Raw genomic sequence first — 115343 nt, forward strand, 5'->3', positions numbered from 1 at the left:
TCCATAGACTCTACTCTACTATACTCATTTTGATCAGTGTCGAAGTACATTTGTATACTTTTAGATTGGGCAAATTCCCACTTGCTCTGGAATAAAACCATCAGAATCGGATTCCTGATCCGTAATGACATATTCACAATTTTAGATTCAATTGTCAGCTGGTTTAAATAATCTCTTGCTTTATTATGCAACTGCATATCCATTAATCCACTTAGCACCTGAAGATGATTCAGCATATCATGTCTGCTTGATTTAATGGCATCAATTACTCTGCCCAGCTCTGATGTATACATTTTTTCTGATTCTTTCAAATCCTGTTGTAAACGAAGCTTATACCATCGGTTTAAAATGAACGCCACAGTTAACAAAGCAATCGTAAATACAATATCAATGACAAAGATGAAAATATTCTTTTTAAGAACTTCATCACGTACTTGTTTTACATTCTTAGCATCTATATCAATTCCAACAACACCAAGAATCTTCCCGGCTTCATTGTAGAATGGTACGCCGACAGATAAATATGCGCCCGTAGAATGATCTTTTATCGTTTCAGTAAAATAACTTTCTCCCTTTTTAGCTCGTTTTACTTTCTCAGCAGGAACTGTACAAGGCGTACCTATTGTCAAATCCAGTGTGCCTTGTGGATAGGATGCGACCATAACTTTAGATATATCCGTACTATCGAGCATTAGAATATATACATATAAAGCCTTGATTCGATCGTAATATTGGTCAAGATATTGTCTCGTTTGTTTGCGATTCTCATCATCCTGCTTCGATATAATAAACTTCTGGTAAACACCTTTATCTAACCCATCTGCAATATCTTTAGCAATTTCCATATACTGTTTGGCAAGTGCAGTCTGCGCTGATTTGCCGATTGAATAATACGAAATAAACAATTTGACGCTCATAAGAGAGCTTAGAACTATACATGAAACAACAATAAAAAATACTATTCTCTTCTTCGAATATAAACCAGTAAAATTCATAACCCCAGTCCTTTAGTTCTTATGTCTTTTATCCTATGTCTTTTATCCTATGTCTTTTATCCTAAACCCCATACCCTTAATCTATTATTATCGGAAGATTAGGTTGATTTAGTTAGAATTAGTTCATAACATTAATAAAGCTTGCATGTAAAGAAACCTCCCTGTAAATAGAGAGGCGACTTAGACACATTATTCGATAAATCAATAAACTTCGTAACTCTGACCCGTTTGGGCTCCTTGAATACTTTTTCTGTAAGCCATACCTACTCGTTTCCCAGGCACAGGGACAAAACCCATGAAAAAGTCTTTGTATTTTTCTTGAGAATCTTCGAGTAAATTTGGACTAACACTATTAATTCGAATACCTCTAGGCATTTCAAGTGCAGCTGATTTCACAAAAGCTTTAATCCCGCCGTTGGCCATTGCAGATGATGCACCTCCGACAATGGGATCATCCATTAGAATACCCGTGGTGAGAGTGATGCTGCCTAGATCGTTAATATAATCGAGTCCAAGTAATACTAAATTAATTTGACCTGCGAGTTTACTGCGTAACCCAATGTCATTTAATTCAGGAGTCATTTCTGTTAAATTCGCGAAATGCGTAGCTCCTGTTGCACTAACAACGGCATCTATTTTACCAACTTTATTATACATGTCTTTAATACTCTGCAGGGAGGTGATATCTACTTGTATGTCTGATGCCGATCTGCTTGCATGAATAATCTCATATTCATCCTTCATCTCATTAACCACATGACTTCCGATCGTTCCATTTGCACCTATAACTAATAGTTTCATAGTAAACCTCCCTTTTTTTGCACTACATCTATTTAATCACAAACGCTAACAATCTTTATCTTTATTCAGGTTGTAAGTAAATAGTTATATTTTAATTTTATATTTATAAATGATCAAGCGTTTTGAGGAATAAACAGAATTGTCGTTGCCAATCATAAAGTAGATCCATAAATCGCTGTATTTAATTGCCCTAGACAATCACTTCGTAGTCTTTTATTCTTAAGTAAGTAAGACGGCTCCATAGACAAAAGAATGAGTAGGTGTTAAACATGATTGAAATAAAGACTTCAACAATTAGCGATGGTGAATTTAATAGAGGTGTGTTTGCGAAAGAGGATATTGCAAAAGGTACCCTCTTCCATGAAGCACCCGTTATCCCTTATCCAAATGAAGAACATGTTCATATTGAAAAAACATTACTGGCTGACTATATGTTCGAATATGGTGCTAACCATACAGCAATGCTCTTAGGGTATGGCATGTTGTTTAACCACTCCTATGATCCTAATGCTGATTATGAACTGAATTTCGATAATCATACTGTTGATTTTTTTGCTTTCAAGGATATTAAAGCTGGCGAAGAAATTTTTATTAATTATAATGGTGAAGTCGAAAATGATGAACCTTTATGGTTTAATAAAACGGATGAAGAAAATGAGATTGAAGATTAGACGCAAGTAATCAAGATGAATAAAAAAGGAACTGTCCTCTGACAGTTCCTTTTTCACATGCAGCAGTGTTAGAACTAAATAAAGTGCTTATTTCTTAGATGCGCTTACGAGGTGGATGAATTTATTTCTCGGGTAATCGCAGGAAGATCAATATTTCGACATACCACCCTCTTCATTGCTAGGAATGGGGCGAATACTCAAAAATGAGCTAAGTAGACTATATGAATAGCTACTGATCTTGATGACGATAACTTATAACAAACCAGCTTTAGTTAAGAATTCCCGCGCAACTTCTTCAGCATTAACACCTTCCACGCCCACTTTAAAATTCATTTCACGCATTTCATCATCGGTAATTTTACCTTCTAGTTTATCAAGTGATTTCTTGATTTCAGGATATTTCTCAACGGTTTCCTTCCGCATCAACGGAGCTCCTTGGTACGGTGGGAAAAAATGTTGATCGTCATTTAATACCGTTAATTGGTATTGTTTCAACTCACTATCCGTTGAATAAGCATCTACTAAGTTGATGTCTCCAGCCTTCACTGCGTTATATCTCAGTTTGGGTTCCATAGTCGTGATGCTTGAGAATTGCATGTTATAACGTTTGCTCATTCCAGGATAACCATCCTCTTGCCGATCTGTAAATTCTCTTGTAAAACCAGCTTTGATCTTATCCTTTACTTTTGCTAAGTCCGAAATATTCTTAAGTTGATATTGCTCAGCCAATTTTTGAGGAATTGCTAAAGCATAGGTGTTGTTATACTGCATGGGTGCAAGCAGTTCCATATCTAGTTTCTCTAACATTCCTTTTCTTGCTTGTTCATATACTTCTCGGCTATCCGTACTTACAGGCTTCTGTTTGAGAAATTCAACAATAGCAGTACCCGAGAACTCTGGATAAATGTCAATACTACCTGATTTTAATGCATTATATACAAAAGATGTTCCGCCAAGCCCGGATTTCAGTTCAACATGCAGATCTGTGTCTTTCTCTATAAGTTGCTTATACATTTGTATCAGAATTTCAGGCTCCGAACCTAATTTGCCACCGATTACAATATCTTTCTTTTCGCCTCTCATGCAAACGGGATGGCCACAATCAATACAATGGCTAAAGCAAATACACTAGCTGAAATCAGCATTTTTTTATAAGAGACATGTTCTAATTTTCTTAAGATAAAATCAAATAGAATAGCCAGCAACGCAGCTGGAATCGCACCTAATATAATGAGCGAGGTATCGTTTCGGTCAATTCCCAGCAAGATAATGTCACCAAGACCACCTGCTCCAATGAGCGCAGCCATCGTGGCCGTCCCAATAATCAAGACCGTTGCGGTGCGAATACCCGCCATAATAATCGGCATTGCAAGCGGTAGTTCAACTTTCATTAGCCTTTTACGGCTGTTCATACCCATTGCTTTCGAAGCTTCAATTAATGAAGGATTAACTTCTTTAATACCCGTATATGTATTTCGGAGATAGGTAGCAACGCATATACTACGAGTGCAATAATGGCAGGAATCCTTCCGATTCCGAATAAGGGAATGAGTAATCCTAGTAAGGCTAAGGATGGGATCGTCTGCAAAACCGCTGTAATTCCAATCATAACCTCAGCAATTTTGGGCTTACGTGTCAGATAAATACCTAGGGGTATAGATATTAATACAGCAAAAAAGAGCGCTATAATGGATATTTGAATATGCTCCAGTAAGGCAGTACCAGTTGCCCTTGCCTTGCTTTAAATACTTCTATTAAGTTATCCATTTCTTTGACCTCTTTCTTGCATACGTTCTGCCATATGCTGTATTACATTTTGTCTACTTATCGTACCAACCAACTCACCATTTCTTTCAACAGGTAACTGATCTTTATCACATAATAAGTTTAATACTTCTTGTAAAGAAGCCGATGCAGGAACAGCACTTATAAGTTTCAAGTTCATATCCTCTTCACGAAGCGGACTAATAATTTCATCTATATCAAGATTCTGATCAAGCTTATCCTTTTGAACACCCACAAAATCTTTTACAAAATCATTAACTGGGTTATTTAGAATTTCGCTTGGAGTTCCTACTTGTACAATTTGTCCGTCCTTCATGACACAGATTCGATCCCCAAGCTTCATCGCTTCATGAATATCATGGGTTACGAAAACAATCGTTTTCTTTATTCTCTGCTGTAAATCGAGTACATCATCCTGCAATTTATCCCTACTAAAAGGATCCAGAGCGCTAAAAGGTTCATCCATCAAAATAATCCCCGGATCAGCAGCAAGTGCCCGTATTACCCCTACTCGCTGTTGCTGACCACCTGATAATTCACCAGGTTTACGATCTCGATATTTTTCTGGTTCTAAACCAACCATATCCAGCAGCTCATCTACACGTTTTGCAATCTTCTCCCGATTCCATTTACGTAATTCAGGAACGATAGCGATATTCTCACCAATCGTCATATGGGGAAATAGAGCTATTTGCTGTAGTACATAACCTAGATTCCAGCGTAACTCGTGGATGTCATATTCGCTTATTTTCTTATCGTTAATCCAAACCGTTCCATCTGAAAGATCAATTAAACGATTGATCATTTTCAGTGTAGTTGTTTTCCCGCAACCACTGGGTCCAATAATAACGAAAAATTCTCCATCCTTGATTTCCAAGTCTAGAGAGCGTACGGCGCTTGTACCGTCGGGATACTTTTTGGACACGTTATCAAATCGGATCATTCATTCACGACTCCTCAAATTTTTTTTGAAATGTTATCTACATCATATGTATAAAAATAGTTTACCCATTTAGACTAACAATGCCTCAAATATTGAGCCTTTCTTTATAAGGAAAAACCTGCAAGGAGGTGATTTACTATGGCATAAAGTATATTTTATTACCTTTATTATATAGAGGTTAACTTGTATACTATAGAAACGATAATTTCAGGTCATCAAGCCGGAATGAATTAGGTGGGGTTCGGATGAAAAACAATGTAACGATGAGGGATATTGCTAACCAATTAGGTGTAAGTATCGTCACTGTTTCAAAAGCTCTTGGAGACAAAGATGGCGTAAGTGAAGAGTTGAAATCCAGAATTAAAAGATTAGCTACAGAAATGAATTACCGCTACAATACACCAGCTAGATCAATGAAAGAAGGCTTATCTTACAATATTGGCGTCATCATACCAGAACGATTTACGGAAATATCACAATCCTTCTATCTACGAATTTATCAGCATATTTCTCGCATTCTTGATACCTACGGTTATTATGGTATTCTCAACATTCTGAATCATGATGATGAGGAACAACTGTATCTTCCCAGAATCTACAATGAAAAAAAAGTAGATGGTATTATTGTCTTAGGTCAAGTTAGCAAGAAATATATTGAACTGATTGAAACCATGCAATTACCTAAAATATTCACTGATTTCTATGATGAGCATGCCGATATCGATTCGGTGATTACCGATAATTTCTATGGATCATATGAAATTACTAACTATTTAATTCAAAACGGACATACGAATATTGCTTATATAGGAAATATTCATTCCACTAGCAGTATTCAAGACCGTTTCTTGGGTTATTATAAATCATTGCTCGAACATAACATTCCGATGAAACAGGAACTGATTATTAATGACCGCGATGAACGAGGACGGGATATAGATATCGAGTTACCAAGTCCACTCCCCTCTGCATTTGTATGTAACTGTGACCGAGTGGCCTATAAACTGTCGGATAAGCTAAAAGCTAAGGGTTATAACATACCTCAGGACTGTTCTATTGTCGGATTCGATAATGATTTTTATGCAACTTTGTCTTCTCCGCAACTAACTACAGTTGAAGTAAACATGGTGCAAATGGCTACGATATCTGTTAATTCCATTATGGAGAAAATCAATCATCCTGGTAAGCGTTTCGGGAGAGTTTTAGTGCAGGGTCAAATTATCTACAGAGATTCAGTACTTACGCTGCATCCTAACAAAGATGATATTCTATGATTTTCACAAAAAGCAGCTACTGGTCTAAATCAGTAGCTGCTTTTTGTTTTATAATTTTAAAAATATAATCCACTGTGTTATTAGTTTTTATCAAAGTTAAATTTAATTATAATTAACTTATATTTAATTAATTTAATAAAGAATTAGGTACTATTTTAATTATTTTAGCGCATTTATTTAGATAATAGTTGTTATTTAACTATATTAATAGGTTGACACATTCTATGCTAGAACATTAGAATTACTTTATAAATTAATCATTTACTTAAATTATAACTAATTTATTATAGATACATATCCTTACCTATGAGATTAGTTATGAAGATCGTACATATTTTAAGTTTTTCACAGCCGCTTTTGTTTGGAAATCAAGGAGAGGATGAATTCATATGATACATAATAAGTACACCGAGGTTCTAGCGGAGCAGGAGAAATTAATTACTCGTAAAAATGAAATAAACACCACTTTTTACAACGGTGTTTACAATCGCTATAAGTATCCGGTCATAACGCGGCATCATGTTCCTATTCATTGGAGATTTGATCTAGATGCGGATTCGAATCCTTATTTCATGGAGAGATTAGGCATTAATGCAACACTCAATCCTGGTGCAATCTACTTTAATGATAAATATTATCTTGTGATCCGTACGGAAGGACTTGATCGCAAATCCATCTTTGCCTTAGCTGAAAGTGATAATGGTATTGATCAATTCCGCTTTATCAGCACTCCGCTGACTTGGGATGATATCGATCAGGAAGAAACAAATATGTACGATATGCGGCTTGTTCAGCATGAAGATGGATGGATCTATGGAATTTATTGCTCAGAGAGAAAAGATCCTGAAGCTGCTCTCTTCGATACTTCCAGTGCAGTTGCTCAGGCAGGACTTGTTAGAACACAAGATCTGAAGAACTGGGAACGTCTGCCGAATATCCAAACCCATTCTCCGCAGCAGCGTAACGTTGTATTGCATCCCGAATTTGTGAATGGCAAATATGCATTCTATACTCGTCCTCAAGATGGTTTTATCTCTACTGGTTCTGGCGGTGGAATTGCCTTCGGACTATGTGATGATATCTTAAACCCAGTGATTGAGTATGAGGAAATCATAGACGAACGAAGATACCATACCATTTATGAAGTCAAGAACGGTCAAGGGCCTGCCCCAATTAAGACCGATAAGGGCTGGATTCATATTGCTCACGGAGTTAGAAACACTGCTGCTGGTCTACGTTACGTTCTGTATACTTTCGCCACGAGTCTCGAAGATCCAACGAAAGTTATTGCCAAACCAGGTGGACATTTCGTAGCACCGTACGATGATGAACGAGTTGGCGATGTTTCGAATGTGATCTTTTGTAATGGTGCAGTAGTGAATGAACATCAAGAAGTTTTAATTTATTACGCTTCTAGCGATACTCGTATTCATGTCGCAACGACAACGATAGATCGACTGGTCAATTATACCTTCAACACTCCTGCCGATCCTTACCGTTCATTAGACAATGCAATTCAGCGCAAGGATCTTATCGAACGAAATGAAGAGTTGCTTAGAAGCAATAATTTACTTTTTAAATAAGAGGAACGATTTCAAGTTCAAGTAACTGTCCTAATCAAATGTAAAAGAGCCTTAGAATCAGTTTCTATGGCTCTTTTATACTTATTCTTGTACAATACCGATCATAAATCCGTCATATCCTTTGCTGCCAACCGTCTGTATCGCAGTGGATGTAATCCTGGGGTTATCGGCAAGTATGTCATAGAACGTTCTTACTCCTTGTATCCGTGGATCTGTACTATGTTTATTGACGATTTCACCATCACGCACCACATTATCGCCAATAATTACGGTTCCAGGATGGGAGAAATACAGCGCCCAAGTCAGATACTTAGGGTTATTTGGCTTATCTGCGTCTATGAAAATCAGATCAAATGCTCCTTCCTGCTCCGCTTCCATTTTGGCTAGATGGTCCAATGCGTCCCCGCGTCGCACCTCAATCATATGCTCTAAACCAGCATGAGCAATATTGGACTGAGCTACTTGCGCATGATAGCCATCAAGCTCAAGCGTGATGATCCGACCATCTGATGGTAGACCTCTTGCCATCCATATCGTACTATATGCGCCCAAAGTTCCAATTTCTAGTATCCGCTTTGCCCCTTTCATTTGAACTAGCAGTTGTAGAAATTTACCCTGGTTCGGAGAAACATCAATTTCGGGTAAATCTGCCTTCCTGTTAGCAACCAGCACCTCATCCATTATCTGCTCATTTGAGCAAAGACGATCCGTTATATACTCATCTACGTTCTCCCACGTTTGTTTCATTTCAATCACTCCTTTGATCCTATTTAACTTCTGCTTTTATTGTAGTTCGTTTATAATGATACGAATAATATATATTTAGTTCCAAATCATATATTAAATATATAAGTATGAGTCAAAGGAGTGTTTTCTATGAATCTGCACGCGCTACGCCTCTTCTATGTAATCGCGTCAACTGGAAGCGTTACACGCGCATCTGAGCTATTAAATATTAGCCAACCAGCTATTACTGCACAAATTAAGAAATTTGAAAAAGAATTATCTCTATCGCTGCTTATGCCCCAAGGAAGAGGAATTACCCTAACCGATGCAGGCGTAAAGGTAGCTACACTTGCAAAAAGGCTGTTCGCGGTCGAGCAGCAGATTGAGCAATTCGCCCTGGATTATGGCCAAGGCTCCTTTGGTCACATACGTATGGCAGCAACTTATCTGCCTGCTCATTTTCTGATCCCGGCCTGGCTTGCTAAGTTCAAACAACAATATGAACATGTCGAAATGACCATCACGACAACGAATTCTAGCGGAGCTGAATCAGCTTTTAAATATGGACGTTGATATGGCGATTTATGGGGGTCTCCCAGAAGAATATCCCGATACGATTCAAACCGAGGAGTTATTTCAAGACGAATTATGGTTCGTCGTAGCACCGGGTCATCGGTATGCGAATCAACATGTTTCTCTTAATGAAATGATGAGAGAACCTTTTGTTATGCGAGAGGAAGGAAGCTCCACAAGAGAACGGTTATTTGCCCTATGCCGAACTTATAATGCACCCGCCCCAAAAATCGCCTTGCAGTTCAATGGATTACATGAGGCGATTACGGCAGTTATTGCAGGCTATGGAGCAAATTTCGTTTCTTCATTAGTGGTACGTGAATACGTAGCGCGAGGAGATTTATCTCGGGTATATGTAGAAGGAGTAGACTTGCGTAACATAATTGCTATTTGTACCCGGAAAAATGAACCGCTATCTACTGCAGCAATAAATCTAATTGAGCTGATCCGTAATAACTAACTACGGTCATTTGTGTTTTATTCTCAGCAACAAGTACCTTCCCACAATTAAAATAAAGGTGGCTGTTATTGAAATTAACAGCCATGGCAGCCTTTCATCATTTGCGCTTTCTGATAAATTACTCGTAGGTTCTTCTGCTGGCGAACGATTATTGGCACCAGAATATTTCGAACTAAAATTAGCTCTAACAAAGTGTCCATCAGGCGACTTAATGGCAATAGCGTCTGCAATATGCACATTCGGAATTTCGTACAATTCAGTTCCTTTAGGGAACATGTTCGATACCTTCCCTCTATAAACAGCTGTTTCATTCTACTATTATGAGCTAGCCTTTAGTGAAAAATCATTTTCATATTGGTCTTCCTATCCATTGAGTAGAAACGACTATACAGCTTGAATTAGAAACTTATTAATGCTGACTAACTGCACACACAGACACAATACTTCAATGGCTGTCTCTAGCTCTGTAAGAGAAGGATAAGTAGGAGCAATTCGGATATTACGATCCCTAGGATCCTGTCCATATGGGAACGTTGCCCCTGCATTGGTCAATTTGACACCAGCTTTTGCCGCCATACTCACTACAGCTTGAGCACAACCATCTAATGTATTAAGACTGATAAAATAGCCGCCGTTTGGTTTATTCCAAAATGCAATGTTTTTACCACCTAACTCTGATTCAAACTTATTTAATACTAAGTCAAATTTGGGTTTTATGATTGCTGCATGCTTCTCCATATGTAGTTTCAAATGATCTAAATCCCGCAGAAAACGAACATGTCGAAGCTGATTTATTTTATCGGGACCAATCGTCTGGATTGAAATCTGTTTTCTGATGAAATTCAAGTTATCTTCACTAGCTGCTAACACTGCAACTCCGGCTCCGGGGAACGTAATCTTCGATGTGGAGCTGAACATAAATACGCGATCAGCATGGCCCGCTTCCTTACACGCTGTGAGGATGTTTTTCAATGGATCAGGGGTATTCGTTAAATGGTGAACTGTATAGGCATCATCCCAAAAGATTCTAAAGTCCTTTGCTTTCGTATCCATACTAGCAAGTCTATCCACGATCTGATCTGAATACGTGATGCCCTCTGGATTACTATATTTAGGAACACACCAAATCCCTTTGATAGAATCATCCGCACGGACAAGATCTTCAACTGTATCCATATCGGGTCCCTCATGCGTTAGATCAACTAAGATCATCTCGATATTAAAGAACTCACAAATTGCAAAATGCCTGTCATATCCAGGAGTAGGACAAATAAACTTAATCGGGGCTTTCCCCCAATTAGCAGCTCCACCATACACACCCTGCAGCATTGCTCTGGATATAGCATCAAACATCATATTAAGGCTTGAATTACCACCAATAATAATTTCCTTCGTGCTCACCCCAAGCATGTTAGAAAAAAATCTCTTTGCTTCAGGTATGCCATCAATAACTCCATAGTTAAGACAATCTGATCCATCTTCTGCATGTAAATCATCATGAGTTGATACAATATTGAGCATTTCCTTAGAAAGTTCTAGTTGTTCAGCACTAGGCTTTCCTCTAGACATATCTAAACTCAAATTCTGGCTTAGATACCCATCATATTTTTCGTTTAGGACTTCATAATGTTCTTTCAATTCATTTGTATCTAATTTGGAATAATCTTTATGATTCAACATTCCTAATCTTCACTCCCCTGTTCCAATTCAATCCTTCTTCCAATAAACAACAAATGAGACGATGCGCCTAAAATATATGGGTTCTCAGCAGCCTTCATCACTATTTCCATGATATGATCATATTCCTCTTGTCCTCTACTTCGCCAGTAATCCCACTGTTCAGGCTTCATAGCTCCTACAACGCTCCCGGAAGCTATAACATTAATACACTCAAAACCATGATCCTTCATAAACGGTTTAATATCTTCAATATCAAAGTAGTACGCGCCAGTAAATCTTCCCTCATCGCTATGATTGAAATGACCGGTAGCAAGAAAGTTCTCAATACCATCAACGTTATGATTAGGTTTCCACAATTCAGGGAATAGAAGAGACGTTGTTAAATGACGTATTTTGGATATGAAAGCTACAAAAACGATTCCATCCTTTTTCGTAACTCTATGTAATTCAGAAAGTGCTTGTATCCGTTCCACTTCTGACTGCAAATGATATAAAGGCCCTAACATTAATGCTCCATCAAACTGCTCATCCTCTAACATATTTAGATTAGTGGCATCTGCTACATGGAACCCCTTAAAATGATCTTCCACTTCTAATTCTTTAGCTTTACCTTTTGCAACCTCTACTAGATTAGGTGTTAAATCAGTTAACACGATGTGATAACCTGACTTGGCGAGCTCGATTGCGTATTTTCCAGGTCCAGCACCATTGTCAAGAATTAGGCCTTGTTCAGGTAAAAACTTTCTAATAAAATGAAGGTTGATCATATATTCAATGGGTTCTCGGTCCAATCTTCCCCACTCATCAAATGAACTGTAATATTTAATAATATTATCCATGATCAATGCCCTCATTTCTAAAGTGAATTTGTTTATAATCCAGAAAAAAATTTAATATTTCATTTAATGACTTCAATGTCATATTCCACATCTTTGACAGGTCCCATAGAATAACTTCCGTCTTTCGGTGTTCCTTTGAAAGGAATTCTAATATTCATTTTTCTATGCGGTTCCAAAGCAAGTGTATTTACACCAAAATCTATTTGTTCTTTTCCCAGCATTTCATATGATAGAGTCGGTTTAATAATGATTTGATCCAATTCCCCATAGTTATAGATGGTAAATGAACAATCAGCTAATAATTTATTCTCTTCTGTTCTAACGTAACAACTGCTATTGCTAATATCCATTGAATTTCTACCTGCTGCATTGTATTTCAGTAAGAACATGAGCTTCCGATACATAGGGAGAAAGGAGTAAGAAGACAATACAACCTAAAACTAATCTACTTAAAATTTGAGGGGATGTGGGACGATAATAATTTTTGGCTCCAATAAAACCTGTGATAATGAGTATCCAACCTATAATTACAGGCATATGAAAGCCCGTATTGCCCTTTTGTAACTTTGAAGGTATCCCTAGCATCTTAAAGATGCTATCACCAATTGAATATCCTAAATGATGATTTGCTAACAAAAGCAGTCCAAGACTAAGCGTAATCAAATAATATGCGCCTTTACTCACAGAATCCCCCCTTATCATCGCGATATGTTCAATGTATTGAGGATGATTTCTTTATCATTATCATATATAATCCTGACATTGCTGATGAACGGTCGCAGCTTTTCAATCCCCTTCTCACTATAATCACTTGTATCCATTTGGAACTGACCGACAAAATCCAACTCACTATTTTTATTCAATCTTTTTTGTTCCAAGAACATAATACTTTTATCGTGCAACAGAGCCTTTACTTCTTTAGAGAAAATAGGTTCGATCGCCTTTATTTTATAAGAATGGTTACTTGAGTTCGTTAATGTTAAGTTAAATTCTACTGGTGCATTCATATTAGGGAATTGTGGAGAAACCTCTCCATATCCACTCATGTAGAAAGGACGCTGATCATTTTCCTGACTCATTGATTTCAATAATAACATCAGTATTCCAATCATAATAAATACGAAACCGAGAAGTGTCCTTCGGCTTAGACGATAATTCAATATCATTCCCACCCTCTTTTCTTATGAATACATAATACTTGATTAAGCCTGGATCATATAATGCGATTTATTGCATTTACCATTAAAAGAATCTAGGTATCACCTTGTATACCTTAGTCCATTCTTCAAGGTATAACACTTTAGATATGTATAACACATTGAAAATAAATGGAATGATGATCAAGAAGATCAAACTTCTAATCAAACCCGTATTGGATCGTTTTCTAGACAAATAGAATAATAAGTAAAGGAATAGAACGAATGAACATATCATTAAAGTTAACCACAAATACTCTAACGTTATGGATAGTTTTATATTTGTAAAATAGATATCATACAGAAGCATATTGATATTCTCTATAAAGATGGCCACAATATATATGGGTAACCCAGAATATAGTAAAATTCTTCTGCTTAATTTGTAAGATACATCTCCACCACATATTTTCAAAACCAGAAACATGATAAATCCCTTAATGAAATATGTGAATATGCCAATAAAGAGACCCATAACAATAATCATAATCCATTCCATAAGCCAGTTATGGTAACTAACTAAACTAACTAAATACCCTTGAGAATTAAAATATCTTGATTCATGGATTCCAAATGATATCGCTATACCAGATAACAAAATGATAAATCTATTCATTACGGTATCCGTCAGAATTTTTGTTTCCATCCATCGTATAACAAAATTTAGATCATTTGATTCGTTATTGCGTTTCAAAAGATCACCTCCATCTTTTGATTCTTCTCGTTTATACGAATAGCCTTTTATGACTCAACATCCAAGTATAGATATCTGGATTGCTAAAAGTCTCATCCATTATAAAGTGTTTCAGATTTGGATATGAGGTGAATTTAATATCACCATCCACCCCCTTTAATGCTGCAACCATATCTTCGGAGCCCTGAATTGAAACAACATCATCATCTTCTCCATGAAATGCCCAAATAGGTATATCTTTTAAGAGAAGAGCCTTTTCTGTATCAAACCAACCAGAGATTGGAACGACTGCCGCAAATCTTTCGGGTGCGAAAGCCGCGAGATCCCAAGCTCCATTTCCACCCATACTAAATCCAACTAAATATACTCTTTCACGATCCACTCTATATGTAGAAATAATCTCATCTAATAGAGTAAGAACAGCTTCTCGTTCAAATGGCCAAGATGATGACTCAGGACATTGCGGAGTAACGACTATAAATTTAAAATCTTGTTTTCTTTCAGCTGTCCAGTTAAGACCATAATCGTCTAGTAAATGTATGTTATCTCCGCGTTTCTTGTTTCCGTGAAGGAATAATATGATTGGCCATTCCATATTCTGGTTGGCTTCATATTCATCGGGCACAAACAATTGATAGTTCATATGCACCAATTTTTTATCATTATTTCGAACGATCATTTAAGATACCCCTCCGATTCTATATTAGATACTTCCTCTCCATACGTATTCCTATCTCTTTTATACCATATCACCTAATAATTCCCACTTTAGAATTAACATACAGAATATCTTATTTATGAAATAAAAGAAACTATATTTTCCTCTTCATGACATAAAAAAGAGAACCTGGGATTATCCCGGGTTCTCTTCTTCGATATATCTGGTATCGGAGTCGTGATTAAAAAGCCAATCCAATTCCACCTTCGCCCGCATAAGTTCCCATAATGGTCCCATATTCGAGAATAAAACTTCTTTAAATGGATGTTTCTCAAGAATTCGATTCTTAACCTCAAGAGCTCTCTTCTCACAATTACTGTGGACGATCGCAATGACTGCCTTCTCATAATCATGCTGCTTCTCTTCGAGACGTGCCAAAAGACTTGTGATCGCCTTTTGAATGCCGCGTGTCTTCCCCATAACTTCGACGGTTCCTTCTTCGCTAATTTTAAGAAGCAACTTAATATTCATCACCGAAGCAACCGTTCCTGATATACGACTTAGTCGTCCGCCCTTCATGACGTTCTCCAACGTATCCAGTGTGAAAAAGGCGCTAACTCCCTTTATATAGTGATTCACTTTGTCTTTAAGTTCAACAATGCATGAACATGACTCAGACCATTTAGCAGCCATAGCTACAACTAATGAAAGTCCACCTGAAAAGGTTTTGGAATCAATAACCTCAATCTTATTCGTGTGGCCTTCGTCTTCATACATTTCTTTAGCAATCATCGCAGTCTGATACGTACTGCTAATATTAGAAGACATACTGATGACCAAAATATCGGTTCCTTCTTCTACTTCCTTGAACTTTTCTAAGAACTGCATCGGACTTGGACTTGCAGTCGTCGGTAATTCCTTGGACTCTCTCATTTTAGCGTAAAAGGTCTCAGTATCCATATCTTCATGGGCTTTCTCATTTTCGAAATGAACAGCTAATTTAATAATGGAAATATCAAATTTCTCAACGTACTCTTGTGGCAGGTCAGAACCGCTGTCAGTGATAATCTTGATCGCCATATATAGTGTAGGCTCCTTCTGCAACAATAATATTTATTCTGTAACTCAAAGATTATACTAACTCTAACTTATATTCAAGCATCAGTCTATTTACATATAAGGCAATCTTCGTACAGTTATATTTGTCTAAATAATACACAAATTATCTAATTCACATTACTGCTATACAGACGTCCACCGCCAGTGCGGACATCATTCTGGGCTGTTGTTCCTGTGGCTGCGCTTGTTGAAAAGACAACATACCCAGCTGAGTTATCTAAGTTCACCGTATTATGATCAAACGAGTTATTCGTTCCCGTCACGTAGGCAGTTCCATGTGTTCGAACTTGAAATGCATCTACAATCTTCTCATTCCCATTCCGATAACCCTGATTATAACGTATGATCGTATTCACTCCTTTAACATCTATGAAGCTATCCGCGCTATTCTCTCCGTTAATTCCCGTACCATTAAACGTGCAGTACTCTACAATAGTACCACTTGCCCCTTCTTTGATATCAATATGTTCAGCTGTAATTCCACCATCAAATAAGGTATGACTGATCATGTTACCATTAACTACATGCTCGTAGTTTGAACTTGAATCGGACCCTACGTATGCCCCTTCTCCATAGCCAGCTTGATATTTACCAGTGTCATATATCGTAGAATATTGAAGCGTATTATAGGAGCTTCCATCACGAAAATGTATACCTTCATCCCCGATATTGTGAACTTTAACGTTATCAATTAGATTGTTGTTCCCATTATCAATCATAATTCCTTTTTGAGCATTCGTTACTTCAACATAACGGATTTGCCAATAGTCTCCTGTCAGATGTATACCGTAGGAGCCATCGTTGACATTATTCCCCTTAAGGATGGCAGGATTTGCTGGATCGCAGCTTGTCAGAATAATCGGACTAGATAGAGTTCCATTTTGATTTGAGTAGAATAAGCCTTGGCCACCGGGATCTCCGCTTGTGGTTTGAACTCCCGTATACGTACCTGGAGCTACGGAGATAATCGATCCGGGGATGGCATTTTTCATCGCATTTTGAATCGCCGTGGTTGTATTCAGTGCTTGCGTACAGCCTGTTTGCGGCGGTGGTGTGTTACTTGCTTTCGTAGTTACCATAATCGAATTACTTTGTAATGAGACATTACCCGCAGCATCTCTTGCTTTAACATAATAGCTATAAGCAGTAGTTGCTGTTAAACCGATATCCGTCGTAGAAGTGCCTGGAACACTTTTAACGAATACGCCGTTTCGATACACATCATAATTTGTTACACCTACATTGTCTAATGAAGGATTCCAACTCAGATCGATAAGACTGCTAGAAGCAGCAGATCCATTCAAATTGGTTGGTATTGTTGGGGCCTGCTTATCCCCTTCCGAACCCACACCACTACTACTAATGATAAGTTGTGGCTTATTCGAGCTGTTCTCATTACTGCTTAGAGTTGTGTATTTCCCATCACTCTCTTGCAGTGCAAAGGAAACGTTCATATCTCCAACAGCCTCCATGCTCACGTAAGAAGTAACATCTATCTCATAATAAGTACTTGTATTTGTCATAGAAACATGCGCTGATGGGCTGCCAAGCGAAGGCTTATTGTTCCAGGTAATAGAGGATTGCGTCCAGCTATCAGACGTTTCATAAGCTGTAAGTGTTGTATTAAAGGAAGCGCTCCCATATAACCTTAACTTAGCACTCGTAACCCCCGAAATCCCCGAAAGATTAAATTTAATGTAGGCGTGGCGCGAGCTTGAAGGATCATTTTTAATAATAAGAGATGTAGAAGCACCATAGTTAGAAGCAGCATTACTCTGTTGCACGTAGGAATCATCCGCTGGACTCAGAACGACCGTTGTTGCTGCCTTTGCTGTGTTAGGAGTAATCATGATGAGTGATATCATAAGCGACATAATTACTAATTTAACGATATTTTGATTAATCAACTTAAACATGTATATCAGTCCTCTCGTATTGTAAATCATGTACCAAGTATACGAGCGCAGAAATGATTTCATGTATACGCATTGCCCTTGCAACATTAGTCAGATAGTTTTCGTTTAATTAGATAAGCCTAGTGGCTAAATATGGGATAGAGGTGAATCCAATGCGAATTAAACAAACACTTACTGCAATGGCAGCCGTTTGCCTTCTCTCTGTCTCTTTGGGGAGCACTATTTTTGCAAATGGTTCAGAGTTCAAGGATATTAGCTCAAGCGTCGCTAAAGACCAGATCATGTCACTTAAAGACCGTAATCTGGTAAAGGGAGTAACTGCGACTGAATTCCAACCCCAAGCAAAATTAAGCAACGCTCAAGGCGTACAACTCATTGCTAGTGGTCTACAGTTAAGTCTCGCTGCAATAGATTTCAACAAAGCGCCAAGAGCCAGCGATCTATTCTCAAATGTAAATGATAAGGCATGGTTTGCAGAAGCATTCATTAATGCTCACTATAACGGGGTAGATATCCCTAAAGATATGGATCCCTCCAAATCGATGACCAAAGAAGAGTTCACTTACTACTTGATGGGGGGCCTTGAGAAAGTAGGGAATTTGCCAATGGTAAAAATAGCCCCGACTCCAATAACGGATAACGGAGATATGAACTCCATGTATGAAGGCAGCATTCAGCGTTCACTGCTGTGGAAGATCAACTCACTAGACGGAGCACAAAACTTCAATCCTAAGCGCAATATTACTCGGGAAGAAGCAGCGATTATGCTATACAATGCGCTAGAATATCTAAAAGCTCATCTTCAGTCATAGAATATTGTAATAAAATTCATACTCATGGTATTAAAAAAGCATTGCTGAAGGGTATTTTCCCTTCAGCAATGCTTTTTTAGATTACATCCATATCATTGAAGACTATTCGATCCGAGCGCAACCAATTCGGTTTCCCGAATTGCCTGAAGGGTCTGTTACATAATCGTCTGCTTTCTCATGGATAATGATTGACGTTCCCCCGGGCTTTAATAACGAGTTAGAAGCACCTCTTGTGAGTGAAACGGTTTTGCTCTCTAGATCTGCAATAACCGTCCCGTCCTGCTTCACATCAATATTCAGTAAATCACCAGCATGAAAGCCTTTCGGATTGTTAAACCCATGCTCCTTATGCTTGGGATTTAAATGCGCCCCGGCAGATTTAAAGTCCGGTGTATCACATTTACCATTTTCATGGAAGTGGATACCATGCACACCAGGCGGGAGATTCTTGGCCTCGATGTGTAGCTTAACCGCATCATCCTGCCCCGTTAACAAAGCAGTCCCGACCTCTTCACCCTTGGTGTTGATAATTTTCACTGTGACTTGTGATTCTTTCGAACTCGCATTCACTGCTGGTGCAGCGCAGGTAGCCCCTAATAGAACAAAGCCTAGGCTAAGGCTGACTGACATGACCATTTTTTTCATTTGAGTTTTTCGTCCTCCTGTTGCTGGTATAGGGTTCCTTATTAGGGTTGCCTTTTTCCAGAAAAAGAAAACGCTTGTCGTTTAAATTATAGATTAGCTTCCCGAATTCGTTGTAGCTGTCTGATATGAGTAGATTCATGAATAGCAATAAAATGTGCCCATTGGTTCGCGTTTAGTTCAAATCCGAATGGATGTGGAAATAGAAGTTCATTCGTATTACGCTCGGTTAGCTTCGGAAGGAATGCTTTTGTTGCTGCACGCATATCTTCTAACTTCTGAATAGCTTCCTCATACGAAATTGTGCCTGAAGGTCTCGCTTGCTCAGGTGCTTCAATTTTCTGTCCAATAATTCCACTACTTTTCAGAATATCCATTACATCCGTCTTTTTCTCATCCAGTGGTTCAGAAGGACCAATAAATTCTGTTAGCATAGCATTCTTCAACTGATAGAGAATCATGCCTTCAAGTTTGCTGATGTGCTCAACAACCTCTGTAACAGTCCATCCTTCTGGTTTCTCGCGAAGCTCTTTCTCCTCGGGTCCAAAAGAATCTAATACGTTCATCAATTGTTGACGAACATTATCCATATAAGGTATGATATCCTGAAATTTAACCATAGTAATCTCCTCCGAATAATTCATGTTGAAATACCTCTCTATTGTAGCACTTCTGAAATTGATCTCCAAAATAGCGTAGCAAATAGTCCAATATGTTCATTTTTAAATATATAAATATGTATTAACTTAGTTATTTAAGCTCAATACAATCAAAATATTCTACAGTATACTCTTCCTAAATCGCAAGAAGTTGAGAGCAATTGCTGAGGTTAAAAGTGAATTCCGTGTTACTTCCGACGCAGAATCATTTTTTCTATATGCGACATTTCTTTTAACCTAAAAGTATAAGCGCTTAAACTATGTGCTTAAGAGAGGAGGACAATAACTACCGAAATTCTAAAGTAATGTATGTTGGTTTTATTTGATTACAAAGTTAAAGCGCTTATCTTATTTAGAATACGTAGAATTTTCATATTAAGAATAATTAAAATATATGAATAAATATCACATTATTCTAGGAGGAATTATATGTATAAGACAAGTAATAAACCCGCTAATCATAGAGTGAAGTTCTTGATGATTTTACTTTCCTTTACCGTGGTAGCTTCATTCTCCAGCTTCTCTGGCCCTATTCAAACAAAAGCTTATGCTGATGAGGATATTGCTCCTATAGAAGAAAATATAGATTCGAGTGAAATATATAACGATGCGAATGAAGCAAATATTCAATCGTTTTCTGTAACAGATGAGAATTCTTTGAGTAGCGTAGCTGCTGCAGCTATCGATCATGATGCCAATTTTTCAGCTTCAACCTTGCAATTCCTAAAGACTAATACAAAACTCGATGGTGAGCAATGGGATAATATTATGAAGCTCGTGAACAAACCTGAGCAGGATTCTTTAAAATGGACTGATTTCTATGGCTATGCAGAAGATATTGGAGATAACCGTGGATACACCATTGGTATCTTTGGAGCAACGACAGGCGGTTCGAATGATACGGGGCCTGATGGTCCAGACTTATTTAAAGCTTTTGATGCTGCTAGTGGTGCTAGCAGCCCTTCCATTGCAGGTGGATTAACACGTGCGGGTCTGAAGGGTAAAATGAGCGGTTCGATTCTCAAGCTCAGTGATAGCGATAGTGTTATCAAGAAGAAGATCAAAGCTCTTCAAAACAATGAAGCTTGGAGAGAAGCGATGTGGCGTACATTCTATGACACGTACATTAAATATAGTGTACAGCAAGCACAGAAACGCGGATTCACTACGGCTCTAACCATTGGATCATTTGTCGACACAGCACTGAATCAAGGGGCTACTGGTGATTCTGGTAGTCTGGAAGGAGTTCTGTCCCGTTCTGGAAGCAGCACCAATGAGAAGACTTTTATGACGAATTTCTATGCTAAACGTACTTTGATCGTAGACACCAATGACTACAACCAAGCTCCAAATGGTAAAAACCGAGTAAAACAATGGAGTTCGCTATTGGCCGCTGGCGAAACGGATCTCAAGAATGCAGATGCGGCAGTGATTAAAGCGACCAACTGGGAACTTAAATAAACAATAGAAAGTACAATGGAGGACATCTTGGATGCCCTCCGTTTTACATTTTGAGGTAGATTAGTTGGAAATGACTATAGACTTCGATGTTTCTTCAAAGTAATGAGACTTGGAAGGTATAATAATCGTAACGAAAAGAATTCCAGCGAGGATTACTGAAACTGTAGAGAACACCAAACATACAAATTGTAATGAAAACAGCTCTGTAGATAGACCAAGTAGCAAAGTCAGTCCGATCTGAATGATGCCCTGCACCATATCAGACAAGCTCCCGAACCTTCCCATAATAGATACAGGCACATGGTTCTGGAAGAAGGTAGCATAGCCCGTGTTTGCAAACGCCATAAAGAAGCCAAGAAATACAAACGCTAAAGTTGCAGTTACAAAATTAAAAGAAGCATAGAACAATACATACCAATAGTAGTTAATAACATCCCTGCACCCACATACAACTTTAAATGTACTTTTTTAGACATAAGAGCCGCAGCCGCAGCACCGGCTAAAGAACCTATACCCGTTATACTCACAATAAGGCCGTAATCACGATCTGTTAATTCCAAGTGCTGCTTAATAAAGGTAACCTCCTGCGAATCCACAGCGAAACCAAGTAAAGTTGCACCTTGAAACAATATATACACTACGATAAAGAACCTAGCTGACCTCATAAATCCATGAACTGCCTTCCAATCATTCACAAGCGTCTTCCACTTTATAGGTTCTCTTAACGTCGCAGGAGCATCATCCACATTCGGGAGAAAATAGATAAATAATGCACACACCATAAATGTAGCTGCATTAATGATGATGCATAACTCAGTGCCTACGATCATAATTAGAACGCCTGCAATAGCTGGTCCCAATAGAAATGCACCAGAGCTTGTCATACTAAGGATTGAATTAAAACGCTTTCTATTCTCAGCAGGAACTAATTTAGTTATGTACACAGAGGAACTAGGGCCAAAGAAAGCACCCACAATATTAATGAGTAATAGTAGCGAATAAATTGCCCATAAGGAAGAAATAAACGGTACGATACATACCAGTATGCCCCTTATCACATCTACCGTGATCATGAGTTTTCTCTTATTCACCCGGTCAATAATGCTGCCCGACCACATATTCGTAATCAGCATAGCAACAGGTCTAATCATATAAAGTCCGGCAACTGCCACTGCTGATCCGGTTAAATCTAAGATCGAAATATTAAGTGCTATTAAGTAAATCCAGTTACCTAGATATGATATGCCGATTCCTGATATTAATAATAATGGATTCTTCCAATACTTCATGCCGAACCTCGACTCCCAACTAAGTTGTGGTAACTCCTCATGGTTCCTATAAAGCTTTTAGACAATGTTCATTTTTGTCTCCTCCTGCTTATGCGTAGCAATCTCAAGCGATTGTAACGTAGAACGATAATAAAGGGTAAGTTAGCAACGACAGCGTACAAGATCATGATCCATCCATATAGTTCTTCATTCCACATAAAGAACAGCGGTGCGGGGAGCATGGATATCCAGTGTGTCCATTCACCTCGCCTGGTTTCTAAAATGAACTTTTGATAATAAGCCAGCTTATGTTCTTCCAGCTTGGACTTCGGAAATCCATCATCAAACATCGCTCCTCCATCGGGCAGTTTATCCTTCCACAGTCGAATATGCAGATATCGATCATAGAACTTCTCTTCTCTAGACTTCCGTCCTTCCATACCTCTTTTATCCGAATCAATCAACCGCTGACGGCTAGAGTCAAACCAACGGTCTGGCATTTGCAGGAATAGATAGGACACGCCAAGGTGAAAGAAGAGCCAAGCAGCAATATCAATAAATAACGTCCATAACGGTGTAAATATCCATATTTGCAATCGACCTCACTCCTTTCCCGTTGTGATCGACCTTCCTTTCCATTGTACCTTACGGCGAAAGAACGTCTGAATCGCAGACTGCACGAAAATGACAATGAATACAAGCAGTGGTAAAGGAAATAAAAGCGCTGTTAATGTACGGAAGCTGCCCGAACGACAGAACAGTAAGTATAACTGAATAGCATATAGTACATATAGTACCGACCCAGCAATAAGAGTCGGTGGACCAAAATTAGACATGATACCGATCCATTGCGTTACAGAGGAAACCGCTCCTGCAATCCATAGAATCACCAGCATGAGACGAATCCAAGAGGTTGTTGATGCCCCCGATGCGAAGCTCTTACTCCAGCCTGCAATTAAACTACGGAACCCATCTGGATACATTCTAAAATTCACTGTATCTGCTCCCGTATAATTTCTCACTACATAACCCGCTTTCGAAAAAGCAAGCCCCAGCGCATAGTTCTCAAGGATGCGGCCGCGAATCGCTTCATGTCCCCCGACTTGGAAGTAATCTAGCTTGCTACAAGCTATACATGGGCCAAAAGCTCCTGAGATTGTAGGTTTCGTTGTATGTCTATACGGGTCTTCTGATCTTTCGTTACTTTGTGCCCTCGTCCCTCTTCCCACCCCTGCCAATACGATCACATTGAAAAAGGCTGACATTTGTTCATACCAGCGCTTCATTTGATGGTAGGGCTGAACAGATATAAAACCTTTCGTACGTAAGCATGATAACGCAATATTATAGAGACCTTCTGGCTCTAGATACGTATCTGCATCCAGAAATACGAGAATGTCTCCCTGTGCAGCTTGTGCACCGCTCCAGCAAGCCCAGCTTTTGCCTAGCCAACCCCGAGGTAGTTCGCCAGGCTTTACGACTTTAGCGCCCATACGCATGGCCACTGCTCCAGTATTGTCCTGTGAATCGTCATTAGCGACTATAACTTCCACCGGTGTTAGCGTCTGTTCTGCTAACGAGGCGAGCAACCTTGCTATGTTCTTCTCTTCATTCCGAGCAGGAATAATAATAGAAAGGTTGGGAAGATCACTCTTAGATGCATTCTGTAATTGAGAATGTAATGTGGCAGCATCGGGTTGTGAAGTAGTACTGCTGTATGAATGGTTATCCAGCTGAACCATTCCTCTCAGAAGGAACCATCCACTAATCCATCCGACTACAATCCAAATGAAAGTGACCATTATGTATTGTCCTCCTTCTTCACTCCTCTACCGTAAAGCATGCGTAAACCTTTCTTAATACTTTCAAAAGAATCTTGCTTATAAGGATACCAATTGATTTGCTTCGGCTTCCGCCCACTCTTCATCATAATTGCCTTACTTTGACAAAAAGCTAACAAACCCTCCGGACCATGCGTCCTGCCAAAGCCACTTTGCTTAACGCCACCAAAAGGCAGATTCATATTGCTAATATGACGCACCACATCGTTGATCGCACAGCTACCCGTCTCAAGCCTATTGGCTATAGACCTGCCTCTACTCAAATTGGAAGTGAAAATGCTCGCACTCAGCCCATAATCGGATTGATTGGCAAGTGCAATTGCCTCCTCATCGGTTTCAAAAGCCATGATCGGAAGAAGTGGACCAAATGTTTCTTCCTTCATTAGTTGCATGTCATTCGTAACTCCAGTTAGTACGGTTGGCGGAAATATCGGTATGATAGCATCAGCTGTTAATCCTCCTGCCTGCACACTAGCACCCTTCAATACGGCATCCTCAAGCTGTTCCTTAACTCTGTGCCAGCCTTCTTCTGTAGTCATGGCCCCCACATCTGCCCATTCATCTGCACTCTGTGACAAGCTATTCGTTTGAATCACAACATTTCTCACGAATTCGTCATAGATACTCGCATGAACATAGACTCTCTCTACACTCACGCAGACCTGTCCACTATGCAGAAAAGCACCCCAAACCGCTGCTCGGGCTGCTCTCTCAATCGAGGCATCATCACATACAATCATCGGATCCTTGCCACTTAACTCCATATCACATGGAATGAAATGTGCTGCTGCTCGCTGGAGCACATTTCTTCCTGCTTCCGATCCGCCCGTAAAGAAGATTTTATCAGGTCTCATTTCAATAAGATGTTCAACGGTTTCTCTTCCGCCCTGAATCACGCTACAGACACCCTTAGGGAATCCGGCTTCTTGCAACGTATTGATTAGCTTCGCATTGATTTGTGGCAATTTCTCAGAAGGTTTAAGTAACACAACATTCCCTGCTGCAAGTCCACTAATTACAGGAATAAGTGCTAATTGTAGCGGGAAATTCCATGGCGCAATTACACTTAGAACGCCAAAAGGTTCATATGTTCTATATGATTTCGATCCGATAAAGACAAGTGGAGTCCGGACTCTGCGTGATCGCAGTATACGAGAAGCATGTTTCTCATAATATGCAATCGCATCTACAGTGGTATATATATCACTCATCAACGCGTCCATTGGGGTCTTGCCACATTCAATTTTTAATAATTCTATCCACTCGTCCATGTCTCGAATAAGCAGCATTCGGAGTCTGCCGAGGTAATGTAGACGTGCTTTCACAGGCATTGCTTTCCATGCAGGCAAAGCCTTCCTTGCACAACTCATGATATGATCCAATGCGTACACCCCACCAGCTAACGTTCTGTTTTCCATATAATTTCCTTATATATTAACCGTAAACGTTTTAAAATACCAGTTATTAGGTAAGTGTAGTGTATATGCTTTGAAACAAAAAGATATATTATAAGAAACGAGTACAAGATTCCTTTGAGAGGACGTGCACCTTATGAAGAAGAAAATTGTAGTTATTGGTGGAGGGCTAGGCGGTCTATCTTCGGCTATACGTCTCGCTGCGGATGGAAACGAAGTCATTGTTCTGGAAAAGAATGAACGAGCTGGAGGCAAACTGAATGTTCGCAGTGGGAAAGGTTATTCCTTTGATACGGGTCCCTCCATTCTCACTATGCCTTGGGTGCTTGAACAACTTTTTTCAAGCGCAGGACGCCGTTTAGAGGATTATATGACGCTGACCCGCGTAGAACCGCAGTGGAGAACATTCTTTGAAAATGGTGTATCTCTAGATATCTCAGGAGATTTGCCTGAAATGCTGAAGGGACTTCAAGATATTTCACCAGAAGACGCTCAAGAATTTCTAAGCTACTTGCAATATTGTCAGAAGATGTACGATCTCAACGCAAAAAGCTTCTATAGTAAGAGTTTATCGGGTCTTAGCGATCTGCGTACCCATCACAGCATGAAAGAGTTAATGGCTATGGACCCATTCCGTACGATGCACCAAAGCACAAGCCGATTTATACAAAATAAACATTTACGCCAGCTATTTGATTTCTTTATCATGTATATCGGCTCTTCTCCTTACGCTGCGCCTGCTGTGTTATCCCAATTGGTTTATGTACAAATGGGACTCGGTATTTATTATGTGGAAGGCGGTATGTACAATATTGCTAAGGGGATGTTAAAACTGCTCGCTGAGCAAGGTGTAGAAGTACGAACGAATGCACCGGTTGCTAGCATCAATACAAAAGGCTCTGTAGCAACAGGAGTTACCCTTGAAGATGGTACCGTTATTGATGCGGATTTAATTGTATCTAACCTTGAAGCAATTCCAGCATATCAGACTTTGGTTAAAGAACATTCTGGTTCTGCTGATACCGTTAAAAAACTGACTAAATATGCACCGACTGTATCTGGTCTTGTTCTGTTACTTGGCGTTGACAAGCAATATGAACAACTCCTTCATCACAATTTCTTCTTCTCAAGTGATCCTGAAAAAGAGTTCCAGCAAATTTTCGAACAAGGTATTCCTGCGGACGATCCTACGATATACATAGGTGTATCCAGCAAATCTGATCCTACTCAAGCGCCTGAAGGCAAAGAAAATCTATTCGTACTTACACATGTTCCTCCACTTAAACCTGGTGAGAGCTGGGAGCCCTTGAAAGAAAAGTATCGCGATAAGGTGCTTACCAAACTTGAAATGATGGGATTGTCTGATTTGCGCTCACACATTGAATTTGAATACACATTTATTCCGGATGATTTGCAGCGCTTATACGGCTCAAATGGTGGTTCCATTTATGGCGTGGTTACGGATCGGAAGTTAAATAGTGGCTTCAAGATTCCTAGTAAAAGTGATTTGATCGATAATCTGTATTTCGTCGGAGGATCGACGCACCCAGGTGGTGGTGTACCTATGGTTACACTCTCTGGTCAACTCACAGCAGATCTGATCAAGGAGCATACCGCTCGTGATTCCAAAGGTTCCAATTCTTCTTCCGCACCTGCGATGTAGAATATCAAAGATATGAATACAGAAAGGACCCGAGCATATAGCTCAGGTCCTTCTTTCATTACGAATTTAATTCATCCAGACGTACGGCTCGATGTTCCTGCGCTGATTTATTCGAAGCCTCCATTAATTTAGAAAGCTCAATTGCACATGTAATGTTCTCTTCTGCTACAGTATCCTGCTGAATATGAGTAATCCACTGCTCGAAAGCACTCTCGCGATTATCTTGTAAGGGTAGTTCTGACCAATCATTCTCATATTCCTTTTTTCTAGTTGTTTGAATGAACAACTTATCATCAGGCGTTCCGAATAGAAGCGTTCCATCCTTACCATGAATTTCGATTGTAAATGGTGAGAAGTTATTGACAAAACCCGCCTCTACCACTCCGATTGCGCCAGATGAGGTTGAAAGCATAGCTACAGCGTTGTCTTCTACTTCTTTACCTGTAATATAGCCAAATTGTGCATTAACTTCAACGGGTTCCTGCCCTAAGAACAATCGTGTGAGATACATCGGATGGCATCCAAGATCAATTAATGCTCCACCACAACATTCTTCTAATCCATAAAAATGGTCCGGTAACCAGCCCTTTGTAGCTCCGTTGTGAGATAAGCGAACACGCACATACGTAATTTCTCCAAGTAATTCTTCTTTCAATATATTTTGAATCGATAGTGTATATCCATCATTTAATCTTGGTAGTGATACCGTTAATTTTACGTTATTCTGTTCAATTGACTGTATGATATCAGTGACCTCACTCAGCGTAGCAGCAATAACTTTCTCGGTGAAAATATGTTTTCCTGCTTGCGCGGCTTTCAACATCACCTGTCTATGCATCGATGTTGGCGAAGCCACAATCACAGCATCGATAAGGTCACCATGCAACATTTCATCTATTGAATCGTAAAAGGGTATTCCAAGTTTATCAGCAACTTCTTTACCTCGCGTCGGATTTTCATCCCAGACAGCAGCAATTTCCGTTTCCGGATGTTCTTGTGCTTGTTTCGTGTAATCCCAGGCATGGACATGCCAATAACTAATCATTCCGATTCTTATCATATTCAGTCCACCTTTGTGATTATTATGAAGACATGATGTCGTCCTTAATGTATCACATGAAAAAATGATAATACAGTGTAATTGGGATCATTCACATGATTAACATGATCCAAGCAGGAGATCAACGTAGACGGTACCCAGATCATATTATGTTGATTTCAAAAAAATAACCCGCGCTATATGCGCGGGTTATTTAAAGATATTTATTTTTAAATGGATGAGTTTAGCTTCACCTTAATGTACATCTTTAACATTCACACGCTTAATGAATAATGCAATAACGAAACCAATAATAGCGACGATCATTCCGAAGATAAATGCGTTCTGCACACCCGCTGTAAGGGCGTCCACCATGTTCGCATTTGGAGTCGATTTCACATACTTCATTTGCCCAGCAGTCATGATACTTACGGCAAGAGCCGTACCAATGGCACCCGCTACCTGTTGTAGAGTATTCATAATAGCCGTACCGTCTGGATAAAAATGACGTGGTAGCTGATTCAAACCATTGGTCTGTGCAGGCATCATAATCATGGATATCCCGATCATCAAGCACGTATGAAGAACGATCACAAGGGCAGAAGCTGAGGTAACCGTAATTTCGGAAAAGAACCAGAGTGCTACTGCAACGACTAGAAATCCAGGGAATACAAGCCATTTCGGACCGTATTTATCGAACAATCGTCCCATAATTGGCGACATGATACCGTTAATAATACCACCTGGTAACATAAGTAGTCCGGCTGAGAAAGCCGACATCCCAAATCCTTTAATCAAGAACATCGGTAATACCAACATTGATGATAGAATGATCATCATACAAATGAAGACCATAAGCACGCCGACAGAGAACATTGGATATTTGAAAGCACGAATGTTAATCATCGGCTGTTTCATTTTCAGTTGGCGAATTCCAAATGATAATAACGCTACGATACCGATAATAAGCGATACGATAACTTTGGTGCTCGTCCATCCGCCTTCGCCTTCACCAGCACTTGAGAAACCAAATACAATTCCTCCGAAACCAAGTGAAGATAGCAGTATCGACAATATATCAATTTTCGGCTTCGTAATCTTCGATACATTCTGCATATACAGAATACCTGATACAAGCGAAATAACTAGGAATGGCAGTGACAACCAGAAGATCCAGTGCCAGCTCAAGTTTTCAATGAGCAAACCTGCAATCGTTGGTCCTATCGCAGGCGCAACCATGATCACGAGACCAATAATACCCATAGCTGCCCCTCTTTTTTCAGCAGGAAAAATAATTAAGATGGTGTTAAACATAAGCGGTAACATAATACCTGTTCCGATCGCTTGGACAACACGCGCAAGCAATAATACTTCAAAGCTTGGTGCCAGTGCAGCGATGAGTGTACCTACAATGGAGAAACTAAGCGCTGTAACGAACAACTGCCGAGTTGTGAACCATTGTAGAAGAAGTCCTGAAATTGGAACCAGAATACCTAATGTAAGCAAGTATCCCGTTGTTAACCATTGTACTGTTGACGGTGTTATATTGAGAAGCTGCATTAGGTCGCTTAGCGCAACATTCAATGCTGTCTCACTGAACATACCGATGAATCCACTGATGAGCAGCGCCACCATGATCGGAATGACTCTAAATTTCTTTTGTTGACTATCTTTTGGTTGATTCATAGTTGCTTCCACTTCTTACATCCTCCATCTTTATCTCTGTCTATTGTGTTTTCTTACCTCTTTACCAGGACATTATTCAATAATATTGTGACATATTTGGACGCCATTAATATGGGCTTCGTATCTTTGAGCGTTTGAGCATGAATTAATGACCCTTCGATTGACGACAGAATAATCATTGCCGTTTCATCAGCTCGATCAATATCTATTCCCTCTTGTTGTAATCGCTCAGAAATGATACTTTGCCACTCGTTAAATACTGACTTGCAGGTCTCCCTAAGTAAATTACTGATCGCAGATGTTTCAACCGCCATCCAAAAACTAAAGGGCATGAAGCTCTCAAAATTCGATTCTTTTGCATCTGATGCCATGGATTCGATAAACGTTTGTATCGCTTCGGAAGGGTCTTTCACCGCTATAAAAAGCTCTTTCCATCGCTCTGAAACAAAGTGCTTTGTTCGATTAATGCACTCCATAGCCAGCTCTTCTTTTCCCTCTGGAAAATAATAATATAAAGAACCTTTAGGACAATGACTCTCCTTAATAATTTGATTCAAACCCGTTCCGTGATAGCCTTGCATAAAGAATAGCTTAGAAGCTGTATCTAATATAGACTCGCGGGATTTGGGCTTTTCCGGCATGCCGACCACCTCCTTTGATTATAACAATCGGTCTATATATTATACGTTATAGAGCAAATGTATTGTCAAGATATTTATATTGACAGTTTTTTGCTTAAAGACAGAAACAGCCCCTTATGGGGGCTGTACTGTTTATGAGAATTTTATTTACTAAAGCCTGTGTCTATTTTATTTTGCTCAGGTAAGTATCTGAAGAACACGTCACGCCCATCCAATCTCGCATAAAAGGTCAACTTGCCTTGATCCCAAAAACGAATGTTCACACTCTTTGGTTTCTCTCCCTTAAATTGATCAGACAATAGCGTTTTCTCTTTCGTATCAAGATTATAAACGACACTTTCTGTATCATATCCTGAGTCCTCAATAGCTATATACTTAAGATCATTATCTATAATTAATTTTCCTGAACCTCTAAATTCGAGTTGGGAATCCAACGTGGTGAACTGTTTGGTCCTCATATCATATTTCATGACTGACAACTGCCCTTTGCTCACATTTGTCTGCCCATCCTTGTCATTTGTCTGCCACACCGTAAACCACAACGTTTGGGAAGATTCATGATAGGCAATATTATTCAATATTAGTTTCTCCCATTTATCCTGCTTTGGATCATCATTAAATTTGAACAGAACCTTTTCGCTACCATTTACAGATAAAGTTACTTTGTCCGCAGATCCATTTATTTCAATGTTCTCCTTCTCTTCCATTCCCGAAATCTTATAACCCTTCGTTCCTGCTGTGAGCTTATATCTGGTCTTAATAATCTGATAATATGGTTGTCCGGTATACGATAAATAAGTTTCTGCATCGACATATGAATTTTTAGAATCCTGACTCTTATTCGTAATTTTAAAGCCCACCTGACGAGGATTTGTTCCTTTCAAATAACCTGGATCATAATTAAAGAAACTGTGTGCATATTGTTCATCACGATATATCAGCGCTTGAATGAAACCCGCTACAATTTGTTCTGGGGTTGCCTGTTCCTCTTTAAGATCATAGCGAATGACTTCTTTCCATACCTCATTGGTGTGAAAGATTTTATAGACATACAAGCTTCGATCATCATCACTCCACAGTGGCTGTTCAAATGTATTTAGTGCCTGCTGTTTCCCTTCAATTATATTACCTAGCTGATCCCACGCATCAGATAGCTTATTCTCAGTAACCTGTTGCTTGGTCTTAAAGTCAGTATCCGCAATCCAAACATCCTCAATAGTGGGATTTCCTTGTTTCTTAATGTAAGCAACGTATGCCCCATCTGCTGAAACGGAAGGGGACTTACCCAGATCAAGCACGGTACTGGTTCCCTTTTTCAAATCCTTTAAGATAATATGATCATTGTTCTCATAAATCATTGCTTGTTGTCCTGCAATATAAGAAGGGCTTACTCCTTCAGTAATCTGTTGCACTGTTCCCTTGGCAATATTCAGTTCCCAAATCGTTGGACGATCATTCACGGTCTTAACAAAAGCAATTCGTTTACCATCAGGTGACCAAGTCGGCGACTGAATTTGATTGTTAGTCACTTGTCCATCAGTCAGCAGTCGTTGATTTTTTTTTAGTTGCAGATCATATGAATACAGATGGCCATCACTGATATAAACTAACTGGGTGTGATCAAAAGATACGCGTACAAAGCTAATATTACCTGCTACTATTTTTTTGAATTCTCCTTCACCATAAACATATAAACCTTTGTTTGGTATCGCGAAATAGAGATTACCTTCACTCGCTGCGAGTGCAGAACTATTCTCTTCACCAAGCTGCTCCGATAGGGAGAATTGATTGGAGATATGTAAAGAAGCAGCCGCTACCTTTGGAATTGTTTTGTCTTGAGATAACCACGGAGTAAGAACAAGTACACCTATTAGAATAATGGCAGCTGCTGTTATCGATCTACGAAAGAGGGGCTTTCTCCGTTTTCTAAAAAAAGATTTTCTTAGCTCTTGCTTTAGCTTTTCATTTATTGGAAGACTTCTTTTGAAATGTTCCATCTCTTCATCAAACTGAACATCCTCCATCGCTATCCCTCCAAACAAATCAAAATGAATTTCTCCATTTTATGTTTAATTCGGTGTGCTTTAGTCTTTAACCATTGTTCCGTTTTACCGAGCATTTCACTGATTTCCTTGTATTTTAACCCGCCCATATATTTCAAATTAATAATTTCCTTCTCATCGGCTGAAAGTGAAAACATAGATTGTTTTAAGCACTCATTTCTTATTTCCATGTCAATAAGAAGTTCATTTGTTTGCATATATCCTAATACCTCGGGATCCTGCCCATAGGTCAGATCTTTGCGTCTACGATAATAATCAATTACGGTATTTCTAGCAATTGTCATCAGCCAAGACTTTGTGTTTTGTTCTAAATTCACAGATTTATATTTTTCAAACACTTTTCGGAACACTTCACTAACTAGATCGTCTGTATCCCATCGATTCCCTGTCTTAAATAGAATAAAACGATATACATCATCAAAATATGTATCATATATGGCTAAGAACCGTTCATTTGACATCGTAATCCCCCTCTCCAATTATAATAACGATGACATCGCTCAAAAGTATCATTATACTAATTTATTTCTCTAGAAACATTGATATCATTAGTTCTACATTCGAATAAATCTCTTTAATTCTATTGTTCAGTTAAATCAATATTCAACAGCCAATGTATAACAAAAAAACCGCATTATAAGCGGTTTTCATGTAGAAAAGATCTCTCTTCTCCTATTTAGCAGAGGAAATATTCACGGAATTATTAATACTATTCCATTGCACCTTATATCCAGTCAGCTCAGCCACATTTCGAAGCGGCAGCATCAAGGAATTACCTCGATATTGAGAAGCTGTCATATCAACAATCTTTCCATTTATAGTAGCCTTTTTTGAGAGTGCATGATGTGTTATGGTGCGATCCCCTATGTTTACAGTGACCGTTGCTTTTTTGTTATTCCACAGAACTTCTCCACCTAATAGTTCAAAGCATGCTCTCAGCGGAATATAAATATGAGAATTTATCATAATCATATTTTCTTCTAATTTAACAGCTTGGTTATTAAATACGATTTTCCCGTCGAACTCTTGAGTTCCTAGAACATAACCATGTTTTGCAGCAATTTCCTTCATCGAAAGCTTAGAAGTCGTAATGATGGCTGTTGTATTCAACTGCACGTTAGCGAACAACCAATGAACATCATCATTATACATTCGTATGCATCCAGCACTAACATACTTTCCGATGGAGTTTTTGTTACTATTTCCATGGATTGCATAGGTCGAGCCCCTCGTGCCATTCACATCGAGTCCAATCCAACGATCACCAAGCGGATTTTTTGGGTCTCCACCTGGAATTTTATCCTTGTAATAGGGTCTGTTCTTGATTTTGTTCGCAATTTTAAAGGTTCCTTCTGGCGTTAGCCCCGGCGTCTTGCCTGTAGCAACCGAGAATTCCTTTACCAGTATACCGTCCTGAAAGAACGCTAGTTTATTCGTCTTTTTATTCACAATGATTAGATCATTATCCGTCTCTTTCGCATCCACTGTACCTGCAAAAGAAGACAAACAGCACATCAGAAATACGATTGTAATGACAACATAGCGGCGAAAGCAAATATTCAGTTTCCGACAACCTCCCTTCAATGTTGGACCATTAATCAATGTATTCAGGGAGGGAAATGTCCTAATACTAATTATTTCATTTTCCGTGGAACTGCTTGAACTATGATATAATAATTAACCTGTCATCTCATACTAACTAGCATTGAACTTCGTTCAATCTGCATGGAGGAAAAAATTAATGTCAGCTTTAAGTGGAAATACTCGTCCTAGAAATAAGAAGACGATATGGTTTGTTGTACTGTTCGTTCTCATTGCCATCGCGGGATTAAGCTATGTAAAGTGGTGGCCGTATTATCATAAGGCTTTTACAGCTGCATCGAAGCATTCCATCGGTTCATCTATATTAAGCATGGATCAAGTTGCTCCTTCTTGGCATGCCGCAGTAACGTATGCTCAAACCTACTTCAAGTCCGTCTGGAAAGCAGCCGTTCTTGGAATACTCCTAGGTTCATTAGTACAAGTTCTACTTCCAGTGAGATGGTTATATAAAGTACTTGGAAAAGCTAACTTCAAAAGTACACTCATCGGCGGGGTGGCTTCCCTTCCAGGTATGATGTGCACATGCTGTGCAGCACCCGTCGCAAGTGGCTTACGTAAACGAAACGTATCCGTTGGCGCTGCTCTAGCCTTCTGGTTAGGGAACCCGCTCCTTAATCCAGCAACGCTAATATTTATGGCGTTCGTCTTATCATGGAAATTCACACTTCTACGTTTAGTCTTAGGCATCGCGCTCACTTTTGGCGTCAGCTATTTTGCGAACCGTTTTGCAGGTACTGCTGAAGTTCCAGACGCACTGGATCCTGAGAACGAACCTATCGAAGTTCAGGAGCAAGGTACATTCATGCAGCGCTGGATGAAGAGCCTATGGATCATGATTATCAGTGTTGTTCCTGCTTATCTGATAGCAGTATTGCTCCTTGGAGCTTTTCAATCCACCATGTTCCCTGTATGGGTTGGCGGCGGCATTGCAGCGATCATTGTATTTGCCATTGTAGGAACATTGTTCGTCATTCCAACGGCAGCTGAAATTCCTATTATTCAGTCCTTTCTAACGCTGGGTATAGGAACAGGACCCGCAGCATCTTTGCTAGTTACGCTCCCTGCAGTTAGTCTCCCTTCGATTCTGATTGTAGCTAAATCTTTTCCTAGCAAAGTGCTACTGTTCGTTGTGGGATCGGTCATTGCAACGGGCATCATTAGTGGAATTGCAGGTTCATTTTTACTCTAAAAATGTTTTTTTGTAATTCATCGAACGCTTTTTAAGCGACATAACAAGGGGCACATCTGTAAAGATGTGCCCCTTGTTGTGCTGTTACCTCCGTACGATCTAGCGCTTCACTCACTCTTCGTAGTGGGTCTATATGTCTTCTTCATTTAATCTAAAACGTACTTTAATCATTCTATGATGCAAACGGAATTTTACCAATATTTTGAAAATATTATGGAGTGTAATTTATTAATCCCATTAATCTATGCTATAATGAGGTCGCGCTCACATGCGCACAGAAGAAAGTCCATACATGTACGTATGGAAGAGGTTCGCGAACTCCCTCTATAAAAAACTAAGACTGCCCATTTTTGTCTTCAAAACTGGGCTTGTTTTTTTACGGATGTAAGTTCAAGAACTCTCACTCTTCCAAGGTATAAGCGACCCTTTCGTTTATGCGAAAAATTAGAAGATGGAGAGGTTTTTTTTATGCTTAAAAATGAAAAAGCGGTTGTCGTTTTCAGCGGCGGCCAAGACAGCACCACCTGCCTATTTTGGGCTTTGCAAAATTTCAGTGAGGTTGAGACCGTTACGTTCGACTATGGTCAGCGCCATAAGCTCGAAATTGAATGCGCCCAGCAAATTGCGGAGGAGCTTGGTGTCAAGAACACCATCCTCGACATGAGTTTGCTTAATCAGCTTGCTCCCAACGCGTTAACACGAAGCGATATCGACATCACACATGAGGATGGCGAATTGCCAAGTACTTTTGTGGAAGGACGTAATCATCTGTTCCTCAGCTTCGCGGCCGTACTTGGTAAACAGTCTGGTGCAAGGCATCTTATTACAGGTGTATGCGAAACCGACTTCAGCGGGTACCCCGATTGTCGTGATGTATTTGTTAAATCTCTAAATGTTACGCTTAATTTAGCCATGGACTATGAATTCGTCATTCATACCCCGCTCATGTGGCTGGATAAAGCCGAGACATGGGCGATGGCACATAAACTCAGCGCTTATGAATTCGTTCGAGAGCGCACGCTTACCTGCTACAATGGCATCATTGGCGATGGCTGCGGTGAATGTCCGGCTTGTCTCTTAAGAAAAGCGGGACTCGATAAGTTCCTACTTACTCGTTCGGAGGAATCCCATTTATGAGTAGAACGCCAGGAGAATATCGCATTGTTGAACATCTGCAGGTGCTAGGAGAGGAAATACAGATTAGTGACCTACGTTACCATAACCGGAGAGCGCTAGTGAGCAAGGAATTTACGTTCGACGCCGCTCACCATCTCCATGCCTATGAAGGCAAATGTAAGAATCTGCACGGCCATACTTATAAAGTCGTCTTTGGTATAAGCGCATTACCTAATGACATCGGGATCACTGCTGATTTTGGCCTCATCAAGCAAATTTGGAAGAATCATATCGAGACCTTCCTCGATCACAGATATTTAAATGAAACTCTTCCGCTTATGAATACAACGGCTGAAAATATGGTCGTATGGCTGTACGAGCGAATGGAAGAAGCGCTTAACTCTACTGAATACCGCCCAATCATTCATGAAGGACGTACCGAATTCGTAAGGCTATATGAGACACCCACTAGCTATGCAGAGATTAGACGGGAGTGGATGCATGGTGAGTAATGCTTTACAAGCCGCTGACTCCCTCCCTATTCCCGTGCTTGAAATATTCGGCCCAACGGTCCAAGGAGAAGGTATGGTCATTGGTCAAAAAACCATGTTTGTCCGCACCGCGGGCTGCGATTATCGCTGTTCTTGGTGTGATTCATCCTTTACTTGGGATGGAAGTGGAGCAGGTGACATCAGTAAGATGCGTGCACAAGAAATTTGGCAGGAGCTACGCCGTATTGGTGGGGATCGATTCTCCCATGTAACCCTATCTGGAGGGAATCCTGCACTACTGCCGCAGCTTAGTTCACTCGTTTCTCTTTTAAAAGAATCCGGAATCCGCATGGCCGTCGAAACGCAGGGATCACGCTGGCAGGACTGGTTAAGCGACGTTGAAGAAGTCACCATATCACCGAAGCCTCCAAGCTCTGGAATGGAGACGAATTGGGTAACATTAGACTCCATCATAGCGAACCTAGTGAACAGACCATCTGGATACACGTTTAGTCTCAAAGTCGTCATCTTCAACGAAGAAGATCTTGCGTATGCCAAAAGAGTCCATACTCGCTATCCGGACGCAGCTATGTTTCTACAAGTAGGAAATCCCGATGTTGAGCGGATGGACATACAGGTTCATGCTTCGGATCTACTCAAACAATATGAGGAGCTGATCCAAAGAGTCGTTGACTCTGCCGAGCTGAATAATGTTCGTGTGCTACCTCAGCTTCATACACTGGTATGGGGAAACAAACGCGGTGTCTAATTATACTTTTTAGCCAACACAAGGAGGACGTTATACATGCCCGGAAGACAGTCGAATGAAATGGAAGATCTTACGTTACTAGGTAATCAGGGAACCAAATATGTATTTGAATATGCACCAGAAGTTCTGGAAAGCTTTGATAACAAGCATGCGTATCGTGATTATTTCGTCAAATTTAACTTTCCAGAGTTCACGAGCCTGTGCCCAATTACAGGCCAGCCAGACTTTGCAACACTTCATATCAGCTATATTCCTGATGTCAAAATGGTCGAAAGTAAATCACTTAAACTTTATTTGTTCAGCTTCCGTAACCATGGCGATTTTCACGAGGACTGTATTAATATTATTATGAATGATCTTATCAAATTAATGAATCCAAGATACATTGAGGTATGGGGTAAATTCACTCCGCGCGGCGGAATTTCAATTGACCCATACTGCAACTACGGTCGCCCAGATTCGAAATACGAACAAATGGCAGAGCATCGTATGATGAATCATGATTTGTACCCCGAGAAGATTGATAATCGATGAACAGGAAAATGGACTTCAGGTTGTAATTACCCTATAATATTTAGAGTTAATTTAATAAAAATACGAACAATAGGGTGCATTCAATGAACAAACATACGCATATCTTTCAAGGAACAGCTTTTACTTCCAAATCCGCCAAAGAAGTCCACATTCTAAAAGATTATCTATTCTGCGTCAATGCTAGCGGTATGATTGAACAAGTCGTTTCACCAGAAGACGCTGACTATCAAACTTTATTAGATGCTTATCAAGACAAAGAGAACTTCCATCGTCTAGCCGACGGCCAGTATTTCTTGCCTGGGTTTATCGATCTGCATGTTCATGCCCCGCAATGGGCCCAATCTGGAACAGCATTAGATATTCCACTTTATGATTGGTTGAATACGTATACGTTCCCGCTAGAATCTAAATTTTCAGATTTGGATTTTGCTCAACAGGTTTACCAAGATGTTGTTAGTACATTACTAGCGAATGGAACTACGACAGCTCTATATTTTGCGACGGTTCATAAAGAAGCAAGTATATTATTAGCTGAAATTTGTGCAAACCAAGGACAACGTGGTTTGGTTGGGAAAGTGGTTATGGATCATCTTGAAAATAACCCCGAATACTATCGTGACCTCGATACACAAACTGCATTAGTCGATACAGAAGATTTTATTATTGCGGTCAAAGAACTCGCTAAATCAACTAAACAAGGGGTCTACCCTGTCGTGACACCACGCTTCATTCCAAGCTGCACGGATGCTTCGTTACAAGGTCTGGGCGAATTAGCTGCCAAGTATGATACTTACGTGCAGTCACACTGCAGCGAAAGTGATTGGGCACATGGATATGTACAGGATCGTTTCAACAAGAACGATGCGTTTGCGCTCAATGATTTTGGTCTATTACGTGACAAGTCCGTAATGGCGCATTGCAACTTCATCAATGATGACGATGCGGATCTATTCGCGAGAACGGGTACAGCGGTGTGCCATTGTCCTGTCTCCAACGCCTATTTCGCCAATAGCGTCATACCTATTGCACATTTACAAGCCAAGAACGTCGAGATTGGACTGGGCTCTGACATTTCGGGAGGCTTCTCTCCAAGTCTTTTTGATAACATCAGACAAGCTGTGATCTCCTCCCGAATGCTCGAGGACGGAGTCAACCCCGCTCTTCCGGCAGAAGATCGCGGTGTTCCAAATTCGCGCATCACCATCAACGAAGCATTCTATCTTGCAACCGCTGGAGGCGGTGAAAGCCTGAGCTTACCGATCGGACGCTTGGAAACGAATTATGTTTGGGATGTACAAATTATTGATACGACAGTAGCTACTGCGAAACTACCTATATATCAAGCTGATGAAAATTTACATGATGTATTCCAGAAAATCCTGTATCTTGCTCGTCCTGAGAATATTCGTGAAGTTTGGGTACAGGGTAAAAAAGTTCATTCTCGCACGGTATAGCATTCGTTGCTTTTAGACAGATAAACTAAACGGAATGAAGAAGCCCTTATCCAATTTCTGGATAAGGGCTTCTTGTTAATATTATCTTAACACCATTTTGTTCATCATTACATTAAGATGATTATCGTAAACTATCCTTGATGGGAATACTTTAAAGCTTCACTCTTCGCAGACTCATTCCCTGCCTTGTCAATTGCAGAGATTCTTATTGTATACGCCGTGCTCGAAATAAGCCCTTGAATTCTAGCGAAAACAACCTCTGGACTGCTAGCATAGGTGATAGCTTCAGTCTTTCCGTCATTTGTATATACTTTGTAACCGATAATATCCGCATCAGCAGGAGCGTTCCAACGCACAACTACGGAGTCCTGCATCACACTTTTATCATCAATCTTAACACCCGTAGGTGCTGCAGGTGGCGTGATGTCATTGCCTGTTTTTTCAATGCCAGTTAAGCGAATTTCCGCAGCAGAGGCGAATAACTTACCTGTTTCTAAGCTTGTTGTATCTACCCCGTACAGACGAATCGCTTTCGCACTTACAGGAGCAAATTGAACGTCCTGCCAGCCACTCACGCTCCAGCTACCCGTACCACCCGGCACATTTATAAAGTCTGTACCATTCGTGCTGTACTGAACTCTATATTTCTTAATAATGCCATTGCTTCCGCCAGCTGTGCGCGGCAGATAGCGCAAGCCATCGACCAAATAAGGCTTATCGGATAAAGTTAAAGTAATATATAAATTTTCGCGGGAATCTCCTGCCCACAAAGAATGCCATAACGAATTCGGATTGTTATCCAGAACATTACTAGCAGGACCTTCGTTCGTGCCCCCGTTCGGTTCCACACTACCTGCTTTAGCGGTATATTGCGCGACCGGAATATCCCTAACAGTAGAAGCTGCGTCGTGTGGCAATGTAATCAGGTAAGCTACCTTATACTCACCCTTAGAAAGCTTAACGATATCCCCTAGAGAGATGAATTGAGTACCGGTAATTTCGGCATTTCCGTGAAACACATTCACTGTAACTCCCTTTTTATAACTGAGATTAGCAAGCAAGTCATCTACCTTCGTTGTCTTCACTTGTGGCACAGCAATAGACTTCGCCGCATTGTCAACACTATATACCTTAGAGCTTACCACCAGCAAATCTGGATCGTGTACGATCGAGATGCTATAGACCTTTTCCTCACCGTCTTTCGTGATCTTCAAAGTATCATTTGTATTCATTGCCTCACTTCCAACGATCTCTTTGGATCCACGGTATACCTTCACGTTAACTCCATTATCATAGACAATATTGGAAAGAAGTGCACTGACCGTCAACTGCTCGCTGTCGAGAATTGTAATCTTTTTGAGTACTTGATCAATTGTATAGACTGAAGATCCAATATTTAAAGAGAACGTGCCAGAATCATATGCACCGATATCAGGAATACCTATAACTGGATTCCCAAAATAATCTTTGCCTCCATTGTCCGCAATGGTTATGCCTGCGTTCATTGCAGGAGAGCCAGATTTCAACTTGTAACCTTTCAAGCTGTTGGCATCCAAAGGATGACCTACACCTGTACCTCCCTTGCCAGGATCAACCAACATCGGATCAGTGGTAATCACACCTGTGTCATTCGACGGTGTATTCGCAAAATTATAGAAAATATTGTTTTTCCAATCGATATTACGTTCGTTAAATTTATTAGCAACGAAAGGCTTATCACCTGGATAGTAAAAAATATTATTATAGAACTTAGCATCGGAGTTACCACCATCACCGTATACAAAAATCTTGTAACCATCCGCTTTCATGTAGATAGTATTATTGTACACCTTGCCACCAAAGCTACCCGGGCGCCAGTCAAGCACGCCGTGCTCGGTATTGTCATTCTGACTTATATTGTATCGGTATATGCCATCAAAGCCATACAGGCCAGATGTGTTGCACCACATAAATGTACCACCCGCATTATCGTGCAAATAATTATACTGCACTAGCGTTCCATCGTTCAGTGCATCAATTTCAATTCCCTGTCCATCCCCGGCACGTTTCGTGTCGTATACCTCATTGTACTGAAATTTCGTATTGTCGGAATTCCAGTTAAAGAAACCCACTGCATAAGAACCAGTAGCTGCAGCGCGGTACACCAGATTATTTTCTACCACAGCATCCTTATTGTTATCCACGATGACGCCATCGCCATCAATATCATGTACTAGATTGTTGGCAAAATAAAAATCTTTGTAAGGTTTAAAAGCATAACCCGCTCTGCCAGGTGCATGGTTACTTGGATAAGGACCCCATTTGGTATCCGTAGTCTCTGCTCTACGCGCCCATACCGACACAAAATTTACGCCTGAACGTCCCAAATCATAAAGCTCACTGTTCGTAATGCGAATATCGTTAATGGATGTAGGAATATGCTGGGAGGCAGGAGTATTTGGCTTGGCCTGCACCTCCATCAGAATTCCTCCAGACGATTTCCCTTGGTTCGTGTCCGGCCCATGAAAACCATGGATAACTAGATTGTCGAAGTAGAAGTGATTCAGGTCTCCTGCATCCTCGGCAGTGATGTTGATACCTCTGCGATAGACAGAATCCGGTGTATGGTTTGGTCCGGATAGCTCCAGATCACGCACTTCCCAATATGCCTGATTGTAAAAAGAGATTACATTATTAACGGTAGCGGTCATGCTAAATTCAGCACTCATCAGCGGAGCAGACCAATTTGTGCTACTCGGCTCCAATACAGGTCTATTGGCTGTTGCTTCTCCATAGCTGGCAACAACGATTGGATGACCTTCATTACCTGATCCCTTAGGCTTAAATGCCCCTTTAAATACTTCACCTTTTTTAAAGTAAATATGGTCACCCGGTTTAAACTCAATGGTGTTCAGCTTATCAATCGTTTTAAAGGCAGTACCTGGCGTAAGTCCATCATTCGTATCAGAGCCCGTGTTTGTCACGTAATAGCTCATACCATCTGCTGCACTAATTGTAAAGCTAGCTAAAGAACTGTTCCCCTGATAGATAGCCTTAACTGTAATCGTCTGCTGCGATGTTGTAGAAGGCAAACGGTCAAAGCTAAAGCTTGCTTCAAGTGTAGTATTGTTATAGGCAAAATCTCTCGTTTTGAGCGTTTTGAATTCTCCTCCATTAATTTGATATTCAAAGGAGAAATCCGATGCAACAGGCGCAATAGATGGAGACTGGTTTAACGTAGCTGAGAGCGTACCGTTCGTAGCAGTAAGTTTTTTGATATTTGCTGTTACACTTGTATCTCCTGAAGCTGCGATCGGATAATCAAGGGTTATTGGCTGATTCCCTTTATAAGCAACGTATACGGTTATGACTTGCGCTTTGGTCTGTGCCGCCAAAGGATCAAAATTCAAGGTAAACGTTTTATTGTTATTACTCACACTTGATGTGGTAATAATCAATGGAGAAATCACTTGAGGATTAAGTGAAGATGAGTACGTAACGACAAAATCACTCGCGGCTGGAGTGCCTTTGTAGCTATCTTTAAATAGCGTCGTTATCGTTCCGTTCTTAACACTCACCTGCTTAAGATCACTCTTGACTGTTAACATTGCATCATCAAAATAAAAATTATTTCCCGCTGTATTGGACTCAAGCCAAGCATAGCAACGAGCGCGACCATTGCTGCTAGTGAACTCTATCGCATACTGTGTCCAATCATTATTCGTCGCTTTCACATTAACTTCCGCATTGCCATGATTTTTAACACCCAGCTTCAAGGAGCCTTTAGATACATCATCCGCTTTTACCCATATCGAGTATTCATAGGTTAAACCTACCTGTAGGCCACTTACATCCTGCTCTAAAGACTGCTTAGCATTGGACATTTTTACAGAGGAATTCCCGGTATGAGCAGTGCCACTTACCTTCATAGGATCAAGATAAGCAAACCAATTGCCAGATTCATCAGCCGCAGGAGCTATCGACAAAGGTACATCCGCTTCCTCAAAGGTCGAGTGACTAAGCAAATTTACTTCGTCTATTGTTACGATAGGCGCAGCCATAATAAAGTTTTGCGGAATCAAGGAAACAAAGAGTGCAAAAACTAAAGACATTGCCATACTTCGTTTGAATAATCTGTAACTACTCTTATTTTTCATCAAGTTCATACCTCTCTTTTCGATCTTATTTAAAATGGCTAAACTGATTCTATGGCACATCTTATACGACAGTTTGGATATTCCCCCCCTTATGCAACCGCTTTCTAAAATCAAATAACGATTGCAACACTACATTCATATATCTTGTGTAATGGATTCATTGAAGGATTTGACCGTTAACTCCTATCATTTCTCCGCGAACTCTATGGGGTTATTATTTGCTACTTCTTTCAGTAATTGTTTATAGTATCCGTTTGACAAGAAATCACTTGTAATTGAAGCTCTTTGCTGCTCAAAATCTGCTTTGACATGGATTACAGAAATAATTTTACCGCTCCGCTTCGAGTTGCCGAATCGATAAGAAAATTCCTGATCTATGCTCCCATTTTTTAAAATTTGCGCTAGCTCTGAATCCGCTTTTCCCAGCGTATTTAATTGACCCCAGTCGATCGTATTCTCTACGGTTTTTCCGTTCTCGGTTAAGGAATAAACAATTTTCTCAATATGTTCGTACTTTTTCTTGTTCTCTTCGAAATATGTCCGAGCCATTGTGTGTAGTGATTCATCTGCATTAGTGGCTAAATAATCAATAATTTTGACCTCTAGGTTACTCGAAACATATTGATAATAACGATATATATCAAACGTTTTCGGTCCATAAATCACTTGGCCCTTTTCAATCTCCATCTTCCGACGAGCATTCTCTTGCTTCATTTGCTCCTGCATGCTACCAAATGAGTACGGTCCGCTTAATCCTAATTTATTCCCCAGATAAAACTGAGCATTCACGATTTGGGCTAATGCTTTCGTTTTATCGGCTAATAGGTTACTGTCACTGACACCATCCATTTCCCGCTGCGCTAAATATTCATAAAACTGATATTCTTGCTGATCAATCACACGAGTATATCCGGCGTAGGAAAGGACTTGCTCTGTTACGCCAAGCTGCTTATCTTGTTTTGAGGTCGTAAACAAACCAACCAGTACAAAGATAGCTGCCAGTGAAAGGATGATTCCCAATACTGCAAAAAATGGAGATTTCCGTTTAGGAGGGGACTGATTTTTTTGTGGCAATCATATCACTCCATTCAAATATGAAATCGAAGAATGTGTAAGATTTAGAACCTCCTTTTACATTTATCTTGTATTCCTTAAGTTATGTTAGTTCCATTCACGGGTTATGTAAATCAATAATAATGCAAAAATTATAAAAAAACGCAAATACATATGATTTCAGGTATGTCCTATTGAAAGCGCTACCACTTTTCCGCGAACGATGAATCATCAAACTAATGAGGACGCAGTTCAGTTTCACATTAAATTTGAGTGTGCTATATTGTTGAAACGTAGTGACCTATATTTTTTTATTAAAGGGAGTCAAGCCACATGTATTTCGATTTTTACTCAGTAAACGACTGGATTAAAACCAACCCAATAAGCGTAAAAACGGTTTATAAATTATACACAACGCCGGATTATGACATCAATCATCGCATTATTGAAAGTAATAAGTATATACTGCTCTACACACTCGATGGATTAGGTTCGATCCGGGTGGATGGCCAAGAATTCCAATTAGATTCAAATAGCCTTATTTTTGCAAACGCTTCCAATTCTTTGTCATATAAATGCTCAGGCGACAGATGGAACTTTTGGCTGTTTGAGTTCAAAACTGAGCCTTTTCTATTAAGAGCCAACGATGTATACCATACCCCTTTCAAAATGGAGTTCTTTGTACTATGCGATCAAATTCTACTTAACTTAAAGAACGATAAGCAGCAACTAGCTTCTGCATATTTCTACCTATTCTATTGTATTCTTGTCGATAAACTGAATAACAACAAACCATCATTTGATATAACCGTAATCAATAAAAGTTTGGAATATATGAAAGATAATATGAAAAATTTCTCCTTGCAGTCTCTTTCTACTTTTTTAAATATTCCAAAACGCACCATTTTTTATATTTTCAACAAGGAGGTAGGAACATCGCCTAATCGGTATTTTCAGGGGGTGCGAATGGAGTTAGGGAAGGAGTATTTAGAAAGTACCCATATGGATATTTCGGAGATTTCTAGCGCACTTGGCTATTGTAGTTCGAGCCACTTTTCCACAGTATTTAAACAATTCGTAGGTGTTACCCCCGCGCGATATCGACGAGAATTTGAACTCAGAAATCTAGGATAGATGATCAAACATCAATAACGGATAATCAACGCATATTAAAAACCTCCCGAAATGGGAGGCTCGTGGCAATCTTATTCTCATTCAATGGTTATCATTCCATCTTCATATAGCGATAAAAATGAATCTACGATGTCGGCATCAAAATGCTTTCCTTTTTGCTCCGTAATATACTGAATCGCAAGCTCCATACTCCACTTTTCCTTATATGGTCGCTTGGTTGTAAGTGCATCGAACACATCCACAACACTTACAATTCGCGCTTCTAGCGGGATGTCCATACCTTGTAATTGATGCGGATAGCCTGTTCCATCCCATCTCTCATGGTGATGAAGAATAATGTTTTTTGCTGTGGAAAGCTCGCTTTCAAAAAGTTCATCATCTAATTCGGCATAGATTTTAATCACAATATCGACTCCGATTAATGTGTGCATCTCAATAATTTTCCGCTCATAATCGGCAAGTGGTCCTGGTTTATACAGAATGCCTTCGGGAATTGCTGATTTTCCAATGTCATGCAAAATGCTGGAGTGTGCGATCAGAGACAATGCTTTAACTGATAAATTCAACAGGTTTCTCTCATTATGTCTTACCACTAGTTGTTCCGTTAAATTCTGTACTCTAGATAGATGTGATTCAATGCTTGGATCTCGTATTTCGCATGAAATAGCGAGTACTTTTAATAATGATTTCTGAATCCTACCGATCCGTTGATCATCCAAGTAAAACCCACGTTCTAACTGTTCCAGCTCTCGAAACACACCGACGAAATACGCTGTCTCTTCAACAATAAAAGGTGTAATGGTAATTGATGAGTGCCATAAATCTTTATTCTTTTTCCGATTCGTAAATACTCCGGACCAAGAAGAGCCAGCATTTAATGCGGCCTTCATAGCTTGGTGAGTCTCTTTAGGAGTATAGGGCGTACGTAGTATACCCGCCTTTTTGCCAATAATATCTTCCGAAGTATATCCTGTTATCGTTTCATAGGATGTATTCACAGCAAGAATTCGGTGTTCAACATCGGTAATAATAACGGCATCAGCTAAATTCAAAAAAGTCTGTAGGTTGTTGTTCATGTTGATCACACTCTCTCACGGTCCGTTACTATATGTATGATTTGACGTAATTGTCCGTGGATAATTGTTACATATATTTATTACTTAATCAAGTTAACTATATCCGGAAGTTGGAAGACCTCTCACAATTCGCCCGGGCATTCCCCCTCTCTAGCCGTTGTTTTCCATTTAATAGAAATATATTACCGGGGTGAAAATCACCGTGACAAAGATGATCCCCCTCTTTCAATTTATTTTAGGTGCCTTTTAACACTTAAGCTATCGATTTCTCTTCCATAGAACCTGTATACTAAGACTAAGTATGTATTACAATAGTGATGTATCTATATTATTAAAACATTATAATAAGATAAAAGACTATACCCAATAAATGATATAGGAGATGTTTGTTTTGGATAATCAACAATGGATCGCACCTGAACGTTACAACCTTACTTCCGAAATGGAACAGCATCCTGGAGATAAGGTTGCGCTTAAATGGTTAAACGATGAAGGTAATTGCACAGAGATTACTTACGAAAATCTTCGTAAGCAAGCCAATCAATTGGCAGGAGGTTTAGCTGGACTTGGTCTCCACAAGGGAGATCGAGTATTGGTCATGGTTCCACGGAGCATTATTACTTATGTTATCTATCTGGCTTGTTTAAAACAAGGACTTGCCATCATTCCTTCTTCTGAAATGCTACGGGCTAAGGATTTGTCCTACCGTCTTCGTCATTCTGAAGCTAGAGCCGTGATTGCTTTTTCCGAGGGTACTCATGAAGTTGATAAGATTGAGGAAGATATGCCTTCGTTAGATTTCCGTCTTTCCGTTTCGGGCGATGGCAACGTCGGCTCGGAATGGGTTGATCTTGAAACATTGATGAATGGTCAGGCGGATACGTTCGCAACGGTTGACAGTCATAGAGATGATATTGCAATTCTTGCCTATACCTCTGGAACAACGGGTAATCCTAAAGCCGTTGTCCATAGTCATGGCTGGGCTTATGCTCATTTGCGTATTACTTCATCCCTTTGGTTCGATATTCGCGAAACCGATACGGTTTGGGCAACGGCTGCCCCTGGTTGGCAAAAGTGGATTTGGAGTCCATTCTTAACCGTACTTGGAAATGGTGCAACTGGATTTGTCTATAATGGATCATTTAAACCTGCTCTATATTTACAACTGCTGCAAGATCAAGGCATTCAAGTTTTATGCTGCACGCCTACAGAATATCGTTTAATGGCGAAGACAGAAGGTTTGGACAACTATGATTTATCTAAATTGCGTTGCGCGGTCTCTGCGGGGGAGCCTCTAAATCAGGAAGTCATCAAAACCTTCCAAAAGCATTTCGATATTACGATCCGGGACGGATACGGACAAACGGAAAGCACCCTTCTCATCGGAACCTTCAAGGATACTCCTGTTCGAACAGGTTCGATGGGTAAAGCAATTGCTGAAGGTATCGTTGAAGTCATTGATGAGAAAGGAAATCCGCTTCCTACAGGAGTTGTTGGTGATATCGCTGTACATTTAAGCATGCCGGCATTGTTCCAAACCTACTACAAAGATCCTGATCGTAAAGAAAATTGCTCAAATGGAAATTACTTTATAACCGGCGACAGAGCTCGAAAAGATGAGGACGGATACTTTTGGTTCGAAGGTCGTGGAGATGACATTATCATTAGCTCTGGCTACACGATTGGTCCATTTGAAGTCGAAGATGCGCTCATGAAGCACCCTTCCGTTAAAGAATGTGCTGTTGTAGCAAGTCCAGATGAAATTCGCGGTCATATAGTTAAAGCTTTTATCGTACTGAAGGATGAGATTTCTGGTTCCCCAGAGCTAGTGAAGGAGCTGCAATCCCATGTTAAGGAATGGACAGCCCCTTATAAGTATCCACGTAAGATACAATTTGTCCAAGATCTGCCGAAAACTTCTTCAGGTAAAATACGGAGAATTGAACTTCGCGAGCAGGAAGATAAGGCATTTCAGAAGTAATAAATGTTTATATTAATAACGAACAAGAGGGGGCACAAACACCCTCTCTTTTCTATTTTAACACTTCTAGAATGTATTCATATTGAACCAATATCCCCCTTAGATTCCAGAAGAGATTTGATATTTTCACAGAAAATTAATGGTCACACATGGGAAAATGCCTAATCCAATGTTAGAATAGAATACGCAGTTCAATATACACTAGGAGCAAAACAAGTGCGAGCACATCCGATTTTCATTTTACGTATGACAGGTCTTTTAGATGGTATTTCATTATTAGTATTACTCTGTATTGCTATGCCTTTGAAATATATTGGGGGTATAGACGTTGCTGTTAAGATCATGGGAAGTATTCATGGTGGTATTTTCATTTTATATGCACTCGCTATACTATATGCTGCTATTCGAGTGCAATGGAGCCCGCTTTGGTCTGCTGCCGCTGTAATCGCCGCTTTTATTCCAATCGGTAACTTTATACTGGAATGGAAGCTGAAGAAAGCTCAAGCTCAATATAGCGTAAAGCCTTTTAATTACGGACTCATCGTATACAGTATCGTGTTCTTTTCATTTATTGATTTATTTGCACAATTACCCGTCATGAGCACATTTGCTGCTTCCGTTGGGTCTAGTTCATTTATAGTGGGCTTTGTCGTCGGTCTGTACTCTTTAACCAATACATTTGGCAATATTCTTTCAGGTATTCTGACAGATAAGGTTGGTCCCTTCAAAATTCTTATGTTCGGATTAATCTTAACAAGCTTTTCCTTATTACTGTATCATTTCGTCGATTCCCCGACCCTATTGATTGTCGTTCGAATCATACATGGTTTTGTTGCAGGCTTAATTGTCCCTGCTGCATTTACATTCTCTGCGAATACGACGGTAAATGAACATCAAGGCAAAAAGGTAGCTTTCACCGGTACTTTCGTGGGACTAGCCGCCATTATTGGGCCATCCTTCAGTGGGATCATGGCAAGCAGAAACTCTGTACCCTTTGTTTTTACTTGTGTAGCGATCATGGGCTTTATACTAGCAATATTGTCAGCCATATTTCTTAGTAAATATAAGCCAGTTAAGAAAGAAAAGACTGACACCGTCACACAAGCTTCTGGCTCTATCTTCAATTCTGGCGTGATTAAAGCTATTGCGGTGCTTTTTTCTTAATGTTCTCCCAAGGCGTAATCGCTTATTTATTACCATTGCATGTACAAAATCTAGGATACGATTCAAGATTAAGCGGTACTTTAATGAGCGCTTTTGGAATTATAGCTGTTCTGGTATTCGTACTCCCTACGAATCGGATTTTCGATCGTGTTCGTCCATCAACTACTTTAGCCCTAGGCATTGGTTTAATGGGACTCGCTCAGCTACTGATTAGTCAATCGACGACGTCACTTGTACTTTACTTTGTCTTGGGTCTGTATGGGGTTGGATTTGCCCTGCTGTTCCCATCAATTAATACGATGCTCATCAAAGCAACCCCATCTGAGCTTCGCGGTAAAGCTTACGGTTACTTCTACGCCTTCTTCTCATTAGGAGTTGTTGCCGGATCTTCTGTACTTGGATGGTTACCCTTCAATATCGTTGAAGGATTTATTTTCACAGGCTTTATTCTGTTGCTATTCGCCACATTCATCGCCTTCAACAAGCAAAAAGAGCGTGTGGTGAATCAATAGTTCATATTAACGTAAAAAAGGACAGCATTCTTATGGAATGCTGTCCTTTTTTACGTTTTTTACACTGTGCAATCTTGACTGAATACGTAGTATTAATTTTTGGTGATCATAAAATCGTCACCGTAAGCTTTAGCACTTCCAGAAGGCTTATAAACGTAAATCGTCGCAGTTGAATTACTTGATCCCGTTGTAAATGTAATACTTGCTTGAGCATAGCTGCTACTCGAGATAGCCGAATATTGCTCTGTACCACCATAATTCTTCACACCAATTCGAACGGGCTGACTGCTATCTGCCGTTTTTGCATAACCTGTAAGTGTGTAGGTACTACTCGGCTCCAAATTGACAATTTGTTCAGCAGATCCCGGTCCACCCGACAACTGAACAGCGTAAGACCCGCTCTTCGCGTTCCCGCTAATGACTGAGGCTGTGTTCCAATTCGACCAAGGCGTCAAATTTCCTTGTTCAAAACCACCATTACTCATTAAATTCGCTGGGCCACTAACCCCCGGTCCATTATAGGCACCACGGTTTGGTACTGAAGTGGAGGAAACCGCATTTCCAAAGTAATCCTTGCCTCCATGATTTGAAATGACTGTCCCCGTTCCGATCGCAGGAGATCCTGATACTAACTTATATCCATTAACTGTGTTTCTTCCTATTCCTCCGCTGCCTGCATCAGCCAGCAATGGGTTTGATGTTAATTTATTCGGATCGGCAGGCTCTCCGGATGTATGGACTCCATAAATCGTATTATAATTAAACGTAAGATTGCTTATGTTAGACAGTCCCTGCCAACTGCCAGCTCCTTGAAGCATCCATATATTATTTGTTAAAGAAATCGACTTCGTATACCCATCCCAGCTATTCACATATATTGGACTCGTTGAACTTCCAGGGGCGAGATAAATCGTGTTGTTATACACCTGAGTATTCGTCGTAGGACCGGACAGTTGAAACACTCTTGACTTATCATTCTGACTGATGTTATAACGAACGATGCCTCCATCATTCTTTGCATTGCCTGGTTGGCAAATCAATATAAAACCTCCGTCATTATCATGGCTGTAATTATATTGCACTACGGTACCCGTTTGGCCATAGTCGATATCGAATCCTTGACCGTCCTGTGAGGTATGCCCATTGAAAGCCTCGTTATATTGAATTGTCGTATTGTCGGCATTCCAAGCCCATATCCCTGCATTTACAGTGCCTGATCGCATATTAAATCCATTAACTGTATTATATTCAACTACCGCACCTTGAGTAGCCATAGGAACAATTCCGTCTCCTCCTACGTCCGTAACATAGTTGTTTGAAATGATAACATTTGTACTTGGATACCAATTATTCGTACCCGGACAGCCGCTATCCGTTCTACACCAGTAATCTGAATTGATATCGATTCCTGTACGATCTACTCGGGGTCCCACTGTATTTCCGTCAATTCGAATATCTTGGTAATTTGATTTTACCGAGCCAGCTATCGTACGGATCTTAATGCCTGAACTTCCGTTGCCATCCTTAACATTGTTACCAGATACATCATGTACATTGTTTCCCATAATCTGAATGTGATTAAGTGTTCCACCATTTTCATTCACGACGTATATACCATTTCGTCTTGAGCTTGCACCGTTATTATTTGTAATTTCTAGATTATTAATTTCCCAATATTGCTGATTATACAAATACACGGTAGACTCGTTCCCGTTTCCGTTGATAAACGGTGCGTTTCCAGATCCGTAATTGTCTATTACAATGGGTAAACTAGTAGTTCCGCTACCCTTCGGCCATAGCGTTCCCGTCCAGTTCCCCCCACGTTTTAATAAAAGTCGATCTCCGGGCTGGAACGTAGTCGAGTTAACCTTGCTTAAGGATTTCCATGCCGTGCTTGTATCTGTACCCGTATTGGAATCATTTCCACCTGTCGAGTCAACATAATATGTTGCAGCAGAAGCCGACACTGCAAAGAATACCGCTCCTGTAACGAATATAAACAACATTAAACTAGCGCTCCTGAATAACTTCATCATCATCTAAATATCCTCCTACAATTATGTTGTAAACTTGAACTAGGTTGACATAATATATCTTTCATTATTGTTGTATCTTAAGCTGCGCGTTCTCGATCTGTTGTTTGAGATACAACTTAAAATGATCATCGATATACTGCTGCATCACCTCCTCTCGGACATCGGCAAAGGTCTTATAGCTCCTGGCTCTCGCTGCGTAACCAATACAATAGAATAACTCTCCTGATCTTCAATAACTTCACTAATTTGTCCTATCGGCAATTCATTAACAAGCTGATAGTATTCACTACGATACTTGGAAATTTCTCGATAATTACTCTCTTGAATCGTATCCGTTCCGGTTAATCCTTGTTTACTTTCTAACTGTCGATAGAGATTCAAGAAGGTAGCTTTCCCATTCAGTTTATTCTTGATTTCGTTTAATTTCTGTTTAGCTTGCTCCGAATCTTTCTTCGGTTGACTTATTTTATAAATCCGAATCGTATCATGCTTTTTTGCCAATACTTCTCGATTCTGATTAAAATAATCCACTAGCTTTTGCTCGCTCATGTCCAAATCTTGTTTGGACCAAGCTGATTTAAGATTATTCATCATTACCGAATAGCGGTAATCATAATACGTTAAATTGGAGTACTGTTTCGGACCATACAGGACTTCCTTTTGTTTTATCGCATCTGCTCTTCTCTTATTTTCAATATCCAACTCTTTCAGAAAATGAGAGAACGAAATATCTTGGACAACTCCCATTTGTTTAGCGGCTTGTTGAGCCGTCTTTATCTCTAAGATACGTTCGATTGCTTTGGGATCATTGAATTCTTGCTTATTCGTACCCTCCGTTACGGATCGTCCAGATAACTGCATGATTAAGTGGATCTCCTCTTTCTCCACAGGGATTTCATTGACATAAGCCACAATATTCTCCGTTTGCACGGAGCTCTCGCCCTTGACTGTGTTTGAATGCTTAATGACAATGATCGAACTAAATAGAATTACAATGAACGTAGAACATATTAAGATTTTTTTCTTATTCAAAGAATCACCCCATATAAATTAAGCGCTTTCATAATTTGGAAAATAAAATGGACACTCTTGGCTTTGAAGAATGGGACCTGCGCGCTTGATCATCACAAGCAACTCACAGATCCCTCATTTCCCTCTAATACTATAGCTTTATACGAAACTTGAACGTTCGAGAATCAAGACGTCACGTCCTGCCAAGTGAACTTCATTCGATATAAACCGACCCGTTAGAAGCTCTCGATTCGGCGTTGCTCCAATATCGAACGACCTTTCATCTTCATTATGATTTAGGATGAACAAATACGACTTGTCCCCCTTCACCCTTTCAGAGACCTCTACACCAGAAGGAGTATGCAGCAGTGGTTGAATACCCTGCTCTGTACACAATTGCTCAAGTAATCCTTGTAGAAATGCTTGTTCTGGGCTACTAGCCACATAATATGCCTTCCCCTGTCCGTAATGATTCCTTGTTAGAACAGGCGTGCCTCTGTAGAAATCATCGCCATATTCGGCAAGTACTTCAGCATGTTCTGCATGGATGATGTCACATAGAATACCGCATGAGTAACTTCCATGGAGACTGCCAACTTCCTCAGTCATTCGAATATGGTTAGACTGTCCAGGATACAGGGCATCAATCTCTTCTGCCCAAATGCCGAGTACATTTCGCAGTTCACCTGGGTATCCCCCAAGGGTAACCAAATCATTTTCATTCACGATACCGCTGAAGAAAGTTGATACAAACGTTCCTCCATTACCTACAAATTCCTCGATTCTCTTCGCAAAACCTGGCTTCACCATATACATCACAGGTGCGATTACGACATCATAAGCTGTTAAATCTTCGTCCACACTGACGATATCTGTCCCGATATTGAGCTGATACAGCGCATCGTAATATTTATGCACTTCATCTACATAATTTAATGCCACACTTGGCCCGCTCGATAGCTCCAGCGCCCAGCGATTGTCCCAATCGAAGATGATAGCTACCCGATTTCTTGCACGAGAATTCATAACTTGATCACCCAATAGCTGCAGTTCCTTACCTAGCTCCGCACATTCGCGGAAGACACGTGTATGTTCATGACCTACATGCTCGATAACCGCACCATGATACTTCTCACATGCACCAATCGAACGTCTCAGCTGGAAGAACATCACGGTATCTGCTCCATGAGCTACGGCCTGATAACTCCATAATCGCATTACGCCCGGGCGCTTCAGCCCATTATAGGCTTGCCAGTTCTGCTGGCTTGGTGTTTGCTCCATAAGCATAAACGGCTGGCCGCTCTTTAAACCACGCATCAGATCATGACTCATCGAAGTAAAGCTGAGCGGCGTGTCCATAGAAGGATAGTTATCCCAAGAAACAATATCCATATACTTCGCCCATTTAAAATAATCCAGCTCGGGATAAGTACCCATCAAGTTCGTTGTAATCGGTATATTCGGAGTCACTATCTTTAATTGTTCATATTCTAACCGATAGCATTCCAGCAGGCTATCCGACTGAAAACGTCGGTAGTCCAAGGAAATCCCTTGAAAGTTCGTACGGTTTCCGTCCCACTCCTGCTAAGTGCGTTCGGTACGACAATCTCATCCCACTCATAGAACGTATGGCCCCAGAAGGAAGTGTTCCAAGCCGTATTCAGCTTCTGAATCGTTCCATAACGCTGCTCCAGCCACTCCCTAAATTGATGCTCACATGTGTCGCAATAGCAGTATCCACCATACTCATTAGAGATATGCCAAGCGGATAGCATCGGCTCCTCTTGATAACGTTCGGCAAGCTTTGCCGCCATCATGACTGAATATTTGCGGTAAGTCGGGCTATTTGGACAGGAGTTATGTCGTCCACCGAATTTTCGTTTACGTCCGTTATAGTCTACTCGAAGCACATCGGGGTACTTTTTTGCCATCCAGGCGGGATGTGCGCCCGTGCTTGTAGCTAGGCATACCCGAATGTTGTCCTGAGCTAATCTCTTTATGATTTTGTCCAGCCAAGTAAAATCAAACATATGTTCATCACGCTGCGATCGTGCCCACGAGAACACGTTAATCGTCACGACATCAATACCTGCGAGCTTGAACATTCGCAGATCTTCTTCCATCGTCGCTTCATCCCATTGCTCAGGATTATAATCTCCGCCATACCAAATTTTCGGCAGCTTTTCAGTTAACATCGTAGTCTAAATCCTCCTTAACGGAGCAATGTCAATGACAGAAGAATCAACCTTTGATTCCTGACATTGCTATGCCTTGTACAAAATATTTCTGAAGCGCAGCAAAAATAGTTATTGGAACTAATACGATCAAGCAAGCTCCAGCCATTTGAAGTGCATAGTTCTTGCCTGCCTCGAGTTGGAAATACTCCAAACCAACCGTTACAAGCTGCTTATTAATATCATTAATAAAGATGAAGGGGCTAATAAAATCATTCCAAGTCCAGATGAAAGTAAATAGTCCCATTGTGATTAATGCTGGCACCGCTAGGGGAAGTATGATTTTAAAATAAATACCATAATGGGATGCCCCATCAATTAATGCCGATTCGGTAAGATCTTTGGGAATCCCCATAAAAAACTGCCGAAGTAGAAATATAAAAAACACATCAAATGCTGCGGGTAGAATGATAACCCAGTGCGTATTGATAAGACCCAAATACTTGTACAACATAAATTTGGCTACGATGGTGGTATCCGAAGGAATCATCATGGCACTGATGAGAAATAAGAACAAAATATTTTTACCAGGGAATGTGAGTCTTGCAAAAGCATACGCAGCCATCGTCACGAGAAGGCCACGAAAAACAACGGTTAAGACCACAGTACTAATGGAGTTCCAATACCAATGGAAATAATATTTATGATGAAATATCGTCTCATAATTCAACGTATAGATATGCTCTGGTATAATCTGCATTGGATTAACAAAAACGTCTGCAGGTGCCTTCAATGAGGCCGATATCATAAAAATAAAAGGAATGACCATGAGCAAACCAATGACAAGCATAATGATGTTAAACACACTTTTTCTTAATAATGTACCCATCGTTTTTGTCCTTTCCATTGTATAATCGTGATGACAAGTACAATAGCAAACAGGATCATCGCTTGCGCTGATGCATAGCTATAATGGTTCAAGGTGAATGCTTCTTCATAAATATTCAAGGAAATAACTCGTGAAGAAGTACCCGGGCCTCCGTTGGTTAACATTCTAACCGAAGCATAGTTTTGGAAAGAACTAATGATGCTAGTAATCACTAAGAAGAATGTAGTTGGCGATATAACAGGAAGTGTGATGGACCACAGTCTCTTCCAACGACTTGCACCATCGATATCTGCCGCCTCGTAAAGATCTTTATTGACTCCCTGTATCGCAGCTAGAAATACGATAGTTTGAAAAGCTAAACTTTGCCATATATTAATCCCAGCAATTGTTGGGAGTGCTGTTTTCACACCACTCAACCATAGTGGAGGTTCAATTCCGAATTTTGCAATAATCTGATTCACTGGTCCTCCAAACGGATCCAAAAGGATAGACCATACAATGGATACTGCCACCACATTAGCTACATAAGGCATGAGAATGAAGGTTCGGGTAATGCCTCTCAGCGCAAATGTGCGATTTAATAGAATGGCCAGTAAAAAAGAGAGAATGATGAGTCCCGGTACGTAGAACAAAGCATACAGAAAGCTTTTACCAAAAGCATTTAATGCAATCGGATCATGAAATAACCGCGTATAGTTATCAAAACCGATAAACTTGATCATATTCATTGGTTTAAAGGAGTTATAATCCATGAGACTTATCACAACGGAATATACCATTGGAATGATATTAAAAATAAGAAATCCAATCATAAAAGGAATCACGAAGACAAAAGCGGCACCTTTTTCACGATATCCTATTTGTAACACTCTTGCTAGGATACTAGGTCTATCTGTTTTTCCATTACTTTTCATTTGAATAGCTCCTTACGATGGATGAAGGATTCCTTTGGTTATTCACCTTGGGAATCCTTCTCTAGAATGAAATCTACTTGCCACCTGCATCCTTAATGGCTTGATCAGCGCGTTTTTTGATCGATGCAACTGTATCGTCTAATGATTTTTGACCAACCAAATACAGCTCCGATTCTTGTAGAATAATATTGCTATATTCCGTGGAACCAGCGCCTGTGATCTTCTCATCTACAAAGCCAAGATCATTCGAAATAAGTGCTTTATCCAAATCCTCTACCGTAATTTCACCAGAAAGTTCATCCGAAGTCTTTTTGAAAAGCTGTTTGATATCATCATCATTCAAATCAACACGAGCGGGTAGGTTTCCACCATATTTATAACTATTCTCAGCCATCCATTTAATATAGGTATAAGCCTCTTCTGGATGTGCAGCATTTTTATTAACACCATAACCTGCTACGATACCAAAATTATTATTTCCTTTCCCGTCAGCAGGAACCGGAATTTGTGTTATTCCTACTTTCCAATCTCTTGGATAAGTCTTCTTATCCTTAAATTGATTGGTATACCAAGTACCGATAAAGTGCATTCCATAATTACCTGACATAAATCCATCCCATGAGAGCTTTTTAGATTTGAATTCTAACCAACTAGGCTGGATTTTTTCAACATTCCCAAGGTCTCCAAAGAACTGTAATGCTTTCTTGAAGGCTGGATCATCATAATTAGAAGTTCCATCCTCTTTATAACCGTTTACATCATATTGTCTTGCTAACATGTACATGTAATTATCGTAATCTAACATATAGGAACCATAGATTCCTTTATCTGCTTTTGTTAATTTTTTGGCTGTTGCAATGTAATCATCCCATGTCCAGTCACCCGAAGGATAAGCTACTCCAGCATCGTCAAAAATTTTCTTGTTGTAATAGACCGCCCATTTCCCTGCTTGATCCGGTAATACATACGTTTTGTTATCTGCAAATTTAGGTAGATATTTGCCAAACACTTTTGCAGAATCATAATTTTCCTTCTTCATCAGTTCATCTAACGGATAGAGCCATCCGTTGGATCCATATTTATCAATTAGAATTGGATTGGAGAGACGGATGACATCCGTTTTTTCACCGGAAATCATATCAATATCAATCTTTTTATAGACTTCGACTCCATCACCCGGTACGATGTTTAGTTCTACTTTAATTCCTGTTTCTTTCGTGAAATCAGCGAGTTCTTTTTTGACTTCATCACTTTCTGCTCGTTTTGCATCTTCATAAACCGTTACCACTCTTTCTTTCTCTGTGCCTTTATCAGGTGCTTCCTTTTGATCTGATTGCGTGCTGGCTGTGTTGCCACAAGCCGTCATTAACATCATGCTGACTAGCATTACAACAAAGGCTTGTCTCTTTTTCTTTAGACCCATTATGACCCCTCCATCTCATTTAACTACTGCTTCCCTTTGAATTATAAAGATCAATTCCCTACGCTTACATGCACATCTTAATGATCTGATATCTTTATTTAAGTTCTTATTATATGGTGATTTGGCATTTTAGAATGAGATACACTTTTTAATGAAAAGATGCACAAATTTACGATTTGTAACTTGAGTGCAGTTCCTTTGTCAAAAGAGCACATCAAAAAACGCAGCCGGATTTTTATCCTTGCCGCGTTTTGACTATATCCTCGTATCCGTCTTATAGTGAAAAGGAGAACATCCCACTACTTTTTTAAATACTCGACTAAAATAATGCTCATTCTCATATCCAACCATATGACCTATTTCATAAATTTTCAGCTCTGTCGTTCGAAGTAATTTTTTAGACTGTTCAATTCGGATGTTAGTCAGATAATCAATAAAGTTTTGCCCCGTCTCTTTTTTAAACAAGTTGCTTAAATAGGATGGTGAGAGTTGTAGAAACTCAGCTACAGATTCAAGAGTCACACTGTTAGAATAATTACGTATGATGAACCTCATGGCAGAATTAATAAGTCTGGAATTATCCGATAAGGAACCTGTTCCTTCTACCCAGGCCTCTTGGAGACGTTCAAGCCACTTCATCATATCTGACTTCGTATTACATTTATCCATAAGCTTCAAATGTGTGTCCATCCATACGGATGCATCCTCACCCCACCTTGAAGCTAGAAGAAATGCGATAGGCGCGCAATAAACCTTTAAACTATCTAAAGAATGAACATTCAGATTCCCTAGTAATCTCCGTATATTCCCCATCACTTTTATAACATTATTATCCTCATATCGATTCAGAGATAGCTCCAGATTGCGTATTTCTTTCGTAATCTCTGTCGACTCCAACGTTCGGTTAAGAGATTTGATATCTCTATAGGAAATCGTGCTTCCATCAGAATATGCATATCGCAAGCTTAGAGCTTCAGTTGCTTGTTTGTAACTATGCTTGATATCAAGAAATGTTTGGACAGGTTCGCTTACAGCAATGGAAACGGAAAAATTTAAATATTTTTTAAGCGCGAACTTCATCGTATCAGCCAAATGATAAGCCTGCTCCAAGGTCTGTTCGATGTCGAGATTTGGATTGACAAAATATAAAACCAAAAATTCCTTAGGGTGTGTAGACACGGGAAAGGAATTTTTATATTCAGATGATATTTCATTTAGAATGTTAAGAATTGCATAATTCAATAGATGAACTTCGTCATCCCCATATCGTTCATAGACTTCCATTCCATCGGTATGAAACATAAGAGAAATCTTAAAACCGGTTGGCAGATCCAGTTCCGCCTCTCTTGTTCTTTGTAAATATTCAGATTCAGTATGAATCCAACCATATGCTAAATCTTTTAAGAGCTTTTCTCGTAGTAATACAAGTTCTTTATTTCTTATTCGATTATTCTCCGAAGTTTGTTTCTTTTCGACATTCTCATGATCCAGCTTCTCTGCAATCTTCTTTAATTGATCCAAGAGTTTATCGGGTTCCATCTGCAATTTAATGAAATAATCTTCTGCTCCATTCTTCAAAGCTTCTCTGACATATTCATAATCATCGAAAGAACTAAGAACAATAAACTTTATTTCAGGATGTATCTCGCGAACATTACAGATTAATTCTATGCCGTTCATGATAGGCATTTTTATATCTGTGATGACAATATCCACTGGATTTTCGATTAGCCATTCATAAGCCTTTTTCCCATTCTCAGCTTCGCCAGCAACGATAAATCCATTATCTTCCCAACGAATCAACGACTTAATCCCTACTCTAGCTAACATTTCGTCATCAACGATCATTACCTTGTACATTACTTATATCACCTCGTTCTATTCATATAACTCTATGTTAGTTAAAGTAACGGGTATGATCATTTCAATCTCCGTAAAAATATCTTTTTCGCTCCGAATAATAAAAGCGCTTTCTTCTCCATACGTCAACTTTAATCGTTCTTTCACATTCATCATACCGATACCACCACTATGTACATCAAGTATCATACGATGATTCAGTTCTTCCAGCAAGATATTTGACATCCCGACGCCATTATCTCGAATTCGAATCATAAGTTGATTATTCAGGTACTTCATCGAGATAAGGATTTCCCCACCAGGATCTTCTTTCGGTTCTATACCATGAAATATAGCATTTTCAACTATAGGCTGTAGAATGAATTTAACGCATGGCATGGCTAATATCTCATCTTGAATATCATATTTCACATCGAAGTTGTTGTTATATCGAATCTTCTGAATGTAAACATAATCCTTCAAGTTCGATAATTCCTCTTCCACTCTTACAAAGGGACCATCATGCTTAATCGTATTCTTCAATAATCTTCCGAGTACTTCGACAACCTCTCGTATGTTATCTGATTTTTGAATAATGGCCATCCAGCGAATCGTATTCAGCGTATTGTACAAAAAATGTGGGTTAATCTGCGCTTGAAGCGCTTTGTACTCCGCATTTTTCTTCTTTTCTTGTTCCTCCAAATTAGAATGAAATAATTCCTGAATCCGCTTAATCATAAAATTAAAATGCTTATTCATAATTCCTACCTCATCTGGACGCTCAATATCAACCCTTACGGTTAAGTCTCCCTCCTGAACCTTCTTCATCGAATCGGTTAATTTACGTATGGGACTTACAATATGGGAGGATACAAATAACCATATGATGGAGGTTATAATGAATGAAATTAGAAATATACCTATAGTGTTCTTAAATATCTTATCGGTACCATTCTTAAGCGAAGAATAAGGGATTGTTTCAATAACACGCCAGTCATAGTTTTTGATTGGAACTTGTGCTAGAAGAAGCTGTCCCTCCTTATTGCCATTGGTAAATAGATAATCGTTATTTTGATGCTCCCTTATTTCTGCCATTCCCGGAAATGGTTCATTCATTAATTTATTCTCGGAATCAAATACAATGTGGTCCAAGTTATCTACAATGTATAATCTCCCACCTTCTGATAATTTAATGTTCTTAAGCAGTCCAGTGAAATAGGATTCTTTGAAGGTTAGATATAGCGTACCGATAAATTTATTGTTCTTATCGCCTTTAATCGCTCGTCCGAGTGCAACAACACTTTGATTTTGTACCCGATAATTGGCGATGTTTTTATGAATGCCTAGCCACATGACTTTTCCGTTCATGCTATTAACTTCCTTGAACCACGGCTGTTCTTTGATTCGTTCGAGATCTAAACTGTTAGCATCCTCACCATATAAAATATTTCTCCCATTATTGCCTAGGATTACTAGAGATGAGACATAGGCAAAAATATTCGTATTAATGGAATACGTTTCAAGTTCTTGATCAACACGCTTCATGTCATAATAATATTCAAGGTCATTACCATAAGAAGTCATCATCACATTTCGAATCACTGGATTTCCGTTAATGAATTTAGAAATATGCTCCCACTCTTCCAGTTCTTTTTCGATATTATCCCCAATAAAGCTTAGATTTGAATTAAAGGAATCACTTAATTTTTCTTCCAGTATATTGACCGAAATACGATAAGACGTAATGCTGATGATTGTTGTTGGAAGAATCAAAACTAGTAAAAAGGAAAGAATGATTTTATTTTTAATACTTTTCTTTATCATGTGAGCACAAACCTTCTGTTTGATATTCTGCATTTCTAAGGGCTTTCAACTCTTATATTTATCAACCCTCCACATTTTCCCTGTATACTACCATCCTGATAAAAATTAGACAATGAGTGATTTACAATATGTATGCAGCAGCGTGCATCAATCCAAAACAAAAAGAAGCTGCCTTCCCTCATTTTTGGGAATACAGCTTCTTCTTTGCACACATTCTAGGCTTCGTCTGCCGGTGGCGTAAATGTGCGTTTAGCCAGCTCGGAGTCTAGCATATAAAAAGCATTGCTGTCATTATCGATGCGACGCAGCTTCTGAATGATACTGTCGAAGGTTGCTTCTTCCTCCACTTGCTCATCAATAAACCACTTGAGGAAGTTAATCGTCGCATGCTCACGCTCATCCCAAGCGATATCGGACAACTCATAGATTCGTTTTGTTACTGTTTTCTCATGTTCGAATGAAAGTTCAAATGCATCAAGCAACGAGCTGTATTCATTCTGAGGATTTTCCATACCCGTTACAATGGCGCGTTTCCCCAAAGTATTTATAAAGTGAAAAATTTTCATTCCATGGAATTTCTCTTCTTCCGATTGCATGATGAAGAAATTAGCAAATCCATCAAAGCTTTCAGATGAACAATAGGCAGCCATGGCCAAGTAAACCTGAGAAGAATAAAATTCATAATTCATTTGATCATTTAACTTCACAAGTAGTTTTTCACTTAACATCCGGATCACTCTCCCTTAATTGCTTTTCTAGATGAAAGATAAGCCTGCACCATCTGGCTTCCTTCTATAGTTAGTATGTTGGAAATAAGCGGAAATGTAAAGGATTCGCTAAGTTTAATGTCTCAAATGTTACCTATGAAAAAGCCGCCAACACTCTTGTCAGCGACTTTACTCATTACATATTCACTTTATTTTGTTATTGATTTAAAAGAAACCGTCTGCTCTGTAATCCCCTTCTCCGCTGCGAAACGCTCAATACTAGATGCACCAAAGAATCCATCAATTCCTTCGGTTTTTTCAATTACATATTTCGCATCTTCTGGCTCTGCAATCGGTCCACCATGACAAATGACCATAATATCTGGATTCACTTTTTTACCAGCGATAATAATCTCTTCAATTTTTTTCACACAATCATCTAATGTGAGTGCCGTTTTAGCTCCAATTGTACCTTTTGTCGTTAACCCCATATGTGCTACGAGGATATCTGCTCCTGCCTCAGCCATTGCTTTGGCCTGCTCAGCATCAAAAACATAGGGTGTGGTGAGCATGTCTAATTCATGAGCTGTTCTAATCATCTCCACTTCTAAATTATAGCCCATGCCTGTCTCTTCTAGATTTTGTCTGAATACGCCGTCAATCAAGCCCACAGTGGGAAAATTCTGCACTCCATTAAATCCCTGTTCCTTCAACTGCTTCAGGTATACCTCCATCACTCGAAAAGGATCTGTTCCACATACGCCTGCTAATACGGGTGTATGTTTAACAACGGGTAATACTTCAGAACCCATTTCGACCACAATTTGATTGGCATCACCATAAGATAATAGGCCTGCTAGTGATCCACGACCCGCCATTCGATATCTTCCCGAATTGTAAACGATGAGCATATCTGCTCCGCCCGCTTCACTGCTCTTGGCCGTAATCCCTGTACCTGCTCCTACGCCTAGAAGAATCTTTCCACCTTTAACTTCTTCCTTAAACTTTGCAACAATTTCTTCTCTACTATTCTTATTCATATATAGTTCCCTCCATCATGTATTCATTAGGTCGATTAGCTTCTGCGCTGCTGCTTCGGCAAATTCAAGATCATTAATGGCATAATCCATTTCAATGATTTCTACAACATTTCTGTTTATGCCATTTCTCAAGGTATCAAATAACATTGCATCTTCCTCTACCCCATAGAAGGCTTCACCTTCAACATCTATACCAGATATCCCTTTAAGTGGCAGCATCAGCACGGTTTTTTCTTTAGCTAAGTTTAATTTTTCAACGAGCTTCTTGCCAATCGCTTCGTTCTCTTCGACCGTAGTTCGCATGAGCGTTACCGTCGGATTATGCTTATAGAATGTATGACCTTTAAATTTCTCTGGGATCGTATCATAGGGTCCAAAGTTACACATATCCAGCGCACCGACAGATACAACCTGTGGAATATGGTTTTTAGCAGCGGCCTCTAATCGATGAGGACCTGCATTCAGAACACCGCCAATAATCTCATCTGCCCACTCTGTTGTCGTAAGATCCAGAACGCCTTCAATAAATCCGGCCTCTATAAGCGCTTCCATCGATTGCCCACCAATACCCGTAGCGTGGAATACGAGTACTTCATACCCTCTTGCTTCAAGATATTTTCTCGCTATTGTGATACATGGAGTCGTTACTCCAAACATCGTGGCAGCGATCAAAGGCTTTTTATCGATTACCTTCGTATTTTCGAATGTAACCATACCTGCAATGGCAAATACCGCATTTGTGAAAATTTGAGTTGAAATCGAGTTCAGCCCAGAAACATCCACAACGGATGGCATCATCACAATATCACTAGTGCCTACATAGGGAGCCGTATTTCCTGATGCTACAGTAGATACCATGACTTTAGGAACGCCAATGGGCAAAGCCCTCATCCCCGGTGTGACTAACGAAGTGCCTCCTGTTCCACCAAAAGAGATCATCCCATCAAATTTACCCTGTCTATATAATTCAGGTACAAGTTTTTCCATGCCTTTGGATAAGACCTCTGTTGCTAAAGCTCTATCGTTCTTAGCGGCGAGTACCTTAATGTCCATGCCTGCGGCCTCTGCTACTTCGCTGTTTGATACATCTGGTTTAAATGTCGATTCAAATACACCTGTGTGAATTGTAAATGTACCTAATCCCAAGCTTTCGATTAATTCTTTAACGTACCCATACTCATCACCTTTAGTGTCAAAAGTTCCTGCGATCGCGATTGTCTTCATTGTCCAATCCTCCTCTTACCTGTTAGGTTAAGATGTACACATATCAAAGTAAGATTAACTATGAATCAATCATACTGCGTAGATTTTCGAATGAAAACGCTTTAATGTCTTATGTTTTTGTGTTTATGTTAGATTTATATTGTTTTGGAGAAAAACCCTTAACTTTTTTAAACATTTTGCTAAACTGTGCATAGTCTTGGTATCCAACTAAATAGGCTAATTCGGAGAGTTGAATCTTATCCCTGTCTAATATTTCAATAGCCCGATCCATGCGGAATCGAACAATGTATTCTTGAAAGCTACAGCCCACGCTCTTTTTAAACAGACTGCTTAAGTAACTTCTAGATACATGAGCCACCTTGGCTAAATCTGAAAATGAAATCTCATTCATGTAATTCTGCGCAATGTATTCTTTCACAAATTCAACATAGTCATAGTGCTTCGTAACACCATCTAACATTTTAACCATCAAGTCATCTTCATCCAGCTTACCCGTTACTTTGAATGCCTTGGTAATATTCGTGATAGACTTTTCAGAAGGAATTCTCTCAAAAGACGATCCTCCAATGTACCCCATTAAGTCTTCGTTGTTACTATACATATATTGAACATCAATCGGTGTTTTTACAGGACCACCATAAATCATTTTCACGATGCCAGGCTTTAATTCATTACAGATTTTAAATATGTTATCTGCTCTTATCTTAGCAGCTTCAAGTGAGAATACTTTCTTGGCTCCTAATAATCCGCCTTCGGTTAAGCCTAAGTGAACACATATGACATCAGCACCAGCCTCTATCATTTGCGTAGCTTGGATTTCATTAAATACAAATGCGACGGTGAACATGTCTCTGTTATGAGCTATTCTTATGGCCTCTACTTCAAGGAGATATGAATTCCCTTCATCTTCAAGCGCCTCGCTAAATTTCCCGTCAATGAGACCAACCGTCGGATAGTTATTAATACCAGAGAAGCCCCTATCTTTAATTTCAATGATGTAGTCATCCATATTCTTCGTGGGATCGCTGGCATTCAGTCCAAATATAATAGGGATATCCTTGACCAATGGAATAATCTCTCTTGATGCAAAATCCATAACCATGTCATTACTATTACAAAAAGGCAAGAAACCCGCGAGTGAGCTCCTTCCCATTTGACGAAATCTACCGGAATTCAGCATTAATATGAAATCGGCTCCACCCTGCTTAGCATACTTTGCAGTGATTCCCGTTCCCGTGGATACACCAATAATATGATTTCCCATGGCTAGCTCGGCTCTAAGATTCCCTAATATCTTCTCTCTCTCCATCCTTACCATTCCCCTTATCTTCGTAGCTACTTCATCTATTATCCCACAGCTTGAAGAAACATCATTAATCAATACAAAAAAACGAACCCCTTCAACTCTAAGGTTCGTTTATTAAGAATAAGTTTTCATTAAAATCAAGGCATCTAAAATATTCTAATCATCTAATTCTACGTTTTGAATCTGCCCATCCATATTCACTTCCCACTCAATCTCAATGCCTTGCTTAAGCCCAACTTTATCTTTATCCTCAATTGTCACATCTTTAGGAATGGTTATGGTTTGTTTTCCGCCATGTTCGACTTGGACATCAACCGTGTTACCATTTGCTTTCAGAATAATTCCTTCATATTCAATATACTTTCTGCTGATATTTCCGTTAGGATCTGTAATCGTTTTAAGCTCCCCACCATCCGTTAGCAGCTCTACCTTTTTATGATAATCATTTTTTATGGATTCATCTTTAAGCACTTTTTCGATTTTAACACCTGCTGGAATCCCATCTTTATTTGATACCTTAGTATCAGAAGTATCGGAATTTGGGCTCGTTTGTTGCGGCGCTGATTCAGATGTTGTGCCATTCGTATTGGATTCTGAAGTTGACGGAGTTTCTGTGGAAGTATTAGATTGTGGTGATTCCGATTCTGCCTTCGTACAACCACTGAATATAATACTTATACACATTAACGTAAGAAGTACTAGATACATGTGACGTTGCCGTTGAGTTTTGCTCTTGTTAATTTTCATTGTGTCTCCTCCTGATGTTAAATTTAGATCCAGTTGGTACATTGTGACTTAGCTTTTACATATTACTTTAGCTTTATACGGTAATAGCCTCCATACAATGGAGGCGATATTAAATACTTTATTTATTTAAACGATTTACTCCAATTTAAAACGTCATAGAAGGACCATATCTTGCCAAGAAATGTTCCTTTTCCTTATAATCAGGCATGATGCTGCCTAGTCTTCTCCAGAATGATCGATCATGATTCATATGGGTCAGATGACATAGCTCATGGATGATCACATAATCTATAACTTCTATGGGAGCCATGGCAAGTCTATAATTAAAGGTGAGCTTCTTATCCGAACTACAACTTCCCCACTTGGTTACAGACTCGACAATTTCAATGCTTTTGGGTTTTACTTTCAATTGGTTTTGATATTTACTTATTCGTTCTCCTACAATCTTCTTACAGCTTGCAAAGTAGAACTTCTTGAGATTCCGTTTAAGTTCTTCCTCATATAATCCGTTAGTCTCAATTAATTCATGAAGAAAATACTCTTGTCCAAGGTGAAGAAATTTCCCTTTATCCTGATATTCTCTTTTCCTTGGAATTCCCATAGCTTTAGCCTCAGCAATCGTTCTTAATTTCTCAAGTATCCATTTTCCATGAAGTTCTACAGCATCTAAAATAAAATTTTCACTAGTATGCTTGGGAGCTTTGACGGTTATGAGGCCTACTGCATCGATATGAATCGAAAGCTTTTTTCGATTTCCATATTGAACATTAAAATTTATAATTTTGTTTTCCAATTCAATTTTCATACGCACCATCGTCTCTAAGAAGTTACTAATATTAGTTATTATATAACCACAACAAGTGCTAATTTAATAACTTCTTGAACATTTAATGATTTGAATTTAGATTATTACCTTATTTTTGATATCTTTAAGCGATTTAATGCTCTTTTGTCTATTAAAAATGAGTTTATTCCATTACCTATGTTAAAATTAAATACGCTTATATACATCTAGGAGGGAATATACTCATGAATGAATTTAATCTAATGTTAGACAAATACGCAGATTTGGTTGTTAAAGTTGGTGTTAACGTGCAGCCCGGTCAAGTTCTGATGGTTCAAGCACCTTTGGAAACTGTAGAATTAACTCGATTAATTGTTTCGAAGGCTTATAAGGCTGGTGCTAAATATGTGCAAGTGGAATGGGAAGATGAACAGGTTACTCGCATCCGTTATGAACAAGCTGCTGATGATTCATTTGGCTACTATCCCAAATGGCAGGCTGATATGATGGAACAACTTGCAGAGGGTGGCGGAGCCATTTTACATATTAAAGTACCGAATCCTGAACTGTTCCGCGGAATTGATTCCTTTAAGGTATCAACTGCTGTGAAGGCAGCTGCGGTTGCTCGTGAGAAGTACTCCCACTATACCCGCAATAATAAAATTAGCTGGTCGCTAATTAAAGCCCCTACTCAGGATTGGGCGAATAAAGTATTTGCTGACCTACCCGAAGAAGAGCGAGTTCAAGCGATGTGGGATGCCGTATTCCTCATGAATCGTGTCGGAAGTGAAGATCCTGTGGCCGCTTGGCGTGAACATATTACTCATTTGAAAAAAAGCCAAGAACATATGAATGCCAAGCGTTACAAGAGTCTGCACTACCGTGCTCCGGGAACCGACCTCCACGTTGAAATGCCCAAAGAACATGTATGGCTCGGTGGTGGCGCTGAAAATGAAGCTGGCGTGTATTTTGTAGCCAACATGCCTACAGAGGAAATCTACACGATGCCCCTTCGTACAGGTGTCAACGGTACGGTGACAAGCACACTTCCACTAAATCTAAATGGACGGTTGGTTGAAGGCATTAAGCTTACCTTTAAAGATGGTAAAGTGACTGCGTATGATGCCGTATCGGGTCGTGAGCATTTAACATCCCTTCTCGATACGGATGAGGGCGCCTCCTATCTCGGAGAAATGGCATTAGTACCTCATGATTCCCCTATTTCCCGATTGAACCGGGTATTCTATAACACAGGTATTGACGAGAATGCTTCTTGTCATTTTGCACTCGGTAGCGCCTATCCGGTAAACATCGAAGGCGGTACAAAGATGAGTAAAGAGGAACTGCTTGCCAAAGGAGCCAACGTTAGTTTAACGCATGTCGACTTTATGATTGGTTCGGCTGAACTGGAGATTGACGGTGAGCTAGAAGATGGAACAATGGAGCCGGTTTTCCGTAACGGTAACTGGGCTTAGAAGAAAACGAAGAAGCAGCAATCCTCCAGTGAGAATTGCTGCTTCTTCGTTTTTCATAGTATATTTTTTTATAAGAAAAGAGGTATTTCCTTCACTCCTCTTACGACCATGCCGGGTCTCCATTCAAGTTCATCCATATCCATTTGCAGCTTAATATTAGGGAAACATTGTACAAGGCTGCTGATTGCAATTTCACCTTCAAGCCTTGCAAGAGGTGCTCCAAGGCAAAGATGAATACCTTTTCCAAAAGCAAGATGCTGACTTTTTTCTTTTGTAATATCAAATTGCTCCGGATTATCAAATTTCTCCTCATCATGATCGGCGGAATTAAGTGCAATAATAATTAACTCACCTTTTTTCATTGCTTTGCCTTTAAATTCTATATCTTCGCTTACCCATCTTGATGTACTAAATTCAACAGGACCATTATAACGGAGTGATTCTTCAATTGCAGAATGAATGCGATCGGGTTCTTGAATAAGTAACTGAAGCTGCTCAGGATGCTCCAATAAAGCAAGGATTGTATTACCAATAAGATTAACAGTCGTTTCATGCCCTGCAACAATTAGAAGCATCACCACTCCATATAACTCCTGCTCCGTTAATTTGTCACCTTCCTCCTCGGCAATAATAAGCTGGCTAATTAAATCCTCACCCGGGCTTCTTCTTACAATTTCAAACCTTTGACTCAAGTATTGAAAAAATTCATCCATATGCTGATCTATCTCATCCGCAAAATCCCCATCTGGACCTTCAATCAAAGATGTGGACCAAATTCGAAATTTATCTCGATCTTCGGTCGGAACACCCAGCATTTCACAAATCACGATGATAGGAAGCGGAAAAGCAAATTCATTAATTAAATCTACACTTGTTTTGCCACTCCATTCATCTAAAAGCTCATCGGTAATCTCTTGAATACGTGTTCTCATTTCTTCTATCATTTTTACTGAAAAGGATTTTTGCACCAATCCTCGTAATCGTTTGTGATCTGGCGGGTCAGAGAAGAGCATACTCTGGTCAAAAGCAGTTCGATGTGCCATTTCATCTTCATTAAGTTTGTAGTAGTCCTTTACAAATCTTAGATCTTTCAATGCTTCTACAGCGTCTTCATACCTCGTTATCATCCACCCATATTGACCATCAGGAAAGAGGCATCTATAAATGGGATCTGTCTTCCTTAACTTTGCATACGTGAGAAAGGGGTCCTTTGTAAATTCTTTCGTAAACAGAGCGGTCTCTGTTGTATCGTTTGAATTCATGTCTTATTCTCCTCTCGAATAAAAGCAAGGATATAAAATGATAAATAATGGATATTATTCTATTTAACCTTATCCATTAACTAATTGCAAAAACAGACCTAAGACTAACGATGCCGTTCAGCCTCTCCAAGCAACGATGATCAATTAAAATAAACCGTTTTCCCTGTTTTCGCAGATTGGTAAATGGCTTCCAGTATTTCAGTTACGACGAGTGCTTGCTCAGGTAAAACAACAGGATCTGTATCATTGATAATACTCTCAATCCACAATCTACATTCTTTTCCTGCTTGAGTTTCAGATTTTCCGGCAAAATAGGCAACTCCGCCTGCATTTAACTCAGGTTTTTTAGTATATAAATGACCCATTTCTTCTCCGTTAATTCGTAGGCCATCCTTCATGTCTGCTCCACCCTCTGTGCCGCAAAGTGTAGCTTGCGCTTCACCTACATCGAGTGTATTCAGTGCCCAGCTTGCTTCAAGCGTAACCGTTGCTCCATTTTCCATCGTAATAAAACCAAATGCCGAATCTTCCACGGTGAACAATGCTGGGTCCCACGGACCAAAGGCATTCGCCGCATCCTTTTTGCTACCAAGCTTATGATATACATTACCTTTAACGCTTTTCACTTTGTAATTATTCATCAACCATAAGGTGAGATCCAGTGCATGCGTTCCAATGTCGATTAATGGCCCGCCGCCCTGCTCTTCCTCATTTAAGAATACGCCCCAAGTCGGCACGGCACGTCTACGAATAGCATGAGCTTTGGCAAAATAAATTTCGCCTAAATCTCCTCTTTCACATACTTTTTTGAGTAACAGAGAGTCTGGACGATATCGGTTATCGTAACCAATCGATAGCTTCTTACCGGTGCGTTTAGCAGCTTCGAGCATAGATCTTGCCTCAGCAGCCGTCTTGGCCATTGGTTTCTCACAGAGAACATGCTTACCCGCTTCGAGCGCATCGATCGTAATGAAGGAATGCGATTTATTGGGTGTGCAGACATGGATGACATCAATTGTGGTATCCTTCAAAAGCTCTTTATAATCCGTATAGATTCGAATGCCTTCTAGCCCAAATTTCTTAGCTGTCTCAACTGCGCGTTCTTCGACTATGTCACAAAAAGCAACCAATTCTACGTTGATCTGTTCGATCAAGTTAGGAATATGTTTACCATTCGCAATTCCTCCACAGCCGATAATACCAATTCTCAGTTTTTTCTCTGCATTCTGTGTCATAATGAACATTCCCCTTTGGCTTATTAATTTATAGAATTCCTCTTAAATACTGCAGGCTCATCTCAATACTTTGTAACTGTGGGAGCACAAATTCTTCTTGTTCTACCGTATACCAGCTCACATTGTAGTTCTTGGCAGCATCCGTAATCATTTGAAAGTTCATCATACCTGAACCAATCTCAATGTTCTGCTTATCCTCTTCGCTCTTCATATCTTTGATATGCAGCACTCTACAACGTTCCTTATATTTATGGATAAAATCGATCGAATGAAGACCCGCATGTTCTATCCAATATGTATCTAGCTCCACAAACAAATGATCAGGGTCAGTATGAGCTATGAGGATATCAAGTCCGTATTCTCCATCAAATTGTTGAAATTCAATATCATGGTTATGGTAACCAAACTGGATTCCATGCTCTTTGCAGCGTTCACCAATACGGTTGAAGCGTTCTGCTGTTCGCTTATAACTGTCAGCGCTTTCACGCATCTCTTCGGGAAGACCAGGACAGATAATATAAGGACTTTGAATCTCTAAGGAGTAGTTAATGGTTTCCATGAGCTTCTCTTCGAGCTCAGTAATTCCGATATGGCTTCCAGCAGCCTGTAATCCAAATTGAGCTAAAGCAATACGTAAATCTCTAGCAGATGTACCGAAATATCCGGCAAATTCCACACCGTCATATCCGATATTAGCTACTTTTTGCAAAGTTCCTAGAAAATCAATGTTCGTTAATTCCTTAATGGAATATAGCTGTAAAGCAATATTCGCCATGTCATTCACTCCCTTCCTGTTACAAATAAAGTTACCAAAAACAGAGGATAAGTAATACAATGAAGCTATTATAAAATATTAAATATTTGTCATTCGGAGAGTGTTAGCATGACGGAAGCTTACTTTGAATCCAACCGTTCACCCATGGGATCGATTCATTATCCATACGAATGCATGATTCAATCGAGTGTGGGAAGTCGCTGGGTCGTTCATCCTCACTGGCATATCTATATTGAGATTCTGTATTTCTTATCTGGACAAGCAAAAGTATTTCTTGGGGGAGAGTCCCATATCCTCAGTAAAGGAGATCTGATCCTGATTCATTCGCACGAAACACATTCTATTTATTCATTGGGTGTCGAAAAAGTGTCTTATGTAGTCATTAAATTTGATCCTGAAATTCTCTACTCGACTTCAAGAACCATATTTGAATCCAAATACGTACTGCCCTTTACGATGGCAAAATCAACGAATCAAAGGGTATTTACGGAACAAGAGATCATAGATACACCTATTCCTGCACTAGTTACTGAAATTTATGATGAATTTACTGCTCGGAATTATGGATTCGAACTGGCTGTAAGGACCTTGATCTGTAAAGTATTTTTATGGTTTTTACGCAAATCACAAGATCAGCAGCCCAACTGGGATATAGCTCATTCACTAAAAGAAATTGATTTCCAAATGCTGCAACAGGTCTTCGAGTACATTGATGAGCGTTACATGGACGATATTACTGCCGAAACGGCTGCACGTATGTGTAACCTAAGCTACAGCTACTTTTCAAGGAAATTTAAAGCGATCATGGGCAAGACATTTACAAACTATCTGAACTATATTCGAATTACGGAGGCAGAAAAATTACTGTTAACCACCGATTCCAGTATGACCGAGATCGCGCTTGAAGTTGGTTTTTCCAACTCAAGCTACTTCATTCAACAGTTCAAGCAATATAAAAACATCTCCCCGAGTCAATTTCGCAAAAAGATTACAGAGGAGAGTTCTGAATCTTCGGAATTAAACGTTGATTGAATTGATGCAACATAAACACCCTAGAGTGCCGCACTCCGCACTTTAGGGTGTTTGTGTTCAAGGTTTATTTTGACAGCACATCCTCAAGCCTCCCCACCCTAAGTTCTTCGTTTCATAGATTAGATGTACTTCAGAATCATTAGGTTCACGTAAATGTAAAATTATTTCGCTGACTATCGTTTTCCCAACTAATTTATTAATGAAATTGAAATTTAAAATGGAATTTTGTGATGCATTTGTTAATTTTTTAAATAAAATAATTTGTTCCCCTTCCCAAATAGTTCCCAGTGATTTATGTTATATGGAGGAATAATAATTAAACTATACATATTGGAGTGGTAATTCATGTCACATGCTAAAGCTACACACGGACCTCCCGTAAGCGGCAATTTATTTAAGAATCGATTTTATCAAACGATACTCATTTCCAATATATTTCTGCAAATCGGAATATGGGTCAGAAACTTTGCGATTCTCATGTTCGTCACGGATCAGACAAATAATGATCCCACATCGATCTCACTCATTTCTGTTGTTGAATTTGCTCCAATCTTTGTATTCTCTTTCATAGGTGGCGCATTCGCTGATCGATGGAGACCTAAGCGGACGATGATATGGTGTGACTTTCTATCTGCCCTGTCCATACTCGTCGTTCTTATTACTCTTCTCTATGGCTCATGGGAAACGATTTATTTAGCCACGTTTGTCTCAGCCATCTTGTCTCAATTTTCGCAACCTTCTGTCATGAAGCTCTTCAAGCAGCATGTACATCCAGATCAACTTCAACAAGGAATGGCAATGTTTCAATCTCTGATGGCTATTTTTATGATTTTAGGACCAACACTTGGCATATTCTCCTATCATCAATTCGGTATTAAAATTTCAATTGGAGTCATGGGTGTCGCATTCCTATTGTCAGCCCTCATTCTTTTCCGCCTTCCTGCGGATGAAGTTAAAACTGAACAGAATGACAAAGACACGATGAATTTCCGCAAAGAGCTCGCTGATGGTTTCCGCTATGTATGGCGGAGTCCCGTACTTAAAGTACTTGCAGCTGCATTTGCCATTGCTGGATTTTCTGTCGGAATTATCCAAACTCTCGGATTTTTCGTAGTTACAGAACGACTCGGACAGCCAAAAGAATTTTTACAATTTCTATTAATGATTAATGGTGTTGCGATGTTGGTAGGCGGAGCTTCTATCATGGTTATTGCTAAAAAGGTCTCTCCGCAAATTCTATTGGCGCTCGGGATGCTCATAAGCGCGATATGTATTGCCGGTATGGGGATTTCAACCAATATACCAATCACACTTGGACTTCAATTTCTCAACGGGTTAACCATGCCAGCAATTCAAATTGGGATTAATACTCTAATCCTTCAATGGACAGAGCAATCCTATGTAGGTCGTGTCAATGGTGTTCTAAGTCCCATGTTTATGGGAATGATGGTTATCATGATGTCATTATCCGGGATATTAAAGGGTAACTTTCCTCTCGTCGAGATATATGTTGTATCAGGAATTGTCATGTTGCTCGGGGCCTTGATTCTCGTTCCTATATTTAAACATAAGCCTGCTCCTGAATTAGCAACGGGGTCTGGTGAAGTAATGCATTAACGATATTCCCCAACAGTTAAAAAAGAGCCTTACTGAAAGCTTTCTGCTTCGGTAAGGCTCTTTTCTTTTTATTGCGTTGATAGATCCGCTGACTTGAATCTTTCCATCCTTGAACCAGGTTCTTATAAGCCCAATGGATGTGATCCTGATTATCAAACTTTATACAGGTTCCGGTGTAGGCGTTGGCTTCGCATATTGGCCATTGCCATAGGTCTGATCGATGATCGCACGTATTTCTTTAACGCTCTTCCCCTGTTTATGAAGCTCTGCTGTCGTCATCGTTGTATTCACACATACGTCGCATCGAGTTCCATGATCATCCCAAACGATGCTGCCATCAGGCTTTACTTCTTTAATGAAACAATTCAAATTACTGTTATGGCCAGCACTCTCTCCGCATCCACAGTAGCAAGGAATATTCACCAGTATATCTTTCACACTTGCAGCCGTGCTGTAAGCCGTCTGTAATATCTCAGGTTGCTGATCCAAAAATCCTGGTAGCTTGTCCGCTCCAGATGTAGTTTCTTGTAAATCTCCATTTGCAGCCGTTTGCTGTACATTATGAGTCTCCACCTCATGCGCTGCTTCTTCCTTAGTGGAACAGCCTGTTATCATAATGCTTGTCAGCATCAAGCCGATAACAGCCAAACGTGTCGATTGACGCAATATTGATCTCTCCTTTACCATGCTCAGATGTAGTTAGTATAACATGGCATTTTTCAAATGAGTAATTACTCATATGGCAATTTCTTAACAGTAATGATTCCGTTTAAGCCTTAATTTTGTTATAATAATCGATAACAGTCTTCATGTCTTTGCGAAGCCCTGACAGAAAGGTGATTACTAATGGAACAGTCTATAAATTCGGCTGAAGAATGTGAATCATCCTGCCTCGGTACCGATAGCGAATTGAGCAAAATCAAAGATCGTTTGATCGATGATCAGTCGGCCATACAGGTAGCAGATTGGTTCAAAGCCTTCAGCGATCCTACCCGTGTTAAATTAATTCACGCCTTGCTGCAGCAGGAATTATGTGTACATGATTTAACAACCCTTTTGAGTATGGGACAATCGGCCATTTCACATCAATTACGGTATTTACGCAACTTAAGAATTGTGAAACGCCGTAAGGATGGCAAAACCGTATATTACTCACTTGACGATACACATATTGAACAAATTTTTCTACAAACGTTACAACATACGAAGCATGAATAATGTAATTAAAGGACAGCCTTAGTGGCTGTCCTCTCGTTTTTTCCCATACATCACAACAAAATTATAGTACTTATACACACAATCGACATCATCAAATCCAACGTCCTGTAGCCAGTTCAATTGTGTTTGTAACGGAGTCATTCGATCAATCTTTGTTCTTTCATAAGCGGAATCTTTTTCTTCTCTAGATAAGCTACTCGCTTCTACTTTACTCTTCCAGTCTCCCCTATACATCATATCAATTGCTTCAGTATGGCCTAATACTTGATCTGCATTAATGAAAACACCGTTTGCCTTCAAGTTTAACAACGTGTTTTTGTATAATTTCATTTTATCAGAATCGGACAAATGGTGAATTGAAAGTGCTGAAACGATCAAATCATACTTATCAAGTGCTATGTAATTTGTGTAATCATCCAATACATAATTCACATTAGAGTATCTTGCCAGCCTCGATTCTGCAACCTCCAACATTTTTGAAGACAGATCAATAAGTGTAATCTCTGCCTCAGGGTACTTCTCTAATAGGAGTGAGGAGAATAAGCCTGTCCCAGCGCCCAGATCTAATATATTAGGACGCTTCACACTTGTATCAGCAAGAGAAACGGATGTCTGATAAAAGTCATTAAAACACGGGATAAGCTTTCTTCGCTGAGCATCATAGGCATATGCAACTTCGTCAAATTTGCTGCTTACTTCATTACGGCCATCCATCCATCCCACCTCCAATGTTTAAAAACTTTCTTATTCTCATCTTATGCATTTTCGACTTATTCGTAAAATATATTAATTCTATAAGTTTTATAGATCCTTCCTATAAACATAACTGTAATCACAACACAAAAAAACCCGTTATCTTCACTGATGTGAGGGTAACGGGTTTTTCAATATTTATATACCAGTAATGATTAGTATGCCAGAGCAAACAAACCATGAATGTGAGACAGGTAACGAATGTTACTTGCTTCTTTCATGAGAGATGCAGGCAGACCTTTCAGTTTGGTTTGGCTTCCGCCAATTGTACCGATGGCATCTTTTCTTCCCAAGCTTCCCAGTGTACCTGAGTTTACAAGAGAGAATGTATCCATTGGAGCGTTTTTGAAGAAAGCAGACAAGTTGTATCCAATAACTTCACCCATTTGCCAAGCAAGTTGTGCAGTAGGTGGGAATGGACGTTCTGCTCCAGCAGCAAATACGACTGCACTGTCACCAGCTACAAATACTTCAGGATGTGAAGTTGATTGTAGGAAGCTGTTTACAGTAGCACGACCGCGGTTTACTTCAATACCACAGTTAGCAACAACAGAATTTCCTTGTACGCCACCTGTCCAAATCAGAGTGCTTGTTTCAAGCGTGCTTCCGTCTTTCAGGGAAACCGTTGAACCTTGCATTTCTGTAATTGCAACGCCAGTCAAGAATGTTACACCACGTTTTTGCAAACTTGTTGTAGCACGCTCAATCAGTTCAGGAGCAAATCCCATCAAAATAGATGGAGCTGCTTCTACGCAGTTAATTGAAATTTCTTTGAAATCAATACCTTTTTCACGGCAAAGACCTGGCAACATATCAGCTAATTCACCAACTAGCTCGATACCTGTCAATCCACCGCCACCTACAACAAATGTTGCATCGGCTTTGTTTTTCGTTTTGAGATACTCATCCAAGCGAGCACCAATATGTGCATGAATGCGATTAGCATCATTAACAGATTTCAGCGTGAAGCTGTGCTCTTGTAGACCTGGAATTCCAAAGAATGCCGTTTCACTACCCAAAGCTACTACGAGTGCATCATAGTTAAGGGAAGAACCACTTGAAAGAACTACACGTTTCTCATCTGGAAGAATTGATTCAACGGATGAAATCACCAAATCTACATCTTTACCACGTAACAGTTTATCAAGTGGCAATGCAACAGCTTTCTCATGTAGGTTACCTACAGCTAAGCGATGCAATTCTGTAATAATTTGGTGAGTTGGAAAACGGTTAACAACCGTAACTTTAGCATCTTCAGCAGACAAGTGTTCACGCAAAGACAATGCGCTCAGCAAACCACCGTAGCCGCCACCTAATATCAATATATGCTTTGACATACTTATCCTCCATTCTTGTTTCAGCTTACCTTTAGTTTTGAATTATTGACGCTTAGCTTGGATATCCAGGAAAGCTTGAACGAAGCGAAGGCTCTTCTGAACCTGCGGATCTTTAAGCATTTTGAGCATACCAAACAAACCGACTGAGCTTGTGTCCACTTGTGCACGATCGCCTGCTTCAATAGCAGCTGCAGCAACACCTTTGGCTTTCTCTGTGATCGGTTTAACAAATTCTTGCATTCCGCCCTTAAGATCTTCAATCAATACCTGATCCTTGGAAACGCTTTGAGCTAAATCAAATGCTTTAGTCATTACTGTAACCATTTCTGCCAATTTCGGAAGATTATCGACCAGAATTGTTAAGGACTCCTGTACCTCTGGCTTCATCAACTGATCAAGAACATCTGGGGTTTCCCGCTTCTCAGCTTGTGGTGCAGCTGTACCTTGGGATTGAGTGGATATTTCTGACATAAGCTAACGTCCTCCTTTGCAATGAAATAGAAGCCCGTCTATTTTTCGTTGCCTAACGTTCACATGAATTCCATTAAAAATAACGAGCGCATCATAATAATTGTAACGTTTTTCACATAAAAAAACAAAAGTTCATTAGAGAGTGAATAACGAATCCTAGGGCGACTTCTTATATAAATGGAATGGGAACAGGTCGAAACGGAACTCTATATGAGTTCATTATACCCCTTTCACTCCTAAAAGAAAAAAACAATTTTTTACACATATGATAAAAATGATTTATTAATCGAAATTTCTTTTAAGAAAAAAGAAAAAAATCCGCCGTTTATAATGCCCGGCGGATGGTAATCTTATTTTAATTTCAATACACGCATTGCATTCAAGACAGCGATAATCGTAACACCGACATCTGAAAATACCGCTTCCCACATCGTCGCAATACCGAATGCTCCAAGTAACAGAAACACTCCTTTAACGGCAAGGGCAAAGATAATGTTCTGCCACACGATTTTGCGAGTACGTTTGGCAATGTGAATTGCCGTATATATTTTAGAAGGCTCGTCGGTCATAATTACGATATCTGCGGCTTCTATGGCTGCGTCAGATCCAAGTCCACCCATCGCGACACCTACATCTGCTCGTGCCAACACAGGTGTATCATTAATCCCGTCACCCACAAATATAATTTTCTCTTTCCGTAATTTCTGCTGGTCGATCTTCTCAATCTCTTCCACTTTATGTTGCGGAAGAAGTTCAGCATGTACTTCGTCAACTCCAAGCTGCTTACCAACAGATTCGCCGACTGCCTTGGCATCACCTGTTAACATAACGATCTTCATTCCCAAGCTCTTCAATGAACTGATCGCTTCCGCTGAATCATCCTTCACTTCATCCGCAATGGTAATATAACCGGCATATTCTTTGTTTACACTTACGTGAACGACCGTACCAACGGCATTGGGTTCTTCATAAGAAATATTTTCTTTCTTCATCAGCTTCGTATTACCCGCAAGGATTTCTTTGCCCTGCACCTTTACCTGAATACCGTGCCCTGATATCTCATTGTAATCTTGTATATCGGACTCATTTATATCTTTGCCATATGCAGTACGGATAGATTCAGCAATGGGATGCGTTGAATGTAGTTCAGCAAAAGCCGCATATTCCAGCAATTGATCTTTACTTATGCCGCTCTGCGCAGGCTTAATGTCTGTTACTTTAAAAGCACCCTTCGTCAACGTACCCGTCTTATCAAAGACTACGTATTTAACGTCATTTAATGCTTCCAAATAGTTGCTACCCTTAATCAATATACCAGCCTTGGAGCTGCCCCAATACCACCGAAGAATCCAAGCGGAATCGATACGACAAGTGCACATGGACAAGAGATAACAAGGAATATAAGTGCACGATAAATCCAATCCGAGAACGTAGCCCCGCTTATAATAAGTGGGGGTACTAGTGCAAGTAATAATGCAACGATAACAACAACTGGCGTATAATAACGGGCAAATTTAGTGATGAAATTTTCCGTAGGAGCCTTTTTGCTGCTCGCATTCTGAACCAATTCTAATATTTTTGAAACCGTTGATTCACCGAAATCCTTAGTAACTTCAATCGTGAGTACACCATTCTTATTAATAAAGCCGCTGAGTACATCCTGACCGGCTTCAATTTCCCTCGGTACAGACTCGCCTGTGAGGGCTGAGGTATCAACCATGGAGCTTCCTTCCGTCACTTTACCATCCAAAGGAATCTTCTCACCTGGTTTTACGACAATATAGTCCCCGATCTTTATTTCTTCTGGAGCAACCCGCTTGGTATTAGAACCCACTTTCAAGTTAGCATAATCTGGACGCAGATCCATCATTGAACTAATGGATTTACGAGAACGATTGACTGCTATACCTTGGAACAACTCACCAATTTGGTAAAAGAGCATAACGGCTACGCCTTCAGGATATTGTCCAACACCAAAGGCACCAATCGTAGCCAGTGACATCAGGAAATATTCATCAAAAACCTGTCCTTTAACGATGTTCTTTACAGCTTGAAGAACAATATCTCCACCTATGATTACATAAGCTACTAAGAAAATAGCCAATTCCCAATAGTTTGGAAGTGAGGTGAACATTGCGATTGCAGTTAAAACAGCACCAATGCCTAATCGAATCGACATCCTTCTGGTACTTCCTGCTCCATGATCATGGGTGTGACCATGGCCTTCTTCATCATGATTATGACCTTCATGATTTTCATGTGAATTTTCAGGTTTATCCTGAGCATGCTTGTGAGAGCCTATATCGGCATGGTCTTGCTGATGATGTACAGACACATTATTTATACCTTGGCTTGCTCGATTCGCGTCTTTTATGTCCATCACTTTGACTTGAGGCTCTAAAGTTCTAACCTTCTTCTTAACCTGCATTATCAATTCTTCATTATCGTTATCTGTCATTTCAAAGGTTAACTTCTGGTTCACAAAATTTACGGAGCAAGAAGTGATTCCCTCCATCTTACCTACGCCATTCTCGATTTTCTGTGCGCAGCTGGCGCAGTCTAGTCCATCCAGTTGCAACTCGCGTTTTGTTGTTGCGGCTGCTTTTCCCATATAACTGCCTCCGATTCAGAAAAAAATATAATATGAGCATATGTTCATATATAAACTTAATATGCTCATTATATTCACTTTACTTCAAAGTTGTCAATGAATATGTCCCTTATTTTCGCCTATTATTTTAGCTGTAAGCGTAAGACAGATCACCAACATTAGAAGCAACTGTCTTAGCGTAAGCCCAATCCATAATGAGTCCGGTTCGTGTTTCAATAAAGAGAGGACAAATAAGCCAAGACAATAACCCAGTATCGTTATCAAACAATTCTCGTTATGTACTTGATACACGCTTTGAGCCTCTCTCTGCTCCTTAGAGTTCCTATATTGGACAAAGATCATTACAGCTGCCAGTATAAAGTTACCTACTGCATATACTCCTCCATTTTGGAAAAGCAGTTTCAGCAAGTGATACGTACCGTTCGATGCAATAAACCAAGTTATTGCGGGTGATACATAGAATAACCAATCTTGTCCCAGCTTGCGTGTCTTCATAGTAAGCATAACAAAGGCATATACCCCTGCGAGCACCCAACCATTCGTTCCGCCCGTATAGAACAACACTAACTTAGGCTCATGAATTATGGATGAGAACTCAAACAAGATAGCGCTACATTTCCAGATTAGAATACTACATAATAGCGTGGTCGCAAGATCATCCAGAAGAAGTTTTCGATACACGGTAGCTGAACGTTTCAGCGAGATATTCGTTACAACATAACCTATAAGTACCGTAATGATTATCGACAGCAATTGCCATTTAACCATAAAGGGTCCGATCGGTATAACTTCCATATATGTATTAACCTCCACATATTCATTTTGAATAGCCTGTCTTCATTGTTCGGAAACTAATTTTCAGCTTACAATATAAAAACAACCCTAAACTCAAGTGAGTCCAAGGTTGTTTTACATTCAACTTACGATAAGCAGGGAACCTTGGAATCACGCAGTGCATACAAATGCGCAAATCCGGATTTCTTAAGAATTCGAGCTGCTTTTTTACTTTGACGGTGATTATCCGCTAATATAAGCACTGGCTTATCTGCGGACAGCTCCTTATTCGATAAGTAAGGAAGTCGTCCTATCGATATATTAACTGAGTCTGGAACATGACATTTTTGATAATCAACAGAATCCCGAACGTCCAACATTTGATACGACGTGGTGAGTTTTGATACATTCAGCTCCACCTGATCAGCTTGTTTAGAATCTACATATGCCAATCCTCGTACCGGCAGAACACTACTCCATATAACCCAGCCCACAGCAACGAATACAATGAGCAGCCATATCATAACGAGTCCTCCCTTATACTAACTTTGTATCTAATTTAGATACCCCAAAGGGTATTATAAAATTTTAGGAGCTTATTGTCAATTAAAGATCTACGCTAACAGATACATCTTCTTCCTGATCCGCGATACGAAGCTGTTGATTCGCAAATTCCTGATACAGCGTATGGGATCGTAGTAATTCCTGATGCGTACCAACTCCAGTTATCTTGCCTTTCTCTATAAAAAGAATTTGATCCGCGTCGACAACCGTCGATAATCGGTGTGCAATAACCAGTGTCGTACGCCCCTTCATCAAATTCTGTAATGCCTTTTGCACAAAAACTTCAGATTGGCTATCCAGACTTGAAGTAGCCTCATCTAACATTAATATGCCCGGATTACGAAGCAGTGCGCGTGCAATAGAAATTCGCTGACGTTGACCGCCAGATAATTTCATTCCCCGCTCTCCGACTTCTGTTGCATATCCATCGGGCAATTCATTGATAAATATATCCGCATAAGCCATATATGCTGCATGCTCAATTTCTGTATCACTTACCTCTCGATCCATACCATAGCTGATGTTATCCCGAATGGTTCCAGCTATAATAGGACTCTCCTGCGGTACGTAGCCAATCTGACTCCGCCAAGATTGAAGAGAAAAATCCTGAACATTGTCAGTTCCAATCATCATCTTACCGCTTTGAGGAATGTAGAATCTTTCGATAATGGAAAAGAGTGTTGTCTTCCCTCCCCCACTTGGGCCGACCACAGCAGTTACTTTTCCAGATTCTAAAGTAAAGGAAACATCCTTGAGTACTTCTTCACCCTCCGTGTATGCAAAATAAACATGCTCCAACCGTATGGTTTGAGCAGCGTTCGTTAGAGTCTTCCCTTCATGGACATTTTCTTGATCATCGTTCAAGATACTCACAATCCGCTCTGTAGCTCCTACAGCTTTTTGCATTTGAGTGAAAAACATCGTGATTTGATTCATCGGGAGAATAATCTGCACCAGATACAGAATAAAAGCAACCAGATCTCCAGCAGATAAAGCACCCGTTGACACTCTCATACCGCCATATCCAATAATGAGTACCATTAATCCCATCATTACAAACGAAATAATCGGTCCAATAAACGCTTGAATTTTTCCTTCCCTGATACCTAATCTTAGCAAAGATTGTATGGAACGTTGCCCCGTAACAAATTCTCGACTTTCGGCATTTGAAGCTTTAACCAAACGAATTTCCGATAGTACCTGATTCAGAATCGTTGTAAATCCAGCAGTTTCATCTTGTAAACTGCGCGAAAGTTTGAGCATTGTTCGTCCCAAGGGGATGATAACCGCAGCAGTTACAGGAATCGCCGCCAGCATAATCAACGTCATTTTCCAATCGAGCAATAACAATATAATGATAGCACCTACCATTGAAATTACACCATTAATGAAACCAGTGACATGTTCAGAAACGAGACCCTTCAATATAGCCGTATCATTGGTCATTCGACTAATAGTATCTCCGGTCCGATGCTTGTCGTAATAGGGAATCGTAAGTTCAAGTAGCTTTTTCCAGAGTCTCTCACGGAGTTTAGCTACAACATCTTGTCCCAACCGATTAAGTAAATAAATGGAGACGCCTCCAGAGAGCGCAGAAGCTACAAATGTAGCGATAAGTATAACGACTTGAATCGGCTTAATAAGAGCTTAATGAGAAATCATCCACCAAATTTTTTGTGAGTAGAGGAACGACTAGACTCACAAGTGTGGAGATAATGCCTAGTGATAATGCAATAGCTAATAAACCACGAGAAGGCTTCGTCTGACGGATTAACCTTAGAAATGGCCGCCAGTTTCCGGCTTTAGTTTCTTCTTTCATTCTAACGATTCTCCCATCCTATGAAGTCAGTTGGTCGGAACAAATATGGATATCATGTAGCGGGAGACAAGGTCTATCTTAATTCCTTCCTCCACGTCTTCAGCCACTCCTTGGTGCATTCAATGATTGTACGGGTTGCTGGAGATACATTCTTCGTTGCATGAATGGCAATACCTAAAGAACGATAGCTATGATCCTCAAGTTCAAGTGCAATGACCTGATTCGTTCTACCCTGCAAAATCATTTCTGGCAAAATACTAATGCCCAGCCCCTGCTCAACCATTGCAACAATGGCATAATCATCTGCTGCCTGAAATCGAATATCTGGTTTCACTTTGCCTTTACGCAGAACCCGCCGCACATCATAGTCACTGCCATCCTTAGGCATGATGAAAGGCTCACCTACGATTTGACTATATTGAACCTGAGTTTGATCATGGAGTCCATGTTCTGGGGATACAATGCATAACATCCGGTCCTTCTCTAGTGGGATGACATCGAATGAATCTAAGGTAGGCAGTGAAACGAAGCCAAAATCAATTTCCCCATTCAGAAGCCATTCTTCAATTTCATGATAATCTCCCTCAAATAATTTAATTTCTATGTGAGGATGATCTTCTAGAAACTGACTGATGATACCTGGCAACCATTGCACAGAAATACTGGTAAATGTTCCGATCCGAACCGTCCCCCGCTCCAAGCCGTTGATGGCGGCTGCCTCTTGTTTGATCTGTTCCTGAATATGCAAGATGTCCCGAATATATTTTAGAATATGCTCTCCGTTATCCGTCAAACGTACACCAGCTCGGTTCCGTGTCAGGAGAGAGAAGCCTAATTCCGTCTCCAGACTCTGGATGGCATGACTAACGCCGGATTGGGTCAGGCCCAGCTGTTCAGCAGCTTTTGTTAAGCTCCCTAATTCAATTACCGTGTGGAATACCTCATATTTATACAGACTCATTAGCTTCACTCTTTTACATTAATATATTTCATGTTAATCATTAAAAACATTCAATTTTCTTATTCTAACTTTACACGTATACTGATTCAGGCGTAATGGCAGAGAAATACATATCATTATAGCAAAAGGCTGGTAAACATCCATATGAAACAATACAAAGCAGATTTAATTATCCTAATGATCACCTTATTCTGGGGATCTTCTTATCTATTTATGAAAATGGGTCTAGATTCCGTCGAACCTTTCAATCTGATCGCACTCCGTTTCGGAATAGCCTTCATTATATCAGCAATCGTGTTTCACAAACGCTTACGGACACTTGATCGCCAAACGGTGAAGCATTCTGCTCTGCTTGGATTGTTTCTATTTGGTGTATTTGCCTCGATCATGATTGGTTTGAAAAGCACCTCTACTTCGAATGCTGGTTTCTTGATGAGTCTCACCGTGATCTTCGTCCCTGTCATTTCTGCAATATTTCTAAAAAACAAACCAGACAAGCGTCTGGTTTGTGGTGTGGTTCTTGCTCTTACTGGCATCGGATTTCTCACCTTGAAATCAAGCTCTGCACTTCATGTTGGCGATTTATGGTGTATCCTAGCTGCTTTATTATTCGCTATACATATTATATGGACAGGCCGCTCTACTAAAGTAGCGGATTCACTAAATCTTGGTATCATCCAGCTTGGATTCGCAGGAGTATTCGGCCTAATCTTCTCCATTATCTTCGAGACGCCACATTTACCTGTTACATTGCCTGGCTGGACATCCGTTCTTGTGCTTAGTATTGTATGCAGCGCAATTGGGTTCATTCTTCAAGCGATCGCCCAGCAATATACGACTCCAACTCATACGGGACTGATCTTTGCTCTTGAACCCGTAGTAGCTGCACTGATTGGAATCATATATATGCATGAAACATTATCGTTACAAGGTTACATTGGGGCGGGCTTGGTGTTATTAGGTGTCACCATTTCGGAATTGAAGTGGTCATGGCTGCCTGCGTTTACTCGCAAAAAAGCTGCACATCCTTTTACACCAGATTTAAATCTGCCGTCCGAACTCTAACGAATTTTCCTCCAAGCTTTCTTTCAGTCTTTCTCTTAGTTGTAATAGCCATTCAGGTTCATGGTCCCACTTTTCCGCCATGGATCTGAGTTTACGAGTATATCCATATACATTAGCAAATCGCCTGCATGCTGGAACAATAGCTGCATCTTCCTCTGAAATATCGTATTCTGTAAGATAACCGTCCATAAAACATTTCTTTTTATCTTCAAGTAGATTGGGCTCCATGCAATCCTTTAAGCTATTCAATGCCTGTTCAATATCCATCGCATACCAATGATACATCGCATCGTCGAAATCAATGACGTTACAAGATGAAGATTCTTTATCATAGAAGACATTATCATACTCAAAATCATAATGGATAAGACCGAAATTACGTTCTGTAATCGGCGTCGCTGCAAAATATTCCTGGAGTAGACCAGCTTCCTTTAAAGCAGCTGTTTCCTCTGGGAAATCAATCAAGACATCCTGAATCCATCTTAGAACATCTCGATAGGACCATCTCATATTCTCCGAAGGTATGTATACGCTTGAAAGCTGATGTAATTTCCCTAACGCCTTGCCATAGTTAAACACAATATCATCACTGAAATCGGTCTGGTTTAACTGGACCCCTGATACACGTTTAAATACTGAAGCATAGTATTCACCCCAAGGTGTTTGTAACTCAAGTAGTTCTCTTTGATCTCTGGACGCTACAGATTCTAAGACCCCGTAACCTTCCTTTCGTAGGTAAGATATGAAATCAAGCTCTGCTAATATATTTTCTTTACTCTTCTCTGAAGTCGGTGCAAATCGTAAGAGATGGGTATACCCCTTGATTTGAAACGGATAAATGGCATTGGCGGAAATTCGATAATACTTAAACATCTCGATAGATTCTGGATCGAACTCCCAATTATTTAGAACCATCTTTGCTAAGTCTTCATTCGTAAACAGATATTTCAATGATAACAAAAGCCACAACTCCTCATTTTTTGGGGTCACTTCAAAGATTTAGGATCTTGCGTGATAGCTTCTTTTCCTGTTGTGGGGCACTACGGGTACAAATTATTCCTCCCATCGCTCTTGTGAGTTAATCTCTTGAAGATGTTTAGTTAATGGTTGAAATTAGATCATAAAGGCGAGCGCTACCGCTTGTCCGGAAACGCTTTGTCCCCTCCGCTACATTGTGCATATCCATCAATACTTGCTTTGGGAACATCCCCTACTTTTTCTAGAGAAAAAGCCCACAAGACTATGTCTGCGGACTACACCATCTATTCTAATAGAACTATATCTCACAGTGGCCTATGAAACAAAGGATCATTTTATTTTAATGATTTAATCCGTATTTCTTTAACAAATTACGAGTATCTGACTTAATAGATGTAACGTCAGGTCCAGCAGCCAGCTCATTATTTATACCATAAGCCTGTTTAAGTTTAAGTATGGCATATACCCTGTTATTAAGTACATCTTCAGAAAGCGTGCCATCACTCACTGCTTTGCGTAGCGCAAGAATGGCTTTCTTCTCTTTCTCGAATTCATGCCCAACGAGTACGATGTTGCCCCCAGCTAGAATTGCCTGTACAGAAGCTGTTTCAATGCTGTAATTCTGTTCAATGGCTCCCATTGTCATATCATCTGAGATTACAACTCCTTGAAAACCTAGTTCCCCCCGCAGTAAATCTGAAATAATCGCCTTTGAGAATGACGCAGGTTGCTTCGCATCAAGTTTAGGCATAAGTAGATGAGCGATCATCACGACTTCAGCTTTCTTCTTAATTGCATCAATAAAAGGAACAAGCTCAAGCTTACGTAATCTTGTAATATCATAATTCACAACGGGAAGTCCTAGATGCGAATCCACCGAAGTATCACCATGTCCTGGAAAATGTTTGACGACCGGAACTACATTTTGAGAACGTAAGCCTTCCATCGTTGCCATACCAAGTTTACTAACTAATGCTGCATTGTTTCCGAAAGAGCGGTCACCAATAACCGGATTCCTGGGATTACTATTGATATCAAGCACAGGAGCAAAGTCCATATTTAGACCAAAGCCTGCAAGTTCACGGCCTAGAATCTCGCCAATGCCTTTGGATAGATCTTCATTGTTCACTTTACCGATCGCCCGACTTGTAGGTAGCTTAAAGAACTCCTCCGGCATACGAGATACGCGCCCGCCTTCTTCATCTACACTCATCCATAGTGGCACAGGATTTTCCCGATTTATGTTTTTAATTTCATTCATAAATTTGAGCGCCTGCTCTGTATCCTTGATGTTGCTCTTGTAAAAAATAATGCCGCCTACTTTATATTTTTGAATCAATGTAGTCGTGTTTGGGTTGACCTCAAGTCCATCCACACCAACGAGCACTAACTGGCCTATCTTCTCTTCAACGGTCATTTGACTCAGTTTCTCTAAGGCAGGATCATCAGGAACAGGATTCGGATTGGGTTCCGATGGAGGCGGTGTAGATGACGTATGATTCGTATTGGTGTTCGCATTATTTGGTGTAGCAGGCTCCGGTGTTTGGGACACTGCATTTTCACCACAGCCTGACAGTATGGTCACAATCCCTAAGATTACACAGCATAGTTGTGATAGCCTCTTCAATGAAGGTTCATTCCTCTCTTAATGACTCCGTTAGTTATGGGAGATCTTTTTTATGCTTTCTCCGAATTTCTCCAAGTGTACTATCTGCTGGTACTATGAAGTGATGGCTTTTGGAAATCCCAATATACTGAGATGTATATATACCACTATAACCTGAGAACACATATGTAATCACACAAACCATAAACATGTAAATCGCCGGACTTGATCCAAATAACTCGATGCCTAATATGAAACAAGCAATGGGTGTATGTGTAGCTCCGCAAAATACGGCAATTAATCCGAGCGCAGCTAGAAAAGGTGCAGCTAGATGCAACCATCCTGCTAGAGCATTTCCCATCGTGGCACCAATGACAAAGAGTGGAGTAACCTCTCCTCCTTGAAATCCGCTACCTAGTGTTACTGAAGTGAATAACAACTTCCATAAAAAAACAAAGGGTGATACGTCATCATGTAATGCATCGTGAAGAAGTGGCAGTCCAAGACCTAAGTAATCCCGTGATCCCACGATCATAACGAGACTAATGATGATCAGACCTCCAGCAGCACTTTTCAGCACAGGATTCCTGAATACGAATGCAAACCCCTTTTTCATCATATGTGTTAGTTCACTGAATAAGATGCTCACAAGTGTAAACAATAGCGCAGCGATAACTACCTTGACCACTACCATCCCACTTAACGCAGGAGCATCGATCACAGGATACTTCATATGCTGGACTCCCCATAACTCAGTGGTTACGAGATGGCCAACAAAGCTCGCTGTAAAACAAGGTATAAGCGCTTCATAACTTATGAAGCCAATCGCAATAACTTCGAGCCCAAAGACCGTACCCGCAAGCGGTGTTCCGAATACCGAGCCAAATCCCCCACTAATTCCGCACATAAGGAGAATTTTACGATCCACCGAATCAGCCTTAATCCATTTCCCAAAAACTTCAGATAGACTTCCTCCCATTTGAATAGCTGTTCCTTCACGGCCCGCTGAACCACCGAATAAATGAGTAGCAAGCGTTCCAATTAACACGAGCGGAGCCATCCTTAAAGGTATCGTTTCATTCCCACCCTCATGAATTTGTTCCAAAATTAAATTATTCCCTTTGGCACTATTCTTTCCCAATTTCAAATACAAATAACTAATCAACGCACCGCCCACAGGCAGTAAATATAATAGCCAAGGATGGGATAGCCTCTCATCTGTCACCCACTCAAGACTGGTAAGAAAGATCGCAGAGGCACTGCCTGCAAAAATTCCTACTACTGAACCTAATATGATCCATTTGAGGAAAGAGCGAATTAATGCTGAATATAATAGCTGTGCTGATTTCATGATATGTGCAGTACCCCATTTCAACAACAATATAATATAAAATAGACCCCTACCAGTGGATAGATTCTCTTCCCCGGTAGGAGTCATTAGCCACGAAGGCAGTTATGGCGAACTCCATCGCCTTTCTTTATCGCATGAACGAAATAGATACAAATATTTTATATGAAAGAAGCTTATTTAGTCAATGTGAGGATGGTTAAATCGGAAAAGGAATTAAGAAGCAATGATCCCCCACCAAATTTTAATGGCAGTTGCCGCTATAAGAACAGCAAGTCCGATACGTAAAACCTTCACGTTAATATGTCGACTGACGCGTGTACCTACAGGAGCGCCAATAACACTTCCGATGACTGTAAATAATGTTGGCCAAAGCGGAATTCCACCGCCCACAAGTTTGCCAGCTACACCACCGATTGCTGATATAAAAACAATGGCAAGCGAAGACGCAACCGTTACTCGGGTTGGGATTTTCAGAATCGTCAGCATGATCGGAATGAGGATAAAGGAACCTCCTGCCCCTACAATACCGGATACAACGCCAACCATTAACGCAGCAATTGAAGCCATCAAAGGATTGAATCGAATGGACTCAAGCGATGTCTCTTCTCGGCTTCCCGAGTTCGGAATCATCATTAGGATCACCGCAATGACAGCCAAAGTACCATAAATTATATTGATAGCCTCACTGGGCAAATATTTCGAACTGATACTTCCGGCTAAACTTCCGATTAGAATGCTGATTCCCATGTATTTAATTAATCCAACATGCATAAGAGGCTTCTCTGTCTTACTTTGCTTACGAAAAGCAATGATACCCGCAAGAGATGCAAAGAACACCTGAAACATACTAATAGAAGAAACCTCTTTTGCTGTAAAGGTTCCTGCATGAAATAAATCTGGAATATACAATAATAATGGGTAGTTAATAATGGCTCCACCGATACCGAGTAACCCTGAGAAGAACGATCCAATGAGTCCTATAAAAAACATGATGATATGACCTGCTGCATCCATTTCATGTTCACCTCCGATGACTGTCGAATTCCAGTATAAGAAATATAAATTAACACTATACTAATTGGAAGTAAAGATTTATAATAATACCAAGTAAAACAATTGGAATAGGAAGGTGAACAACAATGATGCTTGCCAAACTTAGAAATTTGTTTGTAGATCGTTGTCCAGATTGCAAGGAAGTACTGATCGTTCACCATGACCCTACTCGTTGTGTTAAATCTTGCCCTCAAGAACATTATAGTGAAGAGATATATAGCCATTTGCATGTGCGAATTGTATATCGCCAATCATGATCATAAGTAAGCACCCCGTTCTCAGGGGTGCTTTTATTGTTAATACGTTCAGTTGTACGATGAATTATTTATCGTGGATTGCGCAGCGATTCGGACCCATCTCCATCTCACGTTGCTGCTCTAAATCAGGTAGTAAACGTCCCATATTCGTTTGGCGGATGTCATGATATGCGTTAGGCTGAGGAGGCAAATTCTCGGTAACTGCTGATCTAAACCGTGCTTCATCTGCGATCTGTAATCCCGGATTCTCGCTAAATAGATGCCCAAGAGTACTTAATACCTTACCCTCCTGATCCAATTCCGTCATTTGACCAAAATGCGCTGGAAGAACGGTAAGGTCTAGAGTAAGGTCTCGATACACATGATAAAGCGTGTTTCTCAGATCACGGGCCCAATCCTCAGCTTGACCCGCAAGGTCTGGACGTCCAATCGATGCCGTAAATAGAATATCACCTGTCAGTAGATATTGATCATTAACGAGGAATGAAGTACTGCCAATCGTATGCCCTGGAGAATATACGGGATGTATAATTACTTGTCCGTTATTTATAGTAATGTCAACAGAATCAGTCAGTCTGTTGTAGTCATACGTCACTTCATCAGCATCCTTAGGAGGCAACCAATATGACGCCCCTGTCTTCTCACAGAGTTCACGGCCACCTGAGATATGGTCAGCATGTAAATGAGTGTCTAGCACATGCTTAATCTTAACTTGATGATCTGCTGCATACGTAAGATATGGTTCGATCATGCGCGCTGCATCAACTACAATAGCTTCTTTTCGTGAGATGAGCATATAAGATAAGCATCCTTTGCCGATTCTGACAAATTGCGTAATAGTTCCTCCATCTGGCAATTGACCAACCTTAACAGGTTCCAGATGCTCACTCCAATTCTTCATACCGCCTTGAAGATAGAATATATGTCCCCTTCCTGCTGCAACAATTTCCTCTGCAACAAATTGAGAAGATCCTTCTTTTGCGCAAACCACGAGCACCTTTTGATGATCTGGAATTTGCTCAAGTGCCTTTTCTACTCCATCTAATAGATCAAAATAAGGTATGTTAATAGTGGTAATGTTACGTCCTTCGATCTTCCAATTGGCAAAATCATCTGCATTACGAACATCCAGTATGAACAGTTCTTCCTCATGAATGACGATCTGTGCCAGTTCATGTGGCGTCATGATTGCAAGTCCCAGTTCGGTTGTCTCCTTCAACATGATTTCCCTCCTATTTTTAGAACGATAATGAAATATTAGCGTCTTTAGCAAAATCAATGAACGTCGCTGCTCCGCCGACTTCAATTCCATCGATGAAATCCTCTGCACTTAGGTGCATGACATCCATGGTCATTTGGCAAGCAATAATCTTCACGCCAAGCTCCTGTGCCATCGCTAGCAATTCAGGAATGGCTGGAACGTTAGCTGCCTTGAAACCTTCTGCAAAATGTTCTTTACCTTCGGGCAGTGGAAGCTGTTGATGTCCTTGTTTATGAATTAAATTCAAGCCTTCAAAAGTGAAGAAAATGCCTACCTCAGCATCACTCGCTGCCGCCGCTGTTGCAATGTTAAACACCTTATATGCATCAAAAAGACCACCATTACTTGCGATAATTGCTACCTTTGTTGCCATAATAAATTCCCCCTGAGTTTTGTTTAATAGTTTATAAGTGCTGATGTTTTGATAACCTGCTTATTCGTTTTTATTCACTGTACCAGTCCATTCAGACATGCCTGGAACTACATTCTTGATGTTTATAAATCCTTTTTCAGTCAGTAGATTAGCTGCCGTGTTACTGCGATGTCCAGTGCGACAAACAATAAATAGTTCCTGTTCTTTATCCAGCTCTTGTACACGATCTTCAAGTTCGGCTAGCGGGATTGATTTAGAACCTGGAATATGCCCAAAAACATATTCTGCTGGCTCACGAACATCAATTATATTTAAATGAGTGCTATCATTCAGTTGTAGCTCAAGCTTTGAGTTCTGTATCGTATGAGGAAATATGGCTTCTTCCTTCACGTCCAAATCCTCTGATTTACGGATATAGTGCTTATACAGTTTGTCATTGTTCTCTTCATCTTCGACACTTCCCAAGTACTGATGACCTGTGGAGTTTGCCCAAGCTTTAATATCGGCTAAAGATCCCTTATCGGTGGCTTGTAATTCTAATACTTGTCCTGCTGCAAGGGTTCCAATCGCCTTCTTGGTACGTACAATCGGCATAGGACATGCTAATCCTTTTGCGTCTACAATGTGGTCAACTTGTATGTTCAATTTCTACACCCTCTCTTATCGATTTATCTTCTTTATTTCGAAATATTACCCTGCCATGCAAGCATTCCGCCTGTCATATTACTGAGTTTGGTATGTCCATGGGAAGCAAGGAACTCACAAGCTTGTGAGCTTCTGTTACCACTTCGACAAATCACAATTGTCTCTTGATTACGATCGATTTCATCATGACGCACTTCTAGCTGACTCAGAGGAATCAGTGTCACTTCTTTAATATGTTCTTCTCGATATTCAGCGAGTTCTCTAACATCAATAAGCTGAACTCGAGGCTGCGTCTTAATGATTGCTTCCACTTCTTCAGTGGATACTTCTTTCCATTGTGGTATGGCCAAAATATTGTCGCCTCCTTGATGTGTTAGGAATTAAATAATACCCCCATGGGTATAATAGTAGAGTGTATGAATTTAGATGTCAAGCGAACAAGCTAAGAACAAAATGGCTTCGTAGAGTAATAGCTATCCAAATAAAATATAGCCATGTATAAAAATCTGCGGAGACGTAGCATCCAGCTTGTGTATAATAAGTTATGATCCCTTATTTCTGATACTAGGCGGTGTTAATGAATGAATACATTAGTTTCCAAACCATGGGTACTTGCCCGTATATTTGAGCCCGACGTAACCATTGTGGATTGCAGATTTATACTTGGACAACCGACTGCTGGGCGAGATGCATATGAAGAGTCTCATATTCCCGGAGCCATTTATTTGGATTTGGAGGCGGACCTTTCTGACCCTGCTGCAGAACATGGAGGTCGTCACCCCCTTCCTGATGTGGAACGCTTAGCAGCTCTTCTTGGCAAACTAGGCATGAATAACGATACGCGTATTATTGCTTATGATGATCAGGGTGGGTCGAATGCCTCTAGACTATGGTGGCTTCTTACATACATTGGACATGAGAATGTATATGTCATGGACGAAGGGTTCTCCGCATGGACCGGAGCTAAATATCCTGTGAGTAAGGATCAGGCGATTCGTGTCCCCTCTACATACACAGCAAAGGTTAAAACGGAGTGGGTCGTCGGAGTAGAGACAATTCGAGACGTAATAAGCGGAGCCGATGATTCTTCTAACGTCGTTCTGATCGATTCACGGGAGCCGCGTCGTTATGCCGGACTCGAAGAACCGATTGATAAGAAAACCGGTCATATTCCCAGTGCTCTAAATAAGTTCTGGAAAGGTGTGCATGATGAGCATGGCCGCTGGAAGTCTGCGGCTAAACTCCAAGAGCACTTTGCAGATATGCCGAAAGATCGGGAACTTATTGTCTACTGTGGTTCAGGCGTGACCGCCTGCCCAAATATTCTTGCTCTTCGTGAAGCTGGCTATGACAATGTTAAATTATATGCTGGAAGCTGGAGTGATTGGATCTCGTACAGTGAGAATCCGGTAGCTACTGGGAAAGAGTAATATTTGTGAGGGATTTGGATACGTAGTTTTGCGACTGAACTGGGAAATTAGTAAGATGCCCCGTTCAGTCTTTTTTGGGTTCTTTTGAATTACTTTTCTATTCTATTAGATATGTATCGCCTGATAAAACTACCAACTTTCAGGGAGACGAAATTGGCTCCCTTTCTGTATTATAATGAACCGATGTATTACCCATTTGAATTGCCATTTTACCTATTAGGGCTTATTCTTTAACGTAATAACCAAATATGCTCTATTATTGTCGATTATATATCAGGAGGTTCTGTAATCATGGCTACTACTCATGAGCTTCTTACCGAAGCTGATTTCCAAGAGGCTGAAGACAAAAAGCTTCATATTCGCGTTTTCTCTGATGAAAGACTCATTGATTCAAACACCATCATTATTCGCTTTAACGACAATACGATTATTACACAGTCCAGTGTCAGTGACGTATCTTATCATTCCCGTAAGGAATGTCAATTTTATGTTATTCGAAAGTAAATGGAATTTAACCCAATCCATGTAACCATTCGAAGTGAAAAAACAAAAAAAGGTTGAGCCCCTTTGTAACGGGTTCAACCTTTTTAAATAGAACGCTGAAATGTAAGTGAAATTAATATCAATATCGAATAAGAACCCCGCAAACACGCTGGAAATTTAAATAGTATTATTATATTTGCTAGTATCAAGTAGCATTTTTTGTAATGCCATTCAGGAACACATTAACCGCTAAACGATACAACACGAGAGCATCCTTCTGATTTAACTTTCGAGACATCTGGCTTAGTCCCATCGTTAAACTCTCGAAAATAATGGAGAGTCCCTCAACATCATTGTGCTTAAATTCACCGCTATCCATACCTTGTTGTATTAATGCCTGATAGAATGTCAGATGACTTTTTACCATTTCTGTAATTCGTTCTTCCACATCACTAGGCTTTTCCGAGTTATCAAAAAATTCATCTGCTGATTTGGTCAACGGATGATTGAGATCTTCAAGAACCATCTGCTCAGCAACGCCGTACATCTTATCAGTCGTAGTTGTATAGAGCGACTCCTTCTCTTTCCATTGCTGTTCCCATTCTTGCTCCCACTCATCAATTAAATAGAGAAACAGCCCTTCTTTACTCTTAAAATGGTAATAAATATTTCCTTTACTGCTCCCTGTTGCGCTCACTATATCTTCAATTGAAGTTGCCTTGTAGCCTTTTTTAACAAATAGTCCTCGGGCTGCATCTGCAACTCTTTTCTTCGTATCCTCGCTTTGTAACCGCTTCTTGTTCATACACATTCCACTCCGATTTAATGAAATAACCGTTTAATATATACTGAACATTCATTCAGTATCGTATCATGATTCATAATGGTATTCAAGGAAGATAAGCAACTCAAATATAACATACATCATTTGAATTTTATCCATTTTATGTATATTAATGTTGATATAAGCATAAAAGTATAAGCGCTTTAATTTACTTAGGAAGGAGGAAATGAATTTTAATTATTGAGGACTCTACTCGTTTTGCCAAATCTTAAAAAGGAAGTGAATCAATGATTACTCGAAATAAATGGGTTGCTTTAGGTCTCAGTATTTGCTTATTACTTACTTGTCTTCCTTCGTTTAGCTTTGCTGCAGCAGCTGCAGTACCCAATCCATGGAAACAAGAAAATATTGGCTCTCCAACACTTGCCGGTAGCGCTTCTTATGATGCTACGTTGGATCAATTTTCAGTTAGCGGCTCGGGCACAGATATTTGGAATAAATCAGATCAATTCAATTATGTGTATCAGCCTTGGACGGGAGACGGCTCTATTATTGCACTCATCTCTTCTCAGACCAACAGCCATGATTTTGCCAAGGCAGGAATTATGTTTAGAGAAACGCTCAAATCTGACTCCAAGCATGTCGATTTATTATTGACCCCTTCCAATGGATACACATTTCAGTATCGTACAGAAACAGGCGGTGCTTCACTAAGTGAAAAAATCGCTTCTACAAGCCCTTCATGGGTAAATTTAGAACGCAAAGGCAATGTGATTAAGGGATATGTCTCTAACAACGGTCTCAACTGGGGCGATCTAGGTAATTTAACAATAAATATGAATGCTTCCTTGTATGTAGGATTAGCTGTTTCTAGCCATAGTGTATCCAAGCTCAGCACCGCGACCTTTGACCAAGTCAAGATAAACGCCACCGGGGATGTATTTCCACCTACTGAACCAACAAACGTGCAGGCGACAAGTGTTACAAGCACTACTGCTACTTTATCTTGGACTGCATCCTTAGATGATGTGGGTGTAACAGGATATGACTTATACAAAAATGATATTGTAGTAAAAGCCAATATTACGGGCACAACTTATACCTATACTGGCTTAACAGCAGATACCACCTATGTATTTACTGTAAAAGCAAAAGATGCAGCAGGAAATATTTCCAAAGCAAGCAATCCTCTTTCAGTCAAAACCTCGACACAAGCTGACACGCAGAGTCCGTCAATCCCTACAGGTCTTACAAGCTCTAGTAAAACTTCCTCATCCGTCGCCCTGAGCTGGACAGCATCGACAGATAATGTAAGTGTATACGAATATGACATCTATTCCAATGGCTCCATAGTTGGTACTACGGCTTCAAATTCCTATAATGTAACTGGCCTCTCTGCGAACACAACGTACAGTTTCACTGTTAAGGCAAGGGATTTAGCTGGAAATATCTCCGCTGCTAGCAAAGCACTCTCCGTAAAAACCAATGCAGCCTCCTCTGATCCATACACTCCAGAGGTTGTAGCAACCGATTTAGAAACACCATGGGCAATCGATTTTGCGCCCGATGGTCGCATATTCTTCACGGAACGCAACAGTGGTAGAGTCCGAGTTGTTGTGAACGGCCAGTTGAAATCATCACCAGTTATTACTCTAGGCGCTCCTTTCTATTACATGCCTAAAAGCGAAGGTGGCTTGTTAGGACTCGCACTCGACCCCAATTTTGCCACCAATCATTATATCTATGTATACCATTCCTACAAAACATCTGACAACAAAGTAGCCAATCAAGTGGTTCGCCTTAAGGAGAATAACAACAAAGCTACGCTTGATAAAGTATTGATTACTAATCTGCCAGGAGCGGTATATCACAACGGTGGCCGACTGAAAATAGGACCTGACCAAAAATTATATTTCAGTGATGGAAACTACGGCAATAAAGATGATACTCTGTCATTCCTTGGAGGGAAAATATTTCGTTTGAATTTAGACGGCTCGATCCCTAGCGATAATCCATTTGGCTCCAAATCACCAATCTATAGCCGAGGGCACCGCAATCCTCAAGGTTTAGCTTGGCAACCTGGTACTAATCTTCTGTTGGAGTCAGAGCATGGCGAGTCCTCTCATGATGAAATCAATCTCATTCAGCCAGGTAACCATTATGGTTGGCCGACTTATGAGGGAGGAGATCAGGATCATACGGGGATAACGCCTCCACTGATCTATGCGAATGGTACAACTTGGGCACCCTCTGGCATCACTTTTGTAACGAAAGGTCCTTGGGCAGGAAATCTGCTTGTAGCCAATTTAAAAGGGAAACAGATCATTCGCATGGTTATTGGACAAAAGAATGGTAAACCCACGATTGACAGCGACAGCCTCAATTACTTGTACGTTAATAAATACGGCCGCATCCGCGATATTGTTGAAGCACCCGATGGCTCACTTTATTTCGTGACTAGCAACAATGGCGATAAAAATGGTGATGGCACACCAGATAAGCTTGTTCGCCTCGCCCCTAACTTCTAGACAGCTACCTAAGTTGTATAAAAAGGATATATGTTCTTGTCTTGATTCATAGATAAAAGCATATATCCTTAATTTTCAAGGTCAGACCAAGAATTTCATGATCAGCAAACAAGGCCGCATAGAATGCGACCTTGTACTAATTTACATATGTGACTTTGCCTCTTGTTCCGACCCTTGCCTAAGATCAACTCTGTTTTTTTCGAAATTTAGTAAACGACCAGATCACAAGAATCACGAGGAAGCTTAGACAAGCCCCAATACTGATTCGATTCTGTTCATCGAATAGGAATAAGATGGCTATAATTGTTAAACAGAGCACAGTAATGCCAGTGACATATGGAAATCCCCAGAGCTTAAAGCTAGGCTTAATTGGATACTTTCTCCGCAGTTTCAGTTGTGAAAGACAAATACATAGCCATACGAGAATAACCACAAATCCGGGCACAGCAAGAGAATTCGGAATAATTGATCCTGTGCAAAGAAGCCTAGCATAGCTCCCGCAAGTAAAATGACTGCACATAACTTCAATGTATTAATGGGAATACCTTTTTTAGAAATTTTCACCAAGCCCTTGGGCGCTTCTCCAGCAGAAGCCATCGAATATAACATACGTGTGGCTCCATAAATTCCTGAATTAGCAGCTGATAATACCGCTGTCACTAGAATGAAATTCATAATATGTGCTGCACCCTGAAGGCCAGTAGATGATAGTACCTGCACAAAAGGACTACTCTCTCCACCTAGCTGATTCCAAGGAATTAATCCGCAAATAACCAGAATAGGCAGCGTGAAGAACAATATAATCCGCAGCATAAAGCTCCGTACTATCTTAGGTAGCACCTTCTCCGCATTCTCCGTCTCTGTTAAGGTTAAGCCGATCAGCTCCGATCCTCCGTAAGAGAAAGTTACCACGAGTAAAGCCGAGAATATAGCGGTCCATCCATTCGGAAGGAATCCGCCATGTGATGTGTAATTTTGAAGATATGGCGTGTTCGGACTCTGAATAATACCAAAAATCAGGCACGCTCCAAGTATAATAAAAATCAGAATCATAGCAATTTTAATTCCAGCAAGCCAAAATTCAATTTCTCCAAAACTGCCGACGCTCAGCATATTAATTAAAATAATCAGTGCCGCACTTGCCAAACTAAGCACCCATAATGGAACATCAGGAAGCCAATACTGTAGAAAACTGCCGGCAGCAATGATCTCAATCACACATACTGACAGCCACATAAAACAATACATCCATCCCATAATGAACGATACACGTTCGCCAAAAGCCTCATGTACAAAATCCTTCATGTTCCTGTTGGGATATACGGTAGCCATTTCAGCTATAGCAGCCATAACAACAAGGAGTAACAACCCCGCAAAGAGATAAGAAAGAATAACGCCAGGTCCTGCAAGACTAATGGTCTCCGAACTACCTTTAAATATTCCAGTTCCAATAACTCCACCCATTGCCATTAAGCTAATATGTCTAGGTCGAAGTTTTTTCTGTAGTGAATCCCCATCCGTATTTCCCATGTAAAAAATCCTCCTGATGACGTGCAAATGAATACAAAATTCCAGTTTACAGTATAACCTTTCTAATACGTAAACAACATCATTTTTTATACAAATTTTAAAGTTAGTAGTATTACACCCCATATGCTAAGATACGTGAAGTAGATTTAACTAAGTTAAGAGTCACATAAATCAAAAGAAATACAAAAAGCAACCTGTCTAGAACGGGACAAGTTGCTTTGTTTCTTGTATATTATTATAGCCATTTATTAGACCATTCTTCGACTGGTTTGAGAGCAGTTGCTAATTCGCTTCCCATTCTGGTTAACGAATATTCAATTCGGACAGGGCGATCTACAATCACGTTTCGTATTACAATTCCGCAGCTTTCAAGTTCTTTCAATCTTTCATTCAGCATCCGCTTGCTTAGAACATGTATACGTGCATGAATTTCACTAAATCGCTTAGGCTCTGCCATTAATGTATATATGATCAATCCCGACCAACGTTTTCCTAAAATCTGATATCCTTTCTCCATTCTCGTTAATGCCACGGTTTCAATTACTTTACTCATACCTGAATACATTCCTCCCCTTGACAAATACTGATAAGATAAGTAGGTAACCTATAATATCTAAGCGTAACATTTATGTTCAACCATACTATCATACATTTTATTCCTAATACAGCTTATTTCTCCTTATATAATTATTTCGATTCACATTATTGACACAAAAAAATAAAAGAGTTAGGATGGTTATATAAAGTAACCCAGTTCAAAAAAGTCACCAATTTCTGGATACAATGTGCGTTTCACCAAAACAACATTTTGGGAACTTTTTAATCATAGCAAGAAAGGGGAATACATCATGAATAAACTTCAAGGAAAAGTAGCTATTATCACAGGCGGAGCTAGTGGTATTGGTAAAGGTATGGCAACAGCTTTTGTTAAAGAAGGCGCAACAGTTGCAATTATCGACCTGAACGAAGAAACAGGGAATCAAACGATTAAAAAATTGCAAGAATATCAACCTGAATCCATCTTCATTCAAGCCAACCTGGCAGAACACGATAAATTAGCTGGTATTGTTAAACAAATAGCTGACAAGCTGGGTAAGATTGATATTCTCGTTAATAATGCCCACGCGTCAAAAATGTCATCTATTGAAGAAACAACTCAAAAAGAATTCGATTTATCGTTTAATACCGGATTCTACCCTACGTTCTACTTCATGCAAGCTGCACTTCCTTATTTGAAGGAAACTAAAGGAAACATCATTAACTTCGCTTCTAGCGCTGGACTTAATGGTGATGTGAATCAAGTTTCTTATGCTGCTGCAAAAGAAGCGATTCGCGCAGTTACCCGCGTTGCAGCCAATGAATTTGGTCCATTCGGTATCAATGTAAACCTGATTGCTCCAATTGCTAGCTCTCCTGGTATGCTTCAATGGGCTGAAGAGAACCCAGAGTATTACCAAGGTATGCTTTCTCGGATTCCATTAAGAAGACTTGGTGAACTGGAAAGTGACATTGGTCGTGTTGCTGTATTCCTTGCAAGTGAAGATTCAAGCTATATCTCTGGTCAAACCATTATGGTTGATGGTGGAGCTACGAAGTTACGTTAGTTCCTTTCATTAAAAATCATATTGAAGCGGGGATGCCCTTTAATAAACTTGGGCATTCCTGTTATTATGCGTAAAAACAAGTTTACACACACAAATTATGGTAAATAGGGGAGACAACATGAGTCAGAACAAGAAAAAAATCCACTTTGCATGGTGGCTATTACTAGGTATTGTCCTTATGGTTGGTATGATGAAAGGCGGAATTAACTCAGCTGGTGGTTTGTTTCTAACATCAGTTACTAAAGATTTAGGTATTGGGATGGGTAGCTTGTCCTTGTACTTCAGTATTTCTTCGATTGTAACCATGTTATTCCTGCCGATTGCAGGTAAATTGATGGCTAAATATGATATTAGAGTCGTGCTTATCGCTGGAACTATTCTACAAGCTGGATCATTCGCAATGTTTGGTCTTATGAATTCTGTATGGGGTTGGTACTTGTTATGTATCCCAATGTCTATTGGTGCAGTATTCGTATGTCAAATGGCTGGCCCTGTATTGATTAACAACTGGTTTAAAAAGCACAACGGTTTAGCAATGGGAATTATGGCGGCTTCCGGTGGTTTATTTGGAGCCATCCTTCAACCTATGGCTGGTAACCTTATTGCAAGCGAAGGCTGGAGATACACATATATCTTCCTTGGTGTTTTAGGTATGATCATCGTTATCCCAACAGTCATTTTAACGATTAGAATGGCTCCACAACAAAAAGGTTTACAACCACTTGGTATGGACGAAGTCAAAAAAGATGATAATACAGCTTCACATCATGCTGCACCAAAAGGTGTTACAGCAACAATTGCAAGAAAATCATCAGCTTTCTATTTCTTGATTATCTTCTTCTTCCTCATTACCTCTATCGGAAGCTTTGGACAATATGTGGCACCATACGCAGTAAGCTTAGGCTATGACATTGCTTTCGGTGGTACTGCAATGGGCGGATGGATGATTGGATCACTCATTGGATCACTTACTTTCGGCTTCTTGACTGATAAAATCGGTGCCAGAAACACAGCAATCTTTGCGATGCTTCTCGGATTAGTACCTGTTGTTATGCTAATAACCGCCGGTGATCACAAGAGCATATTCTCAATCGCAATTGGTATTTATGGATTTGTCGTTGCATCCATCGCTACTCTAGGACCTCTACTGACAACAGCATTGTTTGGCAATAAAGAATACCCTCAAATTTATTCAACGGCTGTAATGGGATTAGCGATTGCAGGTATCGTTGCTTTGCCAGCATATGGATTTATTTACCAGCTTACAGGCAGCTATACTTCAATCATTTACGCAGTTGGTGTAATGTTGATTCTAAATGTTATTGCTATCGCCTCTGCTTTCAAAGGCAAGAAGAAGCTTGAAGAAGCTGGACATTGGAATTAATTCTTAAAAAGTTACTGCGAAAGGAGATTTTCTCTTTGAGGAAATCTCCTTTTTCTCTGGCTGAAATTAGAAAAAACATCTATACGTATTATTTTTTTAAAATTTTCTAACAAGATATCGTTTTTACATGTTAAATAGAAAAATGAGGGATATTACATGAAACAACAAAAGAAAAAAATCCACTATGCTTGGTGGGTATTACTAGGAATAGCTCTGATGGTCGGTCTTGCTAAAGGTGGTGTGATGACCGCTGGAGGATTGTTTCTGACCCCCGTTACTGAGGACCTTGGCATCGGAATGGGCAGCTTGTCTCTATACTTCAGTATTTCGGCCATTGTTACGATGATCTTCTTACCGATTGCAGGTAAGATGATGGCTAAGTTTAATATCCGAATTCTTTTAATTATTGGTGTCATTCTACAAGCAGGATCATTTGCCATGTTCGGACTGATGAATTCCGTATGGGGTTGGTACTTATTCTGTATTCCAATGTCCATGGGCTCGGTCTTCGTATGTCAGATGGCAGGACCTGTACTGATTAACAATTGGTTTAAAAAGCACAATGGCTTAGCTATGGGAATCATGGTTGCTTCCGGTGGTATCTTCGGTGCCATCCTTCAACCTATGGCAGGTAACCTTATCGCTAGCCAAGGCTGGAGATACACATATATTTTTCTAGGCTTAGTAGTTATGATCATCGTTATTCCGACCATCATTGCAACGATTCGAATGGCTCCTCAGCAAAAAGGTTTGCAGCCACTTGGCATGAACGAAGTGAAAAGCGAAAGCGAACATATTTCCGCATCTGAGCCAGAAGCATCAAAAGGCGTTACGGCCGTTATTGCTAGAAAATCATCTGCATTTTATGCACTGCTTGTATTTTTCTTCTTCATTACTTCTGTAGGAGCCTTTGGCCAATATGTAGCACCGTTTGCCATGGGCGTAGGTTATGATGTCGCTTTCGCAGGTAGTGCAATGGGTGGTTGGTCCATTGGTATACTCCTAGGCGCATTATCATTTGGTGTATTAAGTGATAAAATTGGAGCTAAATCCACAGCTATTTTCGCCATGATCCTTGGTTTAGTACCTGTCCTTATGCTCATTACAATTCCTGAGAATAAAGTAATGTTTACATTGGCAATCGCGATTTACGGTTTTGTAGTTGCATCGATCGGCACTTTAGGCCCCCTACTTACGACAGCATTGTTTGGTAATAAAGAATATCCGCAAATCTATTCAACGGCTGTCATCGGACTCGCGGTTGCAGGAATCATTGCTCTTCCAGCTTACGGATTTATTGCCCAAATTACAGGTAGCTATACATCAATCCTGTATGCAGTTGCAATAATGCTCGTTGTTAACATCTTCTTAATTATCACTGCGTTCAAAGGTAAGAAGAAACTTGAACAAGCAGGACATTGGAACTAACTCAATTGAACTTAATTTAGTTAAAATATCAGCTGCCCAAAAGGTATGCTGATTTTTTCTTTAAACTTTTATAGCCACTTTGCAGCCCATAATTCAACTTGTTGTAAGGCAAATCCTAGTTCATTCCCCTTCGCCGTTAAAGAATACTCTATTTTCAAGGGGCTGCTTGTAATAACGTTTCGTACAATAATTCCGTTATGCTCAAGTTCTTTTATTCGTTCATTGAGCATCCTCTTACTTAAATCAGGGATACGACTGTGAATTTCACTGAACCTTTGAGGATTCGCCATCAATGTATGGATAATTAAACCCATCCATTTTTTACTGAAAATATGATAGCATTTCTCCACTTTACTGCATAATTCGTCTATTCCATCTTTAGTCATTACGAACACCTCCCACTTATAGGTAATCTTTTGTAAATTAGTAACGAATAATAACAAGGTAACTTTAATGTAAGTTCATTTTATCACAAAGTCTATTCTTAAATAAAGCTTTAATCATTTTTTTATTTGAACACTGCAATCTGAACTGCAATTCAAGAAAAAATCTTGGAAAAATACATAAAGAAGGAGCAGGTCATTGAGGTGACCTGCCCCTTCTTTATGTACATATTCTCTTCCATTATATGAAATCCATGATTTTATTCAGAAGAACAATGGCCAACTAGCCATGCATAATCTCCGAATGCACTTTCGCCGAAGAACTTTCTTGTTCACTCTTCCGTCCCTTACGGAGCAGCAATCCTAGCAAGGCACCGCCGATGGCAACGAACATCATGATATGGAATGTATCGTCAAATCCCTTCGTGAGCACCATTTGTGACGCCTGTTTCAACGCCTCTGGAGATGTATTCGCGGCAGCGCCCGACGCTGCTGCTGCCTCCTTCATTTCAATACCTCTAGCGGTTGCTCTAGATGATAGAATGGTCACTAATGTTGAAACTGCTAGTGAAGTGATCACCTGTTGCATGGAATTGGTCAGAGACGTGACTCGGTTAACGAGATGTCGAGGCGCTTTATTCAGTAGATGTGTATTCATCGGCATCATCATCATCCCCATACCCGCACCGCACATGATTAATGGCAGAATCACATCTTTGCTCTCTGTCGTAAGGTCCACATGAGAGTACTGATAGAGTGCTCCGGAGACAAGCGTTAGTCCACAAACAACCAGCCAACGAACGCCTATTTTATCAAACAAGATGCCAGCAATAGGCATTATTAATCCAGATGCTATGGCTTGAGGTAACAGGGTTAGTCCCGTATCGAAGGCACCAAACCCACGCGCTTGCTGCAAAAATTGTGGTAACAGAAATAGTGCGCCATATAGACCAAATTGGGCGACCCACTGTACGATGATTCCTGCGCTAAAATCAATAGATCCAAGCACTCGCAGTTCTAACAGAGGTGTCCGCGATTTCAGTTCAACTATAATAAAAGCCACAAGTGCAATAACCCCAACTGCAAGACCGATCAGCGTCTTATCTGAGGTCCAGCCTCTGCACCTTGGCTCACAGCATAAGATAGTGCAGCGAAAGCAAGAGGTCCTAGAATCATCCCATACTTATCGATTCCTGGAACCTGACTTCTCTGAACTTTAGGTAACTTTTTGAATCCAATAAGCAAACAAATGATACCCACAGGAATATTAATGAGAAAAATCCAGCGCCATGAGTGATATTCTACTAGCCAGCCGGATAATACGGGACCAATGGCGGGAGCAAATAACACGGGTATTCCCATGATCCCCATGACAACACCTACTTTACTAATCGGACTTAGTTTGTAGACATAAGCCATCGCTACAGGTAGTACACAGCCTCCTCCTAAACCTTGAATAACGCGGAATGCAATCAACCAAGGTGCTGTACTTGGTGTTGCACATAGTATCGAGCCTATTGTGAACAATACGATAGCTGATAGAAATACTGTTTTTGCACCGAAACGATCGGATAGCCATCCTGACAGCGGAATCACTGATGCTTGAGCAAGCATGTACCCTGTAACAACCCACTGTAACGTGGTGAGATTTGTATTGAAATCCTTAACTAATGTAGTCAAAGCCACATTCATTGCCGTGCTATCCAATACCACCATAAATACGCCTGCAATGATGGCGAGTAGCGGAACGAGAATACTCTTTAATCTGAAGTCGGCATCTGACGTTATCGTTTGTTCCATTCTCCCTAACCTCCCATGTTAACCTGGACTTGAGCAATTGACCTCAAGCAAGGTTTATCTCTATAATGAGTTGACCGGACAATTGTCCGTATCGGCATTTTTTAGTCTACGGACAATTGTCCGATATGTCAAATTATTCTTATACCCTTACATAAAGAGATCACTACACAGAAGGAGATTAATGATGATGGAACACAAATCTGAAGACAAGATGATCGTTTCTCGCAAAAATAAAAAGGTTGATCCCTATACCATTCGTATATTAGAAGCGGCACGCCAACTATTTACGGAATCAGGTCTCGAAGCCGTAAATATGTATCAAATTGCACAAAAAGCTGGTATCGGTCAAGGCTCACTTTACCGTCGTTATAGCGATAAGGGTGCCATCTGTTCTGATTTACTTGGCAATAGATCCGAGTCCTTCTTAACCGAGCTGGAGTTTAACGTATTGAAATCACCTTCATCCGCTTCTTCGCTAGAGCTGCTTGAAAGCTGTATCGAAAAAGTTATTGATTTCATAGATGAGCATGCCGATCTTCTACATTTGATTAAATCTGAATTTGTAGGTAAAGGACAGCTTACTCAATTCGAACATCCTATTTTCCAAAGTCTGAATGCTATCGTGGTTAAGCTCCTCGATCAGGCATCAAACGCCGAAGAAATCATTCCAATCGATACCCAATTTACAGCTACTGCGCTCATTTCAGCCCTGAGTCCAGATGTATACTTATATCAACAAAAAGTTTATGGCTCTTCTAAGCAACAGATTACGGCAGGAATTGTAACGTTGTTCATTACAGGTCTTCGAAAAAAAAGCTGACATACGGTTGTATCCGATGTCAGCAAAGATCATGCCTTAATGATTTCTATTTACACCATAACCCGCTTCAATTTCTGCACGTAACGAGACCGCACCAGAATGAAATATATCATCTGTACAACTAGAAATGCCGCCGAAGCCGTCATGATGGATGAATTAACCTCGCCTAAGCCAATAAGTTTACGTACTGCATTTAGAACAACAAGGGTTTGTATCGTCGATACAACGATTGGAATGAAGAAGAGTGATGCAATCTGAATCGTTGCCGCCCGACTCATCTCTTTAGCACGAAGTCCAATTTTGGACATTGCCCGGTACATTTGTTGATCCTGACTAAGCTCCGTATGGAGCTTGAAATACAGAAAGCTGGCCGAAGAAATCGAAAGCACAGCCGTAATAAATATGCCAACAAAGCTCATCATCGATGTTGACTGCTTCATTTCAGAGAATCTGCCACTTCGTGTTGTAAGAGAATTCATCATTTCACCATGCTTATTTTCTCAAATGCCTGCTGATGAAGATCCGTTCCAATCAGATACTCCTGATCGTCTTTATCTAATGCCTTCTTATGATTCCACTCAGGAATATGATATACAATCATATGTTCGATTCGAGATGCCTCATCTTCTGAAATTGATTTCTTCAGTTTTGTATATTCGTCATTACTAACGATCAGCGTGAAATCATTACCCATAGGTGAAATATTCTGATCTGGATAAAGCACTTGCTTTATTTCAAATTTCTCATCTGGCTTCTTTAATCTTAGTACATCTTGATTATACCAATTAGAAACAGGTTCTTCCGACATCGGTGAAACCACTACTACAGATTGATGGTTAGCCAGTTGAGCCATGGTAGGAACCTTCAATGCTTGAGCCAGCATGTTATAATTCGATAAACTCATTACATAAACGTAGGACTTATCTGCTCCTTGTATAGGAGAAACGTAAGCTTCGGTTTTCATTGTTTCATAGGGAACTTTATTTTTCTTCAGTATGTTATCCACTTCTTGCAAGTCCTTTGCCATGCTTTGCTCATCATAAATATGATATTGTATCGCGTAGGGGTTGCTCGAGTACTCCGTTTTATTGCGTTGATCTGCGGACAGTACAAATGCAACAGCCATACATGAAATGGATGTTACCACCGTCACCATGAATAGAATTCTGGCATTGTCTTTCATTTTATAAGCCATTTCAGAGATCCAAATCAGATTGGTTCCTCTCCAAACTAAGGCTCGGCTACGCTTAAGTAGGCGCATCATTACGACTGTAATCTGTGTAAAAAAGAAATACGTACCTGCAATACCTGTTAATGCAGCTATCTCAATTTTTTTATTCAAATAGTAATATCCTATTCCCAATAAGATAATGCCGAATACTGAGATCAGAATAGAAGCCTTTGGCTCTGTCTTGGGTTTGCTCGTTCCTTTAATCAATTCCAGAACCCGGTTACGGCGAATGAGAATAAGCGTAAATGCTGAGATGACCACAAATAATACAGCAAATGCCGATACCGTAAGCAACAGTGCCTTTACAGGAAAATACAAACCAAGATTATCAATTCCAATGACCTCAGAACTCAGCATCAAGAAAAGTTTAGATAAAACTAGTCCGGATGCAATCCCCGTTACGATAGAAACCGCTCCAATGATCATATTCTCCACAAAGACTAGCCCGCTCATTTGCCCCTGAGTCGCACCTAGAATCGTTAGAATCCCGAATTCCTTATTTCGCGCCTTAAGAAACGATCCGATCGAGTAAAGTACAAACAAGAATGAGAAAATATATATGATATATTCCATAATTTCCATCACCATTCGAGTGTTCGAACCAAGATCGGTATTATTGATATCTGGATGGAAAATGAAAAGTGCATACGTGAAGAACACCATCACCATGAAACTGCTGCTTAGGAAATAAGCAAAATAGGCTCGCGCATTTCTTTTCACATTATTAAACGCGAATTGAGGAAAGCTCATGTGCATTACCTCCTAAGAAAGACAGCATTTCAATGATTTTCTGGAAAAAGGCTTGTCTGCTCTCTCCCCTATGAATTTCTCCTGATAGCACACCATCTTTGATGAATACCACCCGATGACAGTAGCTCGCTGCTTGCGGATCATGTGTGACTAACATCATCGTAGCTGCATCCGTTTGGTTCAATTTTTCTAAGGTTTCCATAACGATGCGTGAAGAATTCGAATCAAGGCACCTGTTGGCTCATCTGCAAGCAGGAGTGAAGGACCCGGAATAATGGCTCTAGCAATGGCGGCACGTTGCCGCTGTCCACCTGAAATTTCATACGTTCTTTTATTCAAAATATCTGTAATTCCCAGCCGCTCAGCGACCTGTGCCAGCTTCTGCTCGATATCGCTAAGCTTCTGTCGATCCAGTGTAAGAGGCAATACGATATTCTCCGCGACAGTCAACGTATCTAATAGATTAAAATCTTGAAATACAAACCCAAGCTCGCGACGCCGAAAAGCAGCTAGGTCCTTTTTCTTCAATAGATGTGGATTATGTCCGTTGATCAGTACATCTCCAGAGCTCGGGGTGTCGATCGTCGAGACCATATTGAGAAGGGTTGTCTTTCCGCTCCCCGATGGTCCCATAACGCCTACAAATTCTCCCTTGTGTATCGTTAACTGAATATCGGTCAACGCCCGGGTTGTCACTTTCCCTGAATATACCTTACTCAGCCCCGTTACTTTTAAAATTTCAGTCATGAGGTAAAGCTCCTTTCAAGCTAGTTTTACTATAATTTTACTTTAAAGCATTACCTACCTCGTAACTATGGATTCTCCTTACGCTTACCTTAAACATTTGTAAGGTTATGTTCGTGTAACGTATATAAAAAGATGCAAAAGACGCCAAGTCCATCATACTCAGCGCCTCCCCATTACTTATAAAATGTAAATCTTACGGATGTTCCTTCTCCATGAACCGAGTTGATCTCTACGTTATGACCAAGCTTCCTACACACTTCACGTACAAGATAAAGCCCCATCCCCGTTGATTCATGATATTGCCTGCCTTGATTTCCAGTAAAATAAGGTTCAAATACTCTTCCTAAATCTTCAGGAACGATACCAATACCCTGATCCGTAATATCGAGCACGATATGAGGTCCTTGCAGATATGAAGTAAATATGACCCGCTTCCCTTTACCCGCGGAATAGTTCACGGCATTCGTAATCACTTGACCAATCATAAATTGGAGCCACTTTGTATCACTATATACGGTCAAATCAGCCTGCACTCGGAGTTCCGGATACACGTGCTTGCGAATAAACCACATTCGATGATCAGCCACAGCTGCTTCAACTACTTTACGGAGAGAAAGCTGATCTACTCTGAAATCATGCTGAAACTGATCCAGTCTAGATGTATATAAAGCCATTTCGAGACCCTTTTTGAGCCTATCCATTTCCTCTTGGATATGGTCCTGAACTTCATCTTCAAGATCTAAATCCTGGAGGGTCAGCTGGATCACAGAAATCGGCGTTTTCATTTGATGGACCCAACGATTGATAAAAGCCGTATGATATTCAAGCTTTTGCTGCGTTTCATACATCTTATTGTTATATAGCTGAAATTGACTGCGCAGCAGTAGCGTCGTTGCTTCAGCTAGAGGTGCTTCTCCTAATTCAAGTAGAGATTGATCCATATTTGCCATCGGTTCATTTAATCTTTGGTACAGCTTCATATGACTTACATAACGATATACGAGATAGATGGCTAACATACTAACGATTAGAACAGCACTATAGAGAGGAACCTCAAGTGAATGCATATCTAAGGCAAGCCAGATTAGAGAACCCACAAGGATGATCTGTATTCCAAAAATGATGATTAGCGGTATATGCTCTTTCCAGAATAATCTCATGTCGCTTCAAATCCATTTAACTTCAGCATATAACCCGCTCCTCTGACCGTTTCAAGCTGTTCTTCCATCCCTATTTCTCTTAGCTTCTTACGGATACGTGTAATGTAGACATTAAGTGTATTATCGTCTATAAAATGATGATCCTCCCACAGCATGTCCAGTAGGCGACTGCGACTAACGACTCGATCGGCCTTTTTCATTAATGCTTCCATGAGAAGTAATTCCTTCTGAGTTAACTCCACCGACACATCACCTCGTGTGAGCGTCAAACGCTCCGGGTAGAGTGTTAAACTCGCAGCTTCAACGGTTCGCTCCTCTGCTTTCGCTGAGTATGAACCATAAGCTCTACGAAGATGACTTCGTATTTTAGCCATAACGACATCATAATGAAAAGGCTTGATGATATAATCATCAGCCCCATTCTCGAGCGCCAGAACCTGATCCATCTCACTTTCACGCGCCGAAATAAACAGAATGGGACAGGTCGAGATCGATCGAATCTGACGGCACCAGTAAAATCCATCGAATTTCGGCAGATTCACGTCTAGGAGAACGATATGTGGCTGAATTTCCTGAAACTTTTCCATTACACGCTCAAAGTCATCAACCGTCGCAGCCTTATATCCATACTTCTCCATGTGACCCTTCAGCATGGCAGAAATCTTATAATCATCTTCAATAATTAAGACTTGAAACATGTAAAAGAACCCTCTTTTCAACAAGAATAAACGAATAACCCTTTGATCATCTAACATAGCATGTAGTATCCAGTTTGTCATTTATAGTAAAAGTTAAAACTTTATTCAGTTGAATAGCAATAAATTCAACATATTAACATTTATTTAACTTTATTATCAAATATTGTTTTTATAATGTAAATTATATTTCTACTGGCTCTGATATAATTTCTGCTAGACAAGATGAAAGGGGCACCATAGAGTTGAGAAAAGAAATGGGTATATTCATGATGTTATGTACTGTCTTGCTTTCCGGATGTGAGATAGATCATTCAGGAAATGTTACTAAGGCGTCAGGTCAACCTTCCAATGAGCAGGATACTAAGCAACCCGATCAAGAGGATGCTTCAAAGTTGATTGCTGCTTCACCAAATAAAGAAGTCAAACTTTATAAGATTGAAGAGTTGAAAGCTGGACTAAAAAGGGTATCCTTACATATCAATGGAAAGCAAAAAAAATTGGAGTGGAACATGCCGAATACTGGCACTAAACCTCAGGTATTCTATACTGATCTGACGGGTGATGGTGAGAAAGAAGCCATTATTATCATCCAGACGGGTCGAGGGACAGGCTTAGATATCTATGATATTCATGTTATTCAAGCCGAGGATTTATCAGAGATTAAAGTGCAAAGGTATGACGATATTGTTGCCAAACAGATAAAGTCGAAGGTGACTAAGAATGGTGACGGTACATTAGCGATTTCAGTTAAAACGCAAGGAAAAGAATATCATTTCGATTATGATTTTGATCCCGCGCCAAAACATAAACAAGATGAGCTCTATTTCGGCGGTGTAGTCATTTATGGAGTGGAGAACC

Annotated in this window: 98 protein-coding genes, 7 pseudogenes and 2 riboswitches (2 of these 107 cut by a window edge); of the genes and pseudogenes, 30 read left to right on the plus strand and 75 right to left on the minus strand. The window is 40.0% G+C overall.

Going from position 1 to position 115343, the window contains the following annotated elements; genetic code table 11:
* Together JCM16418_RS07445 and JCM16418_RS07450 are read right to left on the minus strand one after the other, a co-directional pair.
* On the minus strand, positions 1 to 917 hold the 5' portion of the coding sequence (locus JCM16418_RS07445; RefSeq protein ID WP_242403744.1) for a GHKL domain-containing protein. The gene continues 316 nt to the left of window position 1, outside the view; only the first 917 of its 1233 coding nucleotides appear in the window; the start codon lies at positions 915 to 917; its stop codon lies off the left edge, out of view.
* Between the two features lie 279 nt (positions 918 to 1196).
* Positions 1197 to 1796 (minus strand): short chain dehydrogenase, encoded by a 600-nt coding sequence (locus JCM16418_RS07450; RefSeq protein ID WP_036647280.1) that lies wholly within the window; start codon positions 1794 to 1796, stop codon positions 1197 to 1199.
* A gap of 269 nt (positions 1797 to 2065) precedes the next feature.
* Between JCM16418_RS07450 and JCM16418_RS07455 the strand changes: the two genes are divergently transcribed.
* A complete protein-coding gene (locus tag JCM16418_RS07455; protein WP_036647282.1) occupies positions 2066 to 2467 on the plus strand; it encodes an SET domain-containing protein in 402 nt (133 codons plus the stop codon).
* A gap of 252 nt (positions 2468 to 2719) precedes the next feature.
* On the opposite strand, the pseudogene JCM16418_RS07460 reads toward JCM16418_RS07455, so the two are convergent.
* Together JCM16418_RS07460 and JCM16418_RS07465 are read right to left on the minus strand one after the other, a co-directional pair.
* Positions 2720 to 4178 (minus strand): annotated as a pseudogene (locus JCM16418_RS07460) (ABC transporter permease/substrate-binding protein).
* Between the two features lie 48 nt (positions 4179 to 4226).
* Entirely contained in the window at positions 4227 to 5195 is a 969-nt protein-coding gene (locus JCM16418_RS07465) for an ABC transporter ATP-binding protein (RefSeq protein ID WP_036647284.1), read from the minus strand.
* Positions 5196 to 5440: 245 nt separating this feature from the next.
* Between JCM16418_RS07465 and JCM16418_RS07470 the strand changes: the two genes are divergently transcribed.
* Positions 5441 to 6469 carry a substrate-binding domain-containing protein gene (locus JCM16418_RS07470; RefSeq protein ID WP_052020115.1) on the plus strand — a complete coding sequence of 343 codons (1029 nt, stop codon included), beginning with the start codon at positions 5441 to 5443 and terminating at the stop codon, positions 6467 to 6469.
* A gap of 389 nt (positions 6470 to 6858) precedes the next feature.
* Positions 6859 to 8052 (plus strand): glycoside hydrolase family 130 protein, encoded by a 1194-nt coding sequence (locus JCM16418_RS07475; RefSeq protein ID WP_036647286.1) that lies wholly within the window; start codon positions 6859 to 6861, stop codon positions 8050 to 8052.
* 81 nt (positions 8053 to 8133) lie between these two features.
* Here the strand turns inward: JCM16418_RS07475 and JCM16418_RS07480 are convergent, their stop codons facing one another.
* Complete coding sequence (locus JCM16418_RS07480; protein ID WP_373280700.1) at positions 8134 to 8805, minus strand: O-methyltransferase; 672 nt, start codon at positions 8803 to 8805, stop codon at positions 8134 to 8136.
* Between the two features lie 123 nt (positions 8806 to 8928).
* Between JCM16418_RS07480 and JCM16418_RS07485 the strand changes: the two are divergent.
* A pseudogene (locus tag JCM16418_RS07485) lies at positions 8929 to 9811 on the plus strand (LysR substrate-binding domain-containing protein).
* Positions 9812 to 9817: 6 nt separating this feature from the next.
* Here JCM16418_RS07485 and JCM16418_RS07490 read toward each other — a convergent pair.
* From JCM16418_RS07490 to JCM16418_RS07535, 9 genes are all read right to left on the minus strand, one after another.
* Positions 9818 to 10087 carry a hypothetical protein gene (locus JCM16418_RS07490; protein ID WP_036647290.1) on the minus strand — a complete coding sequence of 90 codons (270 nt, stop codon included), beginning with the start codon at positions 10085 to 10087 and terminating at the stop codon, positions 9818 to 9820.
* A 108-nt stretch (positions 10088 to 10195) separates the two neighbouring features.
* Positions 10196 to 11491: an aspartate aminotransferase type Ic gene (locus JCM16418_RS07495; protein WP_036647292.1), complete on the minus strand. Its 1296-nt coding sequence runs from the start codon at positions 11489 to 11491 to the stop codon at positions 10196 to 10198.
* A 2-nt stretch (positions 11492 to 11493) separates the two neighbouring features.
* Positions 11494 to 12330, minus strand: a complete 837-nt coding sequence (locus JCM16418_RS07500) for a class I SAM-dependent methyltransferase (RefSeq protein ID WP_036647294.1) — start codon at positions 12328 to 12330, stop codon at positions 11494 to 11496.
* A gap of 59 nt (positions 12331 to 12389) precedes the next feature.
* Positions 12390 to 12680, minus strand: a complete 291-nt coding sequence (locus tag JCM16418_RS07505; RefSeq protein ID WP_036647296.1) for a hypothetical protein — start codon at positions 12678 to 12680, stop codon at positions 12390 to 12392.
* A 7-nt stretch (positions 12681 to 12687) separates the two neighbouring features.
* A complete protein-coding gene (locus JCM16418_RS07510; RefSeq protein ID WP_036647298.1) occupies positions 12688 to 13014 on the minus strand; it encodes a hypothetical protein in 327 nt (108 codons plus the stop codon).
* Between the two features lie 14 nt (positions 13015 to 13028).
* On the minus strand, positions 13029 to 13442 hold the full coding sequence (locus JCM16418_RS07515; protein ID WP_148298761.1) for a hypothetical protein: 414 nt from the start codon (positions 13440 to 13442) through the stop codon (positions 13029 to 13031).
* Positions 13443 to 14251: 809 nt separating this feature from the next.
* Complete coding sequence (locus JCM16418_RS07525; RefSeq protein WP_036647305.1) at positions 14252 to 14899, minus strand: carboxylesterase family protein; 648 nt, start codon at positions 14897 to 14899, stop codon at positions 14252 to 14254.
* A 174-nt stretch (positions 14900 to 15073) separates the two neighbouring features.
* Positions 15074 to 15958 (minus strand): DegV family protein, encoded by an 885-nt coding sequence (locus JCM16418_RS07530; protein ID WP_242403745.1) that lies wholly within the window; start codon positions 15956 to 15958, stop codon positions 15074 to 15076.
* Between the two features lie 146 nt (positions 15959 to 16104).
* Positions 16105 to 17913 (minus strand): CBM96 family carbohydrate-binding protein, encoded by a 1809-nt coding sequence (locus JCM16418_RS07535; RefSeq protein ID WP_052020116.1) that lies wholly within the window; start codon positions 17911 to 17913, stop codon positions 16105 to 16107.
* Positions 17914 to 18065: 152 nt separating this feature from the next.
* Between JCM16418_RS07535 and JCM16418_RS07540 the strand changes: the two genes are divergently transcribed.
* A complete protein-coding gene (locus JCM16418_RS07540) occupies positions 18066 to 18725 on the plus strand; it encodes an S-layer homology domain-containing protein (RefSeq protein ID WP_036647307.1) in 660 nt (219 codons plus the stop codon).
* A 102-nt stretch (positions 18726 to 18827) separates the two neighbouring features.
* Here JCM16418_RS07540 and JCM16418_RS07545 read toward each other — a convergent pair whose 3' ends face one another.
* Both JCM16418_RS07545 and JCM16418_RS07550 read right to left on the minus strand, forming a co-directional pair.
* Positions 18828 to 19370, minus strand: coding sequence for a superoxide dismutase family protein (locus JCM16418_RS07545; RefSeq protein WP_036647309.1), 543 nt, complete (start codon positions 19368 to 19370; stop codon positions 18828 to 18830).
* Between the two features lie 86 nt (positions 19371 to 19456).
* On the minus strand, positions 19457 to 19987 hold the full coding sequence (locus JCM16418_RS07550; protein ID WP_036647771.1) for a DinB family protein: 531 nt from the start codon (positions 19985 to 19987) through the stop codon (positions 19457 to 19459).
* A gap of 468 nt (positions 19988 to 20455) precedes the next feature.
* Here JCM16418_RS07550 and JCM16418_RS07555 point away from each other — a divergent pair, with 468 nt between their 5' ends.
* A complete protein-coding gene (locus JCM16418_RS07555; RefSeq protein ID WP_036647311.1) occupies positions 20456 to 21487 on the plus strand; it encodes a chitosanase in 1032 nt (343 codons plus the stop codon).
* A gap of 60 nt (positions 21488 to 21547) precedes the next feature.
* Here the strand turns inward: JCM16418_RS07555 and JCM16418_RS07560 are convergent.
* The 4 genes and pseudogenes from JCM16418_RS07560 to JCM16418_RS07575 form a co-directional block, all read right to left on the minus strand.
* A pseudogene (locus JCM16418_RS07560) lies at positions 21548 to 22776 on the minus strand (MFS transporter).
* Between the two features lie 68 nt (positions 22777 to 22844).
* Positions 22845 to 23351: a glycosyl-4,4'-diaponeurosporenoate acyltransferase CrtO family protein gene (locus tag JCM16418_RS07565; RefSeq protein WP_036647313.1), complete on the minus strand. Its 507-nt coding sequence runs from the start codon at positions 23349 to 23351 to the stop codon at positions 22845 to 22847.
* Between the two features lie 6 nt (positions 23352 to 23357).
* On the minus strand, positions 23358 to 24557 hold the full coding sequence (locus JCM16418_RS07570) for a glycosyltransferase family 2 protein (RefSeq protein ID WP_052020117.1): 1200 nt from the start codon (positions 24555 to 24557) through the stop codon (positions 23358 to 23360).
* Positions 24557 to 26014, minus strand: coding sequence for an aldehyde dehydrogenase family protein (locus tag JCM16418_RS07575; RefSeq protein ID WP_052020118.1), 1458 nt, complete (start codon positions 26012 to 26014; stop codon positions 24557 to 24559). The genes JCM16418_RS07570 and JCM16418_RS07575 overlap by 1 nt, the downstream gene beginning before the upstream one ends.
* A 133-nt stretch (positions 26015 to 26147) precedes the next feature.
* Between JCM16418_RS07575 and JCM16418_RS07580 the strand changes: the two genes are divergently transcribed.
* Positions 26148 to 27674, plus strand: coding sequence for a phytoene desaturase family protein (locus tag JCM16418_RS07580; RefSeq protein ID WP_052020119.1), 1527 nt, complete (start codon positions 26148 to 26150; stop codon positions 27672 to 27674).
* 58 nt (positions 27675 to 27732) lie between these two features.
* Here the strand turns inward: JCM16418_RS07580 and JCM16418_RS07585 are convergent, their stop codons facing one another.
* The 6 genes from JCM16418_RS07585 to JCM16418_RS07610 all read right to left on the minus strand — a co-directional run bounded on the left by JCM16418_RS07585 (position 27733) and on the right by JCM16418_RS07610 (position 34705).
* Positions 27733 to 28734 carry a Gfo/Idh/MocA family protein gene (locus tag JCM16418_RS07585; protein WP_036647315.1) on the minus strand — a complete coding sequence of 334 codons (1002 nt, stop codon included), beginning with the start codon at positions 28732 to 28734 and terminating at the stop codon, positions 27733 to 27735.
* Positions 28735 to 28968: 234 nt separating this feature from the next.
* Positions 28969 to 30399 carry a DHA2 family efflux MFS transporter permease subunit gene (locus tag JCM16418_RS07590; protein ID WP_036647781.1) on the minus strand — a complete coding sequence of 477 codons (1431 nt, stop codon included), beginning with the start codon at positions 30397 to 30399 and terminating at the stop codon, positions 28969 to 28971.
* Between the two features lie 53 nt (positions 30400 to 30452).
* Positions 30453 to 31040 carry a TetR/AcrR family transcriptional regulator gene (locus tag JCM16418_RS07595; RefSeq protein WP_036647318.1) on the minus strand — a complete coding sequence of 196 codons (588 nt, stop codon included), beginning with the start codon at positions 31038 to 31040 and terminating at the stop codon, positions 30453 to 30455.
* 143 nt (positions 31041 to 31183) lie between these two features.
* Complete coding sequence (locus JCM16418_RS07600; protein ID WP_036647322.1) at positions 31184 to 33064, minus strand: TolB family protein; 1881 nt, start codon at positions 33062 to 33064, stop codon at positions 31184 to 31186.
* Positions 33065 to 33066: 2 nt separating this feature from the next.
* On the minus strand, positions 33067 to 33564 hold the full coding sequence (locus JCM16418_RS07605; protein WP_036647324.1) for an RNA polymerase sigma factor: 498 nt from the start codon (positions 33562 to 33564) through the stop codon (positions 33067 to 33069).
* A gap of 211 nt (positions 33565 to 33775) precedes the next feature.
* Positions 33776 to 34705, minus strand: coding sequence for a L,D-transpeptidase family protein (locus tag JCM16418_RS07610; RefSeq protein ID WP_242403746.1), 930 nt, complete (start codon positions 34703 to 34705; stop codon positions 33776 to 33778).
* Between the two features lie 139 nt (positions 34706 to 34844).
* Between JCM16418_RS07610 and JCM16418_RS07615 the strand changes: the two genes are divergently transcribed.
* The 6 genes from JCM16418_RS07615 (at position 34845) to guaD (ending at position 40258) form a co-directional block, all read left to right on the plus strand.
* Positions 34845 to 35894: a permease gene (locus tag JCM16418_RS07615; RefSeq protein WP_036647325.1), complete on the plus strand. Its 1050-nt coding sequence runs from the start codon at positions 34845 to 34847 to the stop codon at positions 35892 to 35894.
* A gap of 300 nt (positions 35895 to 36194) precedes the next feature.
* Positions 36195 to 36238, plus strand: a riboswitch (PreQ1 riboswitch).
* Between the two features lie 124 nt (positions 36239 to 36362).
* Positions 36363 to 37031: a 7-cyano-7-deazaguanine synthase QueC gene (gene queC, locus JCM16418_RS07620; RefSeq protein ID WP_036647328.1), complete on the plus strand. Its 669-nt coding sequence runs from the start codon at positions 36363 to 36365 to the stop codon at positions 37029 to 37031.
* Entirely contained in the window at positions 37028 to 37522 is a 495-nt protein-coding gene (queD, locus tag JCM16418_RS07625; RefSeq protein WP_036647331.1) for a 6-carboxytetrahydropterin synthase QueD, read from the plus strand. The genes queC and queD overlap by 4 nt, the downstream gene beginning before the upstream one ends.
* Positions 37512 to 38270 carry a 7-carboxy-7-deazaguanine synthase QueE gene (gene queE, locus JCM16418_RS07630; protein ID WP_036647333.1) on the plus strand — a complete coding sequence of 253 codons (759 nt, stop codon included), beginning with the start codon at positions 37512 to 37514 and terminating at the stop codon, positions 38268 to 38270. Before queD ends, queE begins: the two co-directional genes overlap by 11 nt.
* Positions 38271 to 38306: 36 nt before the next feature.
* A complete protein-coding gene (queF, locus tag JCM16418_RS07635; RefSeq protein WP_036647335.1) occupies positions 38307 to 38804 on the plus strand; it encodes a preQ(1) synthase in 498 nt (165 codons plus the stop codon).
* An 83-nt stretch (positions 38805 to 38887) separates the two neighbouring features.
* A complete protein-coding gene (guaD, locus tag JCM16418_RS07640; RefSeq protein WP_036647339.1) occupies positions 38888 to 40258 on the plus strand; it encodes a guanine deaminase in 1371 nt (456 codons plus the stop codon).
* Between the two features lie 131 nt (positions 40259 to 40389).
* Here guaD and JCM16418_RS07645 read toward each other — a convergent pair whose 3' ends face one another.
* Positions 40390 to 44394, minus strand: a complete 4005-nt coding sequence (locus tag JCM16418_RS07645) for a discoidin domain-containing protein (RefSeq protein ID WP_052020120.1) — start codon at positions 44392 to 44394, stop codon at positions 40390 to 40392.
* A 186-nt stretch (positions 44395 to 44580) separates the two neighbouring features.
* The gene (locus JCM16418_RS07650; protein ID WP_036647341.1) at positions 44581 to 45468 is read right to left on the minus strand and encodes a hypothetical protein; all 888 of its coding nucleotides are present in this window, start codon (positions 45466 to 45468) and stop codon (positions 44581 to 44583) included.
* Between the two features lie 312 nt (positions 45469 to 45780).
* On the opposite strand from JCM16418_RS07650, the gene JCM16418_RS07655 reads away from it, so the two are divergent.
* A complete protein-coding gene (locus tag JCM16418_RS07655; protein ID WP_036647343.1) occupies positions 45781 to 46581 on the plus strand; it encodes a helix-turn-helix domain-containing protein in 801 nt (266 codons plus the stop codon).
* A 77-nt stretch (positions 46582 to 46658) separates the two neighbouring features.
* Here JCM16418_RS07655 and JCM16418_RS07660 read toward each other — a convergent pair whose 3' ends face one another.
* Entirely contained in the window at positions 46659 to 47657 is a 999-nt protein-coding gene (locus tag JCM16418_RS07660; protein ID WP_036647346.1) for an HD domain-containing phosphohydrolase, read from the minus strand.
* Between the two features lie 382 nt (positions 47658 to 48039).
* Between JCM16418_RS07660 and mbcS the strand changes: the two genes are divergently transcribed.
* The 3 genes from mbcS (at position 48040) to JCM16418_RS26605 (ending at position 51314) form a co-directional block, all read left to right on the plus strand.
* The gene (gene mbcS, locus JCM16418_RS07665) at positions 48040 to 49638 is read left to right on the plus strand and encodes an acyl-CoA synthetase MbcS (protein ID WP_036647349.1); all 1599 of its coding nucleotides are present in this window, start codon (positions 48040 to 48042) and stop codon (positions 49636 to 49638) included.
* A 216-nt stretch (positions 49639 to 49854) separates the two neighbouring features.
* The gene (locus JCM16418_RS26600) at positions 49855 to 50802 is read left to right on the plus strand and encodes an MFS transporter (protein ID WP_306304757.1); all 948 of its coding nucleotides are present in this window, start codon (positions 49855 to 49857) and stop codon (positions 50800 to 50802) included.
* The gene (locus JCM16418_RS26605; RefSeq protein ID WP_306304758.1) at positions 50802 to 51314 is read left to right on the plus strand and encodes an MFS transporter; all 513 of its coding nucleotides are present in this window, start codon (positions 50802 to 50804) and stop codon (positions 51312 to 51314) included. The genes JCM16418_RS26600 and JCM16418_RS26605 overlap by 1 nt, the downstream gene beginning before the upstream one ends.
* A 92-nt stretch (positions 51315 to 51406) precedes the next feature.
* Here JCM16418_RS26605 and JCM16418_RS07675 read toward each other — a convergent pair whose 3' ends face one another.
* The 14 genes and pseudogenes from JCM16418_RS07675 to JCM16418_RS07740 all read right to left on the minus strand — a co-directional run bounded on the left by JCM16418_RS07675 (position 51407) and on the right by JCM16418_RS07740 (position 69253).
* Complete coding sequence (locus JCM16418_RS07675) at positions 51407 to 53353, minus strand: carbohydrate binding domain-containing protein (RefSeq protein ID WP_052020121.1); 1947 nt, start codon at positions 53351 to 53353, stop codon at positions 51407 to 51409.
* A 141-nt stretch (positions 53354 to 53494) separates the two neighbouring features.
* A complete protein-coding gene (locus JCM16418_RS07680) occupies positions 53495 to 54382 on the minus strand; it encodes a peptidylprolyl isomerase (protein WP_036647351.1) in 888 nt (295 codons plus the stop codon).
* 138 nt (positions 54383 to 54520) lie between these two features.
* Positions 54521 to 56556, minus strand: a pseudogene (locus JCM16418_RS07685) (beta-galactosidase).
* A 46-nt stretch (positions 56557 to 56602) separates the two neighbouring features.
* On the minus strand, positions 56603 to 57424 hold the full coding sequence (locus tag JCM16418_RS07690; protein WP_036647353.1) for a carbohydrate ABC transporter permease: 822 nt from the start codon (positions 57422 to 57424) through the stop codon (positions 56603 to 56605).
* Positions 57409 to 58338 carry a carbohydrate ABC transporter permease gene (locus tag JCM16418_RS07695; protein WP_036647355.1) on the minus strand — a complete coding sequence of 310 codons (930 nt, stop codon included), beginning with the start codon at positions 58336 to 58338 and terminating at the stop codon, positions 57409 to 57411. The genes JCM16418_RS07690 and JCM16418_RS07695 overlap by 16 nt, the downstream gene beginning before the upstream one ends.
* 73 nt (positions 58339 to 58411) lie before the next feature.
* Entirely contained in the window at positions 58412 to 59761 is a 1350-nt protein-coding gene (locus JCM16418_RS07700) for an ABC transporter substrate-binding protein (protein WP_052020122.1), read from the minus strand.
* Between the two features lie 255 nt (positions 59762 to 60016).
* Complete coding sequence (locus JCM16418_RS07705; protein ID WP_036647357.1) at positions 60017 to 61621, minus strand: response regulator; 1605 nt, start codon at positions 61619 to 61621, stop codon at positions 60017 to 60019.
* Between the two features lie 18 nt (positions 61622 to 61639).
* Positions 61640 to 63424: a sensor histidine kinase gene (locus JCM16418_RS07710; RefSeq protein ID WP_158442416.1), complete on the minus strand. Its 1785-nt coding sequence runs from the start codon at positions 63422 to 63424 to the stop codon at positions 61640 to 61642.
* Between the two features lie 215 nt (positions 63425 to 63639).
* Positions 63640 to 64152 (minus strand): ferritin, encoded by a 513-nt coding sequence (locus JCM16418_RS07715; protein WP_036647361.1) that lies wholly within the window; start codon positions 64150 to 64152, stop codon positions 63640 to 63642.
* A gap of 188 nt (positions 64153 to 64340) precedes the next feature.
* Complete coding sequence (locus tag JCM16418_RS07720; protein WP_036647363.1) at positions 64341 to 65171, minus strand: phosphoenolpyruvate hydrolase family protein; 831 nt, start codon at positions 65169 to 65171, stop codon at positions 64341 to 64343.
* 15 nt (positions 65172 to 65186) lie between these two features.
* Positions 65187 to 66395 (minus strand): Tm-1-like ATP-binding domain-containing protein, encoded by a 1209-nt coding sequence (locus JCM16418_RS07725; RefSeq protein WP_036647365.1) that lies wholly within the window; start codon positions 66393 to 66395, stop codon positions 65187 to 65189.
* Positions 66396 to 66504: 109 nt separating this feature from the next.
* Positions 66505 to 67704 carry a phosphoenolpyruvate hydrolase family protein gene (locus tag JCM16418_RS07730; protein WP_036647368.1) on the minus strand — a complete coding sequence of 400 codons (1200 nt, stop codon included), beginning with the start codon at positions 67702 to 67704 and terminating at the stop codon, positions 66505 to 66507.
* A gap of 153 nt (positions 67705 to 67857) precedes the next feature.
* On the minus strand, positions 67858 to 68448 hold the full coding sequence (locus JCM16418_RS07735) for a hypothetical protein (protein ID WP_036647372.1): 591 nt from the start codon (positions 68446 to 68448) through the stop codon (positions 67858 to 67860).
* 145 nt (positions 68449 to 68593) lie between these two features.
* The gene (locus tag JCM16418_RS07740; RefSeq protein WP_036647374.1) at positions 68594 to 69253 is read right to left on the minus strand and encodes a M48 family metallopeptidase; all 660 of its coding nucleotides are present in this window, start codon (positions 69251 to 69253) and stop codon (positions 68594 to 68596) included.
* Positions 69254 to 69477: 224 nt separating this feature from the next.
* Here JCM16418_RS07740 and JCM16418_RS07745 point away from each other — a divergent pair, with 224 nt between their 5' ends.
* Positions 69478 to 70707, plus strand: a complete 1230-nt coding sequence (locus JCM16418_RS07745; protein ID WP_036647376.1) for an aminopeptidase — start codon at positions 69478 to 69480, stop codon at positions 70705 to 70707.
* 68 nt (positions 70708 to 70775) lie between these two features.
* Here JCM16418_RS07745 and JCM16418_RS07750 read toward each other — a convergent pair whose 3' ends face one another.
* The 3 genes from JCM16418_RS07750 to JCM16418_RS07760 form a co-directional block, all read right to left on the minus strand.
* Positions 70776 to 71969: a cytochrome P450 family protein gene (locus JCM16418_RS07750; protein WP_036647380.1), complete on the minus strand. Its 1194-nt coding sequence runs from the start codon at positions 71967 to 71969 to the stop codon at positions 70776 to 70778.
* A gap of 140 nt (positions 71970 to 72109) precedes the next feature.
* Positions 72110 to 73204: a Gfo/Idh/MocA family protein gene (locus JCM16418_RS07755; RefSeq protein ID WP_036647381.1), complete on the minus strand. Its 1095-nt coding sequence runs from the start codon at positions 73202 to 73204 to the stop codon at positions 72110 to 72112.
* Positions 73205 to 73232: 28 nt separating this feature from the next.
* Positions 73233 to 73979, minus strand: a complete 747-nt coding sequence (locus tag JCM16418_RS07760; protein ID WP_036647383.1) for a sugar phosphate isomerase/epimerase family protein — start codon at positions 73977 to 73979, stop codon at positions 73233 to 73235.
* A 108-nt stretch (positions 73980 to 74087) separates the two neighbouring features.
* On the opposite strand from JCM16418_RS07760, the gene JCM16418_RS07765 reads away from it, so the two are divergent.
* Positions 74088 to 75011 carry a helix-turn-helix domain-containing protein gene (locus tag JCM16418_RS07765; RefSeq protein ID WP_052020123.1) on the plus strand — a complete coding sequence of 308 codons (924 nt, stop codon included), beginning with the start codon at positions 74088 to 74090 and terminating at the stop codon, positions 75009 to 75011.
* Between the two features lie 345 nt (positions 75012 to 75356).
* Entirely contained in the window at positions 75357 to 76628 is a 1272-nt protein-coding gene (locus tag JCM16418_RS07770; protein WP_036647385.1) for an MFS transporter, read from the plus strand.
* Positions 76629 to 76787: 159 nt separating this feature from the next.
* On the opposite strand, the gene JCM16418_RS07775 is transcribed toward JCM16418_RS07770, so the two are convergent.
* Positions 76788 to 77294 (minus strand): PCYCGC motif-containing (lipo)protein, encoded by a 507-nt coding sequence (locus JCM16418_RS07775; RefSeq protein ID WP_036647388.1) that lies wholly within the window; start codon positions 77292 to 77294, stop codon positions 76788 to 76790.
* Between the two features lie 180 nt (positions 77295 to 77474).
* Between JCM16418_RS07775 and JCM16418_RS07780 the strand changes: the two genes are divergently transcribed.
* Positions 77475 to 77846, plus strand: coding sequence for an ArsR/SmtB family transcription factor (locus JCM16418_RS07780; RefSeq protein WP_036647390.1), 372 nt, complete (start codon positions 77475 to 77477; stop codon positions 77844 to 77846).
* Positions 77847 to 77864: 18 nt separating this feature from the next.
* Here JCM16418_RS07780 and JCM16418_RS07785 read toward each other — a convergent pair whose 3' ends face one another.
* The 9 genes and pseudogenes from JCM16418_RS07785 to JCM16418_RS07820 all read right to left on the minus strand — a co-directional run bounded on the left by JCM16418_RS07785 (position 77865) and on the right by JCM16418_RS07820 (position 87136).
* Positions 77865 to 78560, minus strand: coding sequence for a class I SAM-dependent methyltransferase (locus JCM16418_RS07785; protein ID WP_036647393.1), 696 nt, complete (start codon positions 78558 to 78560; stop codon positions 77865 to 77867).
* A gap of 194 nt (positions 78561 to 78754) precedes the next feature.
* Positions 78755 to 79936 carry an NAD(P)/FAD-dependent oxidoreductase gene (locus tag JCM16418_RS07790; protein ID WP_036647395.1) on the minus strand — a complete coding sequence of 394 codons (1182 nt, stop codon included), beginning with the start codon at positions 79934 to 79936 and terminating at the stop codon, positions 78755 to 78757.
* 42 nt (positions 79937 to 79978) lie between these two features.
* Positions 79979 to 80407: a DUF1641 domain-containing protein gene (locus JCM16418_RS07795; RefSeq protein WP_036647398.1), complete on the minus strand. Its 429-nt coding sequence runs from the start codon at positions 80405 to 80407 to the stop codon at positions 79979 to 79981.
* Between the two features lie 350 nt (positions 80408 to 80757).
* Positions 80758 to 81696 carry an HAD-IC family P-type ATPase gene (locus tag JCM16418_RS26840; RefSeq protein ID WP_373280691.1) on the minus strand — a complete coding sequence of 313 codons (939 nt, stop codon included), beginning with the start codon at positions 81694 to 81696 and terminating at the stop codon, positions 80758 to 80760.
* 17 nt (positions 81697 to 81713) lie between these two features.
* Positions 81714 to 83018, minus strand: coding sequence for an HAD-IC family P-type ATPase (locus tag JCM16418_RS26845; protein WP_373280692.1), 1305 nt, complete (start codon positions 83016 to 83018; stop codon positions 81714 to 81716).
* Between the two features lie 93 nt (positions 83019 to 83111).
* Positions 83112 to 83813 carry a hypothetical protein gene (locus JCM16418_RS07805; protein WP_036647402.1) on the minus strand — a complete coding sequence of 234 codons (702 nt, stop codon included), beginning with the start codon at positions 83811 to 83813 and terminating at the stop codon, positions 83112 to 83114.
* 125 nt (positions 83814 to 83938) lie between these two features.
* The gene (locus JCM16418_RS07810) at positions 83939 to 84316 is read right to left on the minus strand and encodes a rhodanese-like domain-containing protein (RefSeq protein WP_036647404.1); all 378 of its coding nucleotides are present in this window, start codon (positions 84314 to 84316) and stop codon (positions 83939 to 83941) included.
* 82 nt (positions 84317 to 84398) lie between these two features.
* A pseudogene (locus JCM16418_RS07815) lies at positions 84399 to 86175 on the minus strand (ABC transporter ATP-binding protein).
* Positions 86176 to 86248: 73 nt separating this feature from the next.
* Entirely contained in the window at positions 86249 to 87136 is an 888-nt protein-coding gene (locus JCM16418_RS07820) for a LysR family transcriptional regulator (RefSeq protein ID WP_036647406.1), read from the minus strand.
* Between the two features lie 144 nt (positions 87137 to 87280).
* Between JCM16418_RS07820 and JCM16418_RS07825 the strand changes: the two genes are divergently transcribed.
* Entirely contained in the window at positions 87281 to 88201 is a 921-nt protein-coding gene (locus JCM16418_RS07825) for a DMT family transporter (RefSeq protein ID WP_052020124.1), read from the plus strand.
* Here the strand turns inward: JCM16418_RS07825 and JCM16418_RS07830 are convergent.
* From JCM16418_RS07830 to JCM16418_RS07865, 8 genes are all read right to left on the minus strand, one after another.
* Entirely contained in the window at positions 88178 to 89161 is a 984-nt protein-coding gene (locus JCM16418_RS07830) for a phosphotransferase enzyme family protein (RefSeq protein ID WP_036647408.1), read from the minus strand. The two genes, JCM16418_RS07825 and JCM16418_RS07830, sit on opposite strands and share 24 nt — an antisense overlap.
* A 358-nt stretch (positions 89162 to 89519) precedes the next feature.
* Positions 89520 to 90764 carry a beta-N-acetylhexosaminidase gene (nagZ, locus tag JCM16418_RS07835; protein ID WP_242403747.1) on the minus strand — a complete coding sequence of 415 codons (1245 nt, stop codon included), beginning with the start codon at positions 90762 to 90764 and terminating at the stop codon, positions 89520 to 89522.
* A gap of 76 nt (positions 90765 to 90840) precedes the next feature.
* On the minus strand, positions 90841 to 92136 hold the full coding sequence (locus tag JCM16418_RS07840) for a voltage-gated chloride channel family protein (protein ID WP_036647797.1): 1296 nt from the start codon (positions 92134 to 92136) through the stop codon (positions 90841 to 90843).
* Positions 92137 to 92206: 70 nt separating this feature from the next.
* Positions 92207 to 92267: riboswitch (Fluoride riboswitch) on the minus strand.
* Positions 92268 to 92349: 82 nt separating this feature from the next.
* Positions 92350 to 93150 (minus strand): sulfite exporter TauE/SafE family protein, encoded by an 801-nt coding sequence (locus tag JCM16418_RS07845; RefSeq protein WP_036647412.1) that lies wholly within the window; start codon positions 93148 to 93150, stop codon positions 92350 to 92352.
* 360 nt (positions 93151 to 93510) lie between these two features.
* On the minus strand, positions 93511 to 94668 hold the full coding sequence (locus JCM16418_RS07850; protein WP_036647413.1) for an MBL fold metallo-hydrolase: 1158 nt from the start codon (positions 94666 to 94668) through the stop codon (positions 93511 to 93513).
* Between the two features lie 16 nt (positions 94669 to 94684).
* Entirely contained in the window at positions 94685 to 95080 is a 396-nt protein-coding gene (locus JCM16418_RS07855) for a DsrE/DsrF/DrsH-like family protein (RefSeq protein WP_036647415.1), read from the minus strand.
* 60 nt (positions 95081 to 95140) lie between these two features.
* A complete protein-coding gene (locus JCM16418_RS07860; RefSeq protein WP_036647417.1) occupies positions 95141 to 95725 on the minus strand; it encodes a sulfurtransferase TusA family protein in 585 nt (194 codons plus the stop codon).
* A gap of 32 nt (positions 95726 to 95757) precedes the next feature.
* Entirely contained in the window at positions 95758 to 96075 is a 318-nt protein-coding gene (locus JCM16418_RS07865) for a rhodanese-like domain-containing protein (protein ID WP_242403748.1), read from the minus strand.
* A gap of 231 nt (positions 96076 to 96306) precedes the next feature.
* Between JCM16418_RS07865 and JCM16418_RS07870 the strand changes: the two genes are divergently transcribed.
* Both JCM16418_RS07870 and JCM16418_RS07875 read left to right on the plus strand, forming a co-directional pair.
* Complete coding sequence (locus tag JCM16418_RS07870) at positions 96307 to 97155, plus strand: sulfurtransferase (RefSeq protein WP_036647420.1); 849 nt, start codon at positions 96307 to 96309, stop codon at positions 97153 to 97155.
* Positions 97156 to 97446: 291 nt separating this feature from the next.
* On the plus strand, positions 97447 to 97659 hold the full coding sequence (locus JCM16418_RS07875; RefSeq protein ID WP_036647422.1) for a hypothetical protein: 213 nt from the start codon (positions 97447 to 97449) through the stop codon (positions 97657 to 97659).
* Between the two features lie 184 nt (positions 97660 to 97843).
* Here JCM16418_RS07875 and JCM16418_RS07880 read toward each other — a convergent pair whose 3' ends face one another.
* Positions 97844 to 98443 carry a TetR/AcrR family transcriptional regulator gene (locus JCM16418_RS07880; RefSeq protein ID WP_036647424.1) on the minus strand — a complete coding sequence of 200 codons (600 nt, stop codon included), beginning with the start codon at positions 98441 to 98443 and terminating at the stop codon, positions 97844 to 97846.
* 266 nt (positions 98444 to 98709) lie between these two features.
* On the opposite strand from JCM16418_RS07880, the gene JCM16418_RS07885 reads away from it, so the two are divergent.
* The gene (locus JCM16418_RS07885) at positions 98710 to 100950 is read left to right on the plus strand and encodes a PQQ-dependent sugar dehydrogenase (protein ID WP_036647425.1); all 2241 of its coding nucleotides are present in this window, start codon (positions 98710 to 98712) and stop codon (positions 100948 to 100950) included.
* A gap of 184 nt (positions 100951 to 101134) precedes the next feature.
* Here JCM16418_RS07885 and JCM16418_RS07890 read toward each other — a convergent pair.
* Positions 101135 to 102480, minus strand: a pseudogene (locus JCM16418_RS07890) (amino acid permease).
* Positions 102481 to 102715: 235 nt separating this feature from the next.
* Positions 102716 to 103033, minus strand: a complete 318-nt coding sequence (locus tag JCM16418_RS07895) for a winged helix-turn-helix transcriptional regulator (protein ID WP_036647427.1) — start codon at positions 103031 to 103033, stop codon at positions 102716 to 102718.
* Positions 103034 to 103328: 295 nt separating this feature from the next.
* Here JCM16418_RS07895 and JCM16418_RS07900 point away from each other — a divergent pair, with 295 nt between their 5' ends.
* The 3 genes from JCM16418_RS07900 to JCM16418_RS07910 all read left to right on the plus strand — a co-directional run bounded on the left by JCM16418_RS07900 (position 103329) and on the right by JCM16418_RS07910 (position 106896).
* Positions 103329 to 104084 (plus strand): SDR family NAD(P)-dependent oxidoreductase, encoded by a 756-nt coding sequence (locus JCM16418_RS07900; protein ID WP_036647429.1) that lies wholly within the window; start codon positions 103329 to 103331, stop codon positions 104082 to 104084.
* Positions 104085 to 104202: 118 nt separating this feature from the next.
* Entirely contained in the window at positions 104203 to 105468 is a 1266-nt protein-coding gene (locus JCM16418_RS07905) for an MFS transporter (protein ID WP_036647434.1), read from the plus strand.
* A gap of 156 nt (positions 105469 to 105624) precedes the next feature.
* Positions 105625 to 106896 (plus strand): MFS transporter, encoded by a 1272-nt coding sequence (locus JCM16418_RS07910; RefSeq protein ID WP_036647435.1) that lies wholly within the window; start codon positions 105625 to 105627, stop codon positions 106894 to 106896.
* A gap of 68 nt (positions 106897 to 106964) precedes the next feature.
* Here the strand turns inward: JCM16418_RS07910 and JCM16418_RS07915 are convergent, their stop codons facing one another.
* The 3 genes from JCM16418_RS07915 to JCM16418_RS26615 all read right to left on the minus strand — a co-directional run bounded on the left by JCM16418_RS07915 (position 106965) and on the right by JCM16418_RS26615 (position 109079).
* On the minus strand, positions 106965 to 107282 hold the full coding sequence (locus JCM16418_RS07915; protein ID WP_036647436.1) for a winged helix-turn-helix transcriptional regulator: 318 nt from the start codon (positions 107280 to 107282) through the stop codon (positions 106965 to 106967).
* Between the two features lie 280 nt (positions 107283 to 107562).
* The gene (locus tag JCM16418_RS26610; protein ID WP_306304760.1) at positions 107563 to 108342 is read right to left on the minus strand and encodes an MFS transporter; all 780 of its coding nucleotides are present in this window, start codon (positions 108340 to 108342) and stop codon (positions 107563 to 107565) included.
* A gap of 29 nt (positions 108343 to 108371) precedes the next feature.
* Complete coding sequence (locus tag JCM16418_RS26615; RefSeq protein WP_306304761.1) at positions 108372 to 109079, minus strand: DHA2 family efflux MFS transporter permease subunit; 708 nt, start codon at positions 109077 to 109079, stop codon at positions 108372 to 108374.
* Between the two features lie 181 nt (positions 109080 to 109260).
* Between JCM16418_RS26615 and JCM16418_RS07925 the strand changes: the two genes are divergently transcribed.
* A complete protein-coding gene (locus JCM16418_RS07925) occupies positions 109261 to 109899 on the plus strand; it encodes a TetR/AcrR family transcriptional regulator (RefSeq protein ID WP_081765354.1) in 639 nt (212 codons plus the stop codon).
* A 50-nt stretch (positions 109900 to 109949) separates the two neighbouring features.
* Here JCM16418_RS07925 and JCM16418_RS23615 read toward each other — a convergent pair whose 3' ends face one another.
* The 5 genes and pseudogenes from JCM16418_RS23615 to JCM16418_RS07945 all read right to left on the minus strand — a co-directional run bounded on the left by JCM16418_RS23615 (position 109950) and on the right by JCM16418_RS07945 (position 114485).
* Positions 109950 to 110339 (minus strand): hypothetical protein, encoded by a 390-nt coding sequence (locus JCM16418_RS23615; protein ID WP_148298762.1) that lies wholly within the window; start codon positions 110337 to 110339, stop codon positions 109950 to 109952.
* Positions 110340 to 110377: 38 nt separating this feature from the next.
* The gene (locus JCM16418_RS07930; protein WP_052020126.1) at positions 110378 to 111880 is read right to left on the minus strand and encodes an FtsX-like permease family protein; all 1503 of its coding nucleotides are present in this window, start codon (positions 111878 to 111880) and stop codon (positions 110378 to 110380) included.
* A pseudogene (locus JCM16418_RS07935) lies at positions 111855 to 112627 on the minus strand (ABC transporter ATP-binding protein). The gene JCM16418_RS07930 and the pseudogene JCM16418_RS07935 overlap by 26 nt, the downstream one beginning before the upstream one ends.
* Positions 112628 to 112800: 173 nt before the next feature.
* On the minus strand, positions 112801 to 113787 hold the full coding sequence (locus JCM16418_RS07940; protein WP_036647441.1) for a sensor histidine kinase: 987 nt from the start codon (positions 113785 to 113787) through the stop codon (positions 112801 to 112803).
* Positions 113784 to 114485 carry a response regulator transcription factor gene (locus JCM16418_RS07945; protein WP_036647443.1) on the minus strand — a complete coding sequence of 234 codons (702 nt, stop codon included), beginning with the start codon at positions 114483 to 114485 and terminating at the stop codon, positions 113784 to 113786. The genes JCM16418_RS07940 and JCM16418_RS07945 overlap by 4 nt, the downstream gene beginning before the upstream one ends.
* A gap of 242 nt (positions 114486 to 114727) precedes the next feature.
* On the opposite strand from JCM16418_RS07945, the gene JCM16418_RS07950 reads away from it, so the two are divergent.
* Positions 114728 to 115343, plus strand: partial view of a hypothetical protein gene (locus tag JCM16418_RS07950; RefSeq protein WP_036647446.1) — the 5' portion only. Its footprint extends 140 nt past the window's final position; the window shows 616 of its 756 coding nt (coding positions 1-616); the start codon lies at positions 114728 to 114730; the stop codon falls past the right edge of the window.

This window comes from Paenibacillus pini JCM 16418, assembly GCF_000576305.1.
GTDB lineage: Bacteria > Bacillota > Bacilli > Paenibacillales > Paenibacillaceae > Paenibacillus_AQ > Paenibacillus_AQ pini.

Coding starts and splice junctions, on each gene's coding strand:
- JCM16418_RS07450 (WP_036647280.1), bottom strand. CDS start 1,796: ATGAAACTATTAGTTATAGGTGCAAATGGAACGATCGGAAGTCATGTG.
- JCM16418_RS07905 (WP_036647434.1), top strand. CDS start 104,203: ATGAGTCAGAACAAGAAAAAAATCCACTTTGCATGGTGGCTATTACTA.
- JCM16418_RS07915 (WP_036647436.1), bottom strand. CDS start 107,282: ATGACTAAAGATGGAATAGACGAATTATGCAGTAAAGTGGAGAAATGC.
- guaD (WP_036647339.1), top strand. CDS start 38,888: ATGAACAAACATACGCATATCTTTCAAGGAACAGCTTTTACTTCCAAA.
- mbcS (WP_036647349.1), top strand. CDS start 48,040: ATGTTTGTTTTGGATAATCAACAATGGATCGCACCTGAACGTTACAAC.
- JCM16418_RS07590 (WP_036647781.1), bottom strand. CDS start 30,399: ATGAATCAACCAAAAGATAGTCAACAAAAGAAATTTAGAGTCATTCCG.
- JCM16418_RS07580 (WP_052020119.1), top strand. CDS start 26,148: ATGAAGAAGAAAATTGTAGTTATTGGTGGAGGGCTAGGCGGTCTATCT.
- JCM16418_RS07525 (WP_036647305.1), bottom strand. CDS start 14,899: ATGATCGTTCGAAATAATGATAAAAAATTGGTGCATATGAACTATCAA.
- JCM16418_RS07765 (WP_052020123.1), top strand. CDS start 74,088: ATGACGGAAGCTTACTTTGAATCCAACCGTTCACCCATGGGATCGATT.
- JCM16418_RS07930 (WP_052020126.1), bottom strand. CDS start 111,880: ATGAGCTTTCCTCAATTCGCGTTTAATAATGTGAAAAGAAATGCGCGA.
- JCM16418_RS07505 (WP_036647296.1), bottom strand. CDS start 12,680: ATGGATATTAGCAATAGCAGTTGTTACGTTAGAACAGAAGAGAATAAA.
- JCM16418_RS07720 (WP_036647363.1), bottom strand. CDS start 65,171: ATGAATAAGAATAGTAGAGAAGAAATTGTTGCAAAGTTTAAGGAAGAA.
- JCM16418_RS07755 (WP_036647381.1), bottom strand. CDS start 73,204: ATGACACAGAATGCAGAGAAAAAACTGAGAATTGGTATTATCGGCTGT.
- JCM16418_RS07855 (WP_036647415.1), bottom strand. CDS start 95,080: ATGGCAACAAAGGTAGCAATTATCGCAAGTAATGGTGGTCTTTTTGAT.
- JCM16418_RS07490 (WP_036647290.1), bottom strand. CDS start 10,087: ATGTTCCCTAAAGGAACTGAATTGTACGAAATTCCGAATGTGCATATT.
- JCM16418_RS07845 (WP_036647412.1), bottom strand. CDS start 93,150: ATGGATGCAGCAGGTCATATCATCATGTTTTTTATAGGACTCATTGGA.
- JCM16418_RS07695 (WP_036647355.1), bottom strand. CDS start 58,338: ATGAAAAGTAATGGAAAAACAGATAGACCTAGTATCCTAGCAAGAGTG.
- JCM16418_RS07875 (WP_036647422.1), top strand. CDS start 97,447: ATGGCTACTACTCATGAGCTTCTTACCGAAGCTGATTTCCAAGAGGCT.
- JCM16418_RS07900 (WP_036647429.1), top strand. CDS start 103,329: ATGAATAAACTTCAAGGAAAAGTAGCTATTATCACAGGCGGAGCTAGT.
- JCM16418_RS07530 (WP_242403745.1), bottom strand. CDS start 15,958: ATGGCGATCAAGATTATCACTGACAGCGGTTCTGACCTGCCACAAGAG.
- JCM16418_RS07885 (WP_036647425.1), top strand. CDS start 98,710: ATGATTACTCGAAATAAATGGGTTGCTTTAGGTCTCAGTATTTGCTTA.
- JCM16418_RS07790 (WP_036647395.1), bottom strand. CDS start 79,936: ATGTCAAAGCATATATTGATATTAGGTGGCGGCTACGGTGGTTTGCTG.
- queD (WP_036647331.1), top strand. CDS start 37,028: ATGAGTAGAACGCCAGGAGAATATCGCATTGTTGAACATCTGCAGGTG.
- JCM16418_RS07910 (WP_036647435.1), top strand. CDS start 105,625: ATGAAACAACAAAAGAAAAAAATCCACTATGCTTGGTGGGTATTACTA.
- JCM16418_RS07705 (WP_036647357.1), bottom strand. CDS start 61,621: ATGTACAAGGTAATGATCGTTGATGACGAAATGTTAGCTAGAGTAGGG.
- JCM16418_RS07715 (WP_036647361.1), bottom strand. CDS start 64,152: ATGTTAAGTGAAAAACTACTTGTGAAGTTAAATGATCAAATGAATTAT.
- JCM16418_RS07945 (WP_036647443.1), bottom strand. CDS start 114,485: ATGTTTCAAGTCTTAATTATTGAAGATGATTATAAGATTTCTGCCATG.
- JCM16418_RS07600 (WP_036647322.1), bottom strand. CDS start 33,064: ATGGAGGATGTTCAGTTTGATGAAGAGATGGAACATTTCAAAAGAAGT.
- JCM16418_RS07730 (WP_036647368.1), bottom strand. CDS start 67,704: ATGGAGAGAGAGAAGATATTAGGGAATCTTAGAGCCGAGCTAGCCATG.
- JCM16418_RS26615 (WP_306304761.1), bottom strand. CDS start 109,079: ATGGAACAAACGATAACGTCAGATGCCGACTTCAGATTAAAGAGTATT.
- JCM16418_RS07735 (WP_036647372.1), bottom strand. CDS start 68,448: ATGAAAATTAACAAGAGCAAAACTCAACGGCAACGTCACATGTATCTA.
- JCM16418_RS07585 (WP_036647315.1), bottom strand. CDS start 28,734: ATGATAAGAATCGGAATGATTAGTTATTGGCATGTCCATGCCTGGGAT.
- JCM16418_RS07740 (WP_036647374.1), bottom strand. CDS start 69,253: ATGAAAATTGAATTGGAAAACAAAATTATAAATTTTAATGTTCAATAT.
- JCM16418_RS07725 (WP_036647365.1), bottom strand. CDS start 66,395: ATGAAGACAATCGCGATCGCAGGAACTTTTGACACTAAAGGTGATGAG.
- JCM16418_RS07895 (WP_036647427.1), bottom strand. CDS start 103,033: ATGAGTAAAGTAATTGAAACCGTGGCATTAACGAGAATGGAGAAAGGA.
- JCM16418_RS07870 (WP_036647420.1), top strand. CDS start 96,307: ATGAATACATTAGTTTCCAAACCATGGGTACTTGCCCGTATATTTGAG.
- JCM16418_RS26845 (WP_373280692.1), bottom strand. CDS start 83,018: ATGGGAAAAGCAGCCGCAACAACAAAACGCGAGTTGCAACTGGATGGA.
- JCM16418_RS07455 (WP_036647282.1), top strand. CDS start 2,066: ATGATTGAAATAAAGACTTCAACAATTAGCGATGGTGAATTTAATAGA.
- queE (WP_036647333.1), top strand. CDS start 37,512: ATGGTGAGTAATGCTTTACAAGCCGCTGACTCCCTCCCTATTCCCGTG.
- JCM16418_RS07495 (WP_036647292.1), bottom strand. CDS start 11,491: ATGTTGAATCATAAAGATTATTCCAAATTAGATACAAATGAATTGAAA.
- JCM16418_RS07555 (WP_036647311.1), top strand. CDS start 20,456: ATGTATAAGACAAGTAATAAACCCGCTAATCATAGAGTGAAGTTCTTG.
- JCM16418_RS07655 (WP_036647343.1), top strand. CDS start 45,781: ATGTATTTCGATTTTTACTCAGTAAACGACTGGATTAAAACCAACCCA.
- JCM16418_RS26605 (WP_306304758.1), top strand. CDS start 50,802: ATGTTCTCCCAAGGCGTAATCGCTTATTTATTACCATTGCATGTACAA.
- JCM16418_RS07795 (WP_036647398.1), bottom strand. CDS start 80,407: ATGTCAGAAATATCCACTCAATCCCAAGGTACAGCTGCACCACAAGCT.
- queF (WP_036647335.1), top strand. CDS start 38,307: ATGCCCGGAAGACAGTCGAATGAAATGGAAGATCTTACGTTACTAGGT.
- JCM16418_RS07465 (WP_036647284.1), bottom strand. CDS start 5,195: ATGATCCGATTTGATAACGTGTCCAAAAAGTATCCCGACGGTACAAGC.
- JCM16418_RS07615 (WP_036647325.1), top strand. CDS start 34,845: ATGTCAGCTTTAAGTGGAAATACTCGTCCTAGAAATAAGAAGACGATA.
- JCM16418_RS07700 (WP_052020122.1), bottom strand. CDS start 59,761: ATGGGTCTAAAGAAAAAGAGACAAGCCTTTGTTGTAATGCTAGTCAGC.
- queC (WP_036647328.1), top strand. CDS start 36,363: ATGCTTAAAAATGAAAAAGCGGTTGTCGTTTTCAGCGGCGGCCAAGAC.
- JCM16418_RS07605 (WP_036647324.1), bottom strand. CDS start 33,564: ATGTCAAATGAACGGTTCTTAGCCATATATGATACATATTTTGATGAT.
- JCM16418_RS07470 (WP_052020115.1), top strand. CDS start 5,441: ATGAAAAACAATGTAACGATGAGGGATATTGCTAACCAATTAGGTGTA.
- JCM16418_RS07550 (WP_036647771.1), bottom strand. CDS start 19,987: ATGGTTAAATTTCAGGATATCATACCTTATATGGATAATGTTCGTCAA.
- JCM16418_RS07570 (WP_052020117.1), bottom strand. CDS start 24,557: ATGGTCACTTTCATTTGGATTGTAGTCGGATGGATTAGTGGATGGTTC.
- JCM16418_RS07825 (WP_052020124.1), top strand. CDS start 87,281: ATGAAACAATACAAAGCAGATTTAATTATCCTAATGATCACCTTATTC.
- JCM16418_RS07535 (WP_052020116.1), bottom strand. CDS start 17,913: ATGTTTAAGTTGATTAATCAAAATATCGTTAAATTAGTAATTATGTCG.
- JCM16418_RS07645 (WP_052020120.1), bottom strand. CDS start 44,394: ATGAAAAATAAGAGTAGTTACAGATTATTCAAACGAAGTATGGCAATG.
- JCM16418_RS07675 (WP_052020121.1), bottom strand. CDS start 53,353: ATGATGATGAAGTTATTCAGGAGCGCTAGTTTAATGTTGTTTATATTC.
- JCM16418_RS07475 (WP_036647286.1), top strand. CDS start 6,859: ATGATACATAATAAGTACACCGAGGTTCTAGCGGAGCAGGAGAAATTA.
- JCM16418_RS07595 (WP_036647318.1), bottom strand. CDS start 31,040: ATGCCGGAAAAGCCCAAATCCCGCGAGTCTATATTAGATACAGCTTCT.
- JCM16418_RS07805 (WP_036647402.1), bottom strand. CDS start 83,813: ATGGAAGTTATACCGATCGGACCCTTTATGGTTAAATGGCAATTGCTG.
- JCM16418_RS07545 (WP_036647309.1), bottom strand. CDS start 19,370: ATGAAAAAAATGGTCATGTCAGTCAGCCTTAGCCTAGGCTTTGTTCTA.
- JCM16418_RS07500 (WP_036647294.1), bottom strand. CDS start 12,330: ATGGATAATATTATTAAATATTACAGTTCATTTGATGAGTGGGGAAGA.
- JCM16418_RS07810 (WP_036647404.1), bottom strand. CDS start 84,316: ATGATATGGCTGCTCATTGTATTCGTTGCTGTGGGCTGGGTTATATGG.
- JCM16418_RS23615 (WP_148298762.1), bottom strand. CDS start 110,339: ATGAAGCAGTCAACATCGATGATGAGCTTTGTTGGCATATTTATTACG.
- JCM16418_RS07745 (WP_036647376.1), top strand. CDS start 69,478: ATGAATGAATTTAATCTAATGTTAGACAAATACGCAGATTTGGTTGTT.
- JCM16418_RS07515 (WP_148298761.1), bottom strand. CDS start 13,442: ATGATTGGAATACTGATGTTATTATTGAAATCAATGAGTCAGGAAAAT.
- JCM16418_RS07840 (WP_036647797.1), bottom strand. CDS start 92,136: ATGAAATCAGCACAGCTATTATATTCAGCATTAATTCGCTCTTTCCTC.
- JCM16418_RS07690 (WP_036647353.1), bottom strand. CDS start 57,424: ATGGGTACATTATTAAGAAAAAGTGTGTTTAACATCATTATGCTTGTC.
- JCM16418_RS07540 (WP_036647307.1), top strand. CDS start 18,066: ATGCGAATTAAACAAACACTTACTGCAATGGCAGCCGTTTGCCTTCTC.
- JCM16418_RS07660 (WP_036647346.1), bottom strand. CDS start 47,657: ATGAACAACAACCTACAGACTTTTTTGAATTTAGCTGATGCCGTTATT.
- JCM16418_RS07760 (WP_036647383.1), bottom strand. CDS start 73,979: ATGGCGAATATTGCTTTACAGCTATATTCCATTAAGGAATTAACGAAC.
- JCM16418_RS07820 (WP_036647406.1), bottom strand. CDS start 87,136: ATGAGTCTGTATAAATATGAGGTATTCCACACGGTAATTGAATTAGGG.
- JCM16418_RS07780 (WP_036647390.1), top strand. CDS start 77,475: ATGGAACAGTCTATAAATTCGGCTGAAGAATGTGAATCATCCTGCCTC.
- JCM16418_RS07785 (WP_036647393.1), bottom strand. CDS start 78,560: ATGGATGGCCGTAATGAAGTAAGCAGCAAATTTGACGAAGTTGCATAT.
- JCM16418_RS07750 (WP_036647380.1), bottom strand. CDS start 71,969: ATGAATTCAAACGATACAACAGAGACCGCTCTGTTTACGAAAGAATTT.
- JCM16418_RS07710 (WP_158442416.1), bottom strand. CDS start 63,424: ATGATAAAGAAAAGTATTAAAAATAAAATCATTCTTTCCTTTTTACTA.
- JCM16418_RS07575 (WP_052020118.1), bottom strand. CDS start 26,014: ATGGAAAACAGAACGTTAGCTGGTGGGGTGTACGCATTGGATCATATC.
- JCM16418_RS07850 (WP_036647413.1), bottom strand. CDS start 94,668: ATGTTGAAGGAGACAACCGAACTGGGACTTGCAATCATGACGCCACAT.
- JCM16418_RS07940 (WP_036647441.1), bottom strand. CDS start 113,787: ATGAGATTATTCTGGAAAGAGCATATACCGCTAATCATCATTTTTGGA.
- JCM16418_RS07770 (WP_036647385.1), top strand. CDS start 75,357: ATGTCACATGCTAAAGCTACACACGGACCTCCCGTAAGCGGCAATTTA.
- JCM16418_RS07880 (WP_036647424.1), bottom strand. CDS start 98,443: ATGAACAAGAAGCGGTTACAAAGCGAGGATACGAAGAAAAGAGTTGCA.
- JCM16418_RS07925 (WP_081765354.1), top strand. CDS start 109,261: ATGATGATGGAACACAAATCTGAAGACAAGATGATCGTTTCTCGCAAA.